Origin of the sequence: Polyangium mundeleinium (assembly GCF_028369105.1) — a bacterium.
GTDB classification, from domain to species: Bacteria; Myxococcota_A; Polyangia; order Polyangiales; family Polyangiaceae; genus Polyangium; species Polyangium mundeleinium.
Genome location: NZ_JAQNDO010000001.1, coordinates 8595314 through 8710656, shown reverse-complemented (window position 1 = coordinate 8710656; position 115343 = coordinate 8595314). Strand labels below are relative to the sequence as shown.

The 115343-nt window shown below is 67.6% G+C and carries 97 protein-coding genes, 1 tRNA gene and 1 pseudogene (2 of these 99 running past the window's edge); 56 read left to right on the top strand and 43 right to left on the bottom strand.

Features of this window, described 5'->3' with window-relative positions; translation table 11 throughout:
• On the bottom strand, positions 1-2713 hold the 5' portion of the coding sequence (locus POL67_RS34475; protein WP_271924865.1) for a translocation/assembly module TamB domain-containing protein. 1712 nt of this gene lie to the left of the window's left edge; the window shows 2713 of its 4425 coding nt (coding positions 1-2713); the start codon lies at positions 2711-2713; its stop codon lies beyond the left edge, outside the window.
• A gap of 157 nt (positions 2714-2870) precedes the next feature.
• Here POL67_RS34475 and POL67_RS34470 point away from each other — a divergent pair, with 157 nt between their 5' ends.
• Positions 2871-4589, top strand: a complete 1719-nt coding sequence (locus POL67_RS34470) for a MopE-related protein (RefSeq protein ID WP_271924864.1) — start codon at positions 2871-2873, stop codon at positions 4587-4589.
• 144 nt (positions 4590-4733) lie between these two features.
• Here the strand turns inward: POL67_RS34470 and POL67_RS34465 are convergent, their stop codons facing one another.
• On the bottom strand, positions 4734-5696 hold the full coding sequence (locus POL67_RS34465; protein WP_271924863.1) for an endonuclease/exonuclease/phosphatase family protein: 963 nt from the start codon (positions 5694-5696) through the stop codon (positions 4734-4736).
• A 311-nt stretch (positions 5697-6007) separates the two neighbouring features.
• On the opposite strand from POL67_RS34465, the gene POL67_RS34460 reads away from it, so the two are divergent.
• Positions 6008-8056, top strand: coding sequence for a MopE-related protein (locus POL67_RS34460; RefSeq protein ID WP_271924862.1), 2049 nt, complete (start codon positions 6008-6010; stop codon positions 8054-8056).
• 128 nt (positions 8057-8184) lie between these two features.
• Here POL67_RS34460 and ettA read toward each other — a convergent pair whose 3' ends face one another.
• A complete protein-coding gene (gene ettA / locus POL67_RS34455; protein ID WP_271924861.1) occupies positions 8185-9864 on the bottom strand; it encodes an energy-dependent translational throttle protein EttA in 1680 nt (559 codons plus the stop codon).
• Positions 9865-10027: 163 nt separating this feature from the next.
• Complete coding sequence (locus POL67_RS34450; RefSeq protein WP_271924860.1) at positions 10028-11620, bottom strand: lipopolysaccharide biosynthesis protein; 1593 nt, start codon at positions 11618-11620, stop codon at positions 10028-10030.
• A gap of 136 nt (positions 11621-11756) precedes the next feature.
• On the opposite strand from POL67_RS34450, the gene POL67_RS34445 reads away from it, so the two are divergent.
• The 6 genes from POL67_RS34445 (at position 11757) to POL67_RS34420 (ending at position 16560) form a co-directional block, all read left to right on the top strand.
• Positions 11757-11832: transfer RNA gene (locus tag POL67_RS34445), tRNA-Asn, on the top strand.
• A gap of 289 nt (positions 11833-12121) precedes the next feature.
• On the top strand, positions 12122-12451 hold the full coding sequence (locus POL67_RS34440) for an ArsR/SmtB family transcription factor (RefSeq protein ID WP_271924859.1): 330 nt from the start codon (positions 12122-12124) through the stop codon (positions 12449-12451).
• On the top strand, positions 12448-12900 hold the full coding sequence (locus POL67_RS34435; RefSeq protein ID WP_271924858.1) for an SRPBCC family protein: 453 nt from the start codon (positions 12448-12450) through the stop codon (positions 12898-12900). The genes POL67_RS34440 and POL67_RS34435 overlap by 4 nt, the downstream gene beginning before the upstream one ends.
• Positions 12897-13118 (top strand): hypothetical protein, encoded by a 222-nt coding sequence (locus POL67_RS34430; RefSeq protein ID WP_271924857.1) that lies wholly within the window; start codon positions 12897-12899, stop codon positions 13116-13118. Before POL67_RS34435 ends, POL67_RS34430 begins: the two co-directional genes overlap by 4 nt.
• A gap of 111 nt (positions 13119-13229) precedes the next feature.
• A complete protein-coding gene (locus tag POL67_RS34425; protein ID WP_308789562.1) occupies positions 13230-15563 on the top strand; it encodes an ATP-binding cassette domain-containing protein in 2334 nt (777 codons plus the stop codon).
• Positions 15564-15768: 205 nt separating this feature from the next.
• The gene (locus tag POL67_RS34420) at positions 15769-16560 is read left to right on the top strand and encodes a phytanoyl-CoA dioxygenase family protein (protein ID WP_271924855.1); all 792 of its coding nucleotides are present in this window, start codon (positions 15769-15771) and stop codon (positions 16558-16560) included.
• A gap of 18 nt (positions 16561-16578) precedes the next feature.
• Here the strand turns inward: POL67_RS34420 and POL67_RS34415 are convergent, their stop codons facing one another.
• Together POL67_RS34415 and POL67_RS34410 are read right to left on the bottom strand one after the other, a co-directional pair.
• Positions 16579-17499, bottom strand: coding sequence for an oxygenase MpaB family protein (locus POL67_RS34415; RefSeq protein ID WP_271924854.1), 921 nt, complete (start codon positions 17497-17499; stop codon positions 16579-16581).
• Entirely contained in the window at positions 17496-18212 is a 717-nt protein-coding gene (locus POL67_RS34410) for a TetR/AcrR family transcriptional regulator (RefSeq protein ID WP_271924853.1), read from the bottom strand. Before POL67_RS34410 ends, POL67_RS34415 begins: the two co-directional genes overlap by 4 nt.
• Positions 18213-18318: 106 nt before the next feature.
• Between POL67_RS34410 and POL67_RS34405 the strand changes: the two genes are divergently transcribed.
• From POL67_RS34405 to POL67_RS34390, 4 genes are all read left to right on the top strand, one after another.
• Positions 18319-19350 carry a pyridoxamine 5'-phosphate oxidase family protein gene (locus tag POL67_RS34405; RefSeq protein WP_271924852.1) on the top strand — a complete coding sequence of 344 codons (1032 nt, stop codon included), beginning with the start codon at positions 18319-18321 and terminating at the stop codon, positions 19348-19350.
• 81 nt (positions 19351-19431) lie between these two features.
• On the top strand, positions 19432-19899 hold the full coding sequence (locus tag POL67_RS34400; RefSeq protein ID WP_271924851.1) for a MarR family winged helix-turn-helix transcriptional regulator: 468 nt from the start codon (positions 19432-19434) through the stop codon (positions 19897-19899).
• Positions 19900-19923: 24 nt separating this feature from the next.
• On the top strand, positions 19924-21099 hold the full coding sequence (locus POL67_RS34395; RefSeq protein ID WP_271924850.1) for an alpha/beta fold hydrolase: 1176 nt from the start codon (positions 19924-19926) through the stop codon (positions 21097-21099).
• The gene (locus POL67_RS34390) at positions 21096-22451 is read left to right on the top strand and encodes an MFS transporter (RefSeq protein ID WP_271924849.1); all 1356 of its coding nucleotides are present in this window, start codon (positions 21096-21098) and stop codon (positions 22449-22451) included. Before POL67_RS34395 ends, POL67_RS34390 begins: the two co-directional genes overlap by 4 nt.
• 199 nt (positions 22452-22650) lie before the next feature.
• Here POL67_RS34390 and POL67_RS34385 read toward each other — a convergent pair whose 3' ends face one another.
• Positions 22651-23010: a GFA family protein gene (locus tag POL67_RS34385; RefSeq protein ID WP_271924848.1), complete on the bottom strand. Its 360-nt coding sequence runs from the start codon at positions 23008-23010 to the stop codon at positions 22651-22653.
• Positions 23011-23177: 167 nt separating this feature from the next.
• Here POL67_RS34385 and POL67_RS34380 point away from each other — a divergent pair, with 167 nt between their 5' ends.
• Together POL67_RS34380 and POL67_RS34375 are read left to right on the top strand one after the other, a co-directional pair.
• On the top strand, positions 23178-24827 hold the full coding sequence (locus tag POL67_RS34380) for an MFS transporter (RefSeq protein ID WP_271924847.1): 1650 nt from the start codon (positions 23178-23180) through the stop codon (positions 24825-24827).
• Between the two features lie 48 nt (positions 24828-24875).
• Complete coding sequence (locus POL67_RS34375; RefSeq protein WP_271924846.1) at positions 24876-25262, top strand: VOC family protein; 387 nt, start codon at positions 24876-24878, stop codon at positions 25260-25262.
• Positions 25263-25389: 127 nt separating this feature from the next.
• On the opposite strand, the gene POL67_RS34370 is transcribed toward POL67_RS34375, so the two are convergent.
• Positions 25390-26289 (bottom strand): LysR family transcriptional regulator, encoded by a 900-nt coding sequence (locus POL67_RS34370; protein WP_271924845.1) that lies wholly within the window; start codon positions 26287-26289, stop codon positions 25390-25392.
• A gap of 106 nt (positions 26290-26395) precedes the next feature.
• Here POL67_RS34370 and POL67_RS34365 point away from each other — a divergent pair, with 106 nt between their 5' ends.
• Entirely contained in the window at positions 26396-27289 is an 894-nt protein-coding gene (locus POL67_RS34365) for an aldo/keto reductase family oxidoreductase (RefSeq protein ID WP_271924844.1), read from the top strand.
• Between the two features lie 485 nt (positions 27290-27774).
• Here the strand turns inward: POL67_RS34365 and POL67_RS34360 are convergent, their stop codons facing one another.
• Together POL67_RS34360 and POL67_RS34355 are read right to left on the bottom strand one after the other, a co-directional pair.
• Complete coding sequence (locus POL67_RS34360) at positions 27775-29814, bottom strand: AgmX/PglI C-terminal domain-containing protein (protein ID WP_271924843.1); 2040 nt, start codon at positions 29812-29814, stop codon at positions 27775-27777.
• 306 nt (positions 29815-30120) lie between these two features.
• Positions 30121-30945 (bottom strand): SDR family NAD(P)-dependent oxidoreductase, encoded by an 825-nt coding sequence (locus tag POL67_RS34355; RefSeq protein WP_271924842.1) that lies wholly within the window; start codon positions 30943-30945, stop codon positions 30121-30123.
• Positions 30946-31331: 386 nt separating this feature from the next.
• Here POL67_RS34355 and POL67_RS34350 point away from each other — a divergent pair, with 386 nt between their 5' ends.
• The gene (locus tag POL67_RS34350) at positions 31332-32330 is read left to right on the top strand and encodes a Kelch repeat-containing protein (protein ID WP_271924841.1); all 999 of its coding nucleotides are present in this window, start codon (positions 31332-31334) and stop codon (positions 32328-32330) included.
• Positions 32331-32334: 4 nt separating this feature from the next.
• Here the strand turns inward: POL67_RS34350 and POL67_RS34345 are convergent, their stop codons facing one another.
• Genes POL67_RS34345 through POL67_RS34330 form a run of 4 tightly spaced genes read right to left on the bottom strand, consistent with a single transcriptional unit; the run spans position 32335 to position 37193 of the window.
• Positions 32335-33198, bottom strand: a complete 864-nt coding sequence (locus POL67_RS34345) for a DUF6891 domain-containing protein (RefSeq protein ID WP_271924840.1) — start codon at positions 33196-33198, stop codon at positions 32335-32337.
• Between the two features lie 38 nt (positions 33199-33236).
• The gene (locus POL67_RS34340) at positions 33237-34025 is read right to left on the bottom strand and encodes an inositol monophosphatase family protein (RefSeq protein ID WP_271924839.1); all 789 of its coding nucleotides are present in this window, start codon (positions 34023-34025) and stop codon (positions 33237-33239) included.
• Positions 34026-34063: 38 nt separating this feature from the next.
• A complete protein-coding gene (locus tag POL67_RS34335; RefSeq protein ID WP_271924838.1) occupies positions 34064-35512 on the bottom strand; it encodes an NAD(P)(+) transhydrogenase (Re/Si-specific) subunit beta in 1449 nt (482 codons plus the stop codon).
• A 7-nt stretch (positions 35513-35519) separates the two neighbouring features.
• Positions 35520-37193: a Re/Si-specific NAD(P)(+) transhydrogenase subunit alpha gene (locus POL67_RS34330; protein WP_271924837.1), complete on the bottom strand. Its 1674-nt coding sequence runs from the start codon at positions 37191-37193 to the stop codon at positions 35520-35522.
• 49 nt (positions 37194-37242) lie between these two features.
• On the opposite strand from POL67_RS34330, the gene POL67_RS34325 reads away from it, so the two are divergent.
• Entirely contained in the window at positions 37243-37896 is a 654-nt protein-coding gene (locus tag POL67_RS34325; RefSeq protein ID WP_271924836.1) for a polyamine aminopropyltransferase, read from the top strand.
• Positions 37897-38091: 195 nt separating this feature from the next.
• Positions 38092-39420, top strand: a complete 1329-nt coding sequence (locus tag POL67_RS34320) for a hypothetical protein (RefSeq protein ID WP_271924835.1) — start codon at positions 38092-38094, stop codon at positions 39418-39420.
• Between the two features lie 2 nt (positions 39421-39422).
• Here the strand turns inward: POL67_RS34320 and POL67_RS34315 are convergent, their stop codons facing one another.
• Together POL67_RS34315 and POL67_RS34310 are read right to left on the bottom strand one after the other, a co-directional pair.
• Entirely contained in the window at positions 39423-40097 is a 675-nt protein-coding gene (locus tag POL67_RS34315; protein ID WP_271924834.1) for a DUF4230 domain-containing protein, read from the bottom strand.
• A gap of 54 nt (positions 40098-40151) precedes the next feature.
• Complete coding sequence (locus POL67_RS34310; RefSeq protein ID WP_271924833.1) at positions 40152-40454, bottom strand: hypothetical protein; 303 nt, start codon at positions 40452-40454, stop codon at positions 40152-40154.
• On the opposite strand from POL67_RS34310, the gene POL67_RS34305 reads away from it, so the two are divergent.
• Genes POL67_RS34305 through lnt form a run of 3 tightly spaced genes read left to right on the top strand, consistent with a single transcriptional unit; the run spans position 40453 to position 44106 of the window.
• Complete coding sequence (locus tag POL67_RS34305) at positions 40453-41559, top strand: SGNH/GDSL hydrolase family protein (protein WP_271924832.1); 1107 nt, start codon at positions 40453-40455, stop codon at positions 41557-41559. The genes POL67_RS34310 and POL67_RS34305 overlap by 2 nt on opposite strands.
• 7 nt (positions 41560-41566) lie before the next feature.
• Complete coding sequence (locus tag POL67_RS34300) at positions 41567-42376, top strand: hypothetical protein (protein ID WP_271924831.1); 810 nt, start codon at positions 41567-41569, stop codon at positions 42374-42376.
• Entirely contained in the window at positions 42373-44106 is a 1734-nt protein-coding gene (lnt, locus tag POL67_RS34295) for an apolipoprotein N-acyltransferase (protein ID WP_271924830.1), read from the top strand. The genes POL67_RS34300 and lnt overlap by 4 nt, the downstream gene beginning before the upstream one ends.
• Here the strand turns inward: lnt and POL67_RS34290 are convergent.
• Genes POL67_RS34290 through POL67_RS34280 form a run of 3 tightly spaced genes read right to left on the bottom strand, consistent with a single transcriptional unit; the run spans position 44012 to position 46559 of the window.
• The gene (locus POL67_RS34290; RefSeq protein WP_271924829.1) at positions 44012-44401 is read right to left on the bottom strand and encodes a hypothetical protein; all 390 of its coding nucleotides are present in this window, start codon (positions 44399-44401) and stop codon (positions 44012-44014) included. The genes lnt and POL67_RS34290 overlap by 95 nt on opposite strands.
• A 31-nt stretch (positions 44402-44432) precedes the next feature.
• Positions 44433-45329 (bottom strand): hypothetical protein, encoded by an 897-nt coding sequence (locus POL67_RS34285; protein ID WP_271924828.1) that lies wholly within the window; start codon positions 45327-45329, stop codon positions 44433-44435.
• A gap of 21 nt (positions 45330-45350) precedes the next feature.
• Positions 45351-46559: an MFS transporter gene (locus POL67_RS34280; protein WP_271924827.1), complete on the bottom strand. Its 1209-nt coding sequence runs from the start codon at positions 46557-46559 to the stop codon at positions 45351-45353.
• A 255-nt stretch (positions 46560-46814) separates the two neighbouring features.
• On the opposite strand from POL67_RS34280, the gene POL67_RS34275 reads away from it, so the two are divergent.
• Positions 46815-50069, top strand: a complete 3255-nt coding sequence (locus POL67_RS34275) for a UvrD-helicase domain-containing protein (protein ID WP_271924826.1) — start codon at positions 46815-46817, stop codon at positions 50067-50069.
• Between the two features lie 42 nt (positions 50070-50111).
• Here the strand turns inward: POL67_RS34275 and POL67_RS34270 are convergent, their stop codons facing one another.
• Positions 50112-50618, bottom strand: coding sequence for a hypothetical protein (locus POL67_RS34270; protein ID WP_271924825.1), 507 nt, complete (start codon positions 50616-50618; stop codon positions 50112-50114).
• Positions 50619-51126: 508 nt separating this feature from the next.
• Complete coding sequence (locus POL67_RS34265) at positions 51127-51594, bottom strand: hypothetical protein (protein ID WP_271924824.1); 468 nt, start codon at positions 51592-51594, stop codon at positions 51127-51129.
• A 235-nt stretch (positions 51595-51829) separates the two neighbouring features.
• Between POL67_RS34265 and POL67_RS54350 the strand changes: the two genes are divergently transcribed.
• From POL67_RS54350 to POL67_RS34250, 5 genes are all read left to right on the top strand, one after another.
• The gene (locus tag POL67_RS54350; protein WP_373372376.1) at positions 51830-52081 is read left to right on the top strand and encodes a transposase; all 252 of its coding nucleotides are present in this window, start codon (positions 51830-51832) and stop codon (positions 52079-52081) included.
• Positions 52000-52782, top strand: a complete 783-nt coding sequence (locus tag POL67_RS54345) for a transposase (protein WP_373372375.1) — start codon at positions 52000-52002, stop codon at positions 52780-52782. Before POL67_RS54350 ends, POL67_RS54345 begins: the two co-directional genes overlap by 82 nt.
• Before the next feature lie 351 nt (positions 52783-53133).
• On the top strand, positions 53134-54789 hold the full coding sequence (locus POL67_RS34260; protein ID WP_271924823.1) for a serine/threonine-protein kinase: 1656 nt from the start codon (positions 53134-53136) through the stop codon (positions 54787-54789).
• A gap of 21 nt (positions 54790-54810) precedes the next feature.
• Positions 54811-55440, top strand: a complete 630-nt coding sequence (locus tag POL67_RS34255; protein WP_271924822.1) for an RNA polymerase sigma factor — start codon at positions 54811-54813, stop codon at positions 55438-55440.
• A gap of 529 nt (positions 55441-55969) precedes the next feature.
• Complete coding sequence (locus tag POL67_RS34250; RefSeq protein WP_271924821.1) at positions 55970-56626, top strand: hypothetical protein; 657 nt, start codon at positions 55970-55972, stop codon at positions 56624-56626.
• A 564-nt stretch (positions 56627-57190) separates the two neighbouring features.
• On the opposite strand, the gene POL67_RS34245 is transcribed toward POL67_RS34250, so the two are convergent.
• Positions 57191-57355, bottom strand: a complete 165-nt coding sequence (locus tag POL67_RS34245; protein WP_271924820.1) for a hypothetical protein — start codon at positions 57353-57355, stop codon at positions 57191-57193.
• Between the two features lie 94 nt (positions 57356-57449).
• Positions 57450-58322: an SDR family oxidoreductase gene (locus POL67_RS34240; RefSeq protein WP_271924819.1), complete on the bottom strand. Its 873-nt coding sequence runs from the start codon at positions 58320-58322 to the stop codon at positions 57450-57452.
• Between the two features lie 116 nt (positions 58323-58438).
• Here POL67_RS34240 and POL67_RS34235 point away from each other — a divergent pair.
• Together POL67_RS34235 and POL67_RS34230 are read left to right on the top strand one after the other, a co-directional pair.
• A pseudogene (locus POL67_RS34235) lies at positions 58439-58609 on the top strand (helix-turn-helix domain-containing protein); the annotation flags it as partial.
• Between the two features lie 39 nt (positions 58610-58648).
• A complete protein-coding gene (locus tag POL67_RS34230; protein WP_271930935.1) occupies positions 58649-59341 on the top strand; it encodes a substrate binding domain-containing protein in 693 nt (230 codons plus the stop codon).
• Here the strand turns inward: POL67_RS34230 and POL67_RS34225 are convergent.
• Positions 59338-59526 (bottom strand): hypothetical protein, encoded by a 189-nt coding sequence (locus POL67_RS34225; protein ID WP_271924818.1) that lies wholly within the window; start codon positions 59524-59526, stop codon positions 59338-59340. The genes POL67_RS34230 and POL67_RS34225 overlap by 4 nt on opposite strands.
• Positions 59527-59633: 107 nt before the next feature.
• Between POL67_RS34225 and POL67_RS34220 the strand changes: the two genes are divergently transcribed.
• Positions 59634-60749 carry an RNA polymerase sigma factor gene (locus tag POL67_RS34220; protein WP_308789561.1) on the top strand — a complete coding sequence of 372 codons (1116 nt, stop codon included), beginning with the start codon at positions 59634-59636 and terminating at the stop codon, positions 60747-60749.
• A gap of 2353 nt (positions 60750-63102) precedes the next feature.
• Positions 63103-63348: a hypothetical protein gene (locus tag POL67_RS34215; RefSeq protein ID WP_271924816.1), complete on the top strand. Its 246-nt coding sequence runs from the start codon at positions 63103-63105 to the stop codon at positions 63346-63348.
• Between the two features lie 252 nt (positions 63349-63600).
• Here the strand turns inward: POL67_RS34215 and POL67_RS34210 are convergent, their stop codons facing one another.
• Positions 63601-64242, bottom strand: a complete 642-nt coding sequence (locus tag POL67_RS34210) for a hypothetical protein (RefSeq protein ID WP_271924815.1) — start codon at positions 64240-64242, stop codon at positions 63601-63603.
• Between the two features lie 1012 nt (positions 64243-65254).
• On the opposite strand from POL67_RS34210, the gene POL67_RS34205 reads away from it, so the two are divergent.
• Positions 65255-65932: a PLL family lectin gene (locus POL67_RS34205; RefSeq protein ID WP_271924814.1), complete on the top strand. Its 678-nt coding sequence runs from the start codon at positions 65255-65257 to the stop codon at positions 65930-65932.
• Positions 65933-66042: 110 nt separating this feature from the next.
• Here the strand turns inward: POL67_RS34205 and POL67_RS34200 are convergent, their stop codons facing one another.
• The gene (locus POL67_RS34200) at positions 66043-66186 is read right to left on the bottom strand and encodes a hypothetical protein (RefSeq protein WP_271924813.1); all 144 of its coding nucleotides are present in this window, start codon (positions 66184-66186) and stop codon (positions 66043-66045) included.
• A gap of 18 nt (positions 66187-66204) precedes the next feature.
• Between POL67_RS34200 and POL67_RS34195 the strand changes: the two genes are divergently transcribed.
• From POL67_RS34195 to POL67_RS34185, 3 genes are all read left to right on the top strand, one after another.
• Positions 66205-67038, top strand: a complete 834-nt coding sequence (locus POL67_RS34195) for a zinc-dependent metalloprotease family protein (protein ID WP_271924812.1) — start codon at positions 66205-66207, stop codon at positions 67036-67038.
• Positions 66983-67513, top strand: coding sequence for a hypothetical protein (locus tag POL67_RS34190; RefSeq protein ID WP_271924811.1), 531 nt, complete (start codon positions 66983-66985; stop codon positions 67511-67513). The genes POL67_RS34195 and POL67_RS34190 overlap by 56 nt, the downstream gene beginning before the upstream one ends.
• Before the next feature lie 543 nt (positions 67514-68056).
• Entirely contained in the window at positions 68057-68638 is a 582-nt protein-coding gene (locus tag POL67_RS34185) for a phytochelatin synthase family protein (RefSeq protein WP_271924810.1), read from the top strand.
• 187 nt (positions 68639-68825) lie between these two features.
• Here POL67_RS34185 and POL67_RS34180 read toward each other — a convergent pair whose 3' ends face one another.
• Positions 68826-69380: an EF-hand domain-containing protein gene (locus POL67_RS34180; protein ID WP_271924809.1), complete on the bottom strand. Its 555-nt coding sequence runs from the start codon at positions 69378-69380 to the stop codon at positions 68826-68828.
• A gap of 167 nt (positions 69381-69547) precedes the next feature.
• Between POL67_RS34180 and POL67_RS34175 the strand changes: the two genes are divergently transcribed.
• Positions 69548-70708 (top strand): cytochrome P450, encoded by a 1161-nt coding sequence (locus tag POL67_RS34175; protein ID WP_271924808.1) that lies wholly within the window; start codon positions 69548-69550, stop codon positions 70706-70708.
• A 38-nt stretch (positions 70709-70746) separates the two neighbouring features.
• On the opposite strand, the gene POL67_RS34170 is transcribed toward POL67_RS34175, so the two are convergent.
• From POL67_RS34170 to POL67_RS34160, 3 genes are read right to left on the bottom strand one after another with little or no spacing between them, the layout of a single operon-like run.
• On the bottom strand, positions 70747-71250 hold the full coding sequence (locus tag POL67_RS34170; protein WP_271924807.1) for a hypothetical protein: 504 nt from the start codon (positions 71248-71250) through the stop codon (positions 70747-70749).
• A 48-nt stretch (positions 71251-71298) separates the two neighbouring features.
• Complete coding sequence (locus POL67_RS34165) at positions 71299-71592, bottom strand: helix-turn-helix domain-containing protein (protein WP_271924806.1); 294 nt, start codon at positions 71590-71592, stop codon at positions 71299-71301.
• Complete coding sequence (locus POL67_RS34160; RefSeq protein ID WP_271924805.1) at positions 71585-72061, bottom strand: AraC family transcriptional regulator ligand-binding domain-containing protein; 477 nt, start codon at positions 72059-72061, stop codon at positions 71585-71587. Before POL67_RS34160 ends, POL67_RS34165 begins: the two co-directional genes overlap by 8 nt.
• 87 nt (positions 72062-72148) lie before the next feature.
• Here POL67_RS34160 and POL67_RS34155 point away from each other — a divergent pair, with 87 nt between their 5' ends.
• Complete coding sequence (locus POL67_RS34155; protein WP_276076925.1) at positions 72149-72427, top strand: aldo/keto reductase; 279 nt, start codon at positions 72149-72151, stop codon at positions 72425-72427.
• A gap of 11 nt (positions 72428-72438) precedes the next feature.
• Here the strand turns inward: POL67_RS34155 and POL67_RS34150 are convergent, their stop codons facing one another.
• Together POL67_RS34150 and POL67_RS34145 are read right to left on the bottom strand one after the other, a co-directional pair.
• Entirely contained in the window at positions 72439-72600 is a 162-nt protein-coding gene (locus tag POL67_RS34150; RefSeq protein ID WP_271924804.1) for a hypothetical protein, read from the bottom strand.
• 264 nt (positions 72601-72864) lie between these two features.
• Positions 72865-73857 (bottom strand): hypothetical protein, encoded by a 993-nt coding sequence (locus tag POL67_RS34145; protein ID WP_271924803.1) that lies wholly within the window; start codon positions 73855-73857, stop codon positions 72865-72867.
• A gap of 987 nt (positions 73858-74844) precedes the next feature.
• On the opposite strand from POL67_RS34145, the gene POL67_RS34140 reads away from it, so the two are divergent.
• From POL67_RS34140 to POL67_RS34120, 5 genes are all read left to right on the top strand, one after another.
• Positions 74845-75027 carry a hypothetical protein gene (locus tag POL67_RS34140; RefSeq protein WP_271924802.1) on the top strand — a complete coding sequence of 61 codons (183 nt, stop codon included), beginning with the start codon at positions 74845-74847 and terminating at the stop codon, positions 75025-75027.
• Between the two features lie 254 nt (positions 75028-75281).
• Positions 75282-75539 (top strand): hypothetical protein, encoded by a 258-nt coding sequence (locus POL67_RS34135; RefSeq protein ID WP_271924801.1) that lies wholly within the window; start codon positions 75282-75284, stop codon positions 75537-75539.
• Positions 75511-75819 carry a hypothetical protein gene (locus POL67_RS34130; protein WP_271924800.1) on the top strand — a complete coding sequence of 103 codons (309 nt, stop codon included), beginning with the start codon at positions 75511-75513 and terminating at the stop codon, positions 75817-75819. The genes POL67_RS34135 and POL67_RS34130 overlap by 29 nt, the downstream gene beginning before the upstream one ends.
• Before the next feature lie 142 nt (positions 75820-75961).
• Complete coding sequence (locus POL67_RS34125; RefSeq protein ID WP_271924799.1) at positions 75962-80608, top strand: nSTAND1 domain-containing NTPase; 4647 nt, start codon at positions 75962-75964, stop codon at positions 80606-80608.
• A gap of 105 nt (positions 80609-80713) precedes the next feature.
• Positions 80714-82126 carry an FHA and sigma-54 interaction domain-containing protein gene (locus tag POL67_RS34120; RefSeq protein ID WP_271924798.1) on the top strand — a complete coding sequence of 471 codons (1413 nt, stop codon included), beginning with the start codon at positions 80714-80716 and terminating at the stop codon, positions 82124-82126.
• A gap of 49 nt (positions 82127-82175) precedes the next feature.
• On the opposite strand, the gene POL67_RS34115 is transcribed toward POL67_RS34120, so the two are convergent.
• Both POL67_RS34115 and POL67_RS34110 read right to left on the bottom strand, forming a co-directional pair.
• Entirely contained in the window at positions 82176-82790 is a 615-nt protein-coding gene (locus tag POL67_RS34115) for a hypothetical protein (RefSeq protein WP_271924797.1), read from the bottom strand.
• A 97-nt stretch (positions 82791-82887) separates the two neighbouring features.
• On the bottom strand, positions 82888-83604 hold the full coding sequence (locus POL67_RS34110) for a hypothetical protein (protein ID WP_271924796.1): 717 nt from the start codon (positions 83602-83604) through the stop codon (positions 82888-82890).
• A 459-nt stretch (positions 83605-84063) separates the two neighbouring features.
• Between POL67_RS34110 and POL67_RS34105 the strand changes: the two genes are divergently transcribed.
• The 3 genes from POL67_RS34105 to POL67_RS34095 all read left to right on the top strand — a co-directional run bounded on the left by POL67_RS34105 (position 84064) and on the right by POL67_RS34095 (position 86311).
• Entirely contained in the window at positions 84064-84798 is a 735-nt protein-coding gene (locus POL67_RS34105) for a hypothetical protein (protein ID WP_271924795.1), read from the top strand.
• A gap of 280 nt (positions 84799-85078) precedes the next feature.
• A complete protein-coding gene (locus POL67_RS34100; RefSeq protein ID WP_271924794.1) occupies positions 85079-85339 on the top strand; it encodes a hypothetical protein in 261 nt (86 codons plus the stop codon).
• Positions 85340-85924: 585 nt separating this feature from the next.
• Positions 85925-86311, top strand: a complete 387-nt coding sequence (locus POL67_RS34095; protein ID WP_271924793.1) for a hypothetical protein — start codon at positions 85925-85927, stop codon at positions 86309-86311.
• A gap of 345 nt (positions 86312-86656) precedes the next feature.
• Here POL67_RS34095 and POL67_RS34090 read toward each other — a convergent pair whose 3' ends face one another.
• The gene (locus tag POL67_RS34090; RefSeq protein WP_271924792.1) at positions 86657-86893 is read right to left on the bottom strand and encodes a tetratricopeptide repeat protein; all 237 of its coding nucleotides are present in this window, start codon (positions 86891-86893) and stop codon (positions 86657-86659) included.
• Between the two features lie 618 nt (positions 86894-87511).
• Here POL67_RS34090 and POL67_RS34085 point away from each other — a divergent pair.
• Together POL67_RS34085 and POL67_RS34080 are read left to right on the top strand one after the other, a co-directional pair.
• The gene (locus POL67_RS34085; RefSeq protein ID WP_271924791.1) at positions 87512-88786 is read left to right on the top strand and encodes a hypothetical protein; all 1275 of its coding nucleotides are present in this window, start codon (positions 87512-87514) and stop codon (positions 88784-88786) included.
• Positions 88787-88801: 15 nt separating this feature from the next.
• Positions 88802-90028 (top strand): hypothetical protein, encoded by a 1227-nt coding sequence (locus POL67_RS34080; protein ID WP_271924790.1) that lies wholly within the window; start codon positions 88802-88804, stop codon positions 90026-90028.
• A gap of 3 nt (positions 90029-90031) precedes the next feature.
• Here POL67_RS34080 and POL67_RS34075 read toward each other — a convergent pair whose 3' ends face one another.
• Positions 90032-90790: a hypothetical protein gene (locus tag POL67_RS34075; protein WP_271924789.1), complete on the bottom strand. Its 759-nt coding sequence runs from the start codon at positions 90788-90790 to the stop codon at positions 90032-90034.
• 7 nt (positions 90791-90797) lie between these two features.
• Positions 90798-92444 carry a fumarate hydratase gene (locus POL67_RS34070; protein WP_271924788.1) on the bottom strand — a complete coding sequence of 549 codons (1647 nt, stop codon included), beginning with the start codon at positions 92442-92444 and terminating at the stop codon, positions 90798-90800.
• A 538-nt stretch (positions 92445-92982) separates the two neighbouring features.
• Between POL67_RS34070 and POL67_RS34065 the strand changes: the two genes are divergently transcribed.
• The gene (locus POL67_RS34065) at positions 92983-93477 is read left to right on the top strand and encodes a hypothetical protein (protein WP_271924787.1); all 495 of its coding nucleotides are present in this window, start codon (positions 92983-92985) and stop codon (positions 93475-93477) included.
• 30 nt (positions 93478-93507) lie between these two features.
• Here POL67_RS34065 and POL67_RS34060 read toward each other — a convergent pair whose 3' ends face one another.
• Positions 93508-94434, bottom strand: coding sequence for a class II glutamine amidotransferase (locus tag POL67_RS34060; RefSeq protein WP_271924786.1), 927 nt, complete (start codon positions 94432-94434; stop codon positions 93508-93510).
• Between the two features lie 111 nt (positions 94435-94545).
• Between POL67_RS34060 and POL67_RS34055 the strand changes: the two genes are divergently transcribed.
• Together POL67_RS34055 and POL67_RS34050 are read left to right on the top strand one after the other, a co-directional pair.
• Positions 94546-95223, top strand: coding sequence for a hypothetical protein (locus POL67_RS34055; protein ID WP_271924785.1), 678 nt, complete (start codon positions 94546-94548; stop codon positions 95221-95223).
• Positions 95220-95924 carry a hypothetical protein gene (locus tag POL67_RS34050; RefSeq protein ID WP_271924784.1) on the top strand — a complete coding sequence of 235 codons (705 nt, stop codon included), beginning with the start codon at positions 95220-95222 and terminating at the stop codon, positions 95922-95924. The genes POL67_RS34055 and POL67_RS34050 overlap by 4 nt, the downstream gene beginning before the upstream one ends.
• Before the next feature lie 50 nt (positions 95925-95974).
• Here POL67_RS34050 and POL67_RS34045 read toward each other — a convergent pair whose 3' ends face one another.
• Together POL67_RS34045 and POL67_RS34040 are read right to left on the bottom strand one after the other, a co-directional pair.
• Positions 95975-97303, bottom strand: coding sequence for a TldD/PmbA family protein (locus POL67_RS34045; protein WP_271924783.1), 1329 nt, complete (start codon positions 97301-97303; stop codon positions 95975-95977).
• 8 nt (positions 97304-97311) lie between these two features.
• Entirely contained in the window at positions 97312-98898 is a 1587-nt protein-coding gene (locus POL67_RS34040) for a TldD/PmbA family protein (protein ID WP_271924782.1), read from the bottom strand.
• Between the two features lie 252 nt (positions 98899-99150).
• Here POL67_RS34040 and POL67_RS34035 point away from each other — a divergent pair, with 252 nt between their 5' ends.
• Genes POL67_RS34035 through POL67_RS34025 form a run of 3 tightly spaced genes read left to right on the top strand, consistent with a single transcriptional unit; the run spans position 99151 to position 104654 of the window.
• Positions 99151-101493 (top strand): DNA polymerase II, encoded by a 2343-nt coding sequence (locus tag POL67_RS34035; protein WP_271924781.1) that lies wholly within the window; start codon positions 99151-99153, stop codon positions 101491-101493.
• 46 nt (positions 101494-101539) lie between these two features.
• The gene (locus tag POL67_RS34030) at positions 101540-102511 is read left to right on the top strand and encodes an aldo/keto reductase (protein ID WP_271924780.1); all 972 of its coding nucleotides are present in this window, start codon (positions 101540-101542) and stop codon (positions 102509-102511) included.
• Between the two features lie 40 nt (positions 102512-102551).
• The gene (locus POL67_RS34025) at positions 102552-104654 is read left to right on the top strand and encodes a DUF2339 domain-containing protein (protein ID WP_271924779.1); all 2103 of its coding nucleotides are present in this window, start codon (positions 102552-102554) and stop codon (positions 104652-104654) included.
• 24 nt (positions 104655-104678) lie between these two features.
• Here the strand turns inward: POL67_RS34025 and POL67_RS34020 are convergent, their stop codons facing one another.
• A complete protein-coding gene (locus POL67_RS34020; protein ID WP_271924778.1) occupies positions 104679-105509 on the bottom strand; it encodes a mechanosensitive ion channel family protein in 831 nt (276 codons plus the stop codon).
• Positions 105510-105728: 219 nt separating this feature from the next.
• On the opposite strand from POL67_RS34020, the gene POL67_RS34015 reads away from it, so the two are divergent.
• The gene (locus tag POL67_RS34015; RefSeq protein ID WP_271924777.1) at positions 105729-106289 is read left to right on the top strand and encodes a helix-turn-helix domain-containing protein; all 561 of its coding nucleotides are present in this window, start codon (positions 105729-105731) and stop codon (positions 106287-106289) included.
• Positions 106290-106314: 25 nt separating this feature from the next.
• On the opposite strand, the gene POL67_RS53810 is transcribed toward POL67_RS34015, so the two are convergent.
• Together POL67_RS53810 and POL67_RS34005 are read right to left on the bottom strand one after the other, a co-directional pair.
• Entirely contained in the window at positions 106315-107049 is a 735-nt protein-coding gene (locus tag POL67_RS53810; RefSeq protein ID WP_271924776.1) for an OmpA family protein, read from the bottom strand.
• A gap of 45 nt (positions 107050-107094) precedes the next feature.
• On the bottom strand, positions 107095-107667 hold the full coding sequence (locus POL67_RS34005) for a hypothetical protein (protein ID WP_271924775.1): 573 nt from the start codon (positions 107665-107667) through the stop codon (positions 107095-107097).
• A gap of 750 nt (positions 107668-108417) precedes the next feature.
• Between POL67_RS34005 and POL67_RS34000 the strand changes: the two genes are divergently transcribed.
• Positions 108418-114795 carry an RHS repeat-associated core domain-containing protein gene (locus POL67_RS34000; RefSeq protein ID WP_271924774.1) on the top strand — a complete coding sequence of 2126 codons (6378 nt, stop codon included), beginning with the start codon at positions 108418-108420 and terminating at the stop codon, positions 114793-114795.
• Between the two features lie 329 nt (positions 114796-115124).
• On the top strand, positions 115125-115343 hold the start of the coding sequence (locus tag POL67_RS33995) for a hypothetical protein (protein WP_271924773.1). The gene runs 342 nt beyond the window's last position; only the first 219 of its 561 coding nucleotides appear in the window; the start codon lies at positions 115125-115127; its stop codon lies beyond the right edge, outside the window.

Here is a 115343-nt window from a genome sequence, read left to right as displayed (position 1 = left end):
ACGCGACGCCCGGGATCAGGTTCGCGAGCGTACCGAGATCGAGCCCGCGTGTCGTGAGCTTGCCCGTCACGACCTTGTGCTTCTGCCGCGTGATGCGCACGTCCGAGAGCGCGAGCTGCCCGCCCGCGAGCATCCCGTCGACGCGGAACGTGCCCGCGGACGTGTCCCTGTCGAACTCGGCCCGATCGAAGGGCCCCGAGCGTGGATTGCCGCAGCGCGTCCAGCCGGTCGTCTTCACCTGCGTGCCTTCGGAGCCCATGAGCACGCGGAGCTGCGACGACGGCAGCGACGAGGGCCCGATCCGGATCGGCGAGATCTGCACGTCGGCCTGCGCTTCGAGCGCGCTCACCGTGCCCGAGATGTTCGCGATCGCCGAGATCGATCCGTCGAGCGGTTTGCCCATGCGGCCGAGCGCGTCGAGGTGATCGATCGGGATCCCCGTGGCGATCGCTTGCCCGGACACGCGCCCGCCCGGACGAACCGACACGGTGGCGAGCAGCGAGCCCGCGCCCTTGCGCAGGCTCGCCGCGTGCACGTCGAGGTTCATCCCCGCCGCGCCCGCCTCACGATCTTCCCAGTCGAGATCGACGTCGACGTCGCCGTCGGAGTACTTCTCGCCGAAGAGCGCCACCTCCTCGAGGTGCATCTTCGTCTTCACGCGCAAGCGGCCCGCGCCGCAACGATCCTCGGGCCCGCCGACCACGAAATGCACCCGCGCCGTCCCGCTCGCGTTGCCGTCGATCTCGGCGAAGCGCGGATCGTCGTCGAGGTGCACGATCCGGTAGAAGTCGTGGAGCCAGAGGTGCGGCGCGCTCTGCGTGTCGACCTCCGCGTCCACCACGACGTTCGGCCCTGCGTCGAAATCGACGTGCACCTCGGGCGCGCGGATCTTGCTCTCGCCCTTGCGTACATGCACGTCGGCGAGGCGCAGATCAAAGGGCTCGAAGAACACGCGCGCGCTCTCCACGTCGCCGAACGAGAACGCCGCGAACTCGAAGCCCTTGATCGCCACGTCGGCCTCGACCTTCGGCCGCGTGAACGGCCCGCGCGCGACCGCGGCGACGTCCGCGATCCCCGCGATCGGGATGTTCCGCAGCGGCGAGAGCTCCGACAGATCGACGTGGGATCCCTTCGCGATCTCGATGTCGAGGTAGCTCCGGAAGAACAGCTTCACCGTCGTGTGGAGCTCCGACTTCGGCGTCTCGATCGCGACGTCGTCGAGCACGATCCCCGTCGGCCGCACCCGGAAGAAGCCGCGCAGCGTCCCCTCGGCCACGCTCATCATGTGGCCGCGCGCGGGATCCGTCGTCGGTTTGTCGAAGACCTCGAAGTTCCGCGTCGTGATCTCCATCGGCCCGTCGAGCGAGAGCGGCGAGAGCGTCCCGGTGAACCGCTCGAAGCGGCCTCGTTCGAGGTGCCAGGCCACGTGCGCCTGCGGGTGCACGCCGAGATCCCGCAGGAGTCCGGGGAACTGGAGGTCGCGGACCTCGATCGGGCCCGCCGTGAGCGGCGCGCCGGTCGCGAACGGCTCGATCTTCACGTCCGCGATCGTCGCGGTGCCGTCGGCCCACGTGAGCTCGATCTTCGACACGCGCACCACGTCCTCGGCGATCGACAGCTCGCCCTCGAACGTCGTCGCGAAGACCTTGCCGGAGAGTCCAGGTCGATCCGCCTCGATGCGCCCCGCCACGCGCGGCAGCGTGGATTTCCCGTCGTGCTCGACCTCCACGTCGAGGCCCACGGCGCCCGTGAGCCACGGCGTATCCACGAAGCGATGCGCGAGCGGCACCGGCAGCCGCGTCCGCACGCGGCCTCGAAACGCCGGCATGGCGAGCGGCGTCCCGCTCTTGGGCAGCTCCACGCGCAGCGCGCCGAGCTCGAGCTCCACCGAGCGCCAGTCCTCCCGCGCGAGCTCGCACCCCGGGCTCGTCTCCGCGTCCGGATCGAGATCCGCCGCCCCGAGGAGGCGGAGCCGCCGCACGAGCAGCCCCTCCGCGTCGACGCGCACCCGCGTGTCGAGCCTGCAGATCACGTCCTCGTCGACCATGTCCTCGTCGGGCCGACCGGGCATGGGGTGCGTCCGGACGATCGTCGATTTCCCTGCGCGGAGCGCGATCTCGAAGGCCCCGTCGTCTTCCGCGGACACGTCGACGTCGACCTCGCTGGTCACGACGTGCACGCCCTCGACGAGCGCGTCGATGCGCGCGTCCGTCACGGCGAGCGAAGAGAACGGGGCCCGCGCCTTCTCGGCCGAAGGCTGCGAGGCCGGCAGTTTGTACGAGAGGTTCTTCAGCGCGCCGCCCTCGACCACGGCGCGGATCCGCGGCCCGAGCACCTCGACCTCGCCCACGTCGAGCTCTCCGTCGAGCAGGGAGAACACCCGCGGACGAACGCTGATCCGCTCCACCGCGAGCACGGGCGCGCCGCCGTCGGTCGCGTCGACGACCACGTCTTCGAGGTCGATCGCCATCGGCCACGCCTGCACGGCGACCCGGTAGCGGGCGACGACGCCGAGCTCCCGCTGCACGAGCGCGGCCGTCTCTCGCGCAGCCCACGCGCGCACGGTGCCCGTGCGCACGAGCGCCCCGAGGACGAGCGGGATGGCGCCGACGAGGGCAAACAGCACGCAGAGCGCGACGGCGAAAGCGCGACCGACGTCACGACGCCCGCGTTTTCGCGTGCGTTTGTTCGTCGGTGCGCTCCCGGCAACCATGACGTCGAGCTTACCTCAGCCCCGTCCCCCGTGCCGGGATCACCGTCCCGCATGCACCTTCGGCGCTTTACGCGGCCCGAGAATCCTGGAAACATCCTGCTCTTGCGTGCGAGGTCCGGGTGCACGTGCGCCCGATCTTCTGTTGTTCGGAGGACCGATGCGATCGACGATCCCCGCCACGCTGGTGGCGCTTGGCTGCTTGGCAATTCATGCGTTTGGCTGCGCGGGCGGCGAAACCCCGGGGCAAGGCGGCTCCGCGGGGACGGGTGGCGGCGGCACCGGCGCCACCGGTGGCACCGGCGGCGTTGGCGGCCAAGGTGGCCAGGGGGGCGCGGGCGGCGCGACGTGCACGCCGACCGACGAGCTGTGTGACGGCCTGGACAACGACTGCGATCAGGAGGTCGACGAGGACTGCCCCTGCGTCGAAGGACAAACGCAGTCCTGCTACTCGGGCGCCGACGGCACGCAGGGCGTCGGCTCCTGCACCGCGGGTCAGCAGACGTGTGATGTGAATGGCAAGTGGAGCAAGTGCAAGGGCGAGGTCGTGCCGAAGACGCAGGAGAGCTGCAACGGCATCGACGACGACTGCAACGGAATGGTCGACGATATGGCGCCGACGATCTGCGGCTTCGGCGCCTGCCAGGTCACGGTCGTCACCTGCGAGAACGCCCAGCTCAACCAGTGCATCCCGCTCCAGCCCACGCTCGAGAAGTGTGACGGCATCGACAACGACTGCGATCAGATCGTCGACGACTCGTTCCCCGAGAAGGGGAAGACCTGCACGTCGGAGCTGATCGGCGCCTGTTCCAAGGGCAAGTACGCCTGCACCAGCGGCGCCTTGGAGTGCGTCCCCGACGTCATGCCCGTCCCCGAGACCTGCAACGGTATCGACGACGACTGCGACGGCACGTTGGACGAGGACATCCCCGGCACGGGCGGCCAGTGCGGCACGGGCCTGCTCGGCGTCTGCGCGAACGGCGCGATCCAGTGCAAGAACAGCACGATCGACTGCTTCCCGATCACCCCGCAATCGCCGGAGAAGTGCAACGGCGTCGACGACGACTGCGACGGCGTGGTCGACGAGAACAACCCCGAGGGCGGCGTCTCTTGCCAGACAGGTCAATCCGGCACCTGCGCGACCGGCACGCGGAAGTGCTCGAGCGGCTTGCTGATCTGCGAGCCGAACTCGTCAGCGACCCCCGAGGTGTGCAACGGCATCGACGAGAACTGCAACGGCATCGTCGACGAGGGCAATCCGGGCAGCGGCGCCGCGTGCGGCTGCGGCGGCACGACGGCCTGCACGGACGGCAAACTCCTCTGCACGGGCGGCCCGCCGGTCTATCTCTACGAAGACTTCAGCGACGCCCCCGACTGGACCCTCGGCCCCGAGTGGGAAGTCAAGGCGGCCGTCTCCGGCGGCACCTGCCTGAACACGAGCGGCACCCACAGCGATCCGGCGACCGACACCTCGCCCTCGACCGACAACAAAATCGCGGGCGTCGTCGTCGGCGGCTGCTCGACGAGCTCGCAGAGCGCGACGACGCACGGCTACTACTACCTGACGAGCCCAATCTTCGACACCTCGGCGGCGCCCGGCGTCTACCTCATGTTCCAGCGCTGGCTGAACAGCGACGCGACGCCGTTCATGAACAACGTCATCGAGGTGTTCAACGGCACCGCCTGGGTCCAGGTCTGGCAAAGCGGGCCCACCCTTTCGACGGCCTCCGCCTGGACGAAGGTCTCCTACGACATCTCCCAGTACAAGAACGCCACCATGCGTATCCGCTGGGGCTTCAACATCGCCTCGCCCCTGGTCGACCCGATGGGCTCGTGGAACATCGACGACGTCATCGTCTCGACCACCATCTGCCCCTAGCAGAGGGCCGATAAGCTTGCTGCGCGCCTCGAATCGTCGGTCGGGCTCCTCGGAATACATGTGTATTCCTGCGTCGCCCTCCCTAGTTTCGAGGCGCTCGCGGCGCTTCTCGGCCCTCTGCTGATTTCGGCCACCGCGACGATTTTATTTTACGCCGTACGTGGCCACGATTGGCGCGTGATCCGTTGCATCGTCCACGTCGTTGCCGTGGCGAATGGTCACGGATGCTTGGTCGAGCATCCCCGCGAGCAGCGGGTGCGACATCTGGTGGTCCACGAGCTCCAGCGCCCCCTGATAGTCGTACGTCCAGCGGACGTTCGCCGGAACGAAATCGGGCGCATTCGTGTACATCCCGTCCCCCTCGCCGAGCATGGCGAGGTACGGCGGCGAGCCCGGCACGTCATTGAAATCGCCGAGCACCAGCACCGCGCGTGACGGATCCTCCTTCACGAGCGCGTTCGCGATCGCGCGCGTGCGTTGCGCCTCCGCGAGGCGCTTGTTCGGGTTGTCGTCCTCCTTCGCCTTGAAATGCACCCCGAGGAGCACGAGCTTTCGCCCGTTGTAGGTGAGGTGGTATTCGGGGCAATCGCGCGAGAATCGATACGTCGGCCCCACCGTCCCATTCAGCGGAAATTGCTCGTCCTTGTGCGAGACCACCTTGTCGATCGGCAGCTTCGATAGAATTCCGATGTCCACGCCGCGCGGATCGTTCCCGTCCACGATCCCGATGCTCGTGTATTTCCCGCCGAGCTCGCTTTGCACGAGGTCCGAGAGCGAAGCCTCGTTCTCCACCTCCTGCAGCACCACCACGTCCGCGTCGATCGCCGAAAGCACCACGCCGATGGCCTTTCGATGGTTCACGTATTGCGCCGTCGACCTCACCACCTCGTCCACCGCCGCGCTATCGTTCTTGTCGTTCAGATAATTGCGAACGTTCCAGTTGGCCACGCGCAGCGGCATCGGATCCTTCGGCGCCCCTCCGCCGGCTCCGCCGCTCCCGCCCGTCCCGCCGCTCCCGCCGCTCCCGCCGGCATCGCCGCTCGAGCTCTCCCGGACGCGGCCGTCCTGCCCGCATCCGCCGCTCGAAAGCACGAGCAGCGCGGACACGAGCGCGCCGCTCGCCGTGAGCCTCCCCGCGCGGGCGAGGCAAGTCCATCCACCGAAACGAGAGCCTTGAGACCGAGAAGAAGCATGCAACATGCGCTCAGTGTCCCGTCGCCATTCCTGCGCGGCAAGCCCCGCGTCGTTCTCCGCTTCACGACGCCGCGCATGGTCAGGTTCGTAACCATCCATGGCCGCTTCGCAGCGTCGCATGTCGACGGGGCGCGCGGTCCTCCCGGCCTTTACAGCGCTTCGTGATCCATGCGAGGATCAATCGACCAAGCATTCGCTTGGAATATTCTTTTCAGGAGCGGGCCATGCGGAACCTCATGCGCGAAAGGCTGTTCGCGGGCGCAATCTTCCTCGTCGTCGGCGTCGCTGCATTCGGGTGCAGCGACGGCGGAGCCACGTCCTCCAACGGCACGGGCGGCAGCGGCGGCGCGGGCGGGCTCGGCGGCGCAGGCGGCCAGGGCGGTGAGGGCGGAACCGCCGTTTGCAACGAGGAGGAGACCCAGCCCTGTTATACCGGCCCCGCGGGCACCCAGGGCCAAGGTGAATGCAAAGGCGGCACCACGACGTGCGTCGGTGGCCAGTGGTCCGCGTGCGCCGGCGAGGTCTTGCCGAGCGCCGCGGAGACGTGCGACGGCAAGGACGACGATTGCAACGGCCAGGTCGACGACGCCATCCCGCAGGTCACCTGCGGCCTCGGCGCCTGCTCCGTCACCGTCGATGGCTGCAAAGATGCAGCCGTCCCCGATTGCACCCCGCTCCCGCCTCCCTCGGAAACGGAGACCTGCAACGGCAGCGACGACAATTGCGACGGCCAGATCGACGAGGGGTGCACCTGCGTCGACGGACAAACGCAATCGTGTTATTCGGGCGGCGCCGCCACGAAGGGCGTCGGCGCATGCAAGGACGGCACGCAGACCTGCGCCGGCGGCACCTGGGGGCCCTGCGAAGGGGAGACCCTTCCTGCCGCCGAGGCTTGCGATAGCCTCGACAACGATTGTGATGGGACGTCCGACGAGGATCTCGGGCAGACGACCTGCGGCGCCGGCGCCTGCGCGAAGACCGTCGAGAGCTGCGTGAACGGCATGCCCCAGCCTTGCAATCCCGGTATGCCGAGCCCCGAGACGTGCAACGGCGTCGACGACGATTGCAATCTCCTCATCGACGACGGCCTCGGCACGCTCACCTGCGGCATGGGCGTGTGTCAGAAGACCGTGCAGGCTTGCGTCGCTGGACAAGCGCAAATGTGCGTGCCCAGCATGGGCACGACCGAGACGTGCAATGGCGTCGACGACAATTGCAATGGTCAGACGGACGAGGGCAACCCCGGCGGCGGCGGCGTGTGCACCACGGGCCTCCAGGGCGTCTGCGCGGCGGGCGTGCTCAACTGCCAGAACGGCTCGCTCACCTGCACGGCGACGGCCATGGCCGGCGCCGAGACGTGCGACGGCCAGGACAACGACTGCGACGGCCAGACGGACGAGGGCAACCCGGGCGGCGGCGCCGTGTGCTCGACCGGAAAACCCGGCATCTGCGGGCCGGGCACGACGGCTTGCACGAACGGCGCGCCGGTCTGCAACCAGAATGCGCAGCCCGTGGCCGAGATTTGCAATGGCGTCGACGACGATTGCGACGGCCAGGCGGACGAGAGCAACCCGGGCGGCGGCGCCGCGTGCACCACCGGCCTTCAGGGGGTCTGCGCCGCGGGCACGCAGACGTGCACGAGCGGGGCGCTCTCGTGCAAGCAGAACGTCATGCCTTCAACCGAGATTTGCGACGGCAAGGACAACGATTGTGATGGGCTGATCGACGAGACGGTCCCGAACATCGTTTCGATTTTCTCCGAGACCTTCGCGAACAACGCCGCTGGGTGGGGGCTCGGGACCGAGTGGCAAATCGGCGCGGCCAAGGTGTCCAGCGGGCATGGGTATGGCTACCCGGATCCCGCCGCAGATCATACCCTGACCGCGGACAACGGCGTCGCTGGTGTCGTACTCGGTGGCAATGCGAGCACGGTGGTTCACGCGGCCTACTACCTCACGAGCCCCATCATCAACACGAGCGGGACGGGCTTCGTGACGATGGACCTCTGGCGGTGGCTGAACAGCGACTACGACCCCTACATGATCAACACGATCGAGGTTTCCGCGAACAATGGCTCGACCTGGACCGTAATCTGGCAGTCGGGCGCCATGCCGGGCATCCAGGAGCAGGCGTGGAACAACTACAACTATGACCTGACCCCCTACAAGTCCGCGACCATGCGCGTCCGTTTCGGCGTCAGCGTCAACCAGCTCGACGCGTACGTCGTGTCGTCCTGGAACCTGGACGACATCGTCATTCGCCGCTGCCAGTAACGTACGTCCGGCGGCCGGGCGGTTTCTCCCGTCCCCATCTCCTCCGCCCTGACGTGACCCGGTAAAGAAAACCGCCCCCGATCCTGCTGGATTCGGGGGCGGTTTTTCTTTGACTCTCGAACGAAACGTCAGCCCACGTCGCTCATGCGCCGGTAGCGGATCCGGTGCGGCTCGTTCGCATCGGCGCCCTTCCGGCGCTTCAGATCCGCCTCGTAGTCCTCGTAGTTCCCCTCGAACCACACGACCTTGCTGTCGCCCTCGAAGGCGAGGATGTGCGTCGCGATGCGGTCGAGGAACCAGCGATCGTGGCTGATGATCACCGCGCAGCCCGCGAACTCGAGCAGCGCCTCCTCCAGCGATCGCAGCGTGTCGACGTCGAGGTCGTTCGTCGGCTCGTCGAGCAGGAGCACGTTGCCCCCGCGGCGGAGCAGCTTTGCCAGGTGGACGCGGTTGCGCTCGCCGCCCGAGAGATCACCGACCTTCTTCTGCTGGTCGGCACCCTGGAAGTTGAACGACGCCACGTACGCGCGCGAGTTCACCTCGCGCTTGCCCACGAGCAGCGTGGGCTCGCCGCCCGAGATCTCCTGCCAGACGCTCTTGCTCGGATCGAGCGCGTCGCGCGACTGATCCACGTACGCGAGCTCCACGCTCTCGCCGATGCGGAGCGCGCCCTTGTCGGCCTGCTCCAGGCCCATGATCATCTTGAACAGCGTCGTCTTGCCCGCGCCGTTCGGCCCGATCACGCCGACGATCCCGCCGCGCGGCAGCGAAAACGACAGGTCGTCGATGAGCAGCTTGTCGCCGAACGCCTTCGTCACGTGATCCGCCTCGACGACCACGTTGCCGAGGCGCGCGCCGGCCGGGATGTGGATCTGGCTCGGCGAGTACTCCTTCGCCTTCTGATCCTCGGCGAGCAGCGTTTCGTAGGCCGCGAGGCGCGCCTTGCTCTTGGCTTGCCGCGCGCGCGGGTTCATCCGCACCCAGTCGAGCTCGCGCTCCAGCGTCTTCTGCCGCGACGACTCCTGCTTCTGCTCGAGCTCCAGGCGCTTCTTCTTCTGCTCGAGCCAGCCTGAGTAGTTGCCCTCGTACGGGTAACCCATGCCGCGATCGAGCTCGAGGATCCAGCCCGCCACGTTGTCGAGGAAGTACCGATCGTGGGTCACGGCGACCACGGTGCCCGTGTACTCCGCGAGGAATCGCTCGAGCCACGCCACGCTCTCGGCGTCGAGGTGGTTCGTCGGTTCGTCGAGCAGCAAAAGATCCGGCTTTTCGAGGAGCAACCGGCAGAGCGCCACGCGGCGACGCTCGCCGCCCGAGAGCTGCGCGACCTCGGCGTCCGGGGGCGGCAGGCGCAGCGCGTCCATCGCGCGTTCGAGCACGCGATCGAGCTCCCAGCCGCCCGACGCGTCGATCTTGTCCTGCAAAACCCCGTACTCTTCGAGCAGCTCCTCCATGTTGTCCGGCGACTCGCCGAGCAGCACGCCGATCTCCTCGAAGCGCTTCATCAGCGTGCGCGTCGCCAGCACGGCGGCCTCGACGTTCTCGAGCACCGTGCGACCCGCGTCGAGCCGCGGCTCCTGCGGGAGGAAGCCCACGCGCGTGCCGTCGGCCGGCTTCGCTTCGCCAAGGAACTCCTTGTCGGTGCCCGCCATGATCCGGAGGAGCGTGCTCTTGCCGGAGCCGTTGTGCCCGAGGACGCCGATCTTCGCGCCGGGGAAGAAGGAGAGCCACAGGCCCTTCAGCACCTCCTTGTTCGGGGGGTGCACCTTCCGGACGTCCTGCATCGTGAAAATGAACTGATGCGCCACGTTTCTTTTCCCGCTCTAGCGAGTTGATGAAGGGGAGGGGGTTTGGGGGCGCAGCTCGGCATGTCCGAGCGAAGCCCCCAAGCGCCAAATGGACTGGGGAGGCGGCGAAGGATACTGAAAGCCGACGATTCGTCACGCCCGACGTGCGGGTTCTCCCGCAGGTTCAGGCCTTCCCGAGGACCTTCCGGACGAGCGACAGGTCCTTCTTGCCAAGCTCGCCCGTCACCACGAGCACCGAAAGATACAGCGCGCCGGTCACGAGGCCTTGGGCGAGCACGGCCGGTTTGCCGAGCCAAGGCAGCTGCATCCCCATGGCCACCGTCACCGCCGCGGCCACGAGCACCCGCACGAGCGAGAGCGGCGCGACGAACGCGCCCGCCTCGCGCCGCAGCGCCAGCGCCGCCACGACGGCCACGAGGCCGAGCGCGACCGAGGTCGAGATCGCCGTCGCGAAGAGCATCGGCGGGCCAAACGGGAGGCGCGGCGTCACCCCCACGCACCCGAGCGCCACGAGGCAGACCGCGAGCGCGTTGAACGCCGCGCTCATCCGCTCGCGCCCGAGGCCCGTCAGCGCCGCCGAGCTGATCCCGAGGATCGCGAACGACCCCATCCCGAGCGCGAGCACCCGGAGCACCGGCCCGCCGTGTTCCCATATCGCGCTCGATTTGTAGGCAAACCGCAGCACGTGCGGCGCGAGCGCCGCGATCGTCCCCGAGACCGCGCCCGTGACCACGAGCGCGATGCGCACGCCGGCGCGCGTGTACTCGGCGACGAGCGGCTCGCTCTTTTCGGCCCGGGCCTTCGCGAGCATCGGGAAGAGCACGAAGCTCACGGACATGAGGAGCTGGTAGGGCAGGAACGAGAAGAGCTGCACGCCGCGGTAGATCCCGAGCAGATCGTCGGACGCGGTCTCTGCGAGCCCGAGCCGGCTGGCCTCGCGCCCGACGAAGCGGCTGAGCAGGAGGAAGTCGGTCTGGAGCAGGAGGTTCAGCGCGATCTGGCCGAGCGCGAGCGGGCCGAGGAAGCCGAGGTAGTCGCGCGCGCTCGGCCCCGCGGCGCCGAGGCGGCCCAGCCCCGAGCGGGTGATCGCGATCGGCACGATGAGCGCGGCGGCGGAGACGAACCCGATCGTCGCGCCGAGCGTCCCGCTCCCGCCGAGCCGGAGGAGCACGAAGGCCCCGACGCCCATGCCGATCGTGCGCAGCAGCCCGTAGCCCACGTCGAGCCCGGCCTGGTCGAGGAAGCGCCTGCGCCCGTTCAGCGACCCCACGAGCGGCGCGTAGATGCCGTAAAGCAGCACCACGGCGGCGACGAGGCGCAGCGGCGTCGCGATGTGCGGGGCGCCGACCTCCGCCGCGATCGTCCCCGCGGCGAGAGCAAACCCGAGCGAAAGCACGACCGCGAGCACCACGTGGACACGCAGCGTGCGCGCGAAAGCGGCCCCCTCCTCGCCTGCGGAGGCCGTCGAGACCGCGCGGGACACGCCCTGGAGGGCGGTCGAGACGACGACGTTGTTCAGCACGCCGACGATCGCGAGCACGCGGGAGATCTGCCCGTAGCCGGCCTGGCCGAGCAGCCGTTCGAGGAGGAGCTGCTGGGCGAAGCCGAAGAGGATGAACGAGACCTTCGCGAAGGCGATGGCGAGCCCGCCGCGCCCGGCGGTGCGCGCGGCGCTCGGCGTCGAGAGCGCGGGAGCCGCTCCGCTCGCGGCAGGCGCGGGGGCGTTCGTCGCGGGGGCGGGCGCGGCTTCTTGCACGGCGGCTTCTTCGCAGAACGCGCGCGGGAGGGCAACCGCTCGTTGCCGGGCCTGGCGATGGTCTTCGCGTGCGTTCGAAAAAAGTTCTTGACGGACGAAGCCCCGCGGGTATCCTCGCGGTCCGTTTCGACGCCATTCCAGCTTAGCTCAGTCGGTAGAGCAGGCGGCTGTTAACCGCCGGGTCGCTGGTTCGAGTCCAGCAGCTGGAGCCAATTTATCAATCTTGCGAACTTCACAGTGAGTCGCAGGTAACGAAGCCCCCACGGCACATGCCCTGGGGGCTTTTGCTTTTTCTCCCCTGATTTTCCTGGGGTTTGCGCGTCGGCGCGCGCGGCGGGGCGGCGTTCGCGCAGAGAGCGCCGGGGGCGCGTGCGCGTGCTCGTCGAGGGCGCTCGGAACGGCGTTCGCGCGCTCTTCTCTCTCCACCGGCGAACGCTGTCCGCGTTCGTCGCGCAGGACCACGTGCTTGACAACCAATAAGCGTTGGCTTATGAGTTGTGCATGCAGAGCGCGGTCGTGGCCGAAAACAAGATCTTCCAGGCGCTGGCGGACCCCAGCCGCCGGGCGATCTTCGAGTCGCTCACACGTGGCGAAGCGGCGGTGAAGGACCTCACGGCGCGCTTCGACATCTCGCAGCCGGCGGTCTCGCAGCACCTCGCCGCCTTGAAAGACGCCGGCCTGGTGAACGGCCGGCGCGAGGGGCGCTGCGTGTACTACCGGGTGGAGCCGCGCGGGATGAAGCCGCTCATCGACTGGATCGCGCACTACCGCGCCTTCTGGACGGAGCACGTCGATCGTCTTGAACAACTGCTGGAGAAGATGGACGAATGACTCTCACGGAGAAGACCACACAAGCGCAGACCGAATCCCTTTCGTTCGAATTCGATTTGCGTCATTCGCCCCAGAAAGTGTGGCGCGCGCTCACCGACCCCACACTGCTCGCAGAATGGCTCCTGCCCGTCGTCGAGCAAAAGATCGAGCTCGCGTCGGGGGCGGCCTTCAAGTTCAAGACGGAGCCGTATCCCGGTTGGGACGGCACCGTGAATTGCAGGTTCATCGAGATCGAAGCGCAGCGGAAGCTCAGCTACGCGTGGGTCGTCGGCGATATGGAGATCGACACCGTCGTGACCTTCACGCTCACACCCACGGCGTCGGGCACGCGCCTGTCCCTCGTGCAGTCGGGCTTCAAGCCGAGCCAGAAGCAGGCATTCGGCGGTGCGCGCTACGGCTGGAAGATGATGGGCGGCAAGCTCGTCGACCTGCTCGCGAGGATGCCATGACCCGGGGGATTCGGCAGACCCATCGCTGGGTGTCCATTGCCTTCACGGTGGCCGTCCTCGGCAACTTCGTCGCCATGGCCCTGGGACATGGGCAGCAGCCTCCCGCCTGGATCACCTACTCGCCGCTGCTCCCGCTCGCCGTGCTCCTGTTCACCGGTCTGTACTTGTTCGTGCTGCCGTATGCCGCCAAGCGGCGCAGCGAGCTACGCGCGGACTGAACCAGCCACCGGGCCGCATCGCCCCACGACAAACCTCGACACACGATGGTAAAGATCGCGAACATGACCTCTACCAGCAAGCACGCCGCAGACAGCCACGACCTGATCCGCGTGCAGGGCGCGCGCGAGAACAACCTGAAGGACGTCAGCGTCGCGCTCCCCAAGCGGCGGTTGACGGTGTTCACCGGCGTCTCGGGATCGGGCAAGTCGTCGTTGGTGTTCGGCACCATCGCGGCAGAGTCGCAGCGGATGATCAACGAGACCTACAGCGCGTTCGTGCAGGGTTTCATGCCGACGCTGTCCCGGCCCGAGGTCGACGTCCTCGACGGGCTGACGACCGCGATCATCGTCGACCAGGAGCGAATGGGCGCCGACCCCCGCTCCACGGTCGGCACGGCGACCGACGTCAACGCCATGCTGCGTATCCTCTTCAGCCGCCTCGGCAAGCCGTACATTGGCCCGCCCAACGCGTACTCCTTCAACGTGCCGTCGGTCCACGCGGTCGGCTCGTTTCAAAAGGGAAGCGACAAGGCCGAGAAGGTCGTCTTCAACCGCGCCGGCGGCATGTGCCCGCGCTGTGAGGGCCGGGGCTCGGTCAACGACATCGACCTGTCTCAGCTCTACGACGACACGAAGTCGCTCAACGGCGGCGCTCTCAAGATCCCCGGCTACAGCATGGATGGCTGGTACGGGCGCATCTTCCGCGGCTGCGGCTACTTCGACCCGGACAAGCCGATCCGCAAGTTCACCAAGAAAGAGCTCCACGACCTGCTCCACAAGGAGCCGACCAAGATCAAGGTCGACGGCATCAACCTGACGTACGCGGGTCTGATCCCGACGATCCAGAAGTCCTATCTCTCGAAGGACATCGACGCGCTGCAGCCGCACATCCGCGCCTTCGTGGAGCGTGTGGCGACGTTCAGCACCTGCCCCGAGTGCGGCGGCACCCGGCTCAGCGAGGGCGCGCGGTCCTCCAAGATCAAGGGAAAGAACATCGCCGACGCCTGCGCGATGCAGATCAGCGACCTGGCCGCGTGGGTGCGCGGTCTGGAGGAGCCGTCCGTCGCGCCGCTCCTGGGGGCGCTCCGCCACACGCTCGATTCGTTCGTGGAGATCGGGCTGGGCTACCTCAGCCTCGACCGGCCGTCGGGCACGCTTTCGGGCGGGGAGGCGCAGCGCACCAAGATGATCCGCCACCTCGGCTCGTCGCTCACCGACGTGACCTATGTCTTCGACGAGCCGACGATCGGGCTGCACCCGCATGACATCCAGCGGATGAACAACCTTTTGCTGCGGCTGCGCGACAAGGGCAACACCGTCCTCGTCGTCGAGCACAAGCCGGAGACGATCGCGATCGCCGACCACGTCGTCGACCTCGGCCCCGGCGCCGGCACCGCGGGCGGCGAGGTGGTCTTCCAGGGCACCCTCGACGGGCTGCGGGCGAGCGGCACGCTCACCGGGCGTCACCTGAGCGACCGGGCCTCCCTGAAGCCGTCGGTGCGAAAGCCGTCGGGCGTGCTGAAGGTGCGCGGCGCCCACGCGCACAACCTGAAAAACGTCGACGTCGACATCCCGCTCGGCGTGCTGGTGGTGGTGACCGGCGTGGCGGGGTCGGGCAAGAGCTCCCTGATCCACGGCTCGGTGTCGGGTCGCGACGGGGTCGTGTCGATCGATCAGAGCGCGATCCATGGCTCGCGGCGCAGCAACCCGGCGACGTACACCGATCTGCTGGAGCCGATCCGCAAGGCGTTCGCGAAGGCCAACGGCGTGAAGCCCGCCCTCTTCAGCGCCAACTCCGAGGGCGCGTGTCCGACCTGCAATGGCGCCGGGGTGATTTACACGGACCTCGGGATGATGGCCGGCGTCAGCACAGTCTGCGAGGATTGCGAGGGCCGGCGATTCCAGGCGTCGGTGCTCGAGTACCGGCTCGGCGGGCGCCACATTGCCGAGGTGCTCGACCTGTCCGTCGAAGAGGCGGTCGGCTTCTTCGGCGCGGGCGAGGCGCGTACGCCGGCCGCGCACGCGATCCTGAAGCGCATGGCCGACGTGGGCCTCGGCTACCTGCGGCTCGGCCAACCGCTCCCCACGCTGTCGGGGGGGGAGCGGCAGCGGCTCAAGCTCGCGACGCACATGGGGGCCGACGGCGGCGTCTACGTGCTCGACGAGCCGACCACCGGGCTGCACCTGGCCGACCTCCAGCAGCTCCTCGGGCTGCTGGACCGGCTGGTCGACGCCGGCAAGTCGGTCATCGTGATCGAGCACCACCAGGCGGTGATGGCGCACGCCGACTGGATCATCGACCTCGGCCCGGGCGCGGGCCACGACGGCGGGCGGATCGTGTTCGAAGGCACCCCGGCCGACCTTGTGGCGGCGAAGTCGACGCTGACCGGCGAGCACCTGGCGGCATTCGTCGGAACCCGTCCGAAGGCTGCCCGATCCCGCTGAGCGCGTCCGCGTTCTCTTGCTGCTCATCGCGCTCATCGCTTGCGTTGGGGCGAGCGGAGCGGCATCCTCCGTCTCGATGACGATGCGCTTCGCGGTTTTCCTGCTCGGCTGAGCGTGGCCCCAGGCCCGCGCGACTCGCTGTGTGCGCTTGCCCGCCGTGGGAACGAGTGCACGCCACGTATTGGCCGTTTGCAGGAGAATCGTCATGCCCGATCGTCAGGCTGCGCTTTCGGAAGCGCAAATTGATCAATTCGTCCACGAAGGCTACGTCCGTATCGACGACGCCTTCCCCCGCGACATCGCCGATGCGTGTCGCGCCATCTTGTGGCTCGCAACGGGCTGTGCGCCCGACGAGCCGTCGACCTGGACGGAGCCCGTCGTTCGTCTCGGCGACTACGCCGCTCCGCCCTTCCGCGCGGCAGTGAATACCTCGAAGCTCCTCGCCGCCTTCGATTCGCTCGTCGGCGTCGATCGCTGGTTGCCCCGCGCGAGCCTCGGGACGTTCCCCATTCGCTTTCCGTCGCCCGAAGATCCGGGGGATTGCGGATGGCACATCGATCCGAGCTTCGGCTGGGAGAACGAGCCGAACTTTCTCGAATGGCGCGCCAACTTCCAATCGAGAGGGCGAGCGCTCTTGATGCTCTTTCTCTTCTCCGATGTTGGCGACGACGACGCGCCCACGCGCCTCCGCGTCGGCTCGCACGTCGAAATCGCACGGCGGCTCGCGCCGCATGGAGAACGTGGCCTCACGCTGCGCGAGCTCGCGAGCACGGAATTTCGCGAATCCGCGCACCTGCCCGAGGCGCTCGCCACGGGCCGCGCGGGGACCGTCTACCTCTGCCACCCGTTCCTGGTGCACGCGGCGCAGCCGCATCGTGGCCGCGTTCCACGGTTCCTCGCCCAGCCCCCCTTGTTGCCGCGTGGGCCCTTCGACCCCCGCCGGACGGACGGCCATGACTCCCCGGTGGAGCGGGCCATCCGCCTCGCCCTCGACTGAACCTGCCCGCGTGTAGCTCTACTCCCCGGCGACGGCTCGCTCGGCCCCCTTCTTTGCGAGAATCTCGAGCACTTTGGTGGGGCCGAGGCGGAGCCTGTCATAACCCTCGGGGTAGGTGGGGTAGTTGCGATAGATATCGCTGTCCTCGAATTTACGGTGCTCGTAGAGCGAGACGTGGCGCGCAGCGCGGCGATAGACGGCGAAGAACACGCGAAGGGAGCGAGCGAGGCCGGGGTCGGGCTCGCGGAGACCAAGAGCGTTGCGGAACCCGGTGTCCGCCGTGAGGAAGACGACCGCAGGTTCGAGGATCGGGACGAGCATCGGCGGCAAGAGGCCCTGAACGGCGACGAGCAGACCCCGCGCGACGGCCTCGTTCTCGCTCGCGTAGCGTTGCGCGCGGCGCTCGTAGTCCTGCCGCCACGCGAAAAACGCCGCGCGGCTCCCCGGCACGTCGCGAATGTGCATCAGCTCGCCGAGCCGTCGATAGAGGAAATAGAAGGCGTCCTTTTCCTTCTCCGTCATGGGCCGGTGGCCCCATTTGTCGATGAAGAGGATGGGATCGAAGACGAAGGTGCTCAGCGTGTACAGGAAATCGTCATTCGAGATTCGGTACAGCCCGTGGATGCGGTTCAGGTGCTCGACCATCTCGCGGCTCGCGCGTGATTCGAGGCCGGGCCGGTGGATCTCGCTCAGGATGGCCTTCGTATCGTCGAGCCGCTTCGGCCCCTCGCGCTCGTACTGCCCGGTCGCGTGGAGCAACTTGCTGATGGTCGGGATCGTGAAGGTCCTGAGCTGCGCGATCTCCATCGCGAGGAGGATCTCGAACGGGAAGACATGGTTCGAGAGCGCGAAGATGATGGCCTCGTAATCGCGCTCGGGATCGAGCCGGGCGATCTCGTCGTCCCAGCGGTGCGTGCGCAGGGGGATGGGCAGCTTCATCGGATGACCTTTCTGGGTTCGAGCATGGCGACGACGGACGCGACGACGACCTCGCGTCGGTGCTCCACGGAGCCAGGCAGCCCGAGATCGGCTTCTTGCACCGCGTAACTCGTCACGAGGCTGGCGAGGACGCAGGCCGCGTCGCTCGAATCCGTGGGCAACACGAGCAGGCCCTCGGCCGACCTCTGGCCGAGGTAGCGCTCCACGGCATGCGTCAAATATCCGCGGACGTTCTCGTCCCAAATGTGCCGGAGCTCGGGCGATTCGAGCGCGCTCGCATTCATGATACGCGCTCCTGCCCGATACCTCGTCGCCAGGTCGAACAGCCCGCCGACGACGCCCGCGAGCTCCGTGCGCGCTTCGGCCGTGGTGCCGGGAGCGGGCCCGTGGAGCGCGTCCTCGAGGGCTGCCACGCGGCGGCTCGTCTCGAAAAAGGCGCGCAGGAAGGACTCGATCTGGCCGGGCTCGGGGTTCGGCACCGGGAGCTTTTGGGGGGGCTCGTAAGGACCCGGCGAGGCGGCGGCGCGCCGCAACACCTGCTCGAACAACGCGTCCTTGCCGCGGAAGTAACGGTAGAGCGCCGGTTCGCTGACCCCGACGGCCGCCGCGACCTCCGAGAGCCGCGTACGCCGATAGCCGCGCGTCGCGAACAGCGCCTCGGCTTCGTCGAGGATGCGGGTGAACGTCGCTTCGGACTCGGCAGAGAGCGGCACGGCCCCGATCCTTAGTTAGTCATTCACTAACTGCAAGAAAAATGCGGCGAATGCGTCATGGTAAAATGAAGTTGCAAGTCATCATCAAGAAGCACAGGATGAGGGCGTGGAATTGAAGACCCTCGAAGCGCTGGAGCAGGTCGTTGGCAGCAGGCCACTCCCGGTGTTGATGAAGTCCATCGACACGCTCGACGTGCATTGCGTGCGGCTCCTCGCGCGCTCGCCGTTCGCTGTGCTGGGCTTCGCGGACGCCGACGGCCGCGCGCGCGCGTGGCCGGTGGGTGGCGCCCCAGGCTTTGCGCACTCCATCGAGGGAACGCACCTGCGCTTCACGCTGCCGGAGCCCGCGGCCATCGATGTTCGCACCGGGTGCTCGCTCCTCTTCTTCGTTCCGGGGCTGGGCGAGACGCTGCGCGTGAATGGCCGGCCCTCGCTCGACGGCGCGGAGCTGACGGTCACCGTCGAAGAGGCCTTCATGCACTGCGCGAAGTCGATTCTGCGGTCCTCGTTGTGGGAGAAGCCGGTGGAAACCTCGCTCCCGCTGCTCGCCGCGCGCTCGGGGCCGCTGGCCGACGCCGAGGTGCTGGCGTTCCTCTCCCACGTACCCTTCGTGACGTTGACCTCGTGGGACGCGCAGGGCGCGGGCGACACGAGCCCCAAAGGCGATCCGCCGGGGTTCCTCAAAGTCGACGCCCAAGGCCGGCTCGCCGTGGCGGATCGGCCGGGCAACCGGCGCGCCGACACCTTCCACAACCTGCTCGAACAGCCACGCGTTGCGTTGCTCGCGTTCCGGCCCGGCGACGATCGCGTGGTGGAGCTCTCGGGCCGCGCCTCGCTCACGACCGAGCCGACCTTGCTCTCGTCGATGGCGGTCGAGAACAAGACGCCGAAGCTGTCGATGCTGCTCGACGTCGAATTCGCGCGCCTCGTCCCCAGCGCGGCCGTGCGCGACGCCGAGCTCTGGAACACGTCGCGCCACGTGCCCCGCAGCGAGCTGCCGAAGATGGCCGAGATCTGCATCGACCACCTGAAGCTCAACAAGCAGAAGGGCCTCGCGGCGTCCGCGGTGCGCGCGCTCGCCTCGAAGACCGTGGTGGGCTGGGCGCTCGAGCAGGACTACGAAAAGAACCGCTACTGACGAGGGCTCCTGCGCCTCGGGCGGGACGAGCGCCTCCGCTTGGCTTGACAGACACGTGCATATGCACTTAGATGAGGGGCCATGGCGTCCTCGACGGGTGGCCGGCCCACGGAAGCACAGCTCGCCTCCAGCGAGAGCCTCTGCAACTGCCTCGCCGTGCGCCAGGCGGCTCGCCAGATCACCCAGCTCTACGACGAAGAGCTCGCAGGGACGGGGCTTCGCGCCACCCAGTACGCCGTGCTCTCCCGCCTCTCGCGTATCGCCCCGGCGACGGTGCAGGACCTCGCCGAGGCGCTCGTGATGGATCGGACCACGCTCGCCCATAACCTGAAGCCCCTCGAACGCGAGGGCCTCATCGTCATGGGCGTCGCCGCGCACGACCGTCGGGTTCGGCAGCTCCGGCTCACGCCGGCGGGAACGGCGAAGCTCCACGAGGCGCGCGTCGCATGGGCGCGCGCGCAGGCCCGATTCGAAGACGCTTACGGCGCGGAAGACGCCGCCGAGCTTCGTCGGCAGCTCGCACGAGCCGTCGAAGCCGTCCGCACCTGAAGGTTTCCCCCAAGGAGGACCTCGATGAATCGTCGTTCCAAAAGAGTGTATATGCACGTATCGACATGGGTGATGGTCACGCTGGGCCTCGCTGGCGCCGGGTGCGTGGCCTCTCCGCCTCCCGAAACGCCGGCCCGGACACCGGCGAGGCCGCAGCCGACGACGGCCGCTCCTTTCACCTCGGCGGGCGTGATCGCGGCGAGCGACGGCACGGCCGTGTTCCACGACGTGCGTTTCGCCGACGGCCGCGTGCTCGACGAGGTCCGCATCCATTACGCGACGGCCGGCACGCCTCGCCGCGACGACCGCGGGCGCATCGTCAACGCCGTCTTGATGCTCCACTGGACGGGCTCGAGCAGCGATGTCCTGCAGGGGCGCGCCTTCGCGGACGCGCTGTATGCGCCGGGCAAACCGCTCGATCTCGCGCGTCATTACCTCGTCTTCATCGACGCGCTCGGGCACGGACGATCGAGCAAGCCGAGTGATGGGATGCGCGCGCGATTCCCCTCGTACGGATACGAGGACATCGTCGGCTTGCAGCACCGCACCGTCACCGAGGCGCTCGGCCTCGACCATCTTCACGCCATCGTGGGGCTCTCCATGGGCGGGATGAACGCGTGGCAGTGGGCCGTGCGTTACCCCGATTTCATGGACGCGATCGTCCCGATCGTCGCCCTTCCGGCGCGCATCTCGGGACGCAACCTGATCTGGCGACGCTTCGTGGCCCTGCACATCCGAAAGGACCCCACGTGGGCCGACGGCAATTACACGAGCCCGCCGCGCGGGTGGACCGAGGCATTCCCCGTCTTCCGCATGATGCTCGACGGCGTCCCCCACCTCCACGAAACCGTGCCCGACCGCGACGCCGCCGACGCGTTCGTCCGCGATGCGTCCGCGCAGGCCGCTCGTATGGACGCGAACGACATTCTGTACGCGCTCGAAGCGTCGCGCGACTACGACCCGAGCCCGGCGCTGGAGCGCATTCGCACCCGCGTCTTCGCGCTCAACTTCGCCGACGACGAGTTCAATCCCGTCACGCTCGACATCCTCGAATCGAGCATGCGGCGCGTTCCCCGCGGGAAATACGTCATCCAGCCTGGCTCGAGCGCGTCGTTCGGCCACTTCACGCAAGCGCACCCCGAGTTATGGGCCCCAAGGATGGGCGCGTTCCTTGCCGAGCTCGAAGGAGACACACCGTGACGACCTCCTCCTCGAAACCTCGACCCATCGAGACGTTGCTCGTCGTCGGGACCGCGAGCGTCCTTTCGTCCCTCGATCTCTTCGTCGTCAACATTGCCTTCTCGTCGATCAAGGAGAGCTTCCCCGACACGACGAACCAGGCGCTCTCCTGGGTCCTCTCCGCGTACTCGATCCTCTTTGCAGCCATGATGATCCCGTCGGGTCGACTCGCGGATCGGTACGGGCGCAAGCGTGTCTTTCGCCTCGGCCTCGTCGTGTTCGGCATTGCGAGTGCGGCTTGCGCGCTCGCCCCGAGCGTCGCGATGCTGGTGATGGCGCGCGCCATCAAGGGCGTCGGCGCGGCGATGATGGTTCCCACGAGCCTCGGCCTCGTCCTCGCGGCCTATCCGCGCGACAAACATACGCAAATGGTCGGCGTGTGGGCGGCCACCGGCGCGGTCGCGGCTGCGCTCGGCCCGGTCGTCGGGGGGGCGCTCGTCCACCTCGATTGGCGCCTGATTTTCCTGATCAACGTGCCGTTCGTTGCCGTGGCGACGTGGCGGAGCAAAGGGCTCGTCGACGCCGACTATGGCGGAGGGGATACGCCGGATCTTTGGGGTTCATCCTTGCTCGCGCTCGGCATCGGCGCGATCGTCGCCGCTATTTCCTACGCCCCGGAGTGGGGCGTCGCGAGCCCGAGCTTCGTCGTGACGACCTTCGTCGGCGTCGTCCTGCTCGCCTGGTTTGTGTGGCGCTGCCGGACGTCCTCGTCCCCCGCGCTCGATTTGCGGCTCTTTCGCATCCCGACGTTCGCGGTCGCCACGATTGGCATGGGCTGCTTTTACATCGGCTTTGCGATGATGCTCCTGGGAGGCACGTTGTTCCTCACCTCGGTCTGGCGCTGGGACACGCTTATCGCCGGCGCGGGATTCGCGTGGGGACCCGCGACGGCGGCCGTCACCGCGCTCGTCGCGGGCCGGCGAAACGTGTCGCCGAGGTATGCGACGATCCTGGGGGGATGCCTCTTCGTCCTCGCGTCGTTCTGGTGGTATGCAATGCTCGACGAGGCACCGGCATGGCCGACGCACTTCCTGCCCGCGTCGATTCTGTTTGGTGCGGCCGCGGGGATCGCGCAGACGGGCTTCCTCGCGGGAGGCACGGCATCGCTCCCGGCGTCCGAATACGCGACGGGGACGGCCATCCTCAACACGGCGCGGCAGCTCGGCGGGGCCGTCGGCGTCGCGCTCTTCGTGGCGCTCACCGGGACGGCGACCCTGGCCTCTCAGTATGCTCCCGCGTGGCTCGCGATCGCGGGCTTTGGCCTCGTCACCTGCCTGTCGTCCTTCGCACTCCGAGCGCCTCGCACGGCCTGATCAAGCCGAAAGCCGCCCTGCGAGAGCGTGCTCGTCGAGCTCGAAGACCGTGGAGGGAATGCCGCCTTCGACGGCCGAAGGCGAAGGCGGCACTGATCCGTTGGAGCAGAAAGTGATGGCCGGCTTCAGCGCGGCGGAAAAGGAGCTCTTCGTGAGCCTCTTGCAGCGCGTGGTCGGCGGTACGGGCGTTCGCGCCTCGTCAGAGGCTCTTCCCGTCGAACTCCTTCACCTTGAACGCGCCGAGGTCCACGTCGTCGATCGTGCGCACGTTGATCGCGTACATCTCGGTGCCGTCGGGCATCGCGCCGCGGGCGAACGAGCGCACCCCGCAGGACGGGCAGAACTGGTGGTGGATGTGTTTCTTGCCGAACTGATAATCCGTGACGACGTCCCCGCCCGAGAGGACCGTGACCGCCGCGGCCGGCACGAAGGCCAGGAACGAGCCTGTCTTCATGCAAATGGAGCAATTGCACGACACCACGTCCTGGATGCCGGCCTTCACCTCGTAACGAACCTTCCCACAGTGACACCCGCCCGTGTACGTCTTCGCCTCGGTCATGTGTTCGACCTCCCTCGTGCGTCGTCCTGACGCGCGCCGCAGTTTGTCCGAGCGCGCGCCCCGGGTCCACGAGGAAGTGCATCGTCCGACCGAACACACGGAAACGCCGCGGCGTGCTAGGCTCGGCCCTCGCTCGACGCGCCCCGCGTCGAGAGAGAAAAAACGCGATGATGGCAGGGACAAGCGAACCCGTGGCGCCCGACGCGTGGGCGCCGCTACGCCGCGAAGTGTTTCGATCCTTGTGGTTCGGCGCACTCGCCTCGAATGTCGGGCTCTGGATCCAGAATGCGGCGGGGAGCTGGGACATGACGTCGTTCGGGACGGCGCCCGTGTACGTGGCGCTGCTCCAGACGGCTTCGAGCTTGCCCGTCTTTCTGATCGGTTTGCCCGCGGCGGCGTTCGGCGACATCTTCGATCGCCGGAAGCTCCTCGCGTCGTTCGCCGCGTGGATGGTGCTGGTCTCGGCCCTGCTCGCGGCGCTCTCTTTTGCGGGGCTCCTCGGCCCGACGAGCCTCCTCGCGCTCACGTTTGCCCTCGGCCTTGGCTCCGCGCTCTCGGCGCCGCTCTGGCAGGCCATTCTCCCGTCGCTCGTCGACAAGGCCGAGCTCGCTTCGGCCGTCACCTTGAGCGGCGTCGCCGTCAACGTCGCGCGGGCGCTCGGCCCCGCCATCGGCGGCATTGGTCTCGCCCTCGCGGGCAGCGGACCTGTGTATACGTTCAACGCGCTCGCGTTTTTCGTCGTCGTCCTTCAGGTGCTCCGCTGGAAACCGCCCATCACGAAGGCGACCCTGCCGCCCGAGCGTGTCGTGGGCGCGATCGTGGCGGGCCTTCGTTTTGCGCGCCGGGCCCCTGCGCTCCGGGCCGTCCTCTTTCGCGCGGCGGCCTTCATCGTGGCGGGCAGCGCATTGTGGGCGCTGCTCCCCGTCGTCGCGCGGCGCGAGCTCCACATGACCCCGCTCCGGTTCGGCATCCTGCTCGGTTGTATTGGCGCGGGCGCGCTCGCCGGCGCCGCCGTCATGCCTCGCGCGCGCCAGAAGCTCGGCTCCGATGGCCTCGTCGCCATCGCCACGGTCGTCTATGCCGGCGCGATGAGCCTTCTCGCGCACGTCCGGATCGAGGCCGTGCTTTATGCGGCCATGCTCGCCACGGGCGTCGCGTGGATCAGCATCATGTCGAGCTTCAACGTCGCCGCGAGCTCGGCGGCGCCGGGCTGGGTGCAATCGCGCGCGCTCGGCCTTTACCTCCTTGTGTTCCAGGGCGGACTCGGGCTCGGCAGCTTTGGATGGGGCACACTCGCCGGGCGCATCGGCAGCGCCGCGACGCTCTCGGCGGCCGCTGCGTGCGTGCTCCTCGGCCTGCTCTCGGCCCTCCGCTGGAAGCTCGGCGCTGCGCGGAAGGACGACGTCGCGAGCTTCAACGCGTGGCCCGAGCCCGTGATCGAAGTCCCGATCGACATCGACGCCGGCCCTGTGCTCGTCGAGCGCCGGTATGTCGTCCGGCCGGAGCGACGCGCCGAATTCCTCTCGCTCGCCGCGGATCTCGAATCCCTCCGGCGCCGCGACGGGGCCATCGATTGGGCGCTTTATGAAGACCTCGGCGGCAAGGACCGGCTCGTCGAGACGTTCCTCGTCGCCTCGTGGGCCGAGCATCTTCGCCAGCATCGCCGCGCCGTCGCGGCCGACAAGGCGCTCCTCGAACGCATGCGCGCCCTCGCCGAGGACGCCGGCGTCGTGCACCTCGTCGACGCGCGTTCGGCGGCCGCGGCCCGCGCGCGCGGCCTCGAAATCGCGGATCGCGCGCACCAGGAAGAACCGTGACAAACCGCCCTTGAATCCCGCGCCGGCCCCGTGATACAAGCCGCCGCCATGAAGCTCGGATACGTCATTCTCTACGTGCAGGACGTCGAGCGGGCCGTTGCGTTTTACGAGCGGGCCTTTGGGCTCGCGCGGCGGTTCGTCCACGAATCCAACCAATATGCGGAGATGGAGACCGGCGCGACCGCGCTCGCGTTCGTCACGGAATCCCTCGCCGGATCCCACGGCTTTTCGTTCCGCGCGAGCCGACCGAGCGAGCCCGCGCCCGCGGTCGAGGTCGCGTTCACCACGCCCGACGTCCCCGCGGCCTTCGAGACCGCCGTCGCCGCGGGCGCGCAGGGGGTGAGCGCGCCCGTGACGAAGCCGTGGGGGCAGACCGTCGCTTACGTGCGGGATCTCGACGGGTTCCTCGTCGAGTTGTGCACGCCGATGGGGTGAACCTGCTCCCGTCGGGGACCGAAGACGAGCGAAGCGCCTCCGCCCTCGCCCCCCACCGGGGCCGCGATCAGCCGCCGGGGGGTCGTGTCCATGCCGGAGTGGGCCTTCCCGCATCACGTCGACGAACTCACGGCTGCGTCGACTTGACGAAGTCCACGAAGGCCCGCAGCGGCGTCGGGAGGTGCCGACGACCGGGGTAGTAGAGAAAAGGCCCGGGGAAGCTCAGCCACCACGGCTCGAGCACGGGGAAAAGCTCTCCTCGGTCGAAGAAGGGACGTAGCCAATCCTCGAACAGATAGATGATCCCGCTCCCGGCCACGGCGGCCTCCACAGCGAACTCCGTACCGCCGCCGAAAAGGACGATCAGCGTGCCTTTGGGGTCGACTTTGATGGTCTCACCATCCCGTTCGAACTCCCACGGATGCAGCGGGCCGTTCGTGAAGCGCCACCGCACGCAATCGTGTTCGAGCAGCTCACGTGGGTGTGTGGGAGTACCACGGCGGGAAAGGTACGCGGGCGACGCGGCTGCGGCGTAACGCTGGACGCGCGGGCCGATGGGCACCGCCACCATGTCCTTCTCGAGCCAGTCTTCGTAGCGGATGCCGGCGTCGAAGCCTTCGGCGACCACGTCGACGAGGCGCTCCTCTGCGCTCACCTCGAGACAGATGTCGGGGTACTTCGCGAGGAAGGGCGGCACGATGCGAGGAAGGACGAGCCGCGCAGCGACGGTCGGCACGTTGAGCCTCAGACGACCTGCGGGGCGATCGCGGAAGTCGTTGACCACGTCGAGAGCCGCGCGCACTTCGCCGAGCGCCGGGGCGATCCGCTCGAGCAGGCGCGCTCCTGCGTCGGTGGGTGTGACGCTGCGGGTGGTGCGATGGAGCAGCCGAACCCCGAGCCGGGCTTCCAGTCGACGAACCGCGTCGCCCATGCGGGACGCGCTCGTGCCCGCCGCACGGGCGGCGCTGCGAAAGCCACCCTCACGGGCGACCGTCAGGAAGGCGGTGAGGTCTGCGAGTTCATCCATCGGCTGTGCAGATCATCGCACAGGCCGTGCAGATTGCGACGGATTGTCGTGCAGCGAATCACTGCGTACATCCTGCGGCGACTCCACGCTTCCCAAGGAGCACGACATGAAAGACCTCCCCATCGCAGACACCTACCGCCTCGGCTCTCACACCGTTCGTCGCCTCGGTTACGGCGCCATGCAGCTCGCCGGCCCCAACGCCTTCGGTCCCCCCAAGGATCGGAAGGCCGCCGTCGCCGTGCTGCGCGAGGCCATCGCTCTGGGCGTCGACCACGTCGACACCAGCGACATCTACGGCCCCCACGTCACGAACGAGATCATCCGCGAGGCGCTGCATCCGTATCGCGACGGCCTCGTCATCGCCACGAAGGTCGGCGCCGTGCGCGGCCCGACGGGGTCGTGGGAGCCCGCGTCCTCCGCCGCCGACATCGAGCGCGCGGTTCACGACAACCTCCGTCACCTCGGCCTGGACGTGCTCGACGTCGTGAACCTTCGCGCGATGTTCAGCGCCGCGGGCCCCGCGGAAGGCTCCATCGAAGCGCCGCTCACGGCCCTCGCCGAGCTCCAGCGACGCGGGCTCGTCCGGCACATCGGCTTGAGCAACGTCACGGCCGCGCAGATCGCGGAGGGACGCAAGCTCACCGAGATCGTGTGCGTGCAGAATTACTACAATCTGGCGCACCGCCACGACGACGCCGTGATCGACGAGCTCGCCGCGCTCGGCGTGGCGTACGTGCCCTTCTTCCCGCTCGGCGGGTTTGCGCCGCTGCAATCGAGCACGCTGAGCGCCGTGGCCGCACGTGTCGGGGCGACGCCGATGCAAGTAGCGCTCGCGTGGCTCTTGCGGCGGTCGCCCAACGTGCTGCTCATTCCCGGCACGTCGTCCATCGGGCATCTGAGGGAGAACCTCGCGAGCGCCTCCATCGCCTTAAGCCCCGAGGATCTGGCCGAGCTCGACGGGCTCTCCAAGCACGCGGACCCTCGAGGGGCAGGCGCCTAGCCGCTGAGGGTCGCGACAGCCTCCGACCGGGTCACGCCTGCGCCGGCAGACACATCGAACCGTCCGCGCCAGGGTCCCGACCGTGTTTCCGGTCACACGAACTCATCTCCCGGCGAGATCGACCCATCTCCGCGGGCAGGTCGACGCGCCTCCACGTGACCCGAAAGCCACCTTCGAGCGCCTCTCGACCCGGCTCCACCCCGGTTTCGCCTGTCTCCTTCGCACCTCGAACCGCCTCACGACGGGCGTCGACCTGACCCCCGGGCCTGATCCACCCCTCGCCGAGGCACCTTCACGACGCCCCCGCGCCCCTCGCGACCCTCTTCGGGACCGTTCGAACTGTCTCTGGAGACAGTCACGACCCTCTTCGGGAAGGGTCGAACCGTCTCCGGAGACAGTCCGACCCTCCTCCGGGTGGCGTGCTCCGGTCGTGGGGGCGAAGGCGAGCTCTACGCTGTCACCCTCGCCCCCCGTCCGGGCCGCAATCAGCCGCCGGGGCTGAACATGATCGGATACACGACCGTCACGATGCCGCCTTCCGGCTGCGGGAAGGACAGACCATAGAAGGCGCGGACCACGCACGACACCACGCCGCCGTCCGGCATGTCCGATCCGCCATTGCCTACGTTCGACACCGCGCCGTCACGACCGATGACGAAACGCACCCCGACACGGCCCTGGAGGTTCGGGTTGTTCCGCAGGCCATTCTCGTAGCAAAGGCGGAACCGGCCGAAGTTCTGGCGCACGATGCGCTGGATGACCTCGGGCGGGAGCCGGCCGCTCACGCTCGTGGCGCCCATGCGCACCTGCGGGGGCTTCGTGCGGTGCGAGCCGGAGAGCTTGCCGTGACCCGAGCCGAAGCCCTGGCCCGTGCCCGTGCCCGCGCCGTGCCCGATCGTGCCAATCGAGCCGAGGCCGATGCCCTCGCCGCGGCCGCCGCCGCCCTCGCCGATACCGGACAAACCGAGGCCGCCCGCGCCGAACGAGTCGCCGATGTTGTCGCCCCACATGTTGCCGCGCGCCGAGAGCGCGTCATTGCCGAGCGAATCGTCGCGGCCCCACGGAGCCGTCGGCGCATTCGGATCGCCGCCGGCGCCCGCATTGAGCAGGCCGATCATGCCGAACTCGGCCGCGTCGCGCAGCGCTGCTTGCCGCGCGATGTGCGGATCGGTGTTGTCCTGCGGGCCCTGCACGCCATATCGGTTGCCCGACGCCTTCGTGGTCGGGTTCCCCATGGAACCCTCTTCGCCCTTCGCCTTCGTGCCCGTGCCGCCTTCCTTGTTGTCGGCGCTGTTTTCCGCCGTCATCTCGGTCGGCTTCTCTTCCTGCTCCTTCTCCGCAGCGGCATTGAGGAACTGCTGGATCATGAACTTTTGATCGTCCGAGACCCCGTCCTCGTCGGTCGCGCCCATCGGCGGCATGAAAAACGCCATCGCGGCGAGCAGGCCCACGTGCACGGCCGTCGACAGGCCGTGATAGAGGTAATTCTGCGTATCGAATTGCACGTGGCCCGCGACCACGCGGCCCGCGTTCACCGTCGACACCTGGAAAATCAGCCCGTCCACCTCGATCCGCGCCTTCGAACCGGGCGGCAGCGTCATCTGGAATGCGCCCGAGAGCTCCGCGCACGGCTGCGTCTTTCCGCTGTCGATCGCCTGCTGCACCGTCATCTTCGGCTGACCGGCGATTTCGATCGTGCCCTTCGCCCGCGGCAGGAGCACCACCGAGACCGCCCCGCCGCGATCCGCGAGCACCACGGGCGCGCGCGTCGTGCCGAGTTTTTCCTGCGGGACGAAGTAATCACACTTGAAGTTCTTCGTCTCCTCCTCGCCCACGTAATACGAGCGCGGCGGCGTCAGGTGCGCGACATTCAGGACCGTTTGATCCCAAAGCACCATCACCTCGACCGACGCGGACGGCGACTCGACCTCGTCCGACGGGACGTCCGGGCCGCTCTTGACGAGCTGGTACGTGTACGAACCCTCGGGCGCGTCGTGCGGGACCTCGTCGTGCGCGGGCGGCTTCGGCTGCGCGAACGGGTTCTGCATGCCAAACGGATCGCCGCCGCCGAACGGGCTCGCCGCGGGCGCCGCGCCAAACGGGTTCGCCCCGCCAAACGCCGCGGGGGCCGCGGAGGCGCTGAACGGGTTCGCCGAGGGCGACGCGAACGGGTTTGCCCCGGGCTTCGCCGCGCCGGCGGCGACGGCCACGGGCTCGGCCTTTTCCAGCAGGATCTTCGTGCCGCCGATCTGGAGCTGATCCCCCGCCTTGACCTTCACCTTGTTGACGCGCGCGCCATTGACGAGCGTCCCCGGCTCATTGCCGAGATCGATCAGGGTGATGTCCTCGGGCGACGCGACCTCGATGACCGCGTGCATACGCGAGGCGAGTTCGTCGTCCACCCGCAAGTGGCTCTTCGGATCCTTTCCGACCTTGACGATGTCTTGCGTCACCGTCTCTCGACGGACGAGCGCGTCATTCTGGTACAGCGCGAACGTGAGCGCGACCTTTTGCTTGCCTTCCATGGTGAGCCAGCCTTTCCTGCCGTGCCGTCCCGCCGAGGCGGGCAAATGCCCCCGCGAGAGGCTCGGGGGGTTTTCTTTTCGTGCTCGGAGCCTATTTTCTTCGTGAGGGAGCCGATGAACGGGGCCCGAGCCCCACATCCGACCGGCGCTTCCTCCCTGCTCGCTTCGAACGACAGCCGTTCGGACCCAAGGTTCCCGAACGCGCACGATCGATCGGCAGGGGCGTCCCGAAGGCGGCCCCGCGCGGACGGATGTCGCTCCCGCCCGCGGCCGGGGGGACGAAAATGGGCTGGCTTGGATCGGGGGTCAGCGCGCCGCGAGGACGTGCGCGAGCAGGGGCTCGGTGGCGCGGCGGAGGGCGCCGCGGGCGCGGTCGTCGTAGGCCTGCGCGTTGGCGCGCGCGGGCCGTTCGACGTCGAAGTATTCGCCGGTGAGCTGCTCGTCGAGCGTGCGCTCGAGGACGACCCGGATCGCGCGGGCCCCATCCTCCGGCTTGCCCCAGGACTGGCCGAACGTCTCGCGCACGATCTTCGTGTCCAGCATCGCCCCGGGGTGCACCGCGTTGATCGCGAGGTCGGGGTATTTTTGCGCGAGATCGAAGGTCCACAGGATGAGCGCGAGCTTGCTCCTTCGATAGGCGCGCAGCCCCTCGTACCCTCGCGTGCTCATGAGATCCTCGAAATCGAGCGTCTCCTGCCCCGAGATGGTCACGTTGAGGATGGCCTTCGGCGGGCGCTGGCAAAGCGAGAGCCAGAGCTCGGTGAGCGCGACCGGCCCGAGGTAGTTCACGGCGAAACGTTTCTCGTACCCGTCTTCGGTCTCCTCCCGCGCGTCGCCCTTCTTGCCCGGCCCCACGCCCGCGTTGTTTATGATGACGTCGAGCGCGGGCAGCTCCGCGGCGAGCGCGCGGACCATCGACACAACCGAAGCGAGCGAGCTCAGATCCGCGACGACGTGGCGCGGGCGGGTGCCCGTGACGAGCTCGAATTCGTGCGCCAGCTCGCGCACCTTCTCGGAGGATCGCCCGTGGAGAATCACCTCGTTGCCCCGCTCGAGGAGCAGCTTCGCCGTGGCCCGCCCGATACCGTCCGTCGAGCCCGTGACGAGCACCTTCATTCCCCGTGCCGGCATGTCGTCGCTCTCCTCCTCTTTACTCGTACGCCAAAAAAGACGATGCGCTCTTGCGCGGCCTTTGGTCAAGCCAGAGGCACAGTTCGCGACCTCCACGTATCACCGCTCTCCCCGTTCTCGTGCGCCTTCCTTTCTCGCGGTGTGCGCTGCCGCGAACGGGCGCGGCTCTTGCCAGGGCGTGCGGGGCGAGAGAAATGCGACACCCACACGCTCGCTCCCTGATCTTCGCCCTCGGATTCGTATTCCTCCATCCTGCTCTGCCTGCGGATGCCGCCTCCGGTTCCGTCGGACTCCAGCCCCCCCGATTGCCCGTGCCTGCACGCCTGCTTCGGCCTCGTATTCGCTCCCCACGCGATAACGCGGGGCGCTTGTGGAGCGTAGCGTCGATGACGGTGCCGCGGCGCGCGCATACGGCCACCACGCTCCCCGACGGCCGCGTCCTCGTCGTCGGCGGCCTCGACGGGGATTCGTACCTCGCCACCGCCGAGGTGTACGATCCCGTCGCAGCGCAATTCGTTCCCGTTGGAACCTTGTCGGAGGCGCGGGCGCATCACATTGCGATCCGTCTGGCCGATGGCCGCGTGCTCGTCGCCGGCGGCGAGCACGCGCCGGGCGCACCGCTCGACAGCGCGGAGGTCTTTGATCCGGCATCGAATGCGTGGAAGCGTGTCGGCTCGATGCGGGCGCCGCGGATCGACCACGCCGCGGCCCTGCTCGCGGACGGCCGTGTGCTCGTCGCCGGGGGCCACGACGGCGCGCGGATGCTCGCGCTCGTCGACGTGTTCGACCCAAAGACCGGCGTGTTCCATCCCGCCGCGCCGATGTCCGCGCCGCGCTCCGAATTCACGGCCACCGCGCTCCCAGACGGAAACGTCCTCGTCGCCGCGGGCGTCGGTGGTTCGGCGCGGCTCGCGACGGCCGAGATCTACGAAGCCGGCCTCGATCGATGGCGACAAACGGGCCCCTTGCGGGCGCGGCGCGGCGGGCACGTCGCGGCGCTGCTCGCGGACGGCGGCGTCCTCGTCGCGGGCGGGATCGTCGGCATTCACGCGGTGGCGACGGCCGAGCGGTGGAGCCCGGCCACGAATGCGTGGACGAGCGCGGCGCCGATGCTCGAGACGCGCTTCGGGGACGTGGCGCTCGGGCTGCCCGACGGCCGCGTGCTCGTGGCCGGCGGCGAGAATGACAACGGCAGCACGCTCGCCTCGGTCGAGATCTACGATCCCGAAGCGAACACGTGGCTCCTCGCGCCCGCGCTGGGCAGCCCGCGCGCTGCGATGGCGGCGGCGCTGCTCGACGACGGCTCGGTCCTCTTCACGGGCGGATGGGCGCCGCCGGAGGCGTGGGCGAGCTGCGAGATTCACCTCCCCAAGCCGGCGGAATGATCGTTCAGGAAAAACCGTCGGCGCGGAGCTCGGCGACGATCCCGTCGAGCTCCGCGCGGGGGTCGCGGCAGGCGCGCTTGCGCTCGACGATGTCGCCGTCGCTGTCCTTGATGCGGATGCGGAGGGCGTTGAATTCGGTCCAGGCCGACCATTCGCGGCCGTCCTCGTGGCGCAGCGCGACGGCGGGCGGAGGTTCGGCGGGAACGGGCGGGGGCTCGGTGGTCTCGCCGCCCGGATCCTCGGCCTCGGCGGGGCCACGTTCGGGGCGGGGAAGGACGGTTCCGCGCGTGCCGAGTGGAATCGGGGGCCGCGCCGAGGCGCGCCGCTTTCGCCATTCGAACGGCTCGACCTCGATCCGCGTGTCGGAGCTCCCGTTCCACGTCCAGGGGACACCGAACCGATCGAGCGCGTCGCAGATCTCGCGGCCCACGGCCTCGACCGCGGCGGGCCCTTCCTCGTGCGCTCCATAAGCGAGCATGAGCCCGCCGCCCACGACGCCGCGCTCGGTGTCTTGCTGGTGGTAAAACACGTATCCGCGCGCGCGGCTCTCGGACATCGCTCCCCAGGCCTCGCTGTGTCCGCAGGAGCTACAGCAAGTGAAGTTCTGCGCGGAGAAGAGCCCGCGCTTCGTGAGGTCCTCGAAGGCCGCGTCGATGCGGTCGTTCGTGCTCACGTCCTTCCACCCGCGCTCCTCGGCCTCGGCCTGGTTCCATACCTTCGCCGCGTAGCCCCGCACCTTCGGGGCGACCTCGTCGTACTTCGGATCGGCGCACATCGCCTTCACCGAATCGAAGAGCTCCTTCTTCGACGCCCCCGCGCGCACGAGCGTTTTCACGTGGTCGAAGATCCAGCCAGCGTCATCCGACATGCGCGCGATCGTATCCCCGCGGCGTGGATTCTGGAAGATCAGGCGAGCGCGGCGAGGACGCGCTCGTGCAGCTTGCCATTCGAGGCCACGCAATGGCCCGAGGCGACGGTCGGACGGCCCTCGAAATCGGTGAACCGCCCGCCCGCCTCCTCGACGAGGACGGCGAGCGCGGCGATGTCCCATATCTGCACGCCCGCCTCGAGCCACGCCTCGGCGCGGCCCGTGAGCACGAGCGCGCAGCCGGCCAGATCCCCGTAACAACGCGCCTGCGCCGCGGACAGCGCGAGGCGAGTCACGCGCTCGCCGAGGGGCGGGGCGAGCAAGCAGCGGGGTTCGCCAAGGGAGAGCGTCGCGTCCGCGAGGTCCGTGATGCCCGAGACGGCGAGGCGCTCGGGCGGCTCCCCGCCCACGCGACGGAACGCGCCGAGGCCCCGGGCCGCCCAGTACGTCTCGCCGAGCGCGGGCAGGGCCATCGCGCCCGCCACGACGACGCCGCGATGCTCGAGGGCCACGAGCGGCCCCCAGAACGAACCGCCGCGCGTAAAACCCCGCGTGCCGTCGAGCGGATCGACGATCCAGCGCGCCTCGGCGTCCGCGCCTTCGTGCGCGCCCGTCTCCTCGCCGAGCAGGGCGTGATCGGGGAAGCGCGCGCGGATGACGCCGAAGATGGCCGCCTCGGCGTCACGATCCGCGGCCGTGACGGGCGTTCGATCGGGCTTCGTCTCCACCCGGACGCCGCGCCGGAAGTGCACGAGGCTCGCGGCGGCCGCGGCCTCCACCGCGGCCCGCGCTGTCGCGGCTGCTTGCTGGAGATCGATCTCGCGCATGAGAGACGACGTGGTGTTCGTGAATCGCGCGGCCTGGATCAGGCCGCTTGTTGTTCGGCGCGCGCGGAGACGGCGTGGAGCAGCTTCTGCACGCTCGCCTTGGCGTCGCCGAAGAGCATGAGTGTGTTGTCGAGGTAGCAGAGCGGGTTGTCGACGCCCGCGTAGCCCGCGGCCATGCCGCGCTTCAGCATGATCACGCGCCCGGCCTTCCACACTTCGAGCACGGGCATGCCGTAGATCGGGCTCCCGGGATCGTCGAGCGCGCTCGGGTTCACGATGTCGTTCGCGCCGATGACGACGACGACGTCGGTCTCCTCGAACTCCTCGTTGATCTCCTCCATCTCCTTCACGGCCTCGTACGAGACGTTCGCCTCGGCGAGCAGCACGTTCATGTGCCCGGGGAGGCGGCCTGCGACGGGGTGGATCGCGTAACGCGCCTTCGTGCCGCGCCGCTCGAGCAGCGTCGTGATCTCCTTGACCGCGTGCTGCGCCTGCGCGACGGCCATGCCGTAACCGGGCACCACGATCACGTTCTTCGCCCCGAGCAGCAGATCGGCCGCGCCGTCGATGTTCGTCTCGTTCACCTTTTTCGCCGGCTCGCCCTTCTTCGCCGCCGGCACCACGCCGCCCTGCTCGCCGAAGCCCGCGAAGACCACGTTCCAGATGGAGCGGTTCATCGCCTTGCACATGATGAAGCTCAGGATCGCGCCCGAACTGCCGACGAGCGCGCCCGTCACGATGAGCAGATCGTTGCCGAGCATGAAGCCCGCCGCGGACGCCGCCCAGCCCGAGTAGCTGTTCAGGAGCGAGACGACGACGGGCATGTCGCCGCCGCCGATCGCGAGCACGAGGTGCGCGCCGAGCACGCTCGCGACGCCCGTGGACGCGAGCAGGTACGGCACGCGCACGGCCTCGCCCCCGCGGAAGGCCGCGACGGCGAGGAAGATACACGCGAACACCAAGGACGCGTTCAGCGCGTGCCGGGCCGGGAGCACGAGCGGCTTCGATCCGATCGTGCCGCGCAGCTTGAGGAACGCGATGACCGAGCCGGTGAAGGTGATGGCGCCGATGAACACGCCCGCGTGGATCTCCACGTGGTGCGCGACATCCGGCGCCCCGCCGGCGCGCACGCCGTTCATCTCGCTCCCGATGCCCACGAGCGCCGCGGCCGCGCCGACGAAGCTGTGCAGCACCGCCACGAGCTCGGGCATGCTCGTCATGGCGACGCGCGCCGCGAGCACCGCGCCGATCACGGCGCCCACGCCGATCGACGCGGCGAGAAGGCCGAGATCCGAGGGGCCGGCCGCGAGGGCCTTGTTGTCCGGCGCCACGACGGCGCCGAGCGTGACGGCGACCGCGAGCAGCATGCCGAGCGTGCCGAGGAGGTTGCCGCGACGGGCCGTTTGTTGCGCGCTGAGCCCGCGGAGGGACAGCACGAACAAGAGGCTCGCGATGAGGTAAGCGACGTTCACGAGGGTGATTCGCATCGGCCTCTCACTTCCGGAACATGCGCAGCATCCGCTGCGTCACGAGGAAACCACCGGCCACGTTGATCGACGCGAGCAAGACCGCGACCGCGCCGAGCAGCGCCGCGACGGGCGCGCCGCCTCCGCCGCCGTTCGCCGCGAGTAGCATGCCGCCGATCAGGATGATGCCGCTGATCGCGTTGGTGACGCTCATCAGCGGCGTGTGGAGCGCGGGCGTGACGTTCCAGACGAGGTGCCATCCGACGACACACGCGAGCAGGAAAACCGTCAGGTGTTGCACGAGCTCCTGGCTGCCGAAGAGGCCCACGGGCGTGAGGAACGCGAGCGCGAGGCCCGTGCCGATCCGCGCGGGCCACGGGCTCTCGGGCACCTCCGGCTTCGGCGCATGCGCGGGGGGCTTCGGTGCGGGCGCGGGCGCGCCGCCCCGGATCTCGGGGCGCGGCGGCGGCCACTTGAGCTCGCCGTCGAGCAGGACCAGCATCCCGCGCTGGATCTCGTCGTCGAGCGAGAGCTCCCACGTCTTCTTCTTGGCCATGATCTCGTCGATCAGGTTGACGATCGTCATGGCGTAGAGCTCGCTCGCCTGGAGCGCCATCCGGCTCGTGAGATCCGTGTGCCCCACGATCGTCACGCCGTACCGCTCCACCGTCCGATCACGCTCGGTGAGCGCGCAGTTGCCGCCTTGCTCGGCCGCGAGATCCACGATCACCGAGCCGCGGTGCATGCCGACGACCGCGCCCGACGTGATGAGCTCGGGCGCCTTTTTCCCGGGGATCAGCGCGGTCGTGATGACGATGTCGCTCGTCCGGCAGTGCTCCGCGATGAGCTGCTGCTCGGCCGCGAGGTACGCGTCGCTCACCTCCCTCGCGTAGCCGCCCTGGCCTTCGCCCGTCTCGCCCTGGAACTCGAACGGGACGAACTCCGCGCCCATGCTCGTGACCTGCTCGCGCACGACGGGGCGCGTGTCGAAGGCCTTCACCATCGCTCCCAAGGCGCGCGCGGCACCGATCGCCGCGAGCCCCGCGACACCCGCGCCGATGATGAAGACCTGCGCGGGCTTGATGCGCCCCGCGGCCGTCACCTGCCCGCCGAGCAGCCGCCCGTAGTGCGATGCCGCCTCGATCACGGCCCGGTAGCCGTTCACGTTCGCCGTCGCGCTCAGCGCGTCGAGCTTTTGCGCGCGCGTGATGCGCGGGACGGCGTCCATCGCGAGCACCGTCGCCTTGCGTTTGGCGAGACGCTCGACGAGCTCCTTGTTCTGCGCGGGCCAGAGGAACGAGATGAGCTTTTGCCCGGCGCGGAACTGGTCCGCCTCGTGTTCGCCCGTCTCCGGGTGCGCGCCCGGCGGGCGGACCTTCGTGATCACGTCCGCCTCGTGGATCACGTCGGCCGGCTTCGGCACGATCCGCGCGCCCGCCTCGGCGTACGCCGCGTCCTCGAACCCTGCGGACGCGCCGGCCCCGCTCTCGACGATCACGGCGAGGCCCATCTTCACGAGCCGCCCGACGGACGCTGGTGTTGCCGCCACGCGCCGCTCGCGTGGCTCGATCTCCTTCAGCACGCCGATGGAAACCTTCGGCTCCCCTCCGGTGTCCTTCACCGAACCCCCTGGCTTCTGCCCCCCGCTCGCCGGCTCTGCGGGAGGCGCCGCGTTCGCGCCCGCCTTCACTTCTTCGACCATTGCGGCGCGCAGTGTACGAGAAATCGTCCGCGCGGGGTAAACTCCGGGGGTGGTTGCCGTCGTTCGTGTCCTCGAAGAGGCCGGTCAAACGCTCGTGCTCCGTGATCTCGGCACGCATCACGAGCTCCTGCTCGGCCAAACTCCCATCCTTTCCAGCAAAGCCCTGGAAACCGAGCGGGCGTTCGGCGCCCTCGCCGGGGCCGCCCTGAACGACCGTTCGCCCGCGTCGATCCTCATCGGCGGGCTCGGGTTCGGCGCGACGCTCGCCGCGGCGCTCGCGGCCGTGGGCCCCGAGACGCGCGTCATCGTGGTGGAAAAACTCCACGCCGTGGCGGAGATCGTGCGCGGCGAGCTCTCGCATGTGGCGCCGGGCGTGCTCGACGATCCGCGCGTCGAGCTCGTGCACGCCGACGTCGCCGAGGAGATCGGCCGTCGTTCGAACCTCGACGCCATCCTGCTCGACGTCGACAACGGCCCGGGCTGGGCGTCGTTCCGGACGAACGCGCGCCTCTACACGCAGGCGGGCCTGCGCCTCGCTTGGGACGCGCTCCGGCCCGGCGGCGCCTACGCCGTGTGGAGCGGCTATCCCGCCGACGCCTTCCTCGCCGAGCTCCGCAAGTCCGGCTTCGCGCCCTCGATCGTGCCGCTCCACGAGCGCGGCGTCGTGCGCGCGCGGGCGTACGTGGGGAGGCGACCCGGTTGACGGAGGGTGGGGGAGCGCCGCGCGCCGCGTGCTGCCAGGCATACAGACGCGCTGGCCAGCCGTTCGTCAATGTCACGTCGGGATGGGGAGACGGCGGAGCGTGAGCCGTAGGGCAACACTCGACAGCCATGCCCCCGGACCGCTATCCAAGAAAGCTCTGGTGTCCTGGATACCAGAACTTCCTTGGAGGCTTGTATGAAGCGTTCTTTCCCCGTGATTCCTTCCACGCTCGGCGCGCTCGTGGCGGCAGGCGCCGTGACGCTGGTGCCGTCCACGGCCGCGGCGCTGGGCAGCGACGGCGCGCACGGCATGTCGTTGGGCCTCACGCTGTCGTATTCGATCGGCGCGCGCGCTGCGTTCGGCATTGGTGGGGACCTGCGGTACACGTACTACCAGGACGCACCGGATGGACTCCCGCACGGCTCGTTCGTCGGGCTCGGCGCTTTTTTTCAGGGCACGTATCTGATCGGCGGCGCGGGTCGCTTCGCGTTCGGCGCGCATGCGAACATGCTCACCGACGTGGTCTTCGACCTCGACACGGAGTTCGGCGCCACGATCCGGACGAAGTCGAAGGTGGGCGAGGAGCCGGGCGGCGTCGGGATCCACCTCGGCCTCGCACCGCTCTTCAACCCCCTCCTCCTGGAGACGGGCCCCACGTTCCGGGGGAGCATCGCCGTCACGCAAGGGATGCAGAGCGAGTTCATCGTCGGGGGCGACATCCGGGCGCCGGGGCCCTGCGTTTACTTCCAGTGCTTCCAGGTGGTCTCGGGCCGCCCGCTGCGCCCTGCGCCGAACGCGGAGGCGACCCTCGCGCCGCTGCTCGTCGGCCCGCCCGATCCCACGCGGCCGAGGACGAAGGGGCGCGCCCTCTCGCGCGGCGCGCAAGAGCGGCTGCTCTCCCACTGGGCGCGCACGACGAGCGCCGAATGCGCGTCGGTCCCGGCGTTCCGCGCGCTCGCCCGCGACCTCTCGCGCGCGGGCGCGCCGGATGCCCTGGTCTCGCGCGCGCTCCTCTCCGCGAAGGAGGAGGCGACGCACACCGCGCTTTGCGCCGCGCTCGCGAACGAAGGGTCGCCGGCGCGCCTCTCGCCCTTGCTCCCATCCATTCCCGAGGGCAGCGATCGAGACCTCGCCTCGCTCCTTCGCAAGCTCGCCCTCGAATCGTTCTGGGACGGCTGCGTCGGCGAGGGCGCGGCGGCGGCCGAGGCGCGGCGCGCGCTGCGCGACACGACGGACGAGCCCGCGCGCGAGGCGCTCTCCGTGATCGCCCGCGACGAGCAGGGCCATGCGGACCTTTCGGAGCGGATCGTCGCGTTTTGCCTCTCCGCCGGAGGCAAGCCGGTCCGGGATGCGCTGGTGGAGAGCGTGGAGCGACGGCGATCGATCGAGGAAGCGCGCCTCTCTGCGCACGTCGAGGTCGGGGCGGAGGATGCCGAGGCGCGCGCGTTCGGGGTGCCCGCCGCCGACGTCGGGCGAATCGCCCGTGAGGAAGCGTTCGAGGCGAGCATGCGCCTCGTGGCCTGAGATCACCGATCTCCGGATCGGAACCGCACCTCCACCTGTTTCGCGCCGAGCGCCCTCGCCAGCGCCGAGACCTGCTTCTCGGCCTGCGCCCGCGCGCGGCGCATCACGTCGGGGTTCCGCGCGGCGGCCTCGATCGCGCGTTGCGCTTGCCTCCGCGCGCTCGCTTCGAGCTGCTCGTTCCGCTTCGCGAGCAGATCCGTCGATCGCGCGAACACGTACGTCGCGTCCTCGTCGAGCGACGCGGAGAGCACCTCGGGCTCGGGTAGATCGATCCGCGCGGCGCCGGTCTTCGCGTCGAACGCCACGTCCGTCTCGCGCATCTTGCCGAGATCCACGCCCACGACCGCGCGCCCGACCGCGACGAGCAGGAGCGCGTCTTTCGCCTCGACGAGCCCGAAGAACGCGCTCTGCCGGTCGGTCAGATCGACGACCTTCTCCACGTGCACCTCGGCCGTCTCCAGCCGTGACACCTCGCGGATCGCCGTGAGCAGGGACGGCGTGGGCCGCTCCGTGATCACGTGATCCGGCGGCGGGAAGAGCAGCTTCGGCACGAGCACCACGAGGGCGACGGCGAGCGTCGCGACCACGAGGTAGGCGAGGAGCCGATACGGGCCGAGGAGCGAGCCCAGGATCTTCTTCAGGGGAGGGGGCGAGCGCTCGGATGAGGGATCGGGCACGCGGCGGAGTGTAGCAGCGAAGGGACGCCGCTCCATTTCGCAATGCGTCGGGAGCTACGCAGTGGTCGCGCGAGCCCATGGCAACCTCACGCAATCAATTGCATTTCGAGCGTTGACAATCCCGGCTTTTCGTTCTTCAATGAACGCCGGCCCGTGGTTTCCCGTGTCCACGCGCCGGCGCTCCTCGGCTTTCTTGTTCGATTCATGCGTGAATCGTTGGGTGACGCCTGCGCGTGTTTTGCGCGGGCTCGCCTCCTTTTCGAGGGTCGCCTCACCTCTGGCGGCAAGTTCCGCCTGCGGCGCACCGGGAAGGCTCGTCGGCGACACGCCGACGAACAACAAGGAGAGGAATGTCATGCGCACCCTGTGCAATTCCGCGGCCGTTCGCCTCGGCCAGGCCGTTCTTTCGCTCGGGATCTTGCTGGCTGGCCGCGAAGCGTTGGCCAATACATTGACGCAGAACAGCTCGTGGACGATCGACCGCGCGGGTACGACGGCAAAATATCGCGTCGTCGCCTACGGCGACTCCATCTTCGCCGGCTACAACGGAAGCCTTTCGAACGTCGACAAGCGCGCCGCCACCTGGGTGCAGGGTGAATATCTCTCGAATAGCTGGAACAGCGACATCGAGGTCATCCGCCGCACGAAGTCGGGCGCGAAGGCCGACGACATCTACAACAACAAGATCGTCAACGAGAAGTCGCACATGCAGGCGGCGAACACCCGCGTCGTCACGTTCGAGATGTGCGGCAACGACTTCTTGCAGGCGCGCGACAGCTTCGCCGACCAGAGCGGCACGTGTAGCTACGGCGTCCTCGACACGGCGCTCGCGAACTGTACCAAGTACCAGGAGCTCGCGATGCAGTTCATCAACGCGAACGCGAACGCCGCGACGAAGAAGAAGATGATCATGAACCTCTACTATCCCGGCTACGACGCCGACAACGGCATGTCGAGCTGCACGGAGGCGTCGACGGGACAGAAGATCAACAAGCAAGACGCCATGTTCCCGCGCCTGGCGCGCAGCAATTACCGCGCATGCAAGTTCGCGGCGCAGTACGGCTTCGAGTGCGTCGACGCGTTCGCGGAGTACATGGGCGCCGACTACGATTCCAACGGCGACGGGAAGATCGACGTCGACGGGCTCCGCTACATCCCGGGCGAAACCGAGGAAGCGTATGTGAAACGTATCACGAGCACGCTGCGCGGCACGATCCGGGACGCGAACAGCCATTACGAGAGCGCGGGCACGAGCTTCGACTACATCCTCTCCGACAACACGCACCCCACGTACTCGGGCGCCACCATTTACGTGGGCCTCCTCGGCGGCACGGGCTCCGGCTCGGGCGCGCCGGAGTACTCGGGCGCGCAGATCGTGGGCGGAAAGAACCCGGTCTGGAACCGGTTCGGCCACGAGCGCGCGGGCTGGGCGCACGCGCTCTTCAATCCGCTCGCCCCCTGATCGATCCATGACGAAACACCGCCCCGCCGAGCGCTCGCGTGGAGCCGTCCGCCGGTCCGTCGACCGGGACGGCGTCGTCCACGTCGAGCTCCGGCGGGGAGGTCTTCCCCTCGGGCCGATCGCCTTTGGCCTCGTCGCGGCAGGGATCCTCGTATTTCTGTCGTGGAAATGGACCAGGGAGACGCCCGCGGAGGTGGCTTCGGGCGCGACAGCGAAACCTGGACAAACCACGGAGGCCCGCGCGCCTGCACGACCCCAGGGCGCGCCGACGCTCCGCTTGGCCGCGCGGTCCGCCCCCGCCGCGGACCTCGCGCCGAAGGCCCGCGCGATGGGCGCCGACGATCCGGATCCGGAAGGCGAGGATTTCCCGGACGAGCCTTCCGCTTCCGACGACCCGGCCGAGGGCGCGGAGGAAGGCGCCGCGCCTGCGGGGGCCGCTGCGAAAGGCAAGACGGGCATTCACGCGTTCCCCGCGCCCGGGACAAAACGGATCAAGCAGGGCCTCGTCGTCCCCGACGATTTCCCGTTGCCGCCCGGCTACGTGCGGCATTACCAGGCGACCGACAAGGGCCAGATGCTCGAAGCCATCTTGCTCTACCACCCCGATTACGAGCTCGTCGACGCGAGCGGCAAGGGGCTCCCCATTCCGCCTGATCGTGTCGTCCCGCCGAACATGGCCCCGGAAGGTTTGCCCCTCGCCACCCTGGAGGTCCCGGCGGACGCCTACGCGGACCGCGACGAACAGGGCCCCGCCTCGAATGCCGACCCCGGACAAACCGGCGTCGAGGAAGAGAAACCCGCGGACGAAGAGCCATGAGCGCGCGCTCCCTCCCGAAGCGCCTGCGCCGGTTCTGGACCTCGAAGCGCCTCCGGGATCGGCTCCTCGTCCTCACGCTCGGCGCGTTCGCCTCGGCGTATCTGCTCGGCGTTTGTAGCCGCACGGCGGGCGCGTCGTACCTCGCGTGTCTCGTCACGTTCGTGCCCTGGCTCCTCACGCTCGAGCGCGCCGAGCGTTTTCGCGACGCCCTCTTCGCCGGCCTTGTGATGAGCGTGTTTTCCGTGGCGCTCGTGTTTCCCTGGTTCCCCGAAACCGCGGCCTCGTACGCGGGGACCTCGCCGAGCCTCGTCTGGCCTCTCTTTTTGCTCCTCGCGCCCGTGCTCGAACCCCAATTCGTGGTGTTTGCCCTCGTGCGCCTCGCCGTGCGCCGCGCCGATCGGCCGCACCCCGCGCTCCGGGCCGCCCTCGCGGCCGCCGCCGCGTACGTCGGCGTCGAGCTCGTCTTTCCCAAGCTCTTTTTCGATACCGTGGGGCTCGGCCTCCACCCGGCCGCATCCTTGCGCCAGGGGGCCGAGATCGTCGGCGCGCACGGGCTCTCGTTCCTCCTGCTCCTCGTGAACGAGGGCCTCGCGCGCTCGATCGTGCGCCTCGCGCGTGCGCCCAAGGCGCGCGGATTCGACCATCCGGCTGTGCCCGCGGCGCTCGGGATCCTCGCCGTCCTTGCCGGCGCGGGGTATGGCCACGCCCGGCGCGCGGCGCTCGCGGATGCGAACGAAAAGCCTGCGATCACGGTCGGGATTGTCCAGGCGAACATCACGAGCTACGACAAACTTCGCGCCGAGAAGGGCGCTTTCGAGACGGTCCGCACGATCCTCGACGCGCACGTCAAGCTCTCCGACACGATTCGCACCCAGAAACGACTCGACCTCCTCGTCTGGCCCGAGACCGTCTATCCGACGACGTTCGGCGCGCCGAAGAGCGAGGCGGGCGCGGCCTTCGACGAGGAAATCGGCGCGTACGTGGCGAAGACGGGCGTGCCGCTGGTCTTCGGATCGTACGAGAGCGAAGGGGACGACGAGTTCAATGCGGCGTTTTTTCTGACGAACGACGCGAACGGCAAGGTGCAGCGCGCTTCGTATCGCAAGCGCATGCTGTTTCCGTTCACCGAGTGGGTCCCGCCGGTGCTCGATTCACCCTCGCTGCGCAGCATGATGCCCTGGGCGGGGCACTGGAAACGGGGGCCGGGCCCGGAGGTCGTGCGGGTGGGGTCGTCCGGGCACGAAGCCATCACCGCGCTGCCGCTCATCTGTTACGACGTCCTTTTCCCCGGGTTCGTCGCCGAGGCCGCCGCGAAAGGCGCGGATCTCATCGTCACGCTTTCCAATGACTCGTGGTTCCCGGACGGGCGCGCCCCCAGGCTGCACCTCGTCTCCGCCGCGTTCCGCAGCATCGAGACGCGCCTGCCGCAGGTCCGCGCCACGAACTCCGGCATTTCGGCGATCGTTTCGCCCGACGGAGACATCCTCGCGCGGACGCGCTTCGACGAGGAAGACACGCTTTCCGCCGACGTACCGCGCGGCGCGCGTATCGTGACGCCGATGGTCGCGTTCGGGCACCTGCGCGCGCCCGTGCTGCTCGCGCTCGCGGCGCTTTTCCTCGGACACGCGTGGTGGTTCAGAGCAAGGCCGTGTAATCCTCGAGCGCCTCGACCGGAACCCCGTACCGCGCCGCGACGTCCTCGATCCAAGGGCCCCGCCGCCGCGCCATGAGGAAGGCCGACACGCGCGAGGCGACGTAAAACGACCCGCTCAGCGGCCCCGCGACGCCGAGCACGCCCGTGACCCACGGGACGTGCCGCCCGATGAGCTCGAGCTGGAGCTGGCGCAGCAGGAAGTAGCCCGCGACGCCGAGCACGAGCCCGAGGGAGATGCAGGGCACGATGACGAGCTTGTTCAGGCGCATGGCCCGCCGCGCGAGCTCCGACGCGGCCGCGGCCTCGGCCTCGGGCCCATGTGGCCTCCCTGGCGAGGCTGCGCGGTACGGCCCTTCCCTCGTTCCATCCATACAGCCCCCGAGGGTATCAGGGATGGCCGGCTCAGGCGAGCAAGTGCGCGAGGACGTACACGGGGATCAGGACGAAATACGCGATGTCCGCGAGGATCTCGGCGGCGCGGCGCAGGCCTATCGCGCGACGCGGGAGCAGGTACGTCACGCCGAGCGCGAGCACCTCCACGACGATACGCACGAGGCCCGCGTACACGACGAGCGCGCCGAGCACGCCCACCCATCGCACGAGGAAGGCGCCGAGATACGGGCCGAGGCCGAAGAGGTGATATTGCCCGAACGGCCCGCCATACATGATGTACTGGTGCAGGCGAAAAAGGATGAGCGCCAGGCTGAGCGGGATCAGCCCGTATTTCACCACGAAATAGGGCCAGCTCCTCCGGCCGTGCGTGCGCCGCGCCTCGGCGAAACCAATGGCGGGGTGATCGAGCGCCGCGCGGGCCGCGGGGAGGTGTTCGCCGAGGGCCGAGAGCAGGCGCGCGGGATCACGGAGCACGAGGCGGCACCGGAACGAGCGGTTCGAGCCGAGGACGAGCCGGAGACCCGGGCCGGGCAGCGGCACGCGCCACGGACAGATGGCCTGGATGGAATCGAAGGGAATCTCGAATCGCTCGCGGCGCAACGTGAGCGCGAGCCTGTGGTCCCCGACCTCGACGTTGCCGCGATGATTGCGGCCGAGCAGGAGCGCGAGGAGGAGGGGGCCGCCCGAGAAAAGGGTGATGCCGAGCGCGACGGCGAGCGGCGGCGCGGTCCTCGACCCGGTCACGATATCGGTGGCGATGTGCGCGGCGACGTAGAGGACGTTGAGGAGGGCGGCGAGGCGCAGCGCCACGGCGAGCGCCCGCGTGGCCGGACCATAGGCATGGACGTTGAATTCACCTCGCCCGGGGGGGCTCGTCTCCACGGGGGAATCGGGCGCGTCGGCCATGCGTGCACGATAGCACGCGATTCAGGCGATATCTTCCAGCTCGCGACCGCGCGTCTCCGGCAATGTGAGCAGGATCAGGGCGATGGCGAGCACCGGGAAGACGACGGTGGAAGACACGGCCTTGGCCCATCCCACAGATTCGGCGGCGTACCCGACGAGGACGGGGGTGACGCATTGCGCGGTGCGGCCGAAGAGGTGGTTCGACCACCCGAAAGCGTCGCTGCGCAGCTCCGTGGGAAAGAGCTCCGTGTTGTAGGCGGCGAGCACGGAGCCCGTCGCGGTGATGCCGCCCATCGCGAACACGAGCGAGATCAGGACGAGCGCAGAAGAGCCGGCGAGATAACAACCGGCCGTGCCGGCCACGACCCAGAGGTAAATGAGGACGGCGGCCCCGCGCCGGCCGAGGGTGTCGAGCAGCTTCGCGGAGATGAATGCGAGCGGCAGCCCGGCGACGGCGGCGATGGAGATGTAAAGCCCGACGCGCCCCTCCGTGTAGCCACGTTCCCCCATCGCGTGCTCCTTCCAGAACATGATCGCGTTCGTGGTGCACGCGTAGGTGAGCATCCAGATGGCCGCGAGCAGGAGCATCCGGTTTCGATGGGGCGGAGACAGGATCTGCGTGAACGGCCTCTTCGCGAGTTTCGTGCCCTCGACCTGCTCGGTGAAGCGGCGTGTCTCGCGCAGGGATCGCCGGGCGACGGCGAGCAGGAAGAGCGGCGCTGTCCCGAGCACGTAGATGCCCCGCCAGCCGAGGGGCGATTGGACCACGGCGGGCGTGATCCCCGCGCAGACGATGGCGCCGACGCCCGTCAGCGCATTCAAGACGCCGATGTAAAGACCGCGGCGATCGGCGGGGAACTCCTCGGCGGCGACGACGAGGGAGAGGGCCCACTCGGCGATGAGGAAAAACCGCGCGGCGATCTGCGCGGCGCCGAACGTGAACGGCCCGCGGGCGAGCGCGGTGAGCGCGGTGCAGACGGCGTACCCGAGGATCGTGATGGCGAGGACGCCGCGCCGCCCGGCGCGGTCGGCGTACCGGACGAGGCCGTAGGACAGGATCGAGCCGGCGCAGATGGCCCCGACGAGCCAGCCCGCGTCGCTCGGCGACAGGCCCATTTCGGCGCGGATCGCGGGCAGGAGCTGCGTCAGGGCGAACGTGTCGAACCCCTCGAAGAAGCTCGCCACGCCGAGGAACACGAAGAGGCGGCGGTGGTATCGATCGTCGCTCATCCGGACCTGCTTTCGTGCGTACCAGGGAAACGAGCCTTTCACAAGCTCGGGTCGCGCCTCCGCACGCCCACGTCGCCGTCGTTCGCCGCGCTCCACGACTGGCCCAACCGGTCCGTCTGGTAAAACCTCCGCCGCCTCCGGTTCCATGGGGCCAAACCTGGGGTTGCAGGTCGCCAAACCATTTCGAACGCCCGTGGCTTGACGAAGCCGTGGATCTCGGCTAAGTGCGGCGTAAGGGGTTCCCGAAAGACAAACATGAGATACCACGCGGACCTCCACGTCCATTCACGATACTCTCGCGCTACGAGCTCGGACTGTGACCTGTTTCACCTCGCCTGGTGGGCGCGGCGCAAGGGGATCACGGTCGTCGGCACGGGCGATTTCACGCATCCGGCATGGAGGGCGGAGCTCAAGCAGAAGCTCGTCCCGGCCGAGCCGGGGCTCTTTCGGCTGCAGAGCGACATCGAGCAGGCCGTCTCGGCGCGCCTCGAAGGCCCTTGCCGAGGGACCGTGCGCTTCATGCTCTCGGTCGAGATCTCGACCATTTACAAGAAAGGCGAGCGCGTCCGGAAGGTGCATCACCTCGTGTACGTGCCTGATTTCGAGGCGGCCGAGCGCTTCGTCGCGGCGCTCGCCCGTGTGGGCAACCTGAGCGCCGACGGCCGGCCCATCCTCGGCCTCGACTCGCGGCACCTCCTCGAGATGGTGCTCGCGTCGGGCCCGGGGAGTTACCTCGTCCCGGCGCACATCTGGACGCCCTGGTTCTCCGTGCTCGGCTCGAAGGCCGGCTTCGACGCGGTCGAGGAGTGTTACGGGGACCTCGCGCCCCACGTCTTCGCCCTGGAGACGGGGTTGTCCTCGGATCCGGCGATGAACTGGCGGCTCTCCCGGCTCGACCGCTACCGCCTCGTATCGAGCTCGGACGCGCATTCGCCGCCGAAGCTCGGGCGCGAGACCACGGTCTTCGACGGTCCGATCGATTACTTCTCGCTCCGCCGCGCCCTGGAGACGGGCGAGGGGTTCGTCGGGACGATGGAGTTTTTCCCCGAGGAGGGCAAATACCACCTCGACGGGCACCGGGCGTGCGGCGTGCGCCTCGAACCCTCGGAGACGCTCGCGCGGGGCGAGCTTTGTCCGGCCTGCGGGCGGCCCGTCACGGTGGGCGTCTTGAGCCGTGTCGAGACGCTCGCCGACCGCGACGAGGGGTACAGGCCGGAGAACGCCCCTGATTTTCGCAGCGTCGTGCCGCTGCCGGAGGTCCTCGCCGAGCTCTCCTCCGTGGGGCCGTCGAGCCAGGTCGTGGAGCAGAGCTACCGGGGGCTGCTCTCCCGGCTCGGGCCGGAGCTCTTCATTCTGGAGGATGCGCCGCTCGAAGACATCACGCGGGCGGGCTCGTCGCTCTTGTCGGAGGGGATCGCGCGGATGCGCGCGGGGCGTGTGATTCGCGACGCCGGCTACGACGGCGAATACGGGACGATCCGGCTCTTCACGCCGGACGAGATCAAGCGCCGCCCCGTGGTCGCGCTCCTCTTCGAGGACGAGCCGCGCCCGACGTCCCCTTCGAACAAGCCAGCGCGCGCCGCTGCCACGGACAAACCCGGCCGCAAGAAAAAAGGCACGGAAGGGGAGCCGGCGGTGTCGTTGTTTGCGCCGCGGATCGAGCCGATGACACCGGAGGGCCCTTCCTCGCTCCTCGACGGCCTCGATCCCGATCAACGCGCGGCGGCCGAGGTCGTGCGGGGGCCGCTCCTCGTGGTCGCGGGGCCGGGCACGGGAAAAACCCGCACGCTCACGCATCGGATCGCGCATCTCGTTCATGAGCAGGGCATCCCGCCCGAGCGGATCCTGGCGATCACGTTCACGCGCCGCGCGGCCGACGAGATGCGCGAGCGGCTCGTGGTGCTGCTCGGTGACGTGGGCGCGCGCGTGCCGGCGATGACGTTCCACGCGCTCGGGCTCCTGATCTTGCGTGAATATGGCGACCGCGCGGAGATCGGCATTGCGGGGGAGCGCGAGCGGATCCAGCTCGTCGCGGAGGCGCTCTCCGTGACCGAGCGCAAAGCAACGCAGCTTTGTGCGGGCATCTCCCGATGGAAGCGCCGTGTGGCGCGCCGGTCCGAGGCTTTGCTGCGTCCCCCGGAAGAGTATTCCCCGGGCAGCGACCTCGACCGCGCCTGGGCTGCCTACGAGGAGGGGCTCGCGGCGCGGAACCTCGTCGATTTCGACGACCTCGTCACGCTCGCGGTGGAGCTCCTCGAATCCCGCCCCGACGTGCTCCTCGCCTTGCGCGAGCGTTTCGTGCACGTCTCGGTCGACGAGTTCCAGGACGTGGACGAACGGCAATACCGCCTCTTGCTGCGCCTCGCGGGCGAGGCGCAGAACGTCTGCGCGATCGGCGATCCGGACCAGGCCATTTACGGCTTCCGCGGCTCGGACGTCTCGTTTTTCTTCCGGTTCCGGGAGGACTATCCCGCGGCGAGCGTGGTGCGCCTCGGCAAGAACTATCGCTCGACGCGTACGATTGTCGATGCGGCGCTCGGCGTCATCGCGCCCTCGCCGACGGTCGGCGAGCGTGTGCTCCGCCCGCTCATCGAGGATCGGAGCCGCATCGTGACCCACGAGGCGCGGACCGAGCGCGCCGAGGCCGAGTGGGTCGTGCACGTGATCGAGCGCCTCGTCGGCGGCACCTCGCTCTTCTCCATGGATACGGGCCGCGTCGCGCCCGAGGACGGGGAGGGGACCCACGCATTTGGCGACGTGGCCATTCTGTACCGGACCGACGCGCAATCCCACGCGCTCGTCGAAGCGCTCCGCCGCTCGGGCATGCCATTTCAGCGGCGTACGCACGATCGGGTGCTGGAGCGGGCGGCGGCGATGGCCATCGTGCGATTGTTCGTCGCGACGTATACGCCGGGCGCGCCGCTCGCCCCATCGCTCCAGACGGCCGCGGCGCGCGTGCGCGAGGAGATCGCGGCGCCCCACGAGCCCGAGGCTGCGGCCCCGGTCGCGCCCGGGGAGGGCGCGGAGGCGCCGTCGTTCGGGGAGGCCGACGTCGACGCGGCGCTCGTGGTGCTGCTCGCGATTGCGACGCGCGCGGGCGAGGACGCCGAGCGGTTTCGCCTGGAGGTGGCGCTGGAGGTGGAGGTGGACACCTGGGATCCGCGGGCGGATCGGATCTCGCTGCTCACGCTCCACGCCTCGAAGGGCCTCGAATTCCGGGTGGTGCTCGTCGTGGGCTGCGAGGACGGCCTCTTGCCACTACGATTCAAAGGGCGCGAGGAAGAAGCCGACGTGGCCGAGGAGCGCAGGCTCTTTTACGTGGGCATGACACGCGCCCGAGAGCGTCTCTTCCTCTCGTACGCGCGTGAACGTGTTCGCCACGGCAAACCCGCGGCGATGGAGGCCTCGCCGTTCCTGCGTGAGATCGAGGAGCGGCTCCTCACCGAGGAGACGGCCGATATGTCGAAGAAGGGGCCGGATCCGCGGAAGAAGCAGCTCACCTTGTTTTGACGGGGGGAGCGGGGGCCCGACGTGTCGGGCCCCCTGGAGCATTCAGAGCGAAGGCTCGTTTGCCTTGTCCGCCGCGGCGCGGGCCGCCTCCTCATTCTTGCGGCGGGTTGCGGCGGCTTTGATGCCGACCTGCGCGACGTATTTCAGCAGTTTTTCGAATGCAGCCTCGACGGTGGGGTCCTTCCGGGCCGCGGTGCGCTTGACGGTCTCGGCGAGCTGCGAGAACTCGGCTTCGCGCTGATCCTCGTGATAAGCGATGCTCTCTTCGAGGACCTCGACCAGCTTGCGGGCATCCCCGAGCAGCTCCTCGAGCTGCTTGATGCTCGCGGTGGAGGTGGCAATGCGCAAGAAGATCTCGACCGAGACGCCGAGCGTCGCGGCGTACGTCGGCAGGGCGCTGGGCAGCTCCGTGAGGACGTCGGGGAGCCCCTCCTGCGCGCGCTTGAGCATTCGCCCGGCCCCCGGCGCCAGGTCGAAGAGGATGTCCTTCACCGTGGTGGCATCGATGAGAAGTTTCCCTGCAAATTGGGATGCGGGTACGTGCGCCATGATTTCCTCCTGGGTTTGTGTGTCCCGGATGCGTACGTCGGAACCATTTGCGTAGGTGGACCTTGGCTACAAAAAGGTGGTGAGGCGGGACAGGCGGGGGAGCGGCGACCTGCGGGCGGGGGTGGGTGAGCTCCTGGCGGAGGCGGGGGAGGTCCTGCCGGGGATCCGGGAGCTCGTGCCGGAGGTGGGCGACGTCGTGGCGGAGGCGGGGGACGTCCTGTCGGAGAGGAACGAGCTCCGGGGGGAGATGGGGCACCTCCTGGCGGAGGTTGGAGCCATCCCAGGCGGAGGTGGGGGGCCTCGTGGCGGAAGGGGGCGATGTTTGGGGAGAGGCAGGCGAGCTCCTGGCGGAGATGGTCGGCCTCCCGCCGGAGATGGAGGGGCGCCTACGGACGGTGGAGGAACGCTTGTCGGAGGTGGAGGGACCTCCTGCCGGAGGTCGAGGGACCTCCGAGAGGAGGTTTGTGTACTGCTTCTCGTGGAAGCTCACGCGCTCTCGAGCGGCGTGTCACTTCAACGCCAGCTTCGCCGTCAAGAAAAAGAACAGGGGTATGTAAATGACGATCGAGCCCGCGATGAGCCCGATCCAGACCCCATCTTGCTCGGCCGGCTTCTTTCGGACGAATTTCACGATCATCAGCCCGAACACTGACAGGAAAAAACCGAGCAAGAATCCCGCCGCCGTGCTCCCCTCGATCTTCCGGCGTTCTGCCCGATCGTCGTAGGTGGCGGAGCATGCGACACACATGAGTTGCCCATTGAGCCCGTAGGTCATCCTCGCGGTAGGGACCGCCGTCCCGCAACGGAAGCACACCGTGGTCGCCGGCGCCCGAGCCGGTCCCGCCGCCTCGATGGCGGCGAAGGTTGCATGGTCCCGCGCGGCGACGTTGTCCGCGTCCCGGGCTTTGTCCCCGTTGTTTTCCCTGCTGGCCTCCTCGTATGCAGCGGCCCGCGCCCGCTCGACATGGGCGTGCACTCCAGGAACATCGCGCACTTCCCGCAGACCAGGTCGCCGCGGCTCGTAAACTCCGTCTCGCTCTGCGGCACGATCGCCCCGCATCGTATGCACGCGACTGTGTTCGTCACGATCGTACAGCCTACGCGCCCATTGCTGCTACCGGCAAGGGTGAACATGTGACGTCGTAGGGTGGAAGCGGGAGCGGAGGCGGCAACAGGGATCTGTTTGTGTACCGTTCCGAGGGAGGCAGAACATGGGCGCGTTCGTGGAGGAGCTATTGAGATCGTATCGATGGCGCGCGAGGCGTATGTTTGGCCTTTCGAGCGTCGAAGATGCGTTTCCCGGAGCCGTGACAGTCATCCAGCGATTCGACTCGGCGCTGCGGCTGAACGTGCATGCGCATACGCTCGTGCTGGATGGGGTATGGGTTTCAACGTCCACGCGGGAGCGGCGATCGATGGTCGGGATCGGAAACGCGTGGAGCGGGGGTGCCGGTACCTGGTGAGGCCGCCGATTGCGACGGAGCGTCTCGGGGTTGTCGGCGAGAACGTCCGGTACGAGTTCCAAAAAGTGTGGCGTGACGGGACGAGGTGCGTCGTGCTGGATCCCTACGACTTTCTCGCTCGGGCATGCGCGATGGCGCCGCCGCCGCGTTTTCATAGGGTGCGGTTTCACGGCGTGCTCGCGCCGAATGCAGCATTGCGAAGAGAAGTCGTTTCGTCGGCACGGTCATCGGCAGCGCCGAAGGTCGCGCCACCCCGAGCGCCATTGCAGTTGTCTCTATTCGGTGAGCTTTTCGATGGGACGACGCCACCGGAGGAAAGGCGCGACGCAAGCCGTGGGCGTGGCTTTTGCGACATGTGTTCGCCATCGATGTCACAGCGTGTCCGAAGTGTGCGAGCACGATGCGGTGGCGAAACGTTGCGCTTACACCGGATGCGATTCGCGAAGGGTTGGCCCGCGCGGGGCTCTCGGCGCGTGGACCGCCGATGCGTAAGCGTGTGCCCCTGGGGCAACTCTCGCTGCCATTCCCGAAAGCGCACCGGCGAGAGCAGCCCTGAGGCGCCGCCTTTGGTGGACGTCTCGCGCTCGCTGTTTGCTGCTGTTTGCCGGCGCCGATGCGTACGTGTGCCCGCAGTGCAAAAGAATTCGATGACGAGCTCGACTTTCCGCGCGAGGCCCACGTGTGGTGGCGTCATGCCGTAGTCGGGGATACGGCCGCGGCGGGGGGCGGCGGGGCGACGGTTCCTGCTCGAGGGTGAAATGGGCTGGTTATTTGCCCTAAGTGCACTTCTCGTGCGGCCCGAGCTGAAGTCGACGCCGGGAGCCCTGCCGGATCCCCCCGAGGGGCCCCGGCGAGCCGCAGCAGGGGCGGGGCAACGAACGGGGCGATGGGTGGGGCATCGCACGGGCCGCGTCCGGTCGAGGGGCACCACCTCTGTCTGGAACGACATAGAAGGTCTCAGCGGTTGCGGGGCGCTTGTTCGGGGAGCTTGAAGCGGTGTGCGCGTTCCCCCTCTTCCACCGCACCCGACGGCCGGATATACTAGCATTGCGATGACGAACAACAACGCGTCGAGAGATGCGGATCCAGCGACGAGAAGCGAGTCTGTAGACAGCTTCGTTCGCAAAGTGGCTCGGGCGCCGGCGATGCAGCCCCCCGTCTCCTTGGAAGTGGGCGCCATCGTCGATGATGCATTCCGAGTCGAGCGAACTCTGGGTCGAGGTGGAATGGGAATCGTCTTCCTCGCGCGCGATATTCGGCTCGATCGGCCGGTTGCGCTCAAGCTTCTACGTTTCGCCGACGCGCGTGCGGAAAAGTTCATGCTCCGTGAGGCAAGGGTCCTGGCACGCTGCACTCACCCCAACGTCGTCACCATCTACGAAGTTGGAACGCATGCAGGGCAGGTCTTCCTTGCAATGGAGTACGTGGACGCGGGAACGCTCCGGAGCTGGTTGAACGAACGACCCCGCAGCTGGCAGGAAATCCTCGATAAATTCTTGCAAGCAGCACGGGGGCTTGCGGCGGCCCACATGGCAGGCCTCGTGCACCACGATTTCAAGCCGGACAATGTGCTCATCGGCAAAGACGCGCGAGTGAGGGTGGCAGATTTCGGGCTTGCTCGGGTTATCTCCCCACAGATGGCCAGCGAGGAGGAGCAGCTTGGCATCGGTCAAAGCCACGTTCCTGCAGGTACACCGGCGTACGCATCACCGGAGCAGCGCACAGGCATGACGGATGCGCGATCCGACCAATACTCGTATTGTGTCGCCCTTCGTGAAGCGCTTACCGGCATTCCGCGCGTCCCCAGCCGGATCCGTCGAATCATCGCTCGCGGGTTCGAAGAAGACCCAAGCCGTCGCTGGGAATCGATGGAGGCCCTGGCTACGCAGCTCGAACTCGCGCGCCGGTCGAGTTCGCGGCGTTTTTGGGCGCTAGGCATCACCATCGCAATGGCATCATCCCTCGGGCTCGTCGCGTTGCGCCCCAAAGCGCTGGTCGTCGAGCCCCATACGTGGACCGGCACCACCTACGATGGGTCGGATGCGGACTTGGGTGCGACGGCCGATCTTACGTGCTTCCTTACGGGGCTCTTCGGCGACCTCGAGGGAGCAGACTGGACGAGGCCCGCGCGCGCGGGTCTTTACGAGGATCCACAGACCATGCGGTGGCGGATGGAAGTGGACTCTCCCGGCGGAGCGATTGTGCACGCCGAATCGACGTGCATCGATAGCGCAGCCGGATATACCGGTGTCAAGAGCTGGGACAGCGCGTCGAACGATTCGCATCCGACCCTGCTCGCGGCCGTGACGCCGCGTCGTCAATGCTTCCTCACCGAAATCATCGGCGTTGACGGTTTGGAATCCGAATTGGATGACATACGTGTTTGGCACGATGGGCAAAATTGGTGGCTCGGGGGGAGCCGCGCGAGCTCGGGGAAGCTTGGGCTCCGCGCCTACGCAGCGTGCATGGACATCGGTCGTGAATTCACGTCCGGAAACCTAGAGGGTCAAGCGGCACCATTGAAGAACGGCGTACCGAAGCAGGACCTGCCCCCCGACGCAACAGTATGTTTTCTCGCCGGTGTCGGCGGCAGGTTTCGCACGAACGAGTTGTACGATGGAGCGGGCATCCGCTACGATAAGCAGACGAAGGCGTGGCAAGTGTATGCCACGAAGGGAAAGCGCTTGTCGTACGTTTGCATCAAGTAAACCTTGGGAGGAGCTGGAAACGTGCCCGATACACTTGTCCGATGTAAGTTGCCTGAAAATTCGGCAGAAAGGAGCGAATTCGAGGCCCAGATGCATAGCCTATTTCGTGCCGGTGAGTTCAGGCAGGTGGTGACAGGCACTTTGCAAGCGTATGGGCCAGAAATCTTCGGCTTCCTACTCGCGATCGTCAGCTCGGAGCACGATGCAGCGGACATCTTTGGTGACTTCAGCTTCGACCTATGGGCGGGCATCACTGTCTTCGAGTGGCGCTGTTCGCTTAGAACGTGGGTCTACACGCTCGCTCGACATCAACTTGGGCGATTCGATCGAACGCAAAAGAGGGAGCGGCGCCACCTGCGTCGAACGCCCATGACGGACATTGCGGAAATCCTGCAGCTCGCGGCGCAGTTGAGCTCCGAGACGCTGCCCCATTTGAAGAGCGAAGCCAAGTCGGCCTTCGTTCTCTTGCGTGAACGACTCGACCCGGAGGACCAAATGCTGCTCATCCTCCGCGTGGATCGGGACCTCGCTTGGACCGACGTGGCGAGCGTGATGGGGGGGGTCAGCGCCGCGGCGCTTCGCAAGCGCTTCGAACGGCTCAAGGAGCGGCTGCACGAGATGGCTCGCGCTGAGAAGCTCGTGTCGGAATGACAACCCGCGAGGGTGCTGCTCGTTCGCACTCGACAGGACGGATATCGAGGGCCCGTGGCGCACCTCCGCCCCGGGGCGGCGGCGGCTCACGCTACGATCTCGACGACGAGGCGTGGCTCCCCGTGCTCAACGAAACGTCGAGCCCGGCGTTGTCAGACAGCACCATGCACAGGATCCACGCGGCCCAATCCCCGCCCTCGCCGCCCTTTTTTGTCCCAGTAGGATTTCGACGGTCACGACGCGAGCGAACGTGGCTCTACCTCAGAGGTCACGCGCCGCCGAATGCGTGTGAAGCAAGCGAGAGAAAACGAATGAAGATCACGATGACTGTTCCGATGTTCCGTCACCTCACCCGCATGACTTCAGCGTGGCTTCTGGGTGCGCGGCTGCGCTGTCCGGATGGGGCTACTGGGCGTGGGGGACCACGACGGACTACGACGGGATTGACATCTCCTCGACGTCTCCCCAGACCTGCGTCCTCAGCGGTGTCGCAGGGAACCTCAATCGCGGCGGAGAATGGTCCAACGACGTGGAATCGATGGCCTGGGTGGGTGCCAAGTATCCGTTGACCGGGACTTGGCTGTATGCGCACGGTGGTGCCTACACGGACCAGCACAACCAGAGGGTCTGGGATAACAATCCTGTGAATGCCAAAGCCACTTGCTTCCCCAGCAACGTTCGCGACGACGCCACGTGGAAGAGCGATAGCGGCGTCGCCGCCCCCGTCAAGATTACCGACCTCGACCCGAACAACCTGCGGCAATGCTACCTCTCCGGCATCTGGGGCATTACCGGCGCGTGGAGCAGCAGCAGCAACTTCGCGCGCGTGGTCAAGAAGACATCGACGGACGCAACCCACCCGACAACGGGATGGTACGTCGAGGCCAATCTCCCTACTGACCCCTACGATGGCTCGCACGCGCGGGTTTTCGGCACGTGCGTGGACTTCCCGCAAGGAACGGTGTGCACCTCGGGCTCTGTGTCCGCCGCAGCCTCTGCAACGAACACCGTCACGATCACCTCGGGCACGGGCATCAAGGGCTGCGCGCTCACCGGGATCACGGGCGCGCTCAACCAGAACGACTGGAACGACGGCGCCTTGATCGCGGCTCCCTCCACCGCCAGCGGGGACTGGTCGCTGAGCGTCAAGAACAACAAGACGGCCACGTGGGCTTGCGCGAAGTGAACCGATCGTAAAATCCGACCGTCAACGCTGGAACCGCGTCCCTCCAACCACCCTGCCAAGTCCGCTCGCCAGCGTTGCCCTACTGTTGCCCCAACCCACGCACCGGAGGGTCTCGGAACGTCTCGTCGCGGTCATCTCCAGCTCGCCCCCTCGATCTCGCAGAACGGCCGGGATCACCGCTGTGTTGCTGCTGATCTCCGTGTGGTTCGAGGGGGCTGCTAGAAGCAGGTCCGATTCCTGCCGGGGGTGCCCGGCCACTCGGCGGGGGCCTTCTTCGCTTGGCGTCGCGCGCCCGAGGAGAGCGGGAAGAGGAGGCGGTGCGGGTTCGGGCGCGCGACGACGATGGGGAGCCACGGATCGAGGGCCCAGCGCGCGAGCGGGAGGAATTCGCGAAGGGTTGGCCCGCGCGGGGCTCTCGGCGCGTGGACCGCCGATGCGTAAGCGTGTGCCCCTGGGGCAACTCTCGCTGCTGGTTATTTGCCCTAAGTGCTCCGCCGAGGTGCCGTGCGTCTACGACGACGACATCGAGCGCATCGCCAAGTCCCGCCACGGTGACGTCATCGCCTACGCCTCGGCGCTGGCCACGCTCCGCCGCCTCGACGTCGCCTTCTCGAAGGACGACGTTGCCCACGCCGGGAGCCTGCGGCGCATCGCCGAGCTCCACGCGAAGAGCATGCAGCTCATGGCGCGCGGCACGAAAGACTTCGCCACCCAGGAGCAGGCCGACATGCTCGCCGCCCTCCTCCGCGCCACCTCCTCGAACGAAGCTCGCCGAGCGCGACGGTCGAAGCGGTCGTGCACGCTGGACGAGCGAACTGCACGGCTACGAGGACGCGCCGGCCATCGTGAGGGCGAACGAGCGATACGTCCGCAACGGGCGGCCGAGCATCGCGACGAGTCGCTCGGCGGCGCCAGGGGCGCCGAGCACTCCTTCGCGAAGGATGCCACGGAACACGAGCTTCAGATCATACGCCCCCGCAGCCGGCATCACGCCGCGCATCCGTTGCTCCACGGCATCGAGATCGTCCCCCTCGTAGGTGACGTTCTCGCCGAGCACGTCGGACCACAACCGAACGATGCTCTGCCCCGTGTGCGCCTCCGGGCCGACGACCTCGATCACCTCGGTCGGGAGTGGCGCGGCCGACCGCTCGCGTCGCAGGAGCTCGAGGGCCGCGACCTCGGCGACATCGAGGAGGTCCACCACCGTGACGCCGACGCTGCCGAGCGGGGTCGTGTAACGATGGTGTCTGGTAATCGCATCCTTCAACGGAACGTCGTTCTGGAAGACCGCGTTCGGCCTCAGGATTGTGGTGGGGAGGCCGAGCTGCCGGATCGTCTGCTCGGCCGCGAGCTTTGCGGCCGCCCTCGACGCGTCGGTAAAGCGGTCGACCCCCATCATCGAGAGGTAGACGACGCGCTGGATCCTCGCCTCGTCGATCAGGCTGAGTGTGAGGAGCACCCTGGCGAGCTCGTCCGCGACGGCCGGGTTCAGGACGAACACCGTGCTGGCCTCGCGGAGCAGACGGCGCATGAGCTCAATATCGAAGATGTCGCCAATCACCTCCTCGACGCCGGCGGGCGCCCCACGTGGAGACGGCTCACTTCCGAACGCGCGGACCTCCGCACCCCGCCTCGCCAGCGCCTCGACCACGTGGGAGCCGATCTGTCCTGTACCGCCGATCGCCAGAATTGCCATGAGTTCCTCCGTGACGTCTCAGGACGCACGCCGCGTCCCGAGTCGCACGTTGAATCCTCCTGCCGTCGAGTGATAGTGGCTGCTTTGGCGCTCGGCGTTCCACTGACGGTACACCCATGGACCTCCTCGCTCTCGTCGCCTTCCATGAGATCGTCGGCCATGGCGGCATTGGCCGCGCGAGCCGTGCCACGGGGCAGCCGAAGACGACCTTGTCACGCCGCCTGAGGGAGCTGGAGGACGCGCTGGGGGTCCGGCTCGTCGAGCGTGGTCCCAAGACGTTCCGGCTCACGGAGGAGGGCGCGATGCTCCACCGGCAAACCGGCGGCTTGCTGGCCGAGATCGAGGACGTGGGCCAAGCCCTCGCCGGCGGGCTCTCCCGTCCGCGCGGACCCCTGAGAGTGAGCGTGCCGGAGCTGTTCGCAGACCTCTACATGGGCCGGATCGCTGCGCGCTTCGTGGCTCGTTATCCCGAGATCGCTCTCGAGGTCCTGAGCGAGAACCGGCTGATCGATCCTCTGATCGAGGGCGTCGATCTCGTGGTGCGCGTCAATCCGCATCTCGACGAGAGCCTCGTCGGGAGGATCGTCATGCGAGAGGAAACCCTCCTCGTCGCGCCGCCATCCCTCGAGAGGCCCGGAAGGCGAGCCGGCGACGAGGCGAGTACCGGCGTGCCAGCGATCATCCTGCCGACGACGGCAGGAATGCCGGTGTGGCTCGTCGAAGGGAAGAACGGGATCGAGGCCTTCACGCCCGTGCCTGTCCTCAGGTCATCCTCGGTGTCGATGGCGTGGCAGGCAGCTCGCAACGGGGCGGGCGCCGCGCTGCTGCCGGGCTCGCTCGTCGATGCGGACCTGCGCTCGGGCAGGCTTATATGCTGGGGTAGCGTCCCCGAGCGGCGGACCGAGATCTGGGCGCTCTACACATCGCGGAGGTTGCTCAGTCCGAAGGTGTCTGCCTTTGTCGAGCTCCTCTGCGCTGCTTTCCCGCACCAGCGCGCCCCGAGGTCGAAGGAAAGCTAGGACCCATCAGCGCTGGAGGAGCGCGGCGACGCCGTCGGCGAGATCGGCGCCGGCATCGGCACCGCCTCGATGCGCTCGCCCTTCGCGTCGAAGCGCTCCACGGTCGGCGCGGTCTCGTCGGTCACCGCGATGAACCCGTCGTCGAGCTTCAGAGGAGGGCACTGGCTCAGATCACCGAACGGCAAGGTTTGTGCGCCTGCTTCTATACGCTTCCAAGCGTCGGGCGCGGGGGCGGGAGCGGAGGCGGAAACGGTTGAAGCGCCGCGGGTGATGCGATGCGAGATGTGGAAGCGTGCGTTCGTGCCGCCCATGCGCACCACGTCCGATCAAGCGTTGTGTGAGGAACCATCCACGGTCAGCAAAAATCGACCGGCCCCGTCGGTATGTTTGCCCGCGTGGTCGACATATAGCCAGCGTGACCAGCCTCGCCCACGCCTCCCCCGCTCCGCCCTCCGGTTCCCCTCCGCGCCTCGCTGCGCTCGCGGCGCTCCGTCCCGTCGTTTTCGCATGGACGGGCCGCTGGATGAGTTCCCCGGCCGATCGCGACGACGTCACGCAGGACGTTTTGTGGGAGGCTGCGACATGCCGCACGGGCGCAGACGTCCCGGAGGACGAGCTGCGTCCGTGGTTGTTCGTCATCACGGCGCGGATGGCCTGCAAATACCTACGCCGCGAGCGACGCCACACCAAAGGCGGGGACGTCTCCCCCGAGGAGATCGTGTCCCCCAACGTCTCGCCCGAGGTTGCGGCCGAGCGCGCGGAGTTCCTTCGGTTCCTCCAGGGCGCGCTCGCCAAGTTGACCCCACGGCAACGCGCGGCTTTTATTGGTTACGACATCGAGGAAAAGTCACACGAGACGATTGCTCGATCGCTCGGCATTCCGGTGACTTCGGTGCGGAATGCTGCCTTCGAAGCACGAATGCGGCTCTACGCCGCGCTGTGCGAGCGTGACCGCGACAGGCGTGGTGTCCTTCCGCTTCTGCTTCTCTTCCTTTCCGACCGTGGGTGGCGCGGATCGTCGGGCGGGGAATCGTCCGAGGGGTCGTCCGGGCGCCGGCTCCTCCCTCGGCTCCCGCGGTCGCCGGACAAGATTGTCGAGAAGGTTTGGGCGCCATTGGTCGGCCTGCTCGTCGGAGCGGCGGCCGCTGCGGCGTGGTTGCTCCCGCCTTCCGATGCGCCGCGCGTTCGCCACCTTCGCCTCGCGCCGTACGTGCTGGTCATCTTCTGCGACCAAGTCCAAGAGCCCGTCGCCTCCATCGAGCCCCCTCCGCCGGCCCCGGACCCGGCTCCCGTCCGTCGCGCGCCTCGGGCCCCCGCCGCTCCGCAGACCTTGACGCCCGAGGCCGAAGAGGCGCTCGACAGGCTTTTCCGTGGGGTGAAGACCTACGACCCCAAAGAGGGGCAATGACCGAGCGTTCCGCGCGTTATCGTGCCGGGGTTCGTCCTTCACGAACCCCTTGCTGCTTTTGCTCGGTTTGTCTAGAGTTTCGTCATGCGGACGGGCTGCATCGCGATCGTCGCGTTCCTCGGGGTCCTCGGGCTTGCTCTGCCCTCGTGGGCGGACGACGCGCCTCCAGCCAGTGAGCTGGATCCCGAGGCGATCCGAGCCGCCGCAGAGGAAGCGCGCTTTGGGGAGTACGTGCAGCGGGGGGACCGGGCGCGGGCCTCCGGACGGATGGCGGATGCAGTGCTCGCTTATTCGGAGGCATTGAACATCCGACCGGATCCGTGGATCGCCGGCCGGCTCGGGGTCGTGCTCGTCAAGCTGGGAAAGCCTGCACGGGCGGCCCATCTGCTCCATGACGCCGTCAACCGTGATTGGCGTGCGAGTCCGGCAGAGCGGGAGCAGTTCAAGAGCGCGTACGACGCCGCGCGGGCCGTGGTCTGCATGCTGGACGTCACGGTCTCGCATACGCCGGAACGGACCACGCTCGACGGCGAACCCATCAATCCGAAACAGCGAACCGGTTTTTTCCTGTTCGCCATGCCAGGCGAGCACGAGCTCCGCGCGAGCCTGACGGGTATCGGGACGGGCGAGCGGTCTTCACGGCGTGCAAGGGGGGGAGCATGGACGTCTCTGTCACGCTTACGCCGCTCCCGTCGGATTCATCGATCGAGTCCACGCCAGCGCCCAAGGTTCCCCCGGAGCCGGCCGCCATCCCAGCGCCCCGCGGTGTCCCCGAGGTGCGCATGGATCCGCTCGGGGATTCACGTCTAGGCATTGCTGGGGCGGTGGCGGTCGTGGACGGGAAGCCCTTGCCAAAGCAGGAGGATCCGTATGCGTACGACGATTCTCCGGGGGGTGATGGTAAGAAATCGGGCGTGAGGGGCTCGATCGGCGTGGGGCCGGTGATGGTGCTGGGAGTGGCATCGTGGGCCCCGGCGTTCGGGGCTGGGTTCTCGTTAGGTTTGCAGCCGAACGGGATACTATCTGTCGGTCTGGATGCACGAGCAGCGTGGCTCACGAGCGGCATAGCAGGGAGCCCGATCCAGGGAATGACGGCCGGGGGAATAGCGAACGTTTGTGGTCATTGGAGGTGGCTTTTCGCTTGTGCCAGTGGTCACCTCGGAATCATACGCGTGGAGGCAAAGCAAGACAGTTTTGTTAACTCGTCGTTTACATGGTTGAAGCCAGGCCTTGGAGGCAAGATCGGCGCAGGGTGGCGAGGGGATAGTCTCGGTGCACGTATAAGCGTAGATGCCTTGGGCTTCGCAAGTCGGACTCGTATCGATATCGAACACACGACCATTGTCGATCAACCAGCGGCAATGGTCGGATTGTCGGCCTCGGGGTTGTGGTATTTTTAGGTAGATCGAAAGCGGCGGTGGATATGCGCAGATTTGTGTATTGGTTCCCAGGAATTGCAATAGCTACATTTTCGCTGTTGAGTCTGTTGCAGGGGTGCGGGACGATCGCGGATGTCGGAACCTTTGTCTGCGATCCGGATGCATACATACCCGATAGTAGATGTTTGTCTGACGCCGGTCCGGACGTCGACGCCGGCCCGGACGCCGAACCACAAGCAGCATGCGAGGCGCAAGGAGGGGAATGTGTCGAGATCCCCGACGATCCCGAGGCAGGTTTCTGGAGCCAGGTACCGTGGGCCGTCTGGTTCGGCCCTGCCGCGGACGTCCCGAAAGCATGCCCCTTCGACGGTGGTAAGCAATTCAAGCTTTACGCGGGCCTTACGGCTCCCCCGGCGCAGTGCGACCCCTGCGAATGCCAGGAAGCAACGGGGCAATGCAGCGGCGTCCCGGGGGAAATCACGATCGGGGCTGGCATGTGCGGCGCGGTGGGGGCGCCGTCGCTCCCTTTTGACGGTCCGGGGGGGTGGGATGGGAGCTGCACGAGCGCGAACGCGCTGCCGGCGGGGGCCCAGTGTCCCCCAGGAAGCGGCGTGCCGTGCGCGCGGTCGATCACGTTCTCCGCGCTTCCCCCTCCGGTCAACGAGAAGTGCGACGTCAAGCCTTCGCAGATCATCAAGGTGGGCGGGACGAAGAGCACGGAATGGGAGACAGGCGCGCTTGCATGTCGGTCGAGCCTCGATACGTCGCTTTGCGGCGCAGGGGATCAACTGTGTGTGCCCAAGGCTCATTATCCCCACCGTCAATGCGTGTGGCGGGAGGGGAAGCATACCAAGTGCCCCAAGCCCTATGATGTTGAGGGGCCTCGGATCATGTACCCGTTTCAACCCAAGGAATCGCGCGGTTGCACGGAATGCATGTGCGGCGCGCCGCAAGGGGGCGCGTGCTTGGCAACCGTGCGCCTCTTCGACGACGGAGTCTGCTCGGGCGAGTTCCACCAGAGGAACGTTTCGTCCGAGCTCGGCGCATGTGACCCCATCATCCCCGCCGGCCGAGCGATCGGCGGGAAGTCCGTCACGGAACACACCTACATCAAGGGCACGTGCGAGGCAGGCGGCGGAGAGCCCATCGGCGAGGCGGTCGAGGATGATGAGAACGCTGTGACATTCTGCTGTCGACAGTCGTACATTTTTGAGGAGTAGCCCCAACTCCGGCGCACGTAAACGTGCCGTCGGGTTTTTACGTCTCCGAGATGGAGGGGTAAAACCCTTTTCTGAGGAGGCCAAAGAACTTGGCGAAATGGGTCGCGCTGGTCGATAGGCTGTACGCCCGAATCAGTACCGGCAGGCTCATCGCGTAACGCAGCGCCTCCTCGTCTGTCGTCTCCTGGGTCGATACCCGCGCACCCGCGGCTGGGCGTCGAGCGCTGATCCCTCGCCGAAGGGATGGCCGCGTCATCCCCTCGCGGGCGCGGGGACCGTGGCCGCCTCGGGCGCCGTCGAGCGCTTGTAGCGGCGGATCGCCGATTCCCCGATCGCCTGGGTGACAGCCGTCGCGGCGAGCGCTCCCGCTGGCACGGCGAAGACCGGGTTCAACGTCATCGCGACAGCCACCGGCGCGGCGGCGCTGGCGGCGCAAGCCGCCACCACGGCCACGAGCTCCTTCACACGCTCGGATTGGTCGATGTCCTTCCCGAAAAGCAGCGCTATCTCGAGGATGAGGTAAAGGTGCATCCTGGTAAGGATGGATGCGCCAGCGACGAACCCCAGGCCTTCGTACACGATGCCGAACCCAGGGACGGCGGCGGGCGCATGAACGAGGCCGCCCGCGGCGAAGGAAATCACCGAGGTCGATGCAATGAGACGACGCGCCTGCTGCTCCGGCGACTCGTCCGGATACATGCGCCGCACGCGCTCCGCAACCGACCGGATACGGGACTTTCGGAGCCTCAAAACGAAGTAGAACAAATCATCGGTGAACAGGCTTTGCTGATCGGCTACCTGCTGCGCGCTTGCCATGGTTGCCCCCTCTGCCGGAACGCCTCGAACGGATTGTGTCCTGACCAAGAGATCGTCGGCGGAACGCCATTTCCACACGCGCCGGCTGTTACGGCTGTCGCAGGAAAGCGGCGAGGTTGCCCCTCTCCTCGAGCGTGATGGACAGCCGAGCTCCTCCTGGTTGCTTCTGTCGCACGCTCGGCCGCCTTGCGAGAGCTGTACCGGTTCTGATCGGCCGCTCTCTACGCTTCCTTGGGCCTCCTCGTATTGCAGGGCCCTCGTGTTCCGTGAGAGGGCAAGAGGCCGGACGATCCACGCTGCTTCACGACGCGCGTCTTCGCCATCCCGTCGCCCTCCCGAGCGAATCCCGTCACGGTCTCCTCGCCAGCGTTTTACCCGGGATTCGCAGGTTCGTCGCCGAACGCGTGCATCATGCCCGGGCATGACGTCACGTAGGTTGGCTCATCTCTCCGATTTGCACCTGGGTTCGTCGGCGGCCGCCGCTTCGATGATGATGGGGGCCAGGGCGATCGTTACTGGGCGGCTGTCGCGGCGGCGCATCGAGGACCGATTTAGGAAGATACATGTCACTGAACGAGTACACCGAATCGCCGTCGATGTATGCGACCGGCTCGCCGCCGAAGGTATAGATGGTTTCCCGCTTGCGTCCCTAAAGTGGCGATGTAAAGCGGACGTGCGTGGTGACCGTGAGCCGCATTCGCTGTCTCCGCAGTCGCTGACTTAACTGCTGTAGATGGTGCAATCATTCTGTCACCACGGTTGCAGGTATTTGGTTTCGGCGCCCCTAGTGACCCGGTCGGAGCTGGATGTGGCGGAAAAGGAACATCAAGCGCGAATGCTCGCGGGTCAAACGCGGCGCTGAGAGCGCCGAGCGGCCGATGTCGCCTGATACCGCCGCGGCGATTTCGGCAGGACGCCGGAAGGCGGCGACGTCGTCCGGCACGCCGCGCCGCCCCCCCAGCGGGATCCGGCGCCGACCCGCGTGCTCTTGACACTGCGGGGGACCGGCTTGCGTCCAGAGCGTCCGGCCGCATGGACTCCGCAGGTGTGAGACACAGACGCTGAACGACGCTCGGTTGGGAGGGCTATCATGATCAGAAGCATCCTTCTTGCCGCATCCGTCGCCGCCGGGTTCTTGGTGACCGCAAGGGACGTAGCCGCCAACGCGCAGCTATCGTCGATTTACGCCGCGCAAGGCAACGGAGGCAATCTCCAGGTGATCGGCATTGGCAAGGCCGACGCCTTGCCCTACCTCGCGGACTGGCAGTACAGTGGCGATGGCAGCTGGCACCCCGGCTTCGCCCTGCCGAGCCCCAATGTGCGCCTCTTGCCGTCGCTCGCCGTCGCCCCGGGCAACGGCGGCAACCTCCAGGTGGTCGGCCTCGGCGCGAACAACTTGCCCTACCTCTCGTCGTGGCAGCACAGCAGCAACGGCACGTGGGAGCCCGGCTTCCTCCTGCCGAGCCAGGGCACGCCGCTCTCGTCGATCGCCGTCGCCCAGGGCAACAGCGGCAACCTCCAGGTGATCGGCCTCGGCAAGAACGACGGCTTGCCCTACCTCGCGTCGTGGCAGAACTCCGACGGCACGTGGCACTCCGGCTTCGCCCTGCCGAGTACCGGCGTGCGCCTCTCGTCGATCACCGTCGCCCCGGGCAACGGGGGCAACCTCCAGGTGATCGGCATCGACGCCATAAGCAACTTGGCCTACCTCGCGTCGTGGCAGAGCAGCTCCGACGGCTCGTGGCACGCCGGCTTCCCGTTGCCGTGAGGCGGAAGCGTGGGCGAACGCTCCGGAGGGAGCTGGGGAGGGGCCGTCCGCGCGTCTCGCGCGATGACCTGGGGGCTGCCGGCCTCGCAAACCGCGGGCCGTGACCACCGTCACTGCACGTCGAGCCCCCGCTCGATCACCGCCTCACCCCCGCGCGCGACGACGAATTCGCCGACTTCACGTTCTCGATCGAAGATGGCAAGCTGGTGGGCTCGATCCGGCGGGGGACGCAAGCGTGGCTCGTGGAGCCACATGCCGGGTCGAACCTGCACATGATCCGAAGCGTCGATCGGACCCTGGTGCCCAAGGACGAGCCTCGGTTCGACCACCCGCAGGACGAGCCCGAAGACGCGCCGGAGGGCCCGCAGCCTCCCCTCTCCACGTCGATCGTCGTGGGCGGCAACGTTCGGATCTTGTTCCTGCACGCGAGCAACGTGCCGAACGCTTCCGCGCAGGCCTCGAACATCGTCACGGCGTTCAACAAGTCGCTGAGCCTGAGCGCCGTATCGTCCAACAACTCTATCTCGATCGCAGGCGTTCAGCAGGTCGCGAGCAACTTCGCCGGGATGAATCGATCGGCAATCATCAATGCCATGGCCAACCGATCGGCGCCCTTCACGAACATCGACACCAGCATGGACAACACCTATGCGGATGTCGCGTTCTTGCTCGTGCAGGAGGATCCGACGGCTGCCGACATGCCAGGTTATGGCCGTATCGGTGGGGTTGCCTGGTTGCAAAACCAGGCCAATCCCTTCGCCCTTTCCACGGACGATTACGCGCTGGGCGACCTGACCGCGCTGCACGAGCTCGGGCACGTGTTCGGAGGCAGGCACGAGGACGTTGCCAATGCAGGGATCGCACGCCCGGTCGTGGCCGTGGACGATACGTGGATGACCATCATGGGCGGGGTACATCGAGTGCCCGTTCAACGGTCTCCCCGCCACCTGCGTACGGCTCAACCGCTGGTCCCATCCCGATCAGACGTACATGGGAGTTCCGCTCGGTATCCCTGGGCAGCGGGACATGGAGTCATGGCTCGAGAGCAGCATGCCCACGGTCTCCGCGTGGAGGCCCGAGCCGCCGGTGACCGTATATACGAATAATTTCGAGAGCGCGGCAGACCTTTCCGGCTGGCTGATCTGGCACAATTGCGCGTCAGGACCCTGGTCCCCCACCAGCAACGTCTTCCGCTACCACACCGCATCCGACAACCCGGCGCCCGGTGGGGGCGCGTATGCCTTGCGGATGCAGACGACCGGCTTCCCGTCGGGTTGCCTGTACCCCGGAGCGTATGCGCTCGGTCCGGCCGTCGCCGCGACCGCGGGCACGACATACAGACTCGACAACATGAGCCGAAACCACACGCAGTCGGGCGTCGTGTCTTTCATCTTCTACAACAGCGCAGGGACCGAGATCGGCGTGACGGGTCGAACCTGGAGCACGGACGCTTGGGCCTACAACGCAGATACCCAGCTCGTCGCGACCGCCCCCGCGGGAACCACGAGCCTGCGGGTGCGCTACGGTTTCAGCACCCCCAACGGAGTGGTCGATCTGGACTTGCTCAAGGTGACCCGATAGCCAGTCCCGCGTCGCGCCTGCCGCTCCACCGAGCACGGGATGGCCCGCCGAAGGCGCGAGCGTGACGGCCGAGGGCGACCGCAGACGATTGTGTCCGATGACCTTCGGCAGCGGCGGGCCGTCCCAGCGCGCGAGCAGGTCGGCCACGTCGCCCCAGCCCTGGTCGTCGAGCATGAGCACGATCCGCCCGGGATCGTGGCCCAGCAGCAGGGCGAGGTCCTTGTTCGCGCGGGTGCGCTCGGCGTTGGTCTTGCACGGCGAGCACACCTATGCATCGGCGCCTGCAAACAGCAAACGCGAGACGTTCACCAAAGCCGCCCTTCATCGTTGGCCCAGCGGGCGCGACGTCGGAAGCGCAGCTTGGGTCGGTGGCCAAAGGCGCTGGGTCGCGCCGAAGACGGGCACGTCGCCCGAGCGGTGCGGGCGACTTGCCTCCCATCTGCGCTCCCCGCGTCCGCGCCTCTTGACGACGACGGCCCTGCTCGTGATACTCGCGCGCCCTCACATCAATTTTGCAGGGCTGGCAGCCGGAGGAGAACGTAAATGATCGAGTCGCCGAAGTCGTCGAAGGATCTCGAACGCATCAGCATGGTCGAGTTCCAGCAGCCGATCCGCTGCTGCAACGTCACGGCGCTCGCCTACGGGCTCACCGTGCTCGGTTTTCCCACGGCGATCGATGACATCTTTTACGCCACGCGGCTGCCGGTCTCGTCGGTGCTCGACGACGGGATGACGCTGGCCGAGACCTACGACACGGCGCTGCGCCTGATGCGGACCAGCAAGCTGCCCGTCTCGGTGCGGGTGGTGCACTTCGACCGGCCCGAGGCGACGCTTTCGTGGTTCAAGACCGAGATGGCCCGCGCCGCCTCCGATCCGCAGGACATCCACCTGCTCAACTTCAACGTCAACATCGCGCACGACACCGCGCTCGGCGGGGGTCACTTCGCGCTCCTGGCCGACTACGACGCGGACACCGGCGAGCTCACCGTGGGCGACGTCAATCCCCGCAAGTACACCCGCTTCTGGAAGTGTCCCGTCGAGCGGATGTACAAAGCCTGTGTCGACAAGGACTCCGCCTCCGACCGCTCCCGCGGCCTTCTGGTGCTGCGGAAAGAGCAGGCGTAGCCTCCTCCTCCCTCCTCCTCCCTCTTCCTCCCTCCTCCTCCCTCCCGATCACCTCCCGCTCCTCGGAGAGGTGCCGTGGCAGGCGCCAGCGTGAGCTTGCTGGCGGCAGATCGGCTCATGGCAGCGGAAGCGGCCACGCCGCGTCCTTCGTGGCGACGCGGCGGAGCTCCTGTACGCAGGGTGGGTGCTACTTGAATACATCCATGGAGGCGAGCAGCCAGTTCCCGGGGACGTTCGGGTCCGGGCTCAGGTAAAACTCGACGATGGCCTGCCGGAACTCGGCGCAGCTAATCTCCCCGCTGCTATCCCGGTCGAGCCGCTTGAACCACTCGGCGGACGTCGTCGAAGGAACCCCCACCACGTCGTACATTCGCACGAACTCTTTCTGCGAAAGGCTCCCGTTGCCGTCGCGATCGAGGGCTGCAACCATCCCGGTGGCGATGCGACCCACCGCATTTTCGAAATTCTCCGGCGCGATGACGCTGGAGGCCATGATGCGGAGGAACTCCGGCAGCCCGATCTTCTCTCCCGACGTGCCCCCACCGGACTCCAGCAGGAGGCCCCACCAGTACGCGAAGGCATCCTTCATGGCGGTCTTGGTCTTTTCATCGTCCTCGGCTGCCAGGGCGTTGAACATCCCGGCTATCTTCTCGAAGTCGTCCCGGGTGAGCCACCCATCGCCATTCTGATCGAACCAGTTGAACACGAAGCTGAATTTTTTGGTCTGCAAATCCGTCGTCATGAAGACATTCCTTTGGCTCGCTCTGAGCCGCATCGTCGCGGCGAGTAAACACCGGAGCATTCGCTGGCGTCAACCCGCTCGTAAGGGGGAAACGCCCCGAGAGACCTCCGACCGGAGCAAGGAAATGAGTTCCCCGGATCCCATTCTCCTGGGATAAGCTCGCGCGCATGACCGACACCCACGCGCCCGAGACCCGAGCCCTCTATCAATCCATGCGCCGGGCGCGCCCTGTCCACTACGACGAGCGCTATCGAAGCTGGTGTATCTTCCGTTATGACGACGTGAAGACCGTGCTCTCGGACTGGGAGAGCTTCTCCTCCGACTACGGCCGCCTGGCCCCTGGTTCCGCCCTCGATCTCATCCACCGGGGCAACCTGAACGCCTCGGATCCACCGCGCCACCAGCGCCTGCGGAGCCTCGTCTCGCGCGCCTTCACCCCACGCGCCAGCGCCGAGCTGGAGCCGGAGATCACCCGCATCGCCCACGCGCTGCTCGACGGCATCGCCCCGCGCGGCGCGTGCGAGCTCGTCGAAGCGTTCGCCGGCGTCCTGCCCCTCCTGGTGATTGCCGACATCCTCGGCATCCCCCGGGCGGAGCACGCCTACTTCCGCCGGCTGACCCTGGAGGTCATCGAGGGCTTCGACTCCATCGTGAGCGGAAAGCCCGCGGATCCCCGCCCCCAGGAAGAAATGGACGCCTACTTCTCCCAGGTCATCGCGGAGCGGCGCGCCGCGCCTCGGGAGGACCTCACCTCGCGCCTGCTCGCGGCCGAGGTCGACGGCGAGCGCCTCAGCGACAAGGAGCTGCTCGGCTTCATCAAGCTCTTCCTCGTCGCGGGCAATGCAACCACCTCACGCCTCATCAGCAATACGGTGCTCACCTTGCTGGAGCACCCGGACGAGCTTTCCCGGGTATACGCCGACCCGAACCTCCACGGCCCGGCCATCGAGGAGGTGCTCCGGTTCCGGCCGCCCATCAATACCTGGTTCCGCGTCGCCGCGAAGGACGTGGAGCTCGGCGGCCAGACGATTCGCGCGAAGCAGCAGGTCGTCGCCTTCCTCGGCTCGGCCAACCGGGATGAGGCCCATTTCAAGGATCCGGACCGCTTCGACATCGGCCGGAGCCCGAACCCGCACCTCGCGTTCAGCAGCGGTATTCACTTCTGCATTGGCGCGCCGCTGGCGCGGCTCGAGGCGCGGGTGGCATTGCACGCGATCCTGGAGCGGCTTCCAGGGCTCGCGCTCGCGAGCGAGGAGCCGCTGGAGCCGCTCAAGGGGCTTCAATCCAACGGCGTGGCGAGGCTGCCCGTGCGGTTCCGGCCGGCTTGACGAGCGGAGCGCCGGGGTTTCACCCGCTCACGACCAGGTCACGTTGTCCGTGAACCAATTGCGATTCCATGCGCTTCCGCGACGCGGTGAAACAGGGGCATCCCGTATTCTTCGAACTTGTCCATCGCATCGCGAACCAACGGGAGGACACGCGGCAGAATTTGAGCCATCGGTGGGTCGGCTGGAATGCTTGCTGTGTTGCCTTCACACACGGCCTCCAAGTATTCCGACATGCGAGCGCTCTTCTCCGGACATACATCCCAGACAGGCTCATCGGGACCACTCTTCCAGAATAGACCCAGCCGTTCACGCCCCCGTGGTTGATCGACGTTCACGTGTCCAATCGCACCCCAAGGAAACTCTTCCGTCTCGGCCCAAGACACCTCGACGACGAATTGATCCAGGCGTACGAATGCCTGTACCGTCACGAAAAACACGAGATCTGGCGATGCCTTCCAGGACCATGTTCTCGTGTTTCGCTCTGAATCAAACGGTACGAATTGTGGGAATCGGGTTTGAAGTTCTGCCTCGAAGGACTTCATCAACTCTTTTCGTAGAGGACCTTTCATGTTCCTGCCGAACTCCTCTGTCTACTTACTCACGAGCGCCGCAGCTCCGAGGGGGGGCCGGCCGGTGCGGCGCTTCAAGGCGCGGCGCAGCGAGCGCGCGTCCGAGAAACCGACGCGCTCGGCGATCTCCTCGTAATCGGCGCGCGAGCGCTGCACGAGCTCGAGGGCCTTGTCGCATCGGACCTGCTCGAGCAGGTCCGAGAACTGGACGCCGGCCCCGGCGAGGCGTCGCTGCAAGGTGCGGCTCGTCATCCCGAGGCTTTGCGCCACGCGGCCGAGCGACGCCTCCGCGCCCCGCTCGAGCGCGTCACGCAAGCTTTGCCGGACGGAGCTCGAGCACGGACGCCGGCAGCACGAGCTCGGTGGACGGCGCCTCGAAGCGAATGTCGGTCGTCCCGAAGAGCGATACGTGCGCGCTGATATCCTCGGGGGCTCGGTGCGGGAAGCTCACCCGCAGGGCCTCGATCGGGGCGTCCGTGAGGCGGCGCAGGAGCACGACGATCGCGGCGGTGCCCGCTTCGATGAAATGGCGTGGCCATTGCGGCTCGTGGGGAGCGGGGACGTGAATCATGCGGAGCAGCCCGTCCTCGCCCACGTGAAAGTTTTTCTGCGCTGCCCCGCCCCGGAGCTTTCGACCGTACAGGCAACCGACCTCGATGGCCTCGCGGACGCCCGTGAGGCTCATGCCGAGGACCCCGGGGAGGGACATCCAGCTCGGGTCGGCCTCGAGGGCGAGGCGGAGGCCGAGGTTCTCCTCCTGGATCTGCGCGCAGATCGTCTCCATCAACCCACGCTGCATCCTGCGGTACGCGGGCCATGAGGTCCGAGCGCGGCCGGCCGCGCACGCGCCCCGGGCGCTTCCTGTCGTGAACTGTCCGCACGTTGTCGCATCGGGGGCCGCCCTTTCTACCAGCGCGCGCTCGAGCTGGGCATCAATTTCTTCGATACCGCCAACGCCTACTCGTTGGGCGAAAGCGAGGAGATCCTCGGCCGCGCGATTCGCGATTTCGCGCGCCTCGAGGAAGTGGTGATCGCCACCAAGGTATTCGGCCCGATGCGTCCGAACGATCCCAACAGCCTCGGGCTGTCGCGCAAGGCGATCTTCCGCCTCGAAGAACCCTACCGTCCGCACAAAGTTCTGGGCGTTTGAAGCGAGGTGATTCATGGCGGACCAGCCCCGAACGAACGGCATCTCTCCTCGGCGCGACGGGCCTCGTGGGCCGCGCGCTCCTCCATCTCCTCCTCGCCGACGACCGCTTCGGCAAGGTCCACATCCTGGTTCGCCGCAGCGCCGGCGTGACGCACGAAAAGCTCGTCGAGCACGTCATCAACTTCGATGCCCCGGAGAGCTTCCAATCGCTCGTGACGGGAGATGTGCTGTTCAGCGCGCTCGGCACCACCCTCCAGGCGGCCGGCTCAAAGGCGGCGCAATACGCTCACCGTCGCTCGGGCTGCCATGGCCGCGGCATTCGATTCCACGCCGGGGACCATTCATTACGAGCCGAACGACGTCGTCGTTATGGGTGCGGAGCGCTGAGCCCGCCCCATGGGAGGGCGCACTCGCTCCCGAGATTCACCGAGGGACCGCTACTCCAAGGTGCCGGCGAGCTGGACGCCGCCCCCATCCTTGGCGATCTGCGGGGTGATGATGACGTTCGGAGGCGGGGGACTCGGACGACTGGCGATGCCGATTCCGAGGCCACCTATGGACAGGGCTCCAAGGATACCACCCCCCACTGCGACTCCGGTCCACGCGCTTGACGTGTCGTCTCGCATGACGAGCCCCGTAACGAGACCCCCGAGCCCCACCGCGAGCCCAACGGAGCTGGCGATCATGAGGTTCCGAGGCCACGTGGGTTGATCGTCCTTCGCCCCCGCCGTCGACAGGCTCGCATTGACGGTGAAGTTCACGGGGCGGCTAAAGCCGATAAAATGGGTCTCATATTTGGGTTGCATCGCGATCGACAGTGGCTTTCGTTCCCCCGGACCGACCTCGACTTCGGTCTGATTGACCCAGTACGAGTCCTTCTTCGCCTTGATGGTATGCTTGCCTGGCTCCACGTGGATCTCCGCAAAGTAGGGCCACTCCCGGATGTCCTCCCCGTCGATCGTCACGCGCACATCCGGCACATTGATCTTGATGGCAATATTCCCGAGATCCTTCTTGCAATAAGTATATACCTCACGAAGCAGCTCGATCGGCCGCACCATGGGATAGTGAGGCGTCCATGGTTGGATGGCGGTTTGAAGATTCCTCGCGCAGGCGAGCAGGTTGCCGGCTCTCGCCTCCGCGAGTCCCACCTCGGCGTAGGTGTTGGTGTACGGCTCGATTCGCAGGGCATCCCTGTACTTTTCGAGAGCCTCCGCGAGCTTGCCTTCCTTTTCGAGAGCCTGGGCTTCGCGGAGCAGGCCCAAGGCATCATCGAACCACACACGCAGGGCCCTGCCCGACGTGAGGGATGCATACGGGATCTTGGGAAGTTCGGTAGGCGAGGTGTCCGCTGTAGGAACTGCGAAAGCCGCCGAGGAGGAGAGGGAGACCGCGAGGAGGACCGTGCTTGCGAGGTTTCGGTACTTCATGAGAACGAGCCTACCCCCAGGATCATCGGTCGGTCAAGACGAACCTTTTCCGCGGACGAACCCTGGGGCGTTCGCGGGCAAACCTACGGTTCGTCCAGGACCATCCATCGTGCCCGCGCACTTCGGACACCCCGTCACGTCGATGGCACTACATGCCGCAGAAGCCACGCCGTGAAATCGCACCCTCCGAAACCGCGGCGGCGGCACCATCGCGCACACCCGAGCCCAAACGTCGGCGTGCGGCGGCGAAGACGGACAGCACGGACGCGGACGGGAAAGAGCCCGCCACGAGAAGGGTCGCAAGAAGACGAGCCAGGGTCAGGGCAGCCTGGGGTTCTAGGTACGACCGCCAGGCGGGCATCCTGCAACCATCTGCCGGGCGTCCTGCGACCCTCGAAAGGACGCTTGCAACCCCCTGGCGGGCATCCTGCGACCCTCTCCAAGACACGCGCAACGGTCTGCCAGTATCCTACGAAACTCCTCCAGGCCCCTCGCAACCGTCTGGCGGGCGTCCTGCGACCCTCCTCCAAGAGGGTCGCAACGGTCTGCCGGTACCCTACGACACTCTTCCAGGCCCCTCACAACCGTCTGGCGGGCGTCCTGCGACCCTCCTCCAAGAGGGTCGCAACGGTCTGCCGGGTATCTTGCCACCCTCTCCAGGACACGCGCGACTGTCGGCCCGGGGGCTTGCGGCCCTTTCCAGGACACGCGCGACTGTCGGCCCAGGGGCTTGCGGCCCTTTCCGGGACACGTGCGACGATCTCCCGGGTGGCTTGCGACCCTCTCCGGGACACGTGCGACGGTCACGGGTGGGGGAGCGAGATCGACGGGCTTTCGGCCCGTTGCTTGACCCTCTGGGGGTTCAGCCGCAGCACAGATTCCGAGCGGTTTACATGTACCGGACGCCGGGGGGGGCTCCGCGATGCCGTGCGTGCCATGGGGCGGCTCTTGCTGCAAGCTCGCGCGACAAGACCCCTTTCCCGCCTCGTGCTGAGCCTCGACGTCGATACCAAAGCGCCGTCGGACATCCTCGACTCGATTCGTTCGCTGGTGGGGGACGCTGCGAAGGAGACGCCTTCAGGCGAATTCGAGTTCGACGAGGGGAAGACTGTGGTGTCCCCGATGAAAGGCGCACGCATGGTCCTTCATGGCCGGATGGCACACCGATGATGGCATGGGAGGTTTTTACGCGAGCCTCTGGCGAGATCCGAACATCCCGCTTGCCGCTCCCGCTCCCGCCTCCTTCGCCCCGCAGCGGAAGAACGCTATCTCTCTCGTGTGCATCTTCGCCTTGCTTTGTTGCTGTTCCTCTCCTGCGCTCCCGCCTGCGCCCCGGCCGCCCCCGCTCCTCCCCCGCCCAGCGCCCCCCTTCTCCCGCTTCGCTCCCCTTGCCCGGCAGACCGTTACCGCTCCCCACGCGCTTCGTGGCCGACCGGTTCTTCGTGGAGCCCATCACCACCCGCGGCGCCCGGCTGCTCCTCTACACCGATACCGGCGGCAGACTCTTCCTCACACGCAGTGCCGTCGAGCGGCTCGGCCTTCCGACAGAGCAGATCGCGGGCGACGAGGGGCTGGCCGAGGGCGTACGGCTCCCGCCCTTCAAGCCTGAGGCTTCGATTCCCCCGGTGACCGTGCTGGGGGGGGCACCTCGGCGTGGCCTCGAAGGACAAGAAAGCTTGTGAACGCGAGAGCTGCGACGGCATGCTCGGCCAGGCCTGGTTCCAAGGCCGCACGTGGACCTTTGATGACCCGGGCCAAAAACTCCTCCTCCGCGCCCCGGGCGATCTGCCGGCGCACGACGCGTCGCACCGGGTCTCGCTTGGCTTTCCCATGAACCAAGCGGGCGCGCGGGCGACCAACTTCCCGCGCATCCAGGCGCAGATCGAGCTCGACCCCACGCCCGAGACGTTCGACGATACGAGCGGCCGGCACTGGCTCGCGCTGTGCCCGACGGTGCAATGAGCACGCACTCCTCACGGTGGGTGGGTTGTCGCGCCGGAAGCTCGGGCATCGTTCCGTTCCCCCGACGAGCGCGTTGAAGGATTCCGGCAGCGCGTGGACAATGGCGCCGTTTGGGGGCTCCGCTCGACGATGCAAAACGACGATGCAAAACGATGAGCGCCACCCGGCGCCCGAGCAGCTCGAGAGCGCCGCACGCGGGGACGGGCTCACCCTGACCGCCGACGTCGATGCGCGGGCGACCACGACGGCCGAAAGGCGACCGAGCACGAGCGGCACGACCACGGTCGAGCCCCGAGCTCCGTCTTCGGGTCTCCGGTCCTCCTCCTCGCCTCCGGATCGCGCGCCGCCCCAGGTCGGCTCCACGATCAAACATTATGAGCTCCTACGAAAGCTCGGCCAGGGCGGCATGGGGACCGTGTTCCTGGCCCGCGACACCAAGCTCGGGCGCCTGGTGGCCATCAAGCTCCTTCTCGCTTACAGCGGGCACCGCGCCCAGCGCCTCCTCGCCGAGGCGCAGGCGACGGCCCGCTGCAGGCACGAGAACATCGTGGTCATCCACGAGGTCGATGAGGCCTTCGGCTACCCGTACATGGTGCTCGAGTACATCGAGGGTCGCACGCTGCGCGACCACATTGAGCAGCAGCAGAAGCTCCTGAGCGCACCCGAGAGCCCCCTCGAGGTAGCGCGCACGCGGACGTCGCCACTCGTCGCGGCCGAACTCCTGATCCCGGTCGTTCGCGCCCTGATTTGCGCACACCGGCTCGGCATCGTGCACCGTGATCTCAAGCCTGAGAACATCGTTCTGGCCGATGCGGGGCCCATCAAGGTGCTCGACTTCGGCATCGCCAAGCAGCACGGGGCCGAGGAGATCTCCATGCTCGCGGGATTCGCCGAGGGGCGCGGGTCGCATGGCGATGGAGCGCTCTCCGGCACCCTGCCGTACATGTCGCCCGAGCAGCTCCGGGCCGAGGACATCGATCCCCGCAGCGACCTATGGGCGGTAGGCATCATGCTGTGCGAGCTCCTGACCGGCGCGCACCCGCTCGCTCCGTTCGCGCCAGGGTGGCTCCGGCGCGTCATGGACCTCGACACCCCGATGCCCCGCGTCGACGCCGAACGCCCGGCGGCGCGCGCGCTCGGCGACATCATCGAACGCTGCCTGAAGAAGCGCAGGACGGATCGCATGGGCTCGGCCGAGCAGCTCTTGGCCGAGCTCGAGGGGATCGCCGGCAACCGCGAGGCGCTCGCGCTCATCGGGGACGAGAGTCCGTTCACCGGGCTCGCCGCTTTCCAGGAGTCGGACGCGCCGCGCTTCTTCGGGCGGGACCGCGACATCACCGTGGTACGCCGACGGCTGCGCAGCCAGCAGATGGTGGTCGTGGCCGGTACCTCGGGCGCCGGGAAATCGTCGTTCGTACGGGCAGGCTTGATACCCGCGGTGAAGCGCCTCGGCGACCGCCGGGAGGCTTTCGTCGTGCGTCCCGGCCCGAGGCCGCTGGAGGCGCTCGCCCATTTGCTCGCCCAGATGTCCGACGAAAACCCGAACGAGCTCGTCGCCGCCCTGCGCCTCGAGCCCGGCCTGCTTGGCGCGCGGCTGCGAGCGCGCTGCCGGCACTCGGGGACGCGGCACTGGATCCTGCTCTTCGTCGATCAGTTCGAGGAGCTGTACACGCTGGGCGCGCCCCCCGAGGAGCGCGCCGCGTTCGTCGCTTGCCTCGAAGGCGTCGCCGATGACGCGTCCTCGCCGCTCCGCCTCGTGCTGGCCATCCGCTCCGATTTTCTGGATCGCACGGCCGAGGACCGCCGCTTCTCCACCGAGGTGAGCCGGGGGCTCGTGTTCTTGCCGCCGATCGGGCGCGACGGCCTGCGTGAGGCGCTGGTCCGGCCGGTCGAGGCGGCAGGCCATCGCTTCGAGGACGAGGACATGATCACGTCCATGCTCGCCTCGTTCGAGCGCACGCGTAGCCCCCTGCCGCTCCTGCAATTCATGGCCGGGAAGTTATGGGATGCAAGGGATCGCGAGCGCCGGCTCCTGACGCGGGAGAGCTACGACGGGCTCGGCGGTATCGCCGGGGCGCTGTCGGCCCACGCCGATGCGGTCCTCGCCACGCTCCCCCCGCACGAGCAGCGCCTCGCCCGTGCGGTGTTCCTGCGCCTGGTCACGCTCGAGCGCACGCGCGCGGTGATGAGCCTCTCCGAGCTCGCCGAGGGCGACGCGGGCGAACGCAGCGCCATCGAGCACGTGATCCAGCACCTGGCCAGCGCACGCCTGCTGCTCGTGGAGGCTGACGGCGAGCGCGCGGGGACCACCGTGGAGCTTTGCCACGAGGCCCTGATCGAGAGGTGGCCGAAGCTCCGTCAATGGATCGAAGAGAGCGCGCAGGATGCGCAGTTCCGCTCCGAGCTGCGCGCCGCGGCGCAGCAGTGGGAGGCCCGGGGGCAGGCCGATGGCCTGCTATGGCGCGATCGCGCGGCCCGCGAGGCCCAGGCATGGCTTTCGCACCGCCGTGCTGAGCGGGGAGAAGCTGCGCCTCTCGGCCTCGGCCTGCGCGAGGAGCGCTATCTGCTGGCCGTGGTGGCGCTCCTCGAGCGCGCGGAGCGGCGGCGAAGACAGACGACCATGGGCGTCCTCATCACGCTCGTCGCGGTCGCGTCGATCGTGTCCTACCTGGCGCTCGTCGCGGTGAGGGAGGCGGAGCGCGCGCAGGCCGAGGCGGTGCAGGCGCGCAATGCGAACCGCATGGCCACCGCGCGGCAGGTGCAGTTCGATCCCACGACCGTGCTCGCGTTGGTGCGTGAGATCGAGCCCCCTCGCGCCCCCCGCGGGTCATCCGATCTCGCGCGCTGGGCGCTCGACACCGGCGTCGCCGCCGTGGTGCTCAACGGGACGGGCGGGTTCAACCACGCGACCTTCAGCCCGGATGGCACGCTCATCGCGGCCGCCTCCAACGACAAGACGGTCCGGGTGTGGCGCGCCGACGGCAAGGGCGAGCCCCGCGTCTTTCCTCTCGACGTCGTGGGTACGTGCGGAACCTTCAGCCCGGACGGGAAGCGCCTCCTGATCGCGGCAGCGACGCCTACGGTGCACGTATGGAATGTCGACGGCACGGGCCAGCCGATCGTCCTGCGTGGTCATACGGAGGTGGTCATCAGCGCGGCCTTTCGTCGAGATGGGAAGCGCATCGTGACTGGCTCGTACGACAAGACGGCGCGCGTGTGGAACGCCGATGGCACGGGCGAGCCCGTCGTCCTTCGTGGGAGCAAGAGCCTCCTCTGGTCGGTGGACTTCAGCCCCGATGGCCAGCGGGTCGTCGCGGCGACGGAGGATGGCACCACGCTCGTGTGGAACGCGGACGGCACGGGCGAGCCCGTCGTCCTTTCTCACGATGGCAACGCCGTGTTCGGGGCGGCCTTCAGCCCGGATGGCCGGCGCATCGCGACCGCATGCAAAGACAAGCTCGTGCGGCTTTGGAACGCGGACGGCACGGGCGAGCCGACCCTCCTTCGCGGTCATACGGACTGGGTCTGGTCGGCGCAGTGGAGCCCTGACGGCAAGCGCATCGTCTCCGCGTCCTTCGACAAGACAGCACGGATCTGGAACCTGGGCGCCGCGGGGGAGCCGCTCATCCTCCGCGGCCACCAGGACACCGTCACCCACGCCGAATACAGCCCGGATGGCAAGCACGTCGTGACCTCGTCGCTGGACAAGACCGTGCGGCGTTGGGACCTCGACGACATCCGACCGCCTCTGACGCTGCGCCGGCACGAGGAGGCCGTCGCTTCCGTGGCCTATAGTCCCGACGGCCGGAGCATCGTCACCGCGTCGAATGACAAGACAGCGCGGATCTGGAGCGCTTCGAGCGGCGAGGAGCGCGCGGTCCTGCGCGGACACGACGGCTGGGTCAATAGTGCATTCTATAGCCCCGACGGCCTGCGCATCGTCACTGCGTCGAAGGACAGGACCGTGCGGATCTGGAGCGCCGACGGCACGGGAGAGCCGGTCGTCCTGCGCACGCACCAGGACGAGGTGTCCACGGCCGTCTACAGCCCCGATGGCCGGTCCATCGTCACCACGTCGTTCGATACGATGGTGCAAATCCATCGATCCGACGGGACGGGCGAGCCGCGGGTGCTGCACGGGAACGACATGCCTGTCATTTGCGCGGCCGTCAGCCCGGATAGCCGGCGTATCGTCAGCGGCGGCTTCGATGCGAGCCTTCGGGTCTGGGACGTGGACGGCACGGGTGAGCCCATCGTCCTCCGCGGGCACCAGGATGTCGTCAAATTCGTCACCTTCAGCCCCGACGGCCGGCAGATCGCGAGCGCGTCCGACGATTCGACCGTTCGGCTGTGGAAATCCGATGGGGCCAAGGAGCCCATCGCAGTCCTCGACCATGGCGCCATGGTCAACTGGGTGGCCTATAGCGCCGACGGCCGGCGCATCGTGACAGCGTCGAATGACAAGGCGGTCCGGATCTGGAACGCGGACGGCACGGGCGAGCCTGTGGTCCTTTATGGCCCCGAGGTAGCGGTCAAGGCGGCGGTCTGGACCCCGGATGGCAAGGGGATCACCGCTGGGTCCCTCGACGGCTCCGTCTGGAGCTGGAGCGAGCTCCGGCCGGTCGATCGCATCGACGCTCCGGATCTGTGGGCCGCGACCGCCTACTGCATGCCCATCGAGCGCAGGATGCAGCTTATGGACGTGCCCAACGAGATGGCCCGAGCCGATCGGGAGCGCTGCCTCTCGCGCGTGGAACAGGCCCGCGCGACCGGCGACCGCTGGCAATAGACGAGGATCGTACGAGCCCTGCAAACGGTGGTGGGTGGTTTCCTGTTGCACCGCATGCCTCGGTAGTACCCCTCGCGTCGCAGGTTGGGTTTACAATATCCGCGCATGGCGACCGATACTGCGGCCTCGACCACCGACAACAGCACCCTGGGCGACGGGCAGCGCGGTACGCCTGCACAGCCGTACCTGTTCGTCGTGTTGCACTGCGACAGCCCCCTTTCCGGCAGCGCTCGCTACGGGCTCGCCGACGTCGACGTCGTCTCCATCGGCCGCGGAGCGGCGCGGACGGCCACGCGCGAACGTGACGGATCCCTGGAGCGGCTCGTGCTCCGCCTCCCGGGCAACACCATCTCGTCGTCCCACGCCGGCCTCGCCCGCAAAGGCGAGGGCTGGGTACTCGAGGACAAGCAGTCGAAGAACGGCAGCTTCGTCAATGGCCAGCGTATCACCCGCGCCGTGCTGAACGACGGCGACATCATCGAGATCGGTGGTGTGCTCCTGTGCTACCGCGCCGCCCTTCCCACCTCCCCTGGCGCCGCCCCCGATCTCGACACGGCCATGACCGCACCTCCGGCCCCTGGCCTCGCCACGCTCCTGCCGGGGCTCGCGGCGCAGCTCGCCGCCCTGGAGCGTATCGCCCGCATGCCGGTCCCCGTGCTGCTCCTCGGCGAGACGGGCAGCGGCAAGGAGGTGCTGGCGCACGCCGTGCACACCCTCTCGGGCCGCCCCGGGCCCTTCGTCGCCGTCAATTGCGGCGGCCTGCCGACCTCGCTCCTGGAGAGCCAGTTCTTCGGGCATGTCAAGGGCTCCTTCACCGGCGCCGCGCGCGACGAACCCGGCTACGTGCGCGCCGCCGATGGCGGCACCCTCTTCCTCGACGAGGTCGGCGACCTGCCGCTGCTGGCGCAGGCGGCCCTGCTGCGGGTGCTCCAGGAGCGCGAGGTCGTGCCGGTCGGGCGCACGCACCCGGTGAAGGTCGACCTGCGCGTCGTCGCCGCCACGCACAAGCCGCTGGCAGAAATGGTCATTCGCGGCGAGTTCCGCGGGGACCTTTTGGCGCGCCTGTCGGGCTATCGCCATACGCTCTTGCCGCTCCGCGAGCGGCGCGAGGACCTCGGCGTGCTGATCGGCGCTCTCTTGCGGCGCCCGGAGTTCCCCGCGGGCGACGGCGTCCGTCTCACCACCGCCGGCGGCCGGCGGCTCTTGGGCCACGACTGGCCCCTCAACATCCGGGAGCTCGCGCAGCTCCTGTCGGTGGCCGTGGCGCTGGCCGACGGCGGCGTCATCGAGCCCTCGCACCTGCCGGACACCTCGCGACCGCCGCCGCGCGCTCCAGCGCCCACACCGGAGCCCATCGCATCCATCGAGCCAGAGGCGCTGCGCTCGCATCTGATGGCGCTGCTCGAGAAGCACCAGGGCAAGGTGAGCCACGTGGCACGCGACATGGGCAAGGCGCGGATGCAGATCCACCGCTGGATGCAGCGCTTCGGGCTCAATCCTGACGACTTTCGGGGCTGAGCGCATCGGCTACGCGCGGTGTAAGTGACCGTCCGGACGCTCTCGAGGGTTACAACTTCATCCTGACACGCAGGTCCCTCAATCTCACCGCATAGCTCCGGGTATCGTTGAGCGTGATTCCCAGCAGCAGCTCCTTTCTGACGTCGACGGTGATGATCCAGCTCAGGAGCAGCCCCATCATGGCGCCTCCGGTCTGCGTGTTCTGGACGGCGAAGAAGATGTTGTACAAGTACGTCGTACTATGTGCCGTTTCCGTTTGAAAGAATAGCCACGAGGAGGTTTGCTGGGACGCCAGGTTCGTGAACGTCGAAGTTACCGCCGCCACGACCTGATCGCGGAGGTGACCTTCCGTCAAGAGCGCGAGCGGCAGTCCGGAGACATGATAATCGACGAGCGCACGGACTTGTGCGTTGGGCTTCGCCACCGTTATGTCGTCCCCAGAGACGTACTCCAACCGTTTGTTTTGGCGAATGATTTCATGTGCCTTGTCGTAGTCGAGCTCGAGGTTCTCACGGATGGCGGGCACGAAGCACCGACTCAACCACACCGCGGCAGCCACGTGCTGCGAGTCCACGGACACGATATCGACGAAAGGGAGCGGGCCATCGCTGGGGGGAGGGTGGGCCGCACTTGGATCGAACAAACGAACCTGTTCCTTGGTCATGTCACGTCACCTCTGTACTGCCCGCCGATGGTTGCCGGCTACGCTGCCAGCCAATGGGACATCGCCACCGGCAGGATATGCCGGGGCGACTCTCCTGCTATACCAAGAGCGTAGCCCAGATGGGCCCGAGGACCTGGACGTCGAACGTCGCCTTGTCCGAAAGCATCAGCTCGAGCACGTCCTCTTTCTTCTTGTCGATCGTGATCTCGAAAGCCAGCAAGGCCCCGATCCGGAGGGGGCTCTGCGCTGACTTGGCCAGGCCGAGCAGCATGTACCGGTACGTGGTGCTGGAGCCATGAGGGCTGAAGAAAAGATAGGCCGCCCCCTCTTGCTCGGCGAGGCTCGTGAAGACTTTCACAAGAGCCGCGTCGAGCTTCTCGACGAGCGACGGCGTCGATCCGGAAAACGCAACCTTCATCGCAGCAGCGACCTGGTCCACCACTTCCTTGACCGAGCCCTTGAAGCCGGTTGCTTTATGGTTGAAGGTTCCCTTTATTGTCGTGTTGGGATCTTTCTGAATGATGTCCAGTAGGCGGTCCGTGTCGAGCTTGAGGTCCGCACCGATGGCGGAGCTGATGCTCTCGTTGATCTGAGAGACATCCTGCGGCGCGATGTCCCCGTCCGTGATGAGCTTGAACCGATGGCGCTCGGTCTCCTTTTGCATTGGCGGGGGAATGGCCATGACCTGATCGTGCTTGACAGTCGACATTTTCGTCTCTCCTGTGGCATGCCCACGTACGTACTCGGCGCTGCGCCGTGGGGCAAACGGCGAGCTGCTTCCTGCGACCTCGGCAAGGTCCATCAGGATCTTCAAGAAGCATGCCGCGTATGTCTCCGCTCGCAGCGACGTTCGCGTGCCGTACTCGACGGGGTCTTGTCTGGAAAGGACGCGCCATTTCTATCTGCGCACGTCCACCCGACGTCGGCTCTCGGGTGCAGGTCGTATCACCCTGTCGCGTTACAGTAACCGTTACAGTAACTGTTACGATGACACGATGGCCTTGCCGCCGCGCGCGGCGTCGGCGCTCTGGACGCCATCGCATCGACACCCATCGCTCCGACGAGGTTCGTTGCTGGTCGGGCGGAGTCTTCCCCAACCTCGGATATGGGGAGGCGCCCGCGAAACACCTGGCATGCACGTTGCTGAGCACCATGGACACATGACTTTCGATGCACCCCTTGCGGGGCCGAAGAGTCATTCCACTCGACGGAGTTCAATCCGTCGGTTCTCGAAAAAAGGAGATCCGTCATGATTACGAATCTATCCGCTGGAATGGACGCCGAAGCCAACGCGAAGCTGGAACGGCTGATCGCTGCCACGCGCTCGCTCGCGCCTTCGCAGATCCATCGGCTGGATGACGACCATGTCCTCGTCGCCATCCCGCTGACGTCGGCGCAACCCGCGCGGAGGGCGCAGGTCGCCGTGGCGGCGACGCGCAGCGACGACATCCCCTACAAAGATATCACGGAGGTGGAGGTGCAGCACCTGGCACAGGCAATTCGCCTGAGCAAGACGTTCGAGCCCGCCATCGACAAGCAAACCCTCGAGATGGACCTGGGCAAGGCGCTCGAGCTCGTCCAGCAAAATCAGACGATGACGGTCGTGGGTACGGTGAACACGACGGTTGTGGAGCACGAGAACAAGGTGGAAGCGACCGTGGACAAGGTGCTCGCGATCTTGCTGGAAGCATTCCAGCTCGCACTATCGGCACCCCTGAAAACGGCCCTCACAGCTGCCGTCACGAACACGTTCACCAACCTGGCCACGCAAGAAGGGGGCGCATGGATCTTCTATCAGTCGTCGACCTCGAATAACTGCACGTACGTGTACAACATCCTGTTCGCGGTCCAGAACGACAAGACCGGTGGGGTCATGCTGGCCCTTCCCATCAGCTACAAAATCACTGTCAACAAGGACAAGAAGACCGTGCTCTTTCTCACGATCAAAGACGTCGCCGACTATTCGGTCCAGATCAGGGGCGTCCGCGTGGCCCAGATCCTCGAGTAGATGCACGGCCCCGGGCGGCGATGCCAGGGTCCTGCCGCTTCGTTCTGTACGCAGACTGCGGAGCGTGAGCGAAGTCGAAGGACGCTCTCGTGCCCCACGCTCCGCAAGTTCGCCTGCGCGCGAGATTGGATCGGGGACGAGTTTGTCCCATGATGCGTGCGCTCCCCATGCCGACCCCTTCCCCCGCGCCACGCTGACCGCGCTCCTGCTCCTCGTGCCTGCTGCTGCTGCCCGCGCGGACGGCTCGACGCCGCGGGGGTACCGCTCCTTCGAGGAGTTCATGCACGACGTCGATCGCGCGCGTGCGCTGGGCCAGCTCGCTGAAGGGCCGGCGCTGGAGCGCGAGCGGCGATGGGACTGCGTGCGGCTCGACGTGGATGTGCGTGCCGCGTGGGGGCTGGGGAAGATGGCGGCGTTCCCATCGATGCAACTCGCGACGTGGTCGGCCGGGGTGGAGATATCATCACCCATGGTGACCTCGCCGCCGCCGGTGAGTCGGGCGACTCGCGCACCGTGCCCGTTTCGGGGGGAAGGGATCTGAAGGTGGCCAACCTGTCCACTGCCGCCGAGCCCGTCTTCCTCGGCGTCGCCGTGACGTCGTTCTAGCGCGCACCCTCGCGGGGAATCTGGGAGCGCCTGCCACACGCGTGTGGCGGGCGCTCCTGCCATTTGTAGCCACGCTGTGCGACGGAAAGGAGGATGACTTGTCCCACGCATCACCCATTGCATGTCCTTGCAATGGAGAGAGCATTCCTCTCGGTCCGAATACGACCCGCTCGTGTGAGTCGGCGGGTGCCCCGGCATCCCGACGTGGGAACGCGCCTTCGTTACAGTATCGGTTACGGGGACCGTTACATCGGTTTTGGCCGTCCCCGCATCGCGGCGAAGCGATGACCAGAGCCTCGGAGCCAGAGGCCGGGCCGTACGCGATGGCGCGGCGCAGTCCACCCTATCGAGAGGGGACAAGGAAATCAGGTGGCACGCCCATTGCTCTACATGAGACACGAACCGCCCCCAAAGGAAAGACACCGGACCCTCCGATAGATTCGTCGAGGAGGGCGAGGCGAGACGTCTGCGGGGAACCGCACTGGGTGCGCCAGCAACCGAAGCAGAAAGGATAACCACCATGTCGAACGCGAACTTCTCCGAGCCCGCCACGGTAGGGATCAAGCGAACGGAAAAACTGACCAAGGTGGTCAGTGAAGGCCTGGAGAGCATTCTTCAGGTCGTGTACACGCCCGCCGAGGATCTGGAGGACCCCCGTCCCAGCGCGCCTCTCTCCCCCACGGACGCGGCCGTCGTGAAGGCGAGGAAGTATGCGGCGCGCACGGGCTCGCTCGCGAGCTCGCTGAGCGACCTCCTCGGCGCGGGCTTCATCCTCGAGCTGCATAAGGAGTGGAAGGATCACACCCGCGATGCCGCCCTCTACGTGGGGCTCGAGGCCATGAAAACCCTGGCGATCAACATCGCGAACATCGTCGACTACGTGTCGAAAACCTCCCCGAAGCCGTAGCACGGCCAGCCGTCGGGCCCGGCTGCCAATGCCTCATGGCCTGGGCTGCTCCCAGGCCATGCCGGCCATGCATCGACAACGAGGCACTCCGCCGTCCCTTCGTTCTCCGGGCCGCGCAGGCCGCGACCGACCATCTGCTCGTACCGCAAGGCGCTCGTCGTCGGCCGGGTTATGCAAACCGCGTCGGTCCGCGGGGCGTCAAATCCTGTCGTCAGGACCCCGACGTTGCAAAGGAATCGTAGCCCCTCGCCATTCCGGAAGCGCGCTTAGCACTACTCTGCCATCCTCACCCACACGTTCATATCGGCACGAGCGCCCGCACCGTCGCTCCGCACCGCGCGCATCTTAGAGCGCGCCGACCTCCGTGGGCGTGTTTCCCGTGGCGCGAAGGGTCGGTAGGGCCTGCTCGAGGTCGGCGATGGCAGCTGCCGGATTGTCCAAGCCAAAATGAGCGGTGCTCACGTCGACGAGGGGGATGGCCTCGTCCGCGCGGTTGCCCAGGGCGCGGTGAATGGCGAGGGCTTGTTCGAAGCAAGCGAGTGTGCGGACCGTCTTCGGGTTGGTGGAGGAACGTCGTACCACGCAGGCGAGATGTGTTACCCGACCGCGGGGACCTCGTCATGGGGTCGCCTCAAGGACCATCCCGACGGCGGGGACCTGGCGACGGGGCCGCGTCTCCAAGGCGTGCGGGCACGTCTCCCAAGTCGCGCGCACGCGTCTCCAAGGCGCGCGGGCACGTCTCCCAAGTCGCGCGCACGCGTCTCCAAGGCGCGCGGGCACGTCTCCCAAGTCGCGCACACACGTCTCCACGTCGCGTGCGCGCGCCTTCCTGACAGTCTCGAACGATCTCCACGTCGTGCGCGCGCGCTTCAGCCTCGCTCGCGCGCGCCTCGACGCCCCTCGCACGCGCCTCCCGCTTGCGCTCCCGCTCCCGCCTGCGCTCCCGCTCCCGCCTCCTTCGCCCCGCGGCGGAAAAACGCTACTCTCTCCAGTGTGCACCTTCGCCTTGCTTTGCTGCGTCGAGCGGCTCGGCCTTCCGACAGAGCAGATCGCGGGCGACGAGGGGCTGGCCGAGGGCGTACGGCTCCCGCCCTTCAAGCCTGAGGCTTCGATTCCCCCGGTCCCCCGTGCCCCACCTCCCCCCCATTCGGCCAAGGCGCACTTGGTTCCCGATCTCCTGATGGTATCCTCCCCCCGCCCATGATCCTCGAATGTCGCCACTGCGGTGCGCCGCTCGACGTGAAGCCCGAAGCGGCGCTCACGAAGTGCCGCTACTGCGACACCACCAGCGAGCGCCGCCTCCTCCGGACCGTCTCCGCCGAGACCCCCCGTGACTTCCGCCCGCCCTCGCAGTGGACCCCGCCCCCGCAGTTCCCGGCCCCGTCGAACCAGGCGCTCGCGTATCACGAAGTGACCTTGCGCGCGAACACGCGCGCGAACTGGATCGTCCTCCTGGTGGGCGTCTCGTTCGCCGCGGCGCTCGTCCCCGTCCTCCTCCTCACGCTTGGCCCCACCAAGGGCGGCTCCTCGAAGAAGGGCGGGATCGTGGGGGGCGTGCTGCCGGGCAAGACGCCCCAGGAGCTCGCGGCCGTTCGAATCGACCAGTCTCGGGAAAACCTCGCGAAGGCGCTCTCCGGCAGCCCCATGGGCTCCATGCTCGTCGTGTCCGTCTCGCACCCGCGCTACCAGAGCATCTCGTTCATGTACGACGACAAGGAGCCCGCGTTTCCGCAGAGCTTCACGCTCGTGCAGCGCTCCGGAGCGACCCCGGATCCCAAGGGGATCGAGGCCCTCGGGAGCCGCCTGCACGGTGGGCTCGTGAACGGAAGCTGGAACTGGGCGGGCCTCGTGTCCGTGAACACCGACGCGAAGACCGGCCTCGTCTCCGCCTCCGTGCTGGGGGCGCGCGTGGGCGGTACGAGCGCGCAAGCCAAGGTGCAGCTCGTCGCCGTGTGGAAGCTCGTCCTGCACGCCGTCTTCGGCGCGGGGAGCGGCCCGACCGTCGAGGAAGCCCGCTGGATCGGCGCGCCGCACCCCTTCGCCGCGCTGGAGACGATCGACCTCACGACGACCGTCGACAAGGCCGCCGCGACCCTGACCCAGAAGTTCCCCGGCGCATCCTTGTCCACGTTCATCGATCTCAGCGTCACCGTCTCCGTGGATCACCCGCTCCTGCGGAACGCCGAGCTCTCCTACCCCAACGAGAAGGGGGGCACGCTCCGGACCGCGGCCATGCGCGGGACCAAGGCGTTCCCGGAGCGCCGCGAGGCCCTGGTCGCGTGCCTGGAGGGCAAGCTCGGCAAGGCCAAGGTGGAGGATCGCGATTACCTGGCCAAGAAGCGCGATTACGAGTTCGCCCTGGGCAAGATGTGGCTCAGGATCGGGGAGAACGAGGCCCGCGTGCACTGGCTTCCCGGACGGCTCAGCGCCCCGGATTGGAAGCGAATCGTGGGCGCCTTGAGCGCCTGCCGTTGACCCCCGGAGCGTCCCTTGCAACCCATCGTCAAGGTCTTCGAGGACAACCACATCGAGCCGCCGTGGGCGTACATCGCCGTCTTCGCGATCGACGCCGTCATGGTCCTCGTGATCGCGTTTTGCGTGCGCGAGATCCTGCGCGCGCGCCGCGCGGCCGTCGAGGCGGACGCCGTGATCAAGCCGAAGGCCGCGCTCTTCGAGGGGGCGCGGTTCGTCGCCGGCACGGTCGAGTTCGCAGAGGGCGAGTTCGAGGCCGTGCGGGTGACGATCTCGCAGGAGGGGAGCGAAGAGGCCGACAAGAACAACAACAAGACACACACGTGGACGGAGACGGAGCGCGAGACCCGCGCGCGGCCGTTTTATCTGCGTCACGACACGGGCGCCCGCATCCGGGTCGAGCCGCCCGAGGACGTGCTGCTCGTCGACACGCTCGATCAAAAAGAATGGCTGCATTCGTCGAAGCGGAAGCTGCGCGCCGAGCTTTTGCCGGGCGAGCGGGTCGTGGTGGAGGGGCGGCTGCACAGGGCGCCGGATCCCGAAGAGGTCGGGGAGACCGCGGGCTATCGCCAGGCCGCCACGACGGGCTGGACGATGAAGCCCTCGCCGCAGAAAGGCATGCACGTCTCGACGGAGAGCCTCTCCCGCCGCCACGAACTCCGCGCGCGGGCCTTTGTCTGGACGTGCGCGTGGGTGGGGTTCCTCGGGCTCGTCATGCTCATCCCGCTCGGCACCTACCGGGCGCGCCTGCTCTTCGGGGAGAACGTGGTCGCGACGTACCTCGGCAAACGGACGTTCGAGAGGACGAGCAAAGGCAAGACGACCGTGCACCAGGGCGTCGACATTCGGTACGAATCGCCGCCGGGCACGGTGCGCTTCAGCCGGGGCATCGAGGTCGACGAGGACGATTACCTGGAGCTGCCGGCGGGGCCGGGGGAGATATGGCTCCGGCGTGTCCCGGGCTTTTCGACGGCGACGGCGCTCGGGCAGGGGAGCTCGGTGTGGGTCCCCCCCTGGTGCGCCGCCGTGGTGCTCGCCGGCATCGCGGCGTACCGCGCCTACCGCACGCACACCTATCGGCGCTGGTACGAAGGGCGCCTCGTGGAGAAAGGCAAAGGGCCGCTGCCCCCGCAGTCGAACGAGCGTTTCCTCGCGGACGATCCGATCGCCTTGGAGGGGCGGCGCGCGCGGGCGCTCCGGCGCGAGAGGGCCGCCAAACACGTGGAGCCCATTCCGCTCGAGTGAAGCTCAGGCTTCGGCCTTGGGCCGCAGCATCACGAGCAAGACGTCCGCGTCGGGGACCTCTTCCGTCGGCACGAGGCGCTTGCCGCCGGGATCGAGCCGCACCTCGATCCATCGCGACGAGAGCTTCGCGCGCCGGACGGCCTGCCGCGAGACCGCGTCCCCCTCGCCGAGGTGCAGGCGCATCTCGTCGAGCATGCAGCGCCCGAACAACACGCGCCCTTTCTCCTGGATGCGCCGTTCGGCCTCCTCCAGCCGGCGATCGAAGGTGCGGGCCGCGAGCTCGCGGCCGAGCTTGTACGGGTCGCGGACGGGCGTGGGCAGGCGGATGCGGTCGCCTGTGCGATCGTCGATCCAGAGCGCCGAGACCGCGGGCGGGGCGTCACCGAGCGCCTCCCAGAACAGGCCTCCGACGGACGTGATGTCTTGAAAGCGCAGGTCCCTCGTGTCGTTGCCGCGCCCGATGCGCAGCCCCTCCTCGTGCACCTCCACGCGTTGCCCACGCGCCCGCACGAAATGGGAGAAGGCCCAGAACCCGAGCGCGCCGAAGACGAGCGCGGCCCCGCCGAAGACGACGAGGCTCGCGAGATCGTGCCCCAGGTGGTCCGGGATGATGAAGAACGGCAGGGCGACACAATCGGCCGCGACGAGGAGGCAGAAGAGCCCCACGCCGATACGAATGCCCTGCTGGGCGAGCGAGACGGGGTGCTCCGAGACGAGCGCGCCCAGCGGATCGGCCTGACGATACGGAGTCTGGGCGCGCACGGTCCTCCTATTTCGCGACGTCGAGCCGCTTGGCTTTCGGCCCGTCGATGTCCGCGAAGAAATCGTTCCCCTTGTCGTCGACCACGATGAACGCCGGGAAATCGACGACCTCGATCTTCCAGACCGCCTCCATCCCGAGCTCGGGGTATTCGAGCACCTCCACCTTCTTGATGCAATCCTTCGCGAGCCGCGCCGCCGGGCCGCCGATCGATCCGAGGTAAAAGCCGCCGTGTTTCTTGCAAGCCTCGGTCACGGCGCGCGACCGGTTGCCCTTGGCCAGCATCACGTACGAGCCGCCGCTCGCCTGGAAGAGGTCCACGTACGCGTCCATGCGCCCCGCGGTCGTCGGTCCGAACGAGCCCGAGGCGTATCCCTCCGGCGTCTTCGCGGGGCCGGCGTAATACACCATGAAATCCTTCATGTAGTCAGGCATGCCGTCGCCGCGATCGACGCGCTCCTTGATCTTCGCGTGCGCGATGTCCCGTGCCACGACCATCGGCCCCGAGAGCGAGAGGCGCGTCTTGATCGGATACCGCGAGAGCTCGGCCCGGATCTCGCTCATCGGGCGGTTCAGATCGATCTGCAGGACCTCGCCGCCGAGGTCCGCGTCCGTCGTCTCGGGCAGGTACTTCGCCGGATCCCGTTCGAGCGCCTCGAGGAAGATGCCGTCCTTCGTGATCTTCGCGAGCGCCTGCCGGTCGGCCGAGCACGAGACGGCGATGGCGACGGGGCACGAGGCGCCGTGGCGCGGCAGGCGGATCACGCGGACGTCGTGGCAGAAGTATTTTCCGCCGAACTGCGCGCCGATCCCGGTGCGCTGCGTGATCGCGAGGATCTGTTGCTCCAGCTCGACGTCGCGGAAGCCGCGGCCGAGCTCGTTGCCCGCTGTGGGCAAGGTGTCGAGGTAACGCGCCGACGCGAGCTTCGCGACCTTGAGCGTGTGCTCGGCGCTCGTGCCGCCCACGACCACGGCGAGGTGGTACGGCGGGCACGCCGCGGTGCCGAGGGCGCGGATCTTCTGCTCGACGAACGCGAGCAAGCTCTCCGGGTTCAGGAGCGCTTTCGTCTCCTGGTAGAGATAACTCTTGTTCGCCGAGCCTCCGCCCTTGGCCATGAACAGGAATTTGTAGGCGTCGCCCTCGGTCGCGAAGATGTCGATCTGCGCGGGCAGGTTCGTCTTCGTGTTGACCTCGCGGTACATGTCGAGCGGCGCGAGCTGCGAGTAACGCAGGTTCGTCGTGCGGTACGTATCGGCGATGCCACGCGCGATCGCGGCCTCGTCGTTGCCCTCGGTGAGCACGTGCTGGCCCTTCTTGCCCATCACGATCGCGGTGCCCGTGTCCTGGCAGGAGGGCAGCACGAAGCCGGCGGCGATGTTCGCGTTTCGGAGCAGCTCCAGCGCGACGAAGCGGTCATTCGCCGAGGCCTCGGGATCTTCGAGGATCCGCGCGAGCTGCGCGAGGTGGCCTGGCCGGAGCAGGTGCGCGATGTCGCGCATGGCCTCCCGCGCGAGGAGCGCGAGCCCCTCCGGCTCGACCTGCAAGAACGTCCGGCCCGCCGCCTCGATCGTCGAGACGTGGTCCTTCGTGACGAGGCGGTAGGGCGTCTCGTCTTTGCCGAGGGGGAGCATGTCCTGGAACTGGAAATCGCTCATCGGGCGAAGGTGTACCCGAGGCGGTAGGCGCGTGCCAAGGGCGCGTTCGCAGGGGGGCGGACAATTGCAGCGATCGACGGTCTGGTTGCGCGGCGACGGATTGCCGCGTCGGGCTTCATGCACCCACGCTGCAAAGAAACGAGGTCGCGCGAAGGCATCACAAAGCTGCCCCGCGCGGGACAGCGCGCAGGAGGGAACGTACCATCGAGGCATGCGCGCTTGGATCTCGGCTTGGATCCCGCTCGGCGCCCAGCACGATCGAAAGCTGGACGACGCGGAATGGTTGCAACGCGGAGACCCAAACGACGCACGGGCAAGGCAAGGCGCGTTGCGAGCGCCAAACCGGCGGCGATGCGGGCGCCGACGTCGGGCTCTACACGATCGACGGCGGGAGCGACGAATGGCTGGCGGGCGGCTCCGCCATGGGAATGGGCGCCCTCGCTGCGACGGACTACATACTCGATTTCCTGGACGCCCACGCCATGCCTTGACCCCTCGCCCCTTGACGCGGGCGGGCTGGGCTGGATAAAGGAACACGATGCTTCAGGTCCTCGACGCAGACGAAGAGTATCTCGTCGCCACGCGAGGCCACGTGCTCGTGACGGTCTGGGGCCGCATCAACCTCGACCGGGTGCGCCGCGCGTTCGCCGTGAAGCGCTGGTTGCTCGAGGCGTCCGACCACGAGGCGACGTCGTTCGGATACATCGCCGTCCTCATCCCGCAGCGGCTCGCCATCCCCGACAGCCTCGACGCCGAGATCCGCAAGCTCGACGAGTTCTTGGCCCCGCACATCTTCGCGAGCGCGGTCGTCGTCGAGGGCGATGGCATGCGGTCGAGCCTCCTCCGCGGCTCCGTGAAGGCGACGAGCCTCGTCAAGCCCCGGGGGTACCCCGAGAAGAACTTCGGTGAGATCGGGGATGCGGCGCGGTGGATCGTGCCGCTCATCGCGACGAAGACCGGTCAGGTGGTCTCCGCCGAAGACCTCGCCTGGGACATCGCCGAGGCGCGGGCGCTCCATCATCACATCGGCTGATTCGCCCTCGAACGTTCGGGGGAGCGCAAGCTACTCGATGTCGAGTGGAACGACCTCGACCGAGGGGCGATCGTCGGATCGCTTCACGTACACGAGGTGCTGGAGCGGCACCGCGTGCCACGTCCCGTGGTCCCGCGTGAGCGGCTCCGAGGCGATGATGCACGAGCTCGCGTCCTCGTCCGCCGCGAGCATGCGCCATTCGCCATCGTACGCGCCGTACGATTTTCCGATCGTGTACCAGATCCGGAGCACCCGCTCCTCCGGCGGATGGAAATCGTCCCCGAGCCCGTCGTATTGCCCGAGGCCGTAGGTATAACAGACGGCGACGAGATCATTGCCGTCCGAGAGGAAGAGGTTCATCGGGGAAAACGTGCGGATCCCGAGCTCGCGCCGGATCCCCGCCACGATCCGCAGCGCGGAGGTGACTCCGCGGGCGATGTCGAGCGCGCCGAGATCCGCGTACGGATCGGGGAGCTGCGAGAGCAGGAGCGCGTAGAACCACTCGGAATCGGTCGTGCCTTTGATCGCGCGTGAGAATTCGGGCCGGATCTTCGGCAAGAGGGCAAACTTCATCTCGTCGAACCGCGCGAGCTGCCCATTGTGGGCGAGCGCGAGCTTCGCGCCCTCGAACAGGAACGGGTGCAGGTTCTGCTCGTGGATGATGGCGCGCGTGTCGTAGGGCACGCCGCGCAGGTGCGCGAGCAGGGACGTCGCGCGCACCTTCGCCGCGAGCGCGCGCAGGTTCCGATCGTAGATGGCGAGCTGCGTGCTGCGATAGGCGAAGGGCAGCTCCGGGCGCTCCGAGCGCGCGTCCCACGCGAGCAGCCCCGAGCCGGCGAGGTTCAGCCGGGTGTAGAACGCGGCCTGGTGGGTCTGGTTCACGAACGAGACATCGGGCTTGTAGAGCAGATCCTCGAGCGGGATCGGCTCACCGAGGTAGGCGAGGACGCGGCACATGGGAGCCCTGATGTCGCCCGGGAGGCGCGCGCTTGCAAGCGCCAACGCGCGAGGGTTCGTGCGCCCGCCTCGCCGGGAAATGGTATCGTCTCCCCGAAGGGGCGATCACGCGTGCACGAGGGACGACGATTCATCGGTGGGGTCGCGGGCGCGCTCGCGCTCGCGTGCATTCTCACGGGCACGGAGGCCGCGCAGGCCGGCGATCCTTCCCATGTCGCGCTCTGGCGCTTCGACGTGCACGGCGCTTATTTCCAGGGCGATCAGCGGCTCGGGGTGGGCACGCTCGCGCCGTACAACGGCTGGGGATTGTGGGGGCGGGTCGGCATCTCGGAGTTTCCCTGGAAATGGCTGGGGTACGACGTGCTCGCGCAGATCGGTATGGTCGGCACGCCGCAGGGCACCTTCGACGTGGCGGCCGAGGGCGCCGTCGCGTTCGCGCCCGCGCGCTGGAAGGGGAGCGTGGACGGCTCGATCGTCCTCGGCGTGGGCGGTGGCTTTGGACTCGAGCGCCCGGTGTGGCTCGGCCGCGGGGGCACGGGGTATCCGCTTTTGCTCGGGCGCCTCACGCTCAAACCGAAAAACTCGATCCGGTTTTTCACGTCGTTTCGGTTCACGCCCATCACCTCGGACGCGGGCTGGGTGCGCGCCTATGATCTCGAGGTCGCGGGAGGGTACAAATGGTGGTATCTCGGCCTTCGGGGGCGTATCGACGACGTCACGCAGGGGGATCCCGAGCGATTGTACCGCACCTACTGGCTCGGCCCGACGGCGGGATTGGTGATTCGATGAGCCGCGCGAGGACCGCCGGGTTTTTTCTGGTCGTGATGGCGCTCGCCGGCTGCGGCCTCGATCCGGTGCGCGTCTCGGATCGGGTCTCCACGCGGGACATGTTGCTCGGCGTGACGGCGCTCGACGACGGCGCGGCGGCGGCGATCGACGTGCGGGTCGGCAGCCCCATCGGCGCCGTGGAGCTCACGGGCGGCGACGCGTTGTTCGTCACGGTGGACGGGACACGCCGCCCGATGGCGGAAGGTCAGCTCAATGGCGCGCCAATCCATTCGGTCCAGCTCGACGCGCTGCCGGGCGATTTCCTCCTCGACCTCGAACGTCAGAACGATCGCGACGTGCACGGCGTCGTCGTCGAGGTCCCGCGTCCGTTCACGATGACCGCCGCGGGCCTCACGCAGGATCTCCCGCTCACGCTCTCTTGGGATGCCGATCCCGAGGATGGCGAGGTCGTGGTGACGGTCCAGGGGGATTGCATCGACACGCTCACGCGCTCGCTCGACGAGGACACGGGCATGCTCGTGCTCGCGCAGGCCGAGCTCCGCCCGCCGCCGGCGGGCCCGCCCGTCGCGCCTTGTGCGCTCCAGGTATCGATCTCCAAGACGATCACCACGCGGGACGCGCTTTTCTCGACGAACCCGGGTGGAAACGTCACCACGAGCGCCGAGCAACGCCGGACGATCGGAGCCACCTGGATGCCCTGAAGCCCCAGGTCACACGCGTGACCTGGGTGCCCACGCGATCGGGTCGCGGCTCAGGTCCCCGCGACCTGCATGCCGTCGAAGACGAGCGTCGGGGTGCGGCTCGCGCCATAGGCGAAGGGATCGTTGCCGACGGCGATGAGGCGCTTCCACACGTCGACGTGGCGGCCGGACACGTTCATCTCGGCGATCGGCTCGCCGATCTTTCCGCCGCGGATCACGAAGCCCTGTACGCCGAGCGAAAAATCGCCGGTCGCGTCGTTCGAGTTCCCGCCGAGGAACGACGTGATGAGGAGGCCCTCCTTCACGTCGAGGGCGAGCGCGGCCTGCGTCTTCGGGCCGAGCTTCCAGGCGATGTTCGTGGAGCCGCCCGTGGTCGGCGCCATGCTGAGCTTCTTGCCGTAATACGTGTCGATGTAATGGTTCTTGAGGACGCCCTTCTCGAAGAGGGGCATCCGCCGCGCGGCCAGGCCCTCGCCATCGAACGGGCGCGTGCCGAGCCCCTTCGGCAGGAGCGGGTCGTCTGCGAAATCCAGTTTGTCGCTGCCGAACGGTTTGCCCACGAGCCCTTCGAAGAACGAGCGCTTCTGCTGCAGCGCGGCCCCGGTGAGCGGGCGGAGCAAATAACTCAAGAAGCGGCCCGCGGCGCGGTTGTCGATGAGCACCGGCATCACGGACGAGGGGGCCTTCTTGGCGCCCCGCCGCGCGAGCGCCCGCTCGGTCGCGCGGCGTCCCACGGCGGCCGCGTCGGGCAGATCCGCGTAGAGCCGCACCCAGGCGTATTCGCCCTCCTCGGGCCTGCGCCCGTCGTCGTCCTTGATGCTCACGTCGGCCGAGATCGAGAACTCCGTGCCCGCGAAGCTCGCTTCGAGCCCATTCGAATGCACCTGCGTCGTCTCGTTCCACGAATGGTAGCCGTTCGTGGTGACGCTCAGGATCGCCTCGCTCCCCTTGACGCTTCGCGCGGCCTCTTCCATGGACTGCGCCGTGCGGCGCAGATCGAGCGCGGTGATGCTCTCGATCTTCGGATCGGCCATCGACAGGCCCTCCGGCGTCGCTTTCGCGTAAAGCGCTGGATCCGGCAGGCTCCGGTGGGGATCCTTCGCCAGCGTGCGCGTGAGGCCGATGGCGTTGTCGAGGAACGACGCGAGGCCCTCGGGGCGCAGATCACTCGTCGAGCAGGTCGAATACCGCCCGTCGACATACAGCCGGACCTCGAGCCCGCGGCTCGTCGCCTCCGTGATTTTTTCGAGCTTGCCATCACGCCACGTGACGTCGACGTCCCGCTTCACACGCGCGACGGCCGCGACCTCCGCCGCTCCCTTTTGTTTGGCAAGGGAAACCGCGTTCCTGGCGATTTGCAGCATGGCTTCGTTCGTCATGACGCCCCTCAGCCCTTCGCGCTCGCCTTGTTGCCCTGGGTTCCGCCCTGACCGCCCACCGTGATCGAGGAGACGCGCACCGTGGGGATGCCCTGCGAGACGGGCACGCTCTGCACGTCCTTGCCGCAGGTCCAGCCTCCCTCGTCGATGACGAGGTCCTTGCCCACCATGTCGATGCGCTCGAGCACCCGCGGGCCGTTGCCGATGATGTTCACGTCCTTGATCGGCCGGGTGAGCTTGCCGTCCTCGATGAGGAAGCCGTTCTTCACGTAAAACGTGAAATCCCCGGCGCCGATCTGGACCTGGCCGTTCGAAAAACTCTGGCAGTAGATGCCGCGCTTCACCGAGGCCACGATCTCGTCGTGCTCGTGCGGCCCGGGCAGCATGTACGTCGCTCGCATGCGCGGCATCGGCGGGTGCTGGTAGCTCTGCCGCCGGCCGTTGCCCGTGGGCTTGAGGCCGTAGTGCTTCGCCGAGATGGAGTCGTGCATGTACGTCGCGAGGACGCCCTTATCGACGAGCGTCGTCGTACCCGCCGGGTTGCCCTCGTCGTCGACGTTGATCGCGCCGCGCGCGTGAGGCTGGGCCGCGTCGTCGACGATGTTGACGAAAGGCTGGGCGATGGGCTTGCCGATCTTGTCCGCGTAGATCGACGTGCCCTTGCGATTGAAATCGGCCTCCATGCCGTGACCGATCGCCTCGTGCAGGAGGATGCCCGACGAGCCGGCCGCGAGCACCACGGGCATCTCCCCGGCCGGCGCCGGCACCGCGTCGAAGAGCACGGTCGTCCGCGCGACCGCCTCGCGCACCACGCGGCCGATGGTCTCCGGCGAATAAAAGTCGAACCCGCGCCGCCCGGCGACGTTGTAGCCGTTCGTCTCCTTGCGGCCGCCTTGCTCGGCGACACACGAGACGTAGAGGAGCGTCATCGGCTGGAAATCCTCGACGAGCCGGCCCTGGCTGTCGGCGATGAGGATCGCGCCCGCCTCGTCCGCGAAGAAGACGCTCACCTTCTTGATGCGGCCATCCATCTTGAAGATCGCCGCGTTCACGCCGTCGAGGATCGGGAGCTTTTGCGCGGGCTTGATGCCGTCCCAGGGCACGTCGAGCGTGTACCTCTGCGGCAGCGCCGCCCCGACCGCGAGCGCCGTGGGCCCAGGCCGCGCGGGCCCGTCCGCGACCGCCGCCGCCGTCTGCGCCGCGCGCTTGATCGCCTCGCGCGTGAGCTCCTCTGTATACGCGTAGCCCGTCTGATCGCCGCGCACCACGCGCACGCCCACGCCGAGCTCGACGCGCGTGTAGGCGCGGTTCACCTCGCCGTCTTCGAGCTGCAATCCATTGGAGACGCGGTGCTGGAAGAAGAGGTCGGCGTGATCGGCGCCGCGCGAGAGCGCGTCCGCGAGCCCGTCCCGGATCATCCCCTCGTCCACACCGAACCGGCTGAAATACGAGACCCGCGGCGCGTCGGCCGAGGGCACGACCGCCGCCGTGGTGGGCTTTTCGAGCGCCTGCCCCGCGCAGCCGAGCAGGAACCCGCCCGCCGACGCCGCCGCGATGCTCGATGCTCCCATCTCGATGAATTGCCTCCGGTTCATGCGATGATCGTGGCCCATCGTCCGCGCTCCAGGTGAAAAGTACGGTCACGACGATACACCCCCGTCCACACGCGAGCACGCGGATTCAACAGGTGAGCCGCGTTTCGACGCCTCCGTCCGGGTGGTTCGTCCGGGAACCTTGCTCCATAATGTCATGCCGCAGCGCGGCACGGCCTGCCGCTTGCAACCAATGCCGTGCCGTGGTCTACAGCGTCGTACCGCCTAGCGGGTAGACGCTCCGGGACGACGCGTGTGAAGGCCGAACGCGGATTCATCCTGACCCCGACCTACCGGATCCACGACGATCGGACCGAGGTGCACCTGTATGCCGTCCTCGCGTGCGGCGAGCCCGCGCTCCTCGTGCACGACCAGCATCGGCCGTATTTCTTCGTGCGCGCGCGGGACGAGGCCGTGGCGCGCCGTGTCGCGGGCGAGCGCTTGTCCGAAACGCCCCTCGTCTCGTTCGCCGGAGATCCCGTCTTGCGAATCGAGGCCCCGAACCCCGAGCGCCTCGCGTCGCTCCGCGCGTCGCTCCTCGCGAGCGGCGTGATCCCGCTCGAAGCGGACGTGCGTTTCGTGCAGCGTTTCCTCGTCGATCACGGCATCCGCGGCGCCTTCTCCGTCGAGGGCCCGTTCGAGCGCCGCCGCGGCGTGGGCCGCGTCTACATGAACCCGCGCATCGAGCCGGCCTCGTTTGTCCCGCGCCTCTCCGTGCTCTCGTTCGACATCGAGACGAGCCTCGACGGCGCGCACCTCTTCTCCATCGCGGCCGCGGGGCAAGGCGGCGAGCGCGTCTTCCTCATGCAAGGCGGCGCCGCGACCAACCTGCCCGCCTCTGTCGACGTTTTTTCCGACGAACGCTCCCTCCTCGCCGCGTTTTTCGAGCACGTCCAAAAGGCCGACCCCGACGTGCTCACGGGCTGGAGCCTGCCCGATTTTGATCTCCCCCAGCTCGTCACGTTCGCCCGCCGCGCGCGCATCCCGTGCTCGCTCGGCCGCGCCTCGGGCAACCCTACGATCCGCCGTGATCCCGGCTTCACCCGCGAGGCGCGCGCGTTCGTCCCCGGCCGTGTCGTGCTCGACGGGCTCGCGCTCGTGCGGGGCGCGTACGTGCGGCTCGACGACTATCGTCTGGAGACCGCGGCGCGCACGATCCTCGGCCGCGGAAAACTGTTTGGCCCCGAAGGACGTGGTGACGCCATCGAATCCGCCTTCCGCGACGATCCCGCCGCGCTCGCCGCGTACAACCTCGAAGACGCCCGGCTGGTGCTCGAGATCGTGCAGAAGCTCGGCCTCGTCGAGCTCGCCGTCGAGCGCAGCCTGCTCACGGGCATGCCGCCCGATCGGGTCGGCTCGCAGATCGCCTCCGTGGACTCGCTTTACCTCGGCGAGGTTCGGACCCGCGGCCGCGTCGCGCCCTCGGTCGCCCGCGACGACGACCTCGACACGGGCCCGCTCGCGGGAGGCCTCGTCCTCGATGGCAAACCTGGGTTTTTCCGGAATGTGCTCGTTTACGATTTCAAGAGCCTGTATCCGAGCCTCATCCGCACCTTCAACATCGACCCGATGACCTTCACAGGCGAGGGCCATCCCGGGGATCCGAGCGTGATCCACGTCCCCGGCGGCGCGACGTTCCGGCGGGACGAGCGGGGCATCCTGCCCGATCTCGTGGCGCGGCTCGGCGCGGAGCGGCAGGAGGCGCGGCGGAGCGGCGACGAGCAGCGCGCGCAGGCCATCAAGATCCTGATGAACTCGCTCTACGGCGTGCTCGGATCCCCCGCGTCGCGCCTGTTCTCGCCGCCCGTGGCGAGCGCGATCCCGCTCGCGGGGCAATGGGTCATCCGCGTCGCGGCCCGCGCCGCCGCGTCGCGGCCCGGTCATCGCGTACTCTATGGCGACACCGACTCGCTCTTCGTCGACGTGGGCGAGCCGGATCCCGAAAAAGCCGCGGCGTATGCGGACATGCTCCGCGCGCACATCGCTGCCGAGGTCGATGACGCGATCGGCCGCGCCTTTTCCGTGCAGAGCCACCTCGACCTCGCATTCGCGAAGATGTACGCGCGGTTTTTCCTGCCCGAGATGCGCGGCCGCGCCGAGGGCAGCAAGAAGCGGTACGCGGGGCTCGTGTATCGCCCGCGCGGGGACGGCGAGGTCGAGATCGTCGGCCTCGAAGCGGTCCGGCGCGATACGAGCGCCATCGCGCGTCGATTCCAGCGCGAGCTTCTGGATCGCGTCTTTCACGATCGCGCCGTGGAGCCTTTCGTCCTCGCGTTCGTCGAGGATCTCCGGGCGGGCCGATTCGACGCCGAGCTCGTCTACCGCAAGGCGCTGCGCAAGCCGCTCGATGCGTACACGAAGACCACGCCGCCGCACGTGAAAGCGGCGCGCAGGCTCGGCGCGGACGCGGGCCGCGTCGTCTCGTACGTGGTCACGAAAAACGGCCCCGAGCCCACGAGCGCGCGTTCGTCCCCCTTGGATCACGAGCATTACGTCGAGCACCAGATCAAGCCGATCGCGGACGCGGTGCTGCGTCTGTCGGGCGGGCGCGATTTCGACGACGTCACGGGCGCGCGGCGCCAGCTCTCGCTCTTCTGAATTGCCCGAGTGACAGGCGCGGGGGCGCGGAGTATCGTGCCGCGCCATGCAATACACCCGACTCGGCCGCACGGCCCTCAAGGTCAGCCGACTTTGCCTCGGCACGATGAACTTCGGCCCCCAGACGAGCGAGGAGGACTCGTTTCGCATCATGGACCGCGCCCACGATCTCGGGATCAACTTCTTCGACACGGCCAACGTGTACGGCTGGAAGAAGGGCGAGGGCTGGACGGAGCAGATCCTCGGCCGCTGGTTCGCCCAGGGAGGCGGGCGCCGCGAGAAGACCGTGATCGCGACGAAGGTCTACGGCGGCATGGGCGACTGGCCGAATACGTCGCGCCTCTCGGCGCTGCACATCCGGCGGGCGTGCGAGGAGTCGCTCCAGCGGATGAAGACGGATCACATCGATCTCTACCAGATGCACCACGTCGATCGCGACGCGCCGTGGGACGAGATCTGGCAAGCGATGGAGGTCCTCGTCCAGCAGGGCAAGGTGATCTACGTGGGCTCGTCGAACTTCGCGGGCTGGCACATCGCGCAGGCGAACGAGGCCGCGAAATCGCGCCATTTCCTGGGGCTCGTCTCCGAGCAGAGCCTCTACAATTTGATCGACCGCACGATCGAGCTCGAAGTGATCCCGGCCTGCCAGCACTACGGGCTCGGCCTGATCCCGTGGAGTCCGCTCAAGGGCGGCATCCTCGGTGGCGCCCTCAAGAAGGAACGAGAAGGGCGGCTCGCCACCGATTTCGCGCAAAAGAACCTGGCCAAGCACCGCGAAAAACTCGAGCAATTCGAGGCGCTCGCGGCCGCTCTCGGCAAACCCGCTGCCGACGTCGGGCTCGCCTGGCTCCTCGCGCAGCCCGCCGTGACCGGACCGATCATTGGTCCACGTACGATCGAGCAGCTCGACGGCACGGTGCGCGCGCTCGACCTGAAGCTCGACGAGGCGACCCTGAAGAAGCTCGACGAGATCTTCCCCGGCCCCGGCGGCGCCGCGCCGGAAGCTTATGCGTGGTGAGTAGCGGCAAAACGGCGCCGGGATCGAGTACGCTCGGCCCGTGACGTTTCGCCGGGCCCTCTCCTTCCTGCTCTTTGTCCTCGCGCTCGTCTCGTGGGCGCCGCCTGCGTCCGCGCATCCGTACATGCTCCCCGGCGGGCGCGAGAAAGACGTCCTCGCGCTTTTCGCCCCTTTCACGCTCGGCAAGGAGGTCGCCGCGGGGTTCGCGCTCTGGAGCGTCTCCATCGACCAGCAACGGATCGTCGTCGGCCTGCGCGAGCCGAAGGGGCGCGAGGCGCGGATCACTCTCGTCCACCCGGACGACGACGCCGCGCGCCCCGAGGCCCCGCGCTCGTCGAGCTTCGTGGCCGCGCGTGAGTCCACGGGGGATCCCGAGGTCGAAAAGGCGGTCGCGGCGCTCCTCGGAGCCCTCGCGCAAAATGATCACGGTGGCCTGTGGATCGAGCCGCGGCCGAGGGCAGCCCCGCGCTCGTCCGGCGTGGCCCCGATCCAGGCGCGCGTCGCGGCCTACGCCGCGGGGCAATGGGGCGATCTCGACGGGATCGTCGCGCTCTTCGGGTTCGTCGCGCTTGCCACCGTCCTTGCCGCGCGGCTCACGCGGGACGAGCCTGCGTGGATCCGCGGGGCGCTCGCCGCGATCGTCTTCGCCGGCGCGGCCACGCGGCTCTGGCTTTCGCCGGTCTCGTTCCTCGGCGCCTGGCCCTGGACGCGCCTTTGGCCGAACGTTCGTGCTGTCGCCGACGGCCCGTTGCTCGAAGCGATCGCCGCGCGCGCCGGCGGCCCGTTTTACTTGACCGACGTCATCACGTGGACGAACTTCGGGTACGCCGCCGCGATGCCGCTGGTGCTCTTCGGCCACGCGACCTACCTCCTCCGGGATCCACGCGCCGGGCTCTTCGCCGCGTTCGCCGTCGCGCTCTTGCCGCAACACATCCGCTTCTCACGCTGCGAGGACGCATTCATCCCCTCGCTCGTGATCACCTCGCTCTCGTTCGCGCTCATCCACGCGTGGCTCCGCGACCCGTCGCGTGTCTTCCGTATCGTCGCGATCGCCTGCCTGCCGGCTGCGCTGTACACGGGCTACCTGCTCCGGCCGCTGAACATCCTGTTCATCGTTGTCTACATGGCCGCCGTCGTCTCGCTCCACCCGGAGTCGGCGCCTCCCGTGCGGCGCGTGATCGGCGTGCTCGTCATCGCCGGAATGGGCGCGCTCGTGTTTCCGGTGTTTCTCTCGACGAACGAGGCGGCCGTGCAAACGGCGCTTTTTTCCCCGGGATGGCTCCTCAACACGGGGCGCGCGTTCCTCGTGCCGAAGCTCTTCGTGCTCACCGATCCCGCCGTGACGCCGCCGGTGCTCGTGGTGCTCGCCGCTGCCGGTGTGATCCTCGGGTATCGCGCGGGCGAGCGCAGGCTCGTCGTGTTCCTCCTCGGCTGGCTCGGGATCTTCACGATCACGCACGCCTTCGTCATGGAGGATACGATGCGCCCGCGGTATCACTTGCACCTCGTCGTGCCTTTCCTGCTGCTCGGCGCGATCGCGGTGCCGTGGCTCTGGGAGCGGCGCCGCGCAGGTATCTTCGTCGCCTGCGGGGCGCTCCTCGCGGCGCCGCTTCTGCATCGGGGTTGGATCGAGGACGTCGGGTACACCGAGATGCGCGAGCACGCGTTCGTGCAAAAGGCCCGCGAGATCGTGCCCGAGGGCTGCACGGTGATCGAGTACGTCGGCGCGGACGCGCAGGCGAAGGCGCTCCGGTTCGCCCGCATCGGCGAGCGCGCGGGCGGGAAGGATCGCGGCAAGGATCGTTATCGTGTCGTCCCCGCGTTCGCCCCCGGCGTGAGCCCCGAGGTGACGATCGAAAAGCCGCTCGACGAGCTGCTCCACGACCCGCCCGCCTGCCTGTACCTCTATGAGGGCCTGCCGTGCTGGTTCGGAAAAACAGAGGACGAGGCCTATGCGTCGACGTGCAGCGAGCTCCGGCAAACGCTCGGCGCGGAGGTGGTGATGCAGGGGGAGGTGCCGCTCGCGATTTACGACCGGCAAAACATGCCGCCCGGTCGCCGCGACGGGCCGAACGTCACGTTCTGGTTGTCGCGGGCGCGCGTGGAGGCGAGGGCAGGGGAGACCGGAAAGGGGCGGCCTTGAGGCCGCGGGGGAGGGGAACGAGAATCAGGCGGCGGCCGCCTTCTTGTGCTCGGTGATGAGGATCGGGTTCGCCGGGGCCGGGAAGCCGAGCTTGCCGATCTCGTCGTTGATGATCTCGTTCGCCGCGAAATACACGCCCCAGTAATGCGCCGTGTGGCAATACGGCCGCACGGCGAGCACGGGGCCGGCGAGCGTGAAGGTGAGCAGCTCGACGTCCGGCGCCGGCGTCTTCGCGACGTTCGGGATCGTCTTGAGCTTCTCCTTCAGCACCGCGATGGCCTTGTGCACGTCGGCCCCGCCCGAGAGCTGCGCGACGAGCTCCACGCGGCGATAGGGGTTTTCCGAGAAGTTCTTGATCGTGTCGCTGAAGATCTTGCCGTTGCCCACGAAGGTACGGACGTTGTCGGGCGTGTCGATCGCCGTGACGAACAGGCCGATCGCGTGCACCGTGCCCTCGACGCCGCCCGCGATGACGTAATCGCCCACCTTGAAGGGCCGGAGCACGATCATGAAGACGCCCGACGCGAGGTTCGAGAGCAGGCCCGACCACGCGACGCCGATCGCCACGCCCGCGGCCGCGAGCAGGCCGGCGAACGTCGTCGTCTCGATGCCGAAGACGCTGAGCACCGAGAGGATGAGCAGGATGTTGAGCAGGACGCCCGCCACCGAGCCCATGTACTTCGTGACCGTGTCGTCGATCTTCCGCGCCCGGAGGCTGCGCTCGAGGATGCCGAGCACCGCGCGGACCACGATCCGGCCGACGATCCAGAGGACGATCGCCCCGAGGATCTTCAACCCCACGTTCATGCCGATCTGAACGGCCAAATCGATGTACTTTTGAATCGTTTCGCTCATGATGAATGTTCCCCTCAGCAATACTCGTGCCGGAACGTATCCGTGCCGACGTCCCTCCACAAGGGCTCGATCTGGATGTGCGAGTGGCCTCGATCCGAGGCGGCGAGGCATCACTTTGCGCAGGGGAGGTGAGGACACGCGTCCTCAGCGCGCGGCGGAGCGGATGCCAAGTCGTTGGAGCTTGCGCCAAGGGGTTGGAACCTGGTTTCCTTCGGGGTCATGGATGGGGATCGGGATCTCGCGGGTCGGCTCGCGAAAAACGTCAAGCAGCTCCGGGAGGCGCGTGGGCTCACGCAGCAGCAGATGGCCAAGCTCGGCGGGGTGCCGCGCGCGACGTGGGCGCACCTCGAGTCCGGCGAGGCGAACCCGACGCTCGCGGTCCTGAACCGCGCCGCGACCGCGCTCCAGGTGTCCATCGAAGAGCTTTTGAGCGCCCCGCGCAGCGTCGCGCGCCACTACCCCCGCGAGACCTTGCCCGTGCGCACGCCAGGACAAGCCCTGGTGCGGAAGCTCCTGCCGGACGCCATTCCCGGCATGGAGATCGATCGCATCGAGATCGCCCCTTCCGGCCGGATGACGGGTGTCCCGCACACGCCGGGCACGCGTGAATACCTCACGGTCGAGGCAGGCGAGTTCCAGCTTTGGGTCGCGGGCGAGCGGTTCCAGGTGGAAGAGGGCGACGTCGTGGTGTTCCGCGGCGATCAGCGGCACTCCTACCACAACCCGGGCCGCGTCCCGGCGGTCGGTTACTCGGTGGTCGTGCTGGCGCGGGGCGATTGACGCGCGGTTTTCCGGCCAAACGTCTTCACGAGCAGGGATCTCCGGCGACACGTCCGCCGCCGTCGACCGGCATGCCCATCACGGCCCTGCCTTTGAGCGCGGCGACGACGAACTCCATGCGCCGGTTTTGCTTGCGCCCTTCCGCGGTGCGGTTGTCGGCGATGGGCTTCACCTCGCCGAACCCGACGGGGAGGAGCCGCTTGCAATCGACCCCGCGCGTGACGAGCGCGCGGGCGAGGGAGAGCGCGCGGCGGCCCGAGAGTTCGAGGTTCAGGGGGGCGCTGCCCTGGCTATCGGAGTGGCCCTCGATGCGGAAGAGCGTGATCTCGGGTTTGGCCTGGAGGAACGCGGTCACGAAATCGAGGGCCGGCCCGCTCGTGGCCCTGAGGCTGTCTTTGCCCGTGTCGAACTCGATGGGCTCCTTGACGAGGAGCCGGCCGCCTTCGAGCGCGAACGCGCCGGGGCTCGTGGGCCCGGCGAGCCACGGGGAGGGAGCGAGGATTTCCGCGGGATTGCGTGATTCGGGTACAGGCGCGGGCGCGGGTTCGGGCTCGGGCTCGGGCGCGGGCGGCTCCTCGGCCGCGGCGACGGGCGCAGGCGGCTCCTCGGCCGCGGCGACGGGCGCAGGCGGCGGCGCCTTCGGGTTGTCCGTGAGGACCACGGGCGGAGGTGATGGCTCGGGGGACGGCGTGGTCGCGCCACACGCCGATCCGAGCGCGGCGAGGAGGAGGAGCGAGGCGAACGAACGAGGCGAGCGCACGAAAGGAACGATGCGCGCCGGCGGGCGCGCCGGGAAGGAAAATCGTCAGCGGGTCAGGTTCACGGTGTATTTGCCGTATTCGCTCGTCGCCGTCCCGGAGATCTTCGTCGTCCCCGGCTTGCGCTCGATCTTCATCGGATCGGCCATCGTGGGCTGAAGCTCGCCGTTGATCTCGAGGTCCAGCGTCACGTTGCCTTCGAGCGCGCCCGACATCGTGAACGATCCGACGAGCGTGCCCGTGATCGTGCCATCGGGGATCCCATTGAGCTTCAGGTCGAGGACCGGGCCCGTGCCCGAGGTGTTGTACGTGACCTCGCCATCGTCGGAGTAATCCTTCAAGACCTCGTTCAGGGTCATGGTTTTGTTGGGGGACGAGCCCTGATCCACCTTGCCGCTGATGGTGAGGGTGCCCGTCCTGTCCCCATTGGCCATCTGCGGATCGATGTTCGCGCTCGACGCGGCATTGAAGCCCTGGAAGCCGAGCTGCATGGCCTTGTCGATCGATTTGTCGAGGCTTTCGTAGGCGCGGCGCGCGTCTTCCTCGGAGGCCACGTCGTCGCTGCAACCGGCGAGGCCGAGGGCGAGAGCAAAAAGCGGAAAGAACATGCGTCGTTTCAAGATCGTCACCTCCGATAAGCAGGATAGACGTCCCCGTCTTGAAAACAGTCACGATTTTCGCGAGTTCGAGCGATAAAAATATTTACCAGGACCTCTTACCGTCCTCACCGCATCGATAATCATCCCTGGAAACGGCGCTGACCAGCGCTCGAGCACTGCGTCCTCGACCGGGAAGCCGATGTCACTGCCTTTGATGATCCAGGAGGTCGTCTCGAAGCACGGGCGGGCGTCGGGTTCGGGCGGTGAAGGGCGCGGAAAGGGGGGCGGGCACGGATGCGACAGCGTGCGCTGACGCGGAAGCCTGCGGAGGCAGGACGGGCCGCCCAAGCGTCGGTAACCCAGCCCGCACTCCTCTCGACCCACGTTCATCGAAGGCGCAGAGCGTGCCGCGGGGGTCTGTCAACGCCTGAGTGGCAGGAGCAGGGTTTTGACAATCGGCGCCACAGGCGGGATTGATTGGTGTCGTACGGCTGGAATATGTCCAGATCGGAGAATGTCCCGCTTGACGTGGTCTGGCATGGAGGTGTACCTCGCGTTGCCTCCGAACACTCCGGCCCATGTGTTCGCACAAACGTATCGATTCGCACGAATGTTCGACCTACCTGAAGCGATTGCATGAAGACACGAAACGTTCTAATGGCCGCTCAGACGAAATGGCAAGGGAGCCGACGCACCTTGGCTGCCGGCTCTGCACAGCCTCCTCGCTACAGCAGCTTCCGCGCCCTGCTGGCCCTCTTCCTGAGCATAAACATGATTATCGGCCCGGTCGGTTGCTGGGGCGTCGGGCCCTCCGACCGCGCGGAGCACGTCGAGACGGCGAAGCAGGCCGACACCTTCGAGCCGCCGCCGATATCGAGCGAGCTCCCCCACATCATCCCTGCTGGCCCTGGTCCCGCGACGGGCTACCTGCCGGGCAGGTCCTCGGTATCGGCGTCTGGCGGCTATGAATACACCATCCCGCTCGACGTTGCGCCGGGCCGCGCGGGGATGCAGCCGAGCCTCGCGCTCACCTATGCGAGCGGCGCCGGCGTCGACTCCCTGGGGGTCGGGTGGGCCGTCGCGGGGACCCGGTCGATCGTCCGGCTGTGCGCGCCGACGTTCGCGACCAACGGCCATGTCGGCTTTCCCTCGCAGTTCTGCCTGGATCAGCAGCCGCTCATGCCGACCGGCAATCCCGGCGAGTACCGCACCGAGAAAGATTCGTTCGCGCAGGTCAAGGCCCAGCCCGCGCAGGCGACCGTTCCCGACAGCTGGGTCGTCCGCCTCAAGAACGGGCGCAATCGGACCTACAAGTCGGTGCGATACGATGGGACGAATACGCGCTTCTGGGCCCTCGAGCGAGAGGTGGACCGGCGCGGCAACACCGTCCGGTATTACTACGACCACCGGGAGCTTTGGGAGTCGTGCACGGCTGCTCAGAAGGCGGATCCGGTCGCGAACCCGGAGTGTAAAGAACCCTATACGCACTTCTATTTCGAGCTCGAGCGCATCGAGTATACCGCGAACGAAGCCGAGCAGGCCCGTCGTAAGGTTGTGTTTCACCATCAACCGCGTGATCCACAGGTCAAGCCCACCTACATCCGCGTGTGGGATGTCACGAAGCAATCCTTCCATTTCCAGGACGTGTCGAACCCGCTTGATTTGATCGAGATGTACGGCCCGACCGAGGAGCCGTGGAGCGGGACACCGTCGCTTGCGTGGTCTTACGAGCTCGTCCACACATCGAGCCCCGATACCGGCCGGCCGCTCCTCGTGAGCGTGAAGAAGTGCAGCGCCTCCCAAGGATGCCTCCTCGCGCGCGAGTTCACTTACGGCGAGCGCAGCCCCGGCGCCTCCGACAGCTATGAGGTGCTCTGGGAGATGACGCGGTCCGACGTGGTCTTGGCCGAGGACTTGCGGATCTTCGACGGCACCGGCGACGGCAAGGACGACATCCACATTGTTCGAGACGCCGACCCGGACCCGCTTATGGTCGATCTTCACGGCCATCTCTTTCCCTCCGGCGACTCGGCCGTTTTCGCCACCAGCACCGATACCCCGGCCGACGCCGTGCCCGTCGATATCGACGGCGACGGCTTCGTCGAGCTCGTGGGAACGCGGACCATGAGCCCGCCCCCGAACCTGTTGTGGGAGAACTGGGTGTACAAGCCCCAGGGTTCGACGGGTGTGTTGCAACCGTGGGTGAAGCTGCCGGACATGCCGTCCCTATGGCCTAACGACCCGCACGTGACGGGCTACGAAACCATATTTTGGACTGACCATTACCCGATCCTCTTCGGGGATCTGGACGGGGACGGGCTCCCGGACTTGTGCCGGAGCCGCCCCGGAGGCACCCTCCCTCAGCCGAACTACGACATCCAGCGGGTATGGACTTGCGCGCGCAACCTGGGCGACGGAAGTTTCGGCCCGTGGGGTCTCTGGGCCCACGTCACGTGGTTCGGAGACGGGCAGGAGTACCTCGCGGACCTCGACGGCGACGGTCGCGTGGAGTTCTACAACGGCGACGCGGCGCTCGGGGATCGCAACGGCGACGGTTTTCAGGAGGTGCTCGCCTCGAGCGCGTCGGACACCGTCACCGTCGGCGACTTCGACGGCGACGGCCGCGACGACTTGGTCAACGACGCCTCGCTCACGGTCGATTACGCCCATCCGAATCCGGGGGCGCAGGCGCCAAACGCCCACCGCACGGGCTCGACCTTCGACGTGGGCACCTTCCGCGGCGACTTCGACGGCAATGGCCGAGACGACCTGCTGCTCGTGTGGATCGACGCGAACCAGGCCACCCACATGAAGGCCATCACCATGGCCGGCCCCGATCCCGATCGCCTCGTCGAGGTGGGGGATGAGGACGCGGACTGGCGCGAGCGCGTCACCTACACGCGCGAGCTAGCCCCGAACTGGGATCCGACGAGCTGCACTGGTGCAACCTATCCCAACACCTGCGTACGTCGCGGCTTCAGCGTGGTGTCCAGGCTCGAATCACGGACGGGCACACCCCACGATCGACACTTCGCGTACGACTTCCCGACCTATGATCGTCACGGTCGGGGCTTCCTCGGCTTCAACCGTGTGCTTGAGTGGCAGCCGGACCGACCCGCACTGCTGATCACGCAATACGACAATATAATATCGAGCAGCCAAGGGGTGTATCCGTTGGCGTTCCGCCCGTTGTACACGATTGAGGTGGTACCGATCCTCGAGCCGCTCTCGTCAGGCGCGGCGATTCCGCACCTGAGCAGCGCCAATGCCCGGGTCAAGCGCACGAAGTATCGTTATCTCCTCGACAAGCACTGGACTGGAAGATATTCGGTCATTCCTGACCCGGAGAGCTCGTGGAACAGCGAGGAGTGGGAGCAAGAGGTGTCCATCGACTGGGCGGCGTGGCCCCACATCGTCGCCTGGTGGTCCCTGCTGTCCCTGGATCCTGCGATTGCAAAGCGACGTCAAGGAATCGAGCAGTACGATTCGTTCGGTAACCTCACCTTCTCCGAGGAGCGCACGTTGGGCGGTCCGCACCCGACGCTCGGCAACATCGGTGGCACCCGGAGGACGACGACCCTCACGTACGATCTGCGGCCTGCCGACTGGCTGATCAGTCTGGTCGATCAGGTGCAAGTGGAAGCCGAGGCGCCCGACGGGCTGACCACCACCCGCACGACCAAGTACGTTCACGACGCGTGGGGCCAGCTCGAGTCGATCGAGCACATGCCGAACTCGAACGCGGACGAGCAGCAGCTCATCACGTACACCCGCAACACCCGGGGCCTGATCACCGACGTGACCGCGACGACCGGCGGCGCTGCTGCGCGGGTCCAGCATATCCAGTACGACGACGAGGGGGTCCACCCGAAGCAGACCTGGAATGACTATGGCCACACGTCATCGATGAAGGTCCACCCCACGCTTTCGGTACCGACGATGAAAGTCGACCCGAATGGCGTGACGGATCATTGGATCTACGACGATCTCGGCCGCCTGCGGCACGCGATCCCGCAGGCCGGGAACTGGAGCACGACGCAATACGAGCCGTGGATCGAGAGCGGCCTCCGGGAGGGGACCCTCGTGAAGGTCTTCCAGGAGGACGGAGCGAGGAGCGAGACCTGGCTCGACGATCAGGGACGCGGGGTCACGAGCCGCAGTCTCGATTTCGCTGGGCAATGGCGGAACGTACGCGTCTCCCGAGATCGCCTGGGACGCGTCTTCTATGAGACGCGTCCCTACTACGTCGGCGGGCTGGCGGTGTCGCCCGCGACGTTCTACCGCTTCGATAGCCTCGACCGGGTCGTGGAGGCGTCACTCCCCGACTTCACCTCGCGCGTCAGCACGTACGACTTCCTCCAGACGGTCCACCACGACGCACTTGGCAATGAGCAGGTGCTCACCTACGACTTCGACGACCGCGTGCTGCGTAGGGCGAGCCACGCCCTGCCGACGCCCTCGGAGCCGGGCTCGACCCTCGTCAGCAACATCGAATATGCGCCCTTCGGCCAGATCAAGACGATCACCGACAACGGCGGCAACCAGATTCAGATGTTCTACGACCATCGCGGGCGTCCCAAAAAGACGATCCACCCCGACCGCGGGCAGACGATCGTCCAGTACAACGGGCACGGTGAGGTCCAATGGTCACAGACGGCGGCCGGCACGTCCACGTATACGCATGACGATCTCGGTCGCGTGACCCTTTTGACGACCTGGGAGGGAAACACCGAGTTGGTCTGGGACCAGAGCCCCAACGGCATCTGCAAGCTGTCGAGCTCCCGTAGCTTCGACGGCACGAAGACGAGCTATACCTACGAGCCCAACGGGAACATCCAGGATGCCATCTGGAATGTCAATGGCATGGCTGGTTCGTTGGTACTCAGCAGGACCTACGACGACCTCGGCCGGCTCCAGACGCTGGAGTACCCCGAAGTTACTGGGCTCGGTCGGACGAAGATCGAGTATGGGTACAATGAGTACGGCTACCTGCAACGGGTGGCCGATGTGTCGCCGACGGTGGCGGCGGACGTCCTTTGGAGCGTCCTGGCCCGCAACCAGGAGGACGCGCTGCTGATGGCGGAGGGCGGCGACTGGGCCACCACGATGAGCTATGGCCCGAACAATCGGATCGAGGAGATCAAGGTCGTCGACACGCCGGCGATGACCGACGTCTTGCACCTGAACTACCACTATGATCTCAACGGCTCGGTCGACCTGCGGGAGGACCTCGTCGAAGGCCGACGTGAGGTGTTCCGCATGGATGGGCACCACCGGCTGAAGCAGTGGCGGCTCGATTACGGTCTAGGTGGCCCGAACCCGGGGAACCGCACCTCGACATATACCTACGACGACGTCGATAACCTCCAGGAGGTCAGTGTCTCCGGCAGCGCGATCTCGCCGTATTCCGAGCTCTTCACCAGCGGCAACGGCGGCAAGCCTCACGCGCTGTACAACAACGCGCAGCCGAACGCGCCGCAATCCTACTTTTACGACGCGCGCGGACGCCTGAGCAACGGCGACGGGCGCCAATATACGTACACGAGCTTCGACCTGCCGCGGACGATCACCACCCCCGCCGGTACCACGAGCTTCGAGTATGACGCATCAGGCCAGCGCGTGAAGAAGTGGGGGCCGGGCGGGATGACGGTCTCGATCGGCGGCCTGTACGAATCCCGCGAGGAATCGTCGGGCATGAGCCACGTATTCGTCGTGCAGGGAAGCGACGGCCCGATCGCCCAGATCGTCTATCGACCCTCGCAGCAAGCTCGCAAGGTCCATTACCTTCACCAGGACGCGCTGGCGAGCGTGAATGTGACCACCGCGCAGGGCATCGCGGCGAGCCGCAGCTACTACGAGCCGTTCGGGGCGCGTGTCGACGTCGCAGGCAACCCGGTGGCAGGCCCGGTACAGGATATCCGCAACGGGTTCACTGGGCATCGTCATGACGACGACCTGGGACTTATCAATATGCGGGGACGCGTCTACGACCCCGGCACGCGGCGGTTCCTCACCCCGGACCCGTTCGCCCAGCTCGACGAGAATCCGTACGGCTATGTCGGGCACGATCCGCTGAACTGGACCGACCCCTCCGGCTTCACGCCGGAGAAACCGGGCGGGAGCTGGTACGATGGGATCCTGGGCTTGTTCGGTGGGTCCGGTGGCGTCACCGCGACGCCGATCGCCGACTACTCTGGCATGGCGCAGTCGGGCCTGGCGGGGACGATCACCAGCGCCGTCATGGCCGTGGAGGTCGGGAAAGGCAACGACGGACCGAATTCTTCGGGTTGTCCGACGGGGACGGGGTCGGCGCCGCGTCCCTGCGCCGGAGCGGGCCAGTCCGGCTGCCCGGCGGGCCCTGAGGCGGGCTGGCTCGGGATTACCGGGAGGGTCCTTTGGGGGGCCGGGGAGAGGCTCACCGAGCTGCCGCTCGAGCTTGCGGTGGGGTTTCTGAATCTCAACGCGATGAGGGCCGGTGGTTTGGGCATGGGTTCGAGCGCGGCGAACATCTTCCAGCCAGGATCGGGATACGTGGACCACGGCTGGGACGCTGGGCGGGTGCTCGACGAGGTGAACAACCTGAACCCGCTCTACGCCGTGTCGATAGAGGTGATCAAGGGGATCGATGCGGGAGAAAAGGGCAACTACGAGGCGGTTGGTCGGGCGGGGATGGGTGTCCTCGCCACAGTGGTCCTGGTGGCGCTCACGCGGAAGGCGGTAGGGAAGGGCGGAGGTCCCGTCGCAGCCGAAGGAACACCGCTTGTCCACCTTACTGGCGCAGGGTCTGCGATCTCCGAGAGCGGGATGCTGCTTGGTCGCAACGGTATTTACGTGACGACGCGGGCAACCGCCGGGCACACGGGTGCCGGGATGACGCTCCGTACCGGAGTGAGACCGTCGTCTGCGACTTCCGTGGTGCCCATCCCATCGACTGCGCTCGGAGCGTTCAGGCGACCCATCCCGATCGGGCCCATGACAGCATGGCAGCGAGGCTTTGGTACCCAGTACTCGGCAAGCGGGACGTTGGATCTGGCCGCTGGTACGTTCGCGCGGACGGGCGTAAACTGGAACCAGGTGGGGTTCTACGCCGTCGACGCAGCTATTTCGGTTTCTGTTGGCACAGGAGCCTACATTATGTGGACCGAGTGATGCAGCCTATAAACGTGGTACTGGTTACAAGTGGATCGGCCATGCTCGTCGGTGCGGCCACGGGGCTGGCGGGGATTCTGCTTCCCTCGTCCACGCTCAAGATGGTTGCCAAGTGGTCCTTGGCGATCGGAGTGGGCGTCGGCTTTCTCCCGTTGACGCTTGCGCTCCTCCACAGCCTCTACCTGTGGCTGCGAGGCCGAGACCAGGACCCGTAGCTCTCAAACACCTCGACACGTCGGTCAGATCCTCCAGGAACGTTCTCCCTGTCGACAGCGCGCATCGCGCGCTGTCGCCCCGCGTCCAGGGCTTGCCCTGGTCCGGGTCGAGGGGTGGAGAACCCCTCGTCGGGGTCCGGACTGATCTCGCCCGTCGAGACGGCTGTCATGAGGTGCAAGTCGATGGAACGATGGGGAAGCTCGTATCTTCTGCATGATGCAGAGTCCGTGCGGCTCGTCGCGACGCTCGGTTCGTCGACGGACATCGTGGGTACCGGGACGATCTATGTGTCGTTCGTTCAAGAGCCTGTCTTTGCCGTTACGCGCAATGGA

What these genes read in the sequence shown, in the direction of transcription:
- POL67_RS34170 (WP_271924807.1), bottom strand. Translation starts at nt 71,250, where the DNA reads ATGAAGTCCTTCGAGGCAGAACTTCAAACCCGATTCCCACAATTCGTA.
- POL67_RS34330 (WP_271924837.1), bottom strand. Translation starts at nt 37,193, where the DNA reads ATGGTCGAAGAAGTGAAGGCGGGCGCGAACGCGGCGCCTCCCGCAGAG.
- POL67_RS34400 (WP_271924851.1), top strand. Translation starts at nt 19,432, where the DNA reads ATGGCGTCCTCGACGGGTGGCCGGCCCACGGAAGCACAGCTCGCCTCC.
- POL67_RS34115 (WP_271924797.1), bottom strand. Translation starts at nt 82,790, where the DNA reads ATGACCAAGGAACAGGTTCGTTTGTTCGATCCAAGTGCGGCCCACCCT.
- POL67_RS34320 (WP_271924835.1), top strand. Translation starts at nt 38,092, where the DNA reads ATGAAGCGTTCTTTCCCCGTGATTCCTTCCACGCTCGGCGCGCTCGTG.
- POL67_RS34275 (WP_271924826.1), top strand. Translation starts at nt 46,815, where the DNA reads ATGAGATACCACGCGGACCTCCACGTCCATTCACGATACTCTCGCGCT.
- POL67_RS34180 (WP_271924809.1), bottom strand. Translation starts at nt 69,380, where the DNA reads ATGACGACGGATTTGCAGACCAAAAAATTCAGCTTCGTGTTCAACTGG.
- POL67_RS34340 (WP_271924839.1), bottom strand. Translation starts at nt 34,025, where the DNA reads ATGCGCGAGATCGATCTCCAGCAAGCAGCCGCGACAGCGCGGGCCGCG.
- POL67_RS34305 (WP_271924832.1), top strand. Translation starts at nt 40,453, where the DNA reads ATGCGCACCCTGTGCAATTCCGCGGCCGTTCGCCTCGGCCAGGCCGTT.
- POL67_RS34360 (WP_271924843.1), bottom strand. Translation starts at nt 29,814, where the DNA reads ATGGAAGGCAAGCAAAAGGTCGCGCTCACGTTCGCGCTGTACCAGAAT.
- POL67_RS34040 (WP_271924782.1), bottom strand. Translation starts at nt 98,898, where the DNA reads ATGAACCGGAGGCAATTCATCGAGATGGGAGCATCGAGCATCGCGGCG.
- POL67_RS34085 (WP_271924791.1), top strand. Translation starts at nt 87,512, where the DNA reads ATGATCCTCGAATGTCGCCACTGCGGTGCGCCGCTCGACGTGAAGCCC.
- POL67_RS34020 (WP_271924778.1), bottom strand. Translation starts at nt 105,509, where the DNA reads ATGAGCGAAACGATTCAAAAGTACATCGATTTGGCCGTTCAGATCGGC.
- POL67_RS34095 (WP_271924793.1), top strand. Translation starts at nt 85,925, where the DNA reads ATGTCGAACGCGAACTTCTCCGAGCCCGCCACGGTAGGGATCAAGCGA.
- POL67_RS34190 (WP_271924811.1), top strand. Translation starts at nt 66,983, where the DNA reads ATGCCCACGGTCTCCGCGTGGAGGCCCGAGCCGCCGGTGACCGTATAT.
- POL67_RS34105 (WP_271924795.1), top strand. Translation starts at nt 84,064, where the DNA reads ATGGACGCCGAAGCCAACGCGAAGCTGGAACGGCTGATCGCTGCCACG.
- POL67_RS34060 (WP_271924786.1), bottom strand. Translation starts at nt 94,434, where the DNA reads ATGTGCCGCGTCCTCGCCTACCTCGGTGAGCCGATCCCGCTCGAGGAT.
- POL67_RS34145 (WP_271924803.1), bottom strand. Translation starts at nt 73,857, where the DNA reads ATGAAGTACCGAAACCTCGCAAGCACGGTCCTCCTCGCGGTCTCCCTC.
- POL67_RS34200 (WP_271924813.1), bottom strand. Translation starts at nt 66,186, where the DNA reads ATGTGGCTCCACGAGCCACGCTTGCGTCCCCCGCCGGATCGAGCCCAC.
- POL67_RS34260 (WP_271924823.1), top strand. Translation starts at nt 53,134, where the DNA reads ATGACGAACAACAACGCGTCGAGAGATGCGGATCCAGCGACGAGAAGC.
- POL67_RS34000 (WP_271924774.1), top strand. Translation starts at nt 108,418, where the DNA reads ATGATTATCGGCCCGGTCGGTTGCTGGGGCGTCGGGCCCTCCGACCGC.
- POL67_RS34310 (WP_271924833.1), bottom strand. Translation starts at nt 40,454, where the DNA reads ATGACATTCCTCTCCTTGTTGTTCGTCGGCGTGTCGCCGACGAGCCTT.
- POL67_RS34300 (WP_271924831.1), top strand. Translation starts at nt 41,567, where the DNA reads ATGACGAAACACCGCCCCGCCGAGCGCTCGCGTGGAGCCGTCCGCCGG.
- POL67_RS34430 (WP_271924857.1), top strand. Translation starts at nt 12,897, where the DNA reads ATGACCCGGGGGATTCGGCAGACCCATCGCTGGGTGTCCATTGCCTTC.
- POL67_RS34420 (WP_271924855.1), top strand. Translation starts at nt 15,769, where the DNA reads ATGCCCGATCGTCAGGCTGCGCTTTCGGAAGCGCAAATTGATCAATTC.
- POL67_RS34185 (WP_271924810.1), top strand. Translation starts at nt 68,057, where the DNA reads ATGATCGAGTCGCCGAAGTCGTCGAAGGATCTCGAACGCATCAGCATG.
- POL67_RS34160 (WP_271924805.1), bottom strand. Translation starts at nt 72,061, where the DNA reads ATGGAGACGATCTGCGCGCAGATCCAGGAGGAGAACCTCGGCCTCCGC.
- POL67_RS34470 (WP_271924864.1), top strand. Translation starts at nt 2,871, where the DNA reads ATGCGATCGACGATCCCCGCCACGCTGGTGGCGCTTGGCTGCTTGGCA.
- POL67_RS54345 (WP_373372375.1), top strand. Translation starts at nt 52,000, where the DNA reads ATGGGTTTCAACGTCCACGCGGGAGCGGCGATCGATGGTCGGGATCGG.
- POL67_RS34030 (WP_271924780.1), top strand. Translation starts at nt 101,540, where the DNA reads ATGCAATACACCCGACTCGGCCGCACGGCCCTCAAGGTCAGCCGACTT.
- POL67_RS34270 (WP_271924825.1), bottom strand. Translation starts at nt 50,618, where the DNA reads ATGGCGCACGTACCCGCATCCCAATTTGCAGGGAAACTTCTCATCGAT.
- POL67_RS34050 (WP_271924784.1), top strand. Translation starts at nt 95,220, where the DNA reads ATGAGCCGCGCGAGGACCGCCGGGTTTTTTCTGGTCGTGATGGCGCTC.
- POL67_RS34355 (WP_271924842.1), bottom strand. Translation starts at nt 30,945, where the DNA reads ATGCCGGCACGGGGAATGAAGGTGCTCGTCACGGGCTCGACGGACGGT.
- POL67_RS34240 (WP_271924819.1), bottom strand. Translation starts at nt 58,322, where the DNA reads ATGGCAATTCTGGCGATCGGCGGTACAGGACAGATCGGCTCCCACGTG.
- POL67_RS34375 (WP_271924846.1), top strand. Translation starts at nt 24,876, where the DNA reads ATGAAGCTCGGATACGTCATTCTCTACGTGCAGGACGTCGAGCGGGCC.
- POL67_RS34290 (WP_271924829.1), bottom strand. Translation starts at nt 44,401, where the DNA reads ATGGATGGAACGAGGGAAGGGCCGTACCGCGCAGCCTCGCCAGGGAGG.
- POL67_RS34395 (WP_271924850.1), top strand. Translation starts at nt 19,924, where the DNA reads ATGAATCGTCGTTCCAAAAGAGTGTATATGCACGTATCGACATGGGTG.
- POL67_RS34015 (WP_271924777.1), top strand. Translation starts at nt 105,729, where the DNA reads ATGGATGGGGATCGGGATCTCGCGGGTCGGCTCGCGAAAAACGTCAAG.
- POL67_RS34120 (WP_271924798.1), top strand. Translation starts at nt 80,714, where the DNA reads ATGGCGACCGATACTGCGGCCTCGACCACCGACAACAGCACCCTGGGC.
- POL67_RS34175 (WP_271924808.1), top strand. Translation starts at nt 69,548, where the DNA reads ATGACCGACACCCACGCGCCCGAGACCCGAGCCCTCTATCAATCCATG.
- POL67_RS34385 (WP_271924848.1), bottom strand. Translation starts at nt 23,010, where the DNA reads ATGACCGAGGCGAAGACGTACACGGGCGGGTGTCACTGTGGGAAGGTT.
- lnt (WP_271924830.1), top strand. Translation starts at nt 42,373, where the DNA reads ATGAGCGCGCGCTCCCTCCCGAAGCGCCTGCGCCGGTTCTGGACCTCG.
- POL67_RS34335 (WP_271924838.1), bottom strand. Translation starts at nt 35,512, where the DNA reads ATGCGAATCACCCTCGTGAACGTCGCTTACCTCATCGCGAGCCTCTTG.
- POL67_RS34100 (WP_271924794.1), top strand. Translation starts at nt 85,079, where the DNA reads ATGCACGACGTCGATCGCGCGCGTGCGCTGGGCCAGCTCGCTGAAGGG.
- POL67_RS34350 (WP_271924841.1), top strand. Translation starts at nt 31,332, where the DNA reads ATGACGGTGCCGCGGCGCGCGCATACGGCCACCACGCTCCCCGACGGC.
- POL67_RS34070 (WP_271924788.1), bottom strand. Translation starts at nt 92,444, where the DNA reads ATGAGCGATTTCCAGTTCCAGGACATGCTCCCCCTCGGCAAAGACGAG.
- POL67_RS34415 (WP_271924854.1), bottom strand. Translation starts at nt 17,499, where the DNA reads ATGAAGCTGCCCATCCCCCTGCGCACGCACCGCTGGGACGACGAGATC.
- POL67_RS34195 (WP_271924812.1), top strand. Translation starts at nt 66,205, where the DNA reads ATGATCCGAAGCGTCGATCGGACCCTGGTGCCCAAGGACGAGCCTCGG.
- POL67_RS34245 (WP_271924820.1), bottom strand. Translation starts at nt 57,355, where the DNA reads ATGTCGGCCTGCTCCTGGGTGGCGAAGTCTTTCGTGCCGCGCGCCATG.
- POL67_RS34285 (WP_271924828.1), bottom strand. Translation starts at nt 45,329, where the DNA reads ATGGCCGACGCGCCCGATTCCCCCGTGGAGACGAGCCCCCCCGGGCGA.
- POL67_RS34280 (WP_271924827.1), bottom strand. Translation starts at nt 46,559, where the DNA reads ATGAGCGACGATCGATACCACCGCCGCCTCTTCGTGTTCCTCGGCGTG.
- POL67_RS34045 (WP_271924783.1), bottom strand. Translation starts at nt 97,303, where the DNA reads ATGACGAACGAAGCCATGCTGCAAATCGCCAGGAACGCGGTTTCCCTT.
- POL67_RS34065 (WP_271924787.1), top strand. Translation starts at nt 92,983, where the DNA reads ATGCTTCAGGTCCTCGACGCAGACGAAGAGTATCTCGTCGCCACGCGA.
- POL67_RS34440 (WP_271924859.1), top strand. Translation starts at nt 12,122, where the DNA reads ATGCAGAGCGCGGTCGTGGCCGAAAACAAGATCTTCCAGGCGCTGGCG.
- POL67_RS34365 (WP_271924844.1), top strand. Translation starts at nt 26,396, where the DNA reads ATGAAAGACCTCCCCATCGCAGACACCTACCGCCTCGGCTCTCACACC.
- POL67_RS34460 (WP_271924862.1), top strand. Translation starts at nt 6,008, where the DNA reads ATGCGGAACCTCATGCGCGAAAGGCTGTTCGCGGGCGCAATCTTCCTC.
- POL67_RS34345 (WP_271924840.1), bottom strand. Translation starts at nt 33,198, where the DNA reads ATGTCGGATGACGCTGGCTGGATCTTCGACCACGTGAAAACGCTCGTG.
- POL67_RS34370 (WP_271924845.1), bottom strand. Translation starts at nt 26,289, where the DNA reads ATGGATGAACTCGCAGACCTCACCGCCTTCCTGACGGTCGCCCGTGAG.
- POL67_RS54350 (WP_373372376.1), top strand. Translation starts at nt 51,830, where the DNA reads ATGGGCGCGTTCGTGGAGGAGCTATTGAGATCGTATCGATGGCGCGCG.
- POL67_RS34435 (WP_271924858.1), top strand. Translation starts at nt 12,448, where the DNA reads ATGACTCTCACGGAGAAGACCACACAAGCGCAGACCGAATCCCTTTCG.
- POL67_RS34205 (WP_271924814.1), top strand. Translation starts at nt 65,255, where the DNA reads ATGATCAGAAGCATCCTTCTTGCCGCATCCGTCGCCGCCGGGTTCTTG.
- POL67_RS34125 (WP_271924799.1), top strand. Translation starts at nt 75,962, where the DNA reads ATGCAAAACGATGAGCGCCACCCGGCGCCCGAGCAGCTCGAGAGCGCC.
- POL67_RS34380 (WP_271924847.1), top strand. Translation starts at nt 23,178, where the DNA reads ATGATGGCAGGGACAAGCGAACCCGTGGCGCCCGACGCGTGGGCGCCG.